This window comes from Arthrobacter sp. 10L430 (assembly GCF_056395245.1).
This window is the reverse complement of record NZ_JBFTJD010000003.1, coordinates 1-113,822: the sequence shown is the minus strand read 5'-3', so window position 1 is coordinate 113,822 and position 113,822 is coordinate 1. Positions and strand designations below refer to the sequence as shown.

At 65.8% G+C, this 113,822-nt stretch carries 100 protein-coding genes, 1 tRNA gene, 1 other RNA gene and 2 pseudogenes (1 of these 104 running past the window's edge); 57 read left to right on the top strand and 47 right to left on the bottom strand.

From position 1 onward, the window contains the following. The 3 genes in view from AC1DDG_RS04635 to AC1DDG_RS04625 are tightly spaced (each overlapping or abutting the next) and all read left to right on the top strand, a layout consistent with a single transcriptional unit that may run on beyond the window. A protein-coding gene (locus AC1DDG_RS04635; RefSeq protein WP_476875108.1) for an ABC transporter substrate-binding protein crosses the window boundary here: on the top strand, positions 1-525 show its 3' portion. The gene continues 627 nt to the left of window position 1, outside the view; the window shows 525 of its 1,152 coding nt (coding positions 628-1,152); the start codon falls outside the window, past its left edge; the stop codon is at positions 523-525. After that, positions 515-1,639 carry a FecCD family ABC transporter permease gene (locus AC1DDG_RS04630; RefSeq protein ID WP_476875107.1) on the top strand — a complete coding sequence of 375 codons (1,125 nt, stop codon included), beginning with the start codon at positions 515-517 and terminating at the stop codon, positions 1,637-1,639. Before AC1DDG_RS04635 ends, AC1DDG_RS04630 begins: the two co-directional genes overlap by 11 nt. Beyond that, on the top strand, positions 1,632-2,390 hold the full coding sequence (locus AC1DDG_RS04625) for an ABC transporter ATP-binding protein (RefSeq protein ID WP_476875106.1): 759 nt from the start codon (positions 1,632-1,634) through the stop codon (positions 2,388-2,390). The genes AC1DDG_RS04630 and AC1DDG_RS04625 overlap by 8 nt, the downstream gene beginning before the upstream one ends. A gap of 214 nt (positions 2,391-2,604) precedes the next feature. Here the strand turns inward: AC1DDG_RS04625 and ppc are convergent, their stop codons facing one another. Next, positions 2,605-5,415, bottom strand: a complete 2,811-nt coding sequence (ppc, locus tag AC1DDG_RS04620; protein WP_476875105.1) for a phosphoenolpyruvate carboxylase — start codon at positions 5,413-5,415, stop codon at positions 2,605-2,607. 221 nt (positions 5,416-5,636) lie between these two features. On the opposite strand from ppc, the gene AC1DDG_RS04615 reads away from it, so the two are divergent. After that, entirely contained in the window at positions 5,637-6,455 is an 819-nt protein-coding gene (locus AC1DDG_RS04615; protein WP_476875104.1) for a DUF1684 domain-containing protein, read from the top strand. A 3-nt stretch (positions 6,456-6,458) separates the two neighbouring features. Here AC1DDG_RS04615 and AC1DDG_RS04610 read toward each other — a convergent pair whose 3' ends face one another. Both AC1DDG_RS04610 and AC1DDG_RS04605 read right to left on the bottom strand, forming a co-directional pair. Beyond that, positions 6,459-7,658 carry an acyl-CoA dehydrogenase family protein gene (locus AC1DDG_RS04610; protein WP_476875103.1) on the bottom strand — a complete coding sequence of 400 codons (1,200 nt, stop codon included), beginning with the start codon at positions 7,656-7,658 and terminating at the stop codon, positions 6,459-6,461. Beyond that, entirely contained in the window at positions 7,655-8,464 is an 810-nt protein-coding gene (locus AC1DDG_RS04605) for an SDR family NAD(P)-dependent oxidoreductase (RefSeq protein ID WP_476875102.1), read from the bottom strand. The genes AC1DDG_RS04610 and AC1DDG_RS04605 overlap by 4 nt, the downstream gene beginning before the upstream one ends. Positions 8,465-8,573: 109 nt before the next feature. Between AC1DDG_RS04605 and AC1DDG_RS04600 the strand changes: the two genes are divergently transcribed. The 4 genes from AC1DDG_RS04600 (at position 8,574) to AC1DDG_RS04585 (ending at position 13,870) form a co-directional block, all read left to right on the top strand. Beyond that, a complete protein-coding gene (locus tag AC1DDG_RS04600; protein WP_476875101.1) occupies positions 8,574-9,866 on the top strand; it encodes a glycoside hydrolase family 76 protein in 1,293 nt (430 codons plus the stop codon). 194 nt (positions 9,867-10,060) lie between these two features. Then, positions 10,061-11,107 carry an iron ABC transporter substrate-binding protein gene (locus AC1DDG_RS04595; RefSeq protein ID WP_476875100.1) on the top strand — a complete coding sequence of 349 codons (1,047 nt, stop codon included), beginning with the start codon at positions 10,061-10,063 and terminating at the stop codon, positions 11,105-11,107. A 4-nt stretch (positions 11,108-11,111) separates the two neighbouring features. After that, the gene (locus AC1DDG_RS04590; RefSeq protein WP_476875099.1) at positions 11,112-12,704 is read left to right on the top strand and encodes an ABC transporter permease; all 1,593 of its coding nucleotides are present in this window, start codon (positions 11,112-11,114) and stop codon (positions 12,702-12,704) included. Beyond that, a complete protein-coding gene (locus AC1DDG_RS04585) occupies positions 12,701-13,870 on the top strand; it encodes an ABC transporter ATP-binding protein (RefSeq protein WP_476875098.1) in 1,170 nt (389 codons plus the stop codon). The genes AC1DDG_RS04590 and AC1DDG_RS04585 overlap by 4 nt, the downstream gene beginning before the upstream one ends. A 96-nt stretch (positions 13,871-13,966) precedes the next feature. Here AC1DDG_RS04585 and AC1DDG_RS04580 read toward each other — a convergent pair whose 3' ends face one another. Together AC1DDG_RS04580 and AC1DDG_RS04575 are read right to left on the bottom strand one after the other, a co-directional pair. Beyond that, complete coding sequence (locus AC1DDG_RS04580) at positions 13,967-15,595, bottom strand: glycoside hydrolase family 32 protein (RefSeq protein ID WP_476875097.1); 1,629 nt, start codon at positions 15,593-15,595, stop codon at positions 13,967-13,969. A gap of 89 nt (positions 15,596-15,684) precedes the next feature. Beyond that, the gene (locus AC1DDG_RS04575) at positions 15,685-16,293 is read right to left on the bottom strand and encodes a YdeI/OmpD-associated family protein (RefSeq protein ID WP_476875096.1); all 609 of its coding nucleotides are present in this window, start codon (positions 16,291-16,293) and stop codon (positions 15,685-15,687) included. 83 nt (positions 16,294-16,376) lie between these two features. Here AC1DDG_RS04575 and AC1DDG_RS04570 point away from each other — a divergent pair, with 83 nt between their 5' ends. From AC1DDG_RS04570 to AC1DDG_RS04545, 6 genes are all read left to right on the top strand, one after another. Beyond that, entirely contained in the window at positions 16,377-17,123 is a 747-nt protein-coding gene (locus tag AC1DDG_RS04570; protein ID WP_476875095.1) for a VOC family protein, read from the top strand. A 129-nt stretch (positions 17,124-17,252) separates the two neighbouring features. After that, positions 17,253-17,792 carry an NUDIX hydrolase family protein gene (locus AC1DDG_RS04565; RefSeq protein WP_230120490.1) on the top strand — a complete coding sequence of 180 codons (540 nt, stop codon included), beginning with the start codon at positions 17,253-17,255 and terminating at the stop codon, positions 17,790-17,792. 87 nt (positions 17,793-17,879) lie between these two features. Then, positions 17,880-18,968, top strand: coding sequence for a DUF6707 family protein (locus tag AC1DDG_RS04560; RefSeq protein ID WP_476875094.1), 1,089 nt, complete (start codon positions 17,880-17,882; stop codon positions 18,966-18,968). Positions 18,969-19,050: 82 nt separating this feature from the next. After that, the gene (locus tag AC1DDG_RS04555; protein WP_476875093.1) at positions 19,051-19,776 is read left to right on the top strand and encodes an SRPBCC family protein; all 726 of its coding nucleotides are present in this window, start codon (positions 19,051-19,053) and stop codon (positions 19,774-19,776) included. Positions 19,777-19,809: 33 nt separating this feature from the next. Next, complete coding sequence (gene tgt, locus AC1DDG_RS04550) at positions 19,810-21,105, top strand: tRNA guanosine(34) transglycosylase Tgt (protein ID WP_476875092.1); 1,296 nt, start codon at positions 19,810-19,812, stop codon at positions 21,103-21,105. Between the two features lie 195 nt (positions 21,106-21,300). Next, positions 21,301-22,242: a type IV toxin-antitoxin system AbiEi family antitoxin domain-containing protein gene (locus AC1DDG_RS04545; protein WP_476875091.1), complete on the top strand. Its 942-nt coding sequence runs from the start codon at positions 21,301-21,303 to the stop codon at positions 22,240-22,242. 101 nt (positions 22,243-22,343) lie between these two features. Here AC1DDG_RS04545 and AC1DDG_RS04540 read toward each other — a convergent pair whose 3' ends face one another. Together AC1DDG_RS04540 and AC1DDG_RS04535 are read right to left on the bottom strand one after the other, a co-directional pair. Further along, complete coding sequence (locus AC1DDG_RS04540; protein WP_476875090.1) at positions 22,344-23,054, bottom strand: queuosine precursor transporter; 711 nt, start codon at positions 23,052-23,054, stop codon at positions 22,344-22,346. Between the two features lie 243 nt (positions 23,055-23,297). After that, a pseudogene (locus tag AC1DDG_RS04535) lies at positions 23,298-24,682 on the bottom strand (MFS transporter). A gap of 162 nt (positions 24,683-24,844) precedes the next feature. Here AC1DDG_RS04535 and AC1DDG_RS04530 point away from each other — a divergent pair. After that, positions 24,845-25,702, top strand: coding sequence for a hydroxymethylpyrimidine/phosphomethylpyrimidine kinase (locus tag AC1DDG_RS04530; RefSeq protein ID WP_476875089.1), 858 nt, complete (start codon positions 24,845-24,847; stop codon positions 25,700-25,702). Between the two features lie 277 nt (positions 25,703-25,979). Here AC1DDG_RS04530 and AC1DDG_RS04525 read toward each other — a convergent pair whose 3' ends face one another. Then, on the bottom strand, positions 25,980-27,278 hold the full coding sequence (locus AC1DDG_RS04525) for a serpin family protein (protein ID WP_476875088.1): 1,299 nt from the start codon (positions 27,276-27,278) through the stop codon (positions 25,980-25,982). 254 nt (positions 27,279-27,532) lie between these two features. Between AC1DDG_RS04525 and AC1DDG_RS04520 the strand changes: the two genes are divergently transcribed. After that, on the top strand, positions 27,533-27,889 hold the full coding sequence (locus AC1DDG_RS04520) for an iron chaperone (protein ID WP_476875087.1): 357 nt from the start codon (positions 27,533-27,535) through the stop codon (positions 27,887-27,889). A 70-nt stretch (positions 27,890-27,959) separates the two neighbouring features. On the opposite strand, the gene AC1DDG_RS04515 is transcribed toward AC1DDG_RS04520, so the two are convergent. Both AC1DDG_RS04515 and AC1DDG_RS04510 read right to left on the bottom strand, forming a co-directional pair. Further along, a complete protein-coding gene (locus tag AC1DDG_RS04515; RefSeq protein WP_476875086.1) occupies positions 27,960-29,708 on the bottom strand; it encodes a pyruvate dehydrogenase in 1,749 nt (582 codons plus the stop codon). A 415-nt stretch (positions 29,709-30,123) separates the two neighbouring features. Next, on the bottom strand, positions 30,124-31,608 hold the full coding sequence (locus tag AC1DDG_RS04510; protein ID WP_476875085.1) for a helix-turn-helix domain-containing protein: 1,485 nt from the start codon (positions 31,606-31,608) through the stop codon (positions 30,124-30,126). Between the two features lie 172 nt (positions 31,609-31,780). Between AC1DDG_RS04510 and aceA the strand changes: the two genes are divergently transcribed. Further along, positions 31,781-33,112: an isocitrate lyase gene (gene aceA, locus AC1DDG_RS04505; protein ID WP_476875084.1), complete on the top strand. Its 1,332-nt coding sequence runs from the start codon at positions 31,781-31,783 to the stop codon at positions 33,110-33,112. A 213-nt stretch (positions 33,113-33,325) separates the two neighbouring features. Next, entirely contained in the window at positions 33,326-34,996 is a 1,671-nt protein-coding gene (aceB, locus tag AC1DDG_RS04500; RefSeq protein ID WP_476875083.1) for a malate synthase A, read from the top strand. Between the two features lie 216 nt (positions 34,997-35,212). On the opposite strand, the gene AC1DDG_RS04495 is transcribed toward aceB, so the two are convergent. The 4 genes from AC1DDG_RS04495 to AC1DDG_RS04480 all read right to left on the bottom strand — a co-directional run bounded on the left by AC1DDG_RS04495 (position 35,213) and on the right by AC1DDG_RS04480 (position 39,667). After that, positions 35,213-36,331, bottom strand: coding sequence for an MFS transporter (locus AC1DDG_RS04495; protein ID WP_476875082.1), 1,119 nt, complete (start codon positions 36,329-36,331; stop codon positions 35,213-35,215). A gap of 224 nt (positions 36,332-36,555) precedes the next feature. Next, complete coding sequence (locus AC1DDG_RS04490; protein WP_476875081.1) at positions 36,556-37,296, bottom strand: ThuA domain-containing protein; 741 nt, start codon at positions 37,294-37,296, stop codon at positions 36,556-36,558. A 1-nt stretch (position 37,297) separates the two neighbouring features. After that, positions 37,298-38,392, bottom strand: a complete 1,095-nt coding sequence (locus tag AC1DDG_RS04485) for a Gfo/Idh/MocA family protein (protein ID WP_476875080.1) — start codon at positions 38,390-38,392, stop codon at positions 37,298-37,300. Between the two features lie 51 nt (positions 38,393-38,443). Further along, positions 38,444-39,667 carry an ROK family transcriptional regulator gene (locus AC1DDG_RS04480; protein ID WP_476875079.1) on the bottom strand — a complete coding sequence of 408 codons (1,224 nt, stop codon included), beginning with the start codon at positions 39,665-39,667 and terminating at the stop codon, positions 38,444-38,446. A 177-nt stretch (positions 39,668-39,844) separates the two neighbouring features. On the opposite strand from AC1DDG_RS04480, the gene AC1DDG_RS04475 reads away from it, so the two are divergent. The 13 genes from AC1DDG_RS04475 (at position 39,845) to AC1DDG_RS04415 (ending at position 52,475) form a co-directional block, all read left to right on the top strand. Continuing rightward, positions 39,845-40,954, top strand: a complete 1,110-nt coding sequence (locus tag AC1DDG_RS04475) for a Gfo/Idh/MocA family protein (protein WP_476875078.1) — start codon at positions 39,845-39,847, stop codon at positions 40,952-40,954. After that, positions 40,951-41,769 carry a hypothetical protein gene (locus AC1DDG_RS04470; RefSeq protein ID WP_476875077.1) on the top strand — a complete coding sequence of 273 codons (819 nt, stop codon included), beginning with the start codon at positions 40,951-40,953 and terminating at the stop codon, positions 41,767-41,769. Before AC1DDG_RS04475 ends, AC1DDG_RS04470 begins: the two co-directional genes overlap by 4 nt. Before the next feature lie 96 nt (positions 41,770-41,865). Continuing rightward, positions 41,866-43,188: an ABC transporter substrate-binding protein gene (locus AC1DDG_RS04465; RefSeq protein ID WP_476875076.1), complete on the top strand. Its 1,323-nt coding sequence runs from the start codon at positions 41,866-41,868 to the stop codon at positions 43,186-43,188. Positions 43,189-43,200: 12 nt separating this feature from the next. Then, positions 43,201-44,157: a carbohydrate ABC transporter permease gene (locus AC1DDG_RS04460; RefSeq protein WP_476875075.1), complete on the top strand. Its 957-nt coding sequence runs from the start codon at positions 43,201-43,203 to the stop codon at positions 44,155-44,157. Continuing rightward, a complete protein-coding gene (locus tag AC1DDG_RS04455; protein ID WP_476875074.1) occupies positions 44,157-45,050 on the top strand; it encodes a carbohydrate ABC transporter permease in 894 nt (297 codons plus the stop codon). The genes AC1DDG_RS04460 and AC1DDG_RS04455 overlap by 1 nt, the downstream gene beginning before the upstream one ends. Before the next feature lie 47 nt (positions 45,051-45,097). Then, positions 45,098-45,847, top strand: coding sequence for a sugar phosphate isomerase/epimerase family protein (locus tag AC1DDG_RS04450; protein WP_476875073.1), 750 nt, complete (start codon positions 45,098-45,100; stop codon positions 45,845-45,847). After that, complete coding sequence (locus AC1DDG_RS04445) at positions 45,844-46,962, top strand: Gfo/Idh/MocA family protein (RefSeq protein WP_230118744.1); 1,119 nt, start codon at positions 45,844-45,846, stop codon at positions 46,960-46,962. The genes AC1DDG_RS04450 and AC1DDG_RS04445 overlap by 4 nt, the downstream gene beginning before the upstream one ends. A gap of 10 nt (positions 46,963-46,972) precedes the next feature. Beyond that, positions 46,973-48,187: a Gfo/Idh/MocA family protein gene (locus tag AC1DDG_RS04440; protein ID WP_476875072.1), complete on the top strand. Its 1,215-nt coding sequence runs from the start codon at positions 46,973-46,975 to the stop codon at positions 48,185-48,187. A 1-nt stretch (position 48,188) separates the two neighbouring features. Next, entirely contained in the window at positions 48,189-49,190 is a 1,002-nt protein-coding gene (locus AC1DDG_RS04435) for a sugar phosphate isomerase/epimerase family protein (protein WP_476875071.1), read from the top strand. A 5-nt stretch (positions 49,191-49,195) separates the two neighbouring features. Continuing rightward, positions 49,196-49,834 carry a 3-keto-disaccharide hydrolase gene (locus AC1DDG_RS04430; protein ID WP_476875070.1) on the top strand — a complete coding sequence of 213 codons (639 nt, stop codon included), beginning with the start codon at positions 49,196-49,198 and terminating at the stop codon, positions 49,832-49,834. Further along, positions 49,831-50,721 carry a TolB family protein gene (locus tag AC1DDG_RS04425; RefSeq protein ID WP_476875069.1) on the top strand — a complete coding sequence of 297 codons (891 nt, stop codon included), beginning with the start codon at positions 49,831-49,833 and terminating at the stop codon, positions 50,719-50,721. The genes AC1DDG_RS04430 and AC1DDG_RS04425 overlap by 4 nt, the downstream gene beginning before the upstream one ends. Positions 50,722-50,725: 4 nt before the next feature. After that, a complete protein-coding gene (locus AC1DDG_RS04420) occupies positions 50,726-51,763 on the top strand; it encodes a Gfo/Idh/MocA family protein (RefSeq protein WP_230118739.1) in 1,038 nt (345 codons plus the stop codon). Between the two features lie 178 nt (positions 51,764-51,941). Then, on the top strand, positions 51,942-52,475 hold the full coding sequence (locus AC1DDG_RS04415; RefSeq protein WP_230118759.1) for a GNAT family N-acetyltransferase: 534 nt from the start codon (positions 51,942-51,944) through the stop codon (positions 52,473-52,475). Here the strand turns inward: AC1DDG_RS04415 and AC1DDG_RS04410 are convergent, their stop codons facing one another. Beyond that, positions 52,476-54,608: an amylo-alpha-1,6-glucosidase gene (locus tag AC1DDG_RS04410; protein ID WP_230118738.1), complete on the bottom strand. Its 2,133-nt coding sequence runs from the start codon at positions 54,606-54,608 to the stop codon at positions 52,476-52,478. Between the two features lie 42 nt (positions 54,609-54,650). Continuing rightward, positions 54,651-55,763 carry a glycosyltransferase family 4 protein gene (locus tag AC1DDG_RS04405; protein ID WP_476875068.1) on the bottom strand — a complete coding sequence of 371 codons (1,113 nt, stop codon included), beginning with the start codon at positions 55,761-55,763 and terminating at the stop codon, positions 54,651-54,653. 254 nt (positions 55,764-56,017) lie between these two features. Here AC1DDG_RS04405 and AC1DDG_RS04400 point away from each other — a divergent pair, with 254 nt between their 5' ends. Further along, positions 56,018-56,743, top strand: a complete 726-nt coding sequence (locus AC1DDG_RS04400) for a DsbA family oxidoreductase (protein ID WP_230118736.1) — start codon at positions 56,018-56,020, stop codon at positions 56,741-56,743. A 62-nt stretch (positions 56,744-56,805) separates the two neighbouring features. Further along, a complete protein-coding gene (locus AC1DDG_RS04395) occupies positions 56,806-57,456 on the top strand; it encodes a TetR/AcrR family transcriptional regulator (RefSeq protein ID WP_476875067.1) in 651 nt (216 codons plus the stop codon). An 11-nt stretch (positions 57,457-57,467) separates the two neighbouring features. On the opposite strand, the gene AC1DDG_RS04390 is transcribed toward AC1DDG_RS04395, so the two are convergent. Together AC1DDG_RS04390 and AC1DDG_RS04385 are read right to left on the bottom strand one after the other, a co-directional pair. Continuing rightward, positions 57,468-58,142, bottom strand: a complete 675-nt coding sequence (locus AC1DDG_RS04390) for a LytR C-terminal domain-containing protein (RefSeq protein ID WP_230118734.1) — start codon at positions 58,140-58,142, stop codon at positions 57,468-57,470. Then, a complete protein-coding gene (locus tag AC1DDG_RS04385; protein ID WP_476875206.1) occupies positions 58,135-58,434 on the bottom strand; it encodes a type II toxin-antitoxin system VapB family antitoxin in 300 nt (99 codons plus the stop codon). The genes AC1DDG_RS04390 and AC1DDG_RS04385 overlap by 8 nt, the downstream gene beginning before the upstream one ends. 148 nt (positions 58,435-58,582) lie before the next feature. On the opposite strand from AC1DDG_RS04385, the gene AC1DDG_RS04380 reads away from it, so the two are divergent. Next, positions 58,583-59,515 carry a Cof-type HAD-IIB family hydrolase gene (locus tag AC1DDG_RS04380; RefSeq protein WP_230118733.1) on the top strand — a complete coding sequence of 311 codons (933 nt, stop codon included), beginning with the start codon at positions 58,583-58,585 and terminating at the stop codon, positions 59,513-59,515. 78 nt (positions 59,516-59,593) lie between these two features. After that, positions 59,594-61,231 carry a stealth family protein gene (locus AC1DDG_RS04375; protein ID WP_230118732.1) on the top strand — a complete coding sequence of 546 codons (1,638 nt, stop codon included), beginning with the start codon at positions 59,594-59,596 and terminating at the stop codon, positions 61,229-61,231. A gap of 79 nt (positions 61,232-61,310) precedes the next feature. Here the strand turns inward: AC1DDG_RS04375 and AC1DDG_RS04370 are convergent, their stop codons facing one another. The 3 genes from AC1DDG_RS04370 to AC1DDG_RS04360 form a co-directional block, all read right to left on the bottom strand. Further along, a complete protein-coding gene (locus AC1DDG_RS04370; protein ID WP_230118731.1) occupies positions 61,311-62,225 on the bottom strand; it encodes a phosphodiesterase in 915 nt (304 codons plus the stop codon). Positions 62,226-62,398: 173 nt separating this feature from the next. Then, positions 62,399-62,788, bottom strand: coding sequence for a hypothetical protein (locus AC1DDG_RS04365; RefSeq protein ID WP_476875066.1), 390 nt, complete (start codon positions 62,786-62,788; stop codon positions 62,399-62,401). A gap of 51 nt (positions 62,789-62,839) precedes the next feature. Then, positions 62,840-64,342 (bottom strand): M23 family metallopeptidase, encoded by a 1,503-nt coding sequence (locus AC1DDG_RS04360; protein WP_476875065.1) that lies wholly within the window; start codon positions 64,340-64,342, stop codon positions 62,840-62,842. A gap of 159 nt (positions 64,343-64,501) precedes the next feature. On the opposite strand from AC1DDG_RS04360, the gene AC1DDG_RS04355 reads away from it, so the two are divergent. After that, positions 64,502-65,410: an oxygenase MpaB family protein gene (locus AC1DDG_RS04355; protein ID WP_476875064.1), complete on the top strand. Its 909-nt coding sequence runs from the start codon at positions 64,502-64,504 to the stop codon at positions 65,408-65,410. Between the two features lie 64 nt (positions 65,411-65,474). On the opposite strand, the gene AC1DDG_RS04350 is transcribed toward AC1DDG_RS04355, so the two are convergent. Continuing rightward, positions 65,475-65,562 (bottom strand) — tRNA-Ser (locus tag AC1DDG_RS04350). 136 nt (positions 65,563-65,698) lie between these two features. On the opposite strand from AC1DDG_RS04350, the gene AC1DDG_RS04345 reads away from it, so the two are divergent. The 5 genes from AC1DDG_RS04345 (at position 65,699) to AC1DDG_RS04325 (ending at position 71,710) form a co-directional block, all read left to right on the top strand. Then, positions 65,699-66,022, top strand: coding sequence for a hypothetical protein (locus AC1DDG_RS04345; protein ID WP_476875063.1), 324 nt, complete (start codon positions 65,699-65,701; stop codon positions 66,020-66,022). A 60-nt stretch (positions 66,023-66,082) separates the two neighbouring features. Next, positions 66,083-66,179, top strand: an RNA gene (ffs, locus tag AC1DDG_RS04340) — signal recognition particle sRNA small type. Further along, positions 66,178-69,528 (top strand): DNA polymerase III subunit gamma and tau, encoded by a 3,351-nt coding sequence (locus AC1DDG_RS04335; protein WP_476875062.1) that lies wholly within the window; start codon positions 66,178-66,180, stop codon positions 69,526-69,528. Before ffs ends, AC1DDG_RS04335 begins: the two co-directional genes overlap by 2 nt. A 100-nt stretch (positions 69,529-69,628) precedes the next feature. After that, positions 69,629-70,228: a recombination mediator RecR gene (gene recR / locus AC1DDG_RS04330; RefSeq protein WP_476875061.1), complete on the top strand. Its 600-nt coding sequence runs from the start codon at positions 69,629-69,631 to the stop codon at positions 70,226-70,228. A gap of 123 nt (positions 70,229-70,351) precedes the next feature. After that, the gene (locus tag AC1DDG_RS04325) at positions 70,352-71,710 is read left to right on the top strand and encodes an aspartate kinase (RefSeq protein WP_476875060.1); all 1,359 of its coding nucleotides are present in this window, start codon (positions 70,352-70,354) and stop codon (positions 71,708-71,710) included. A gap of 131 nt (positions 71,711-71,841) precedes the next feature. Here AC1DDG_RS04325 and AC1DDG_RS04320 read toward each other — a convergent pair whose 3' ends face one another. Together AC1DDG_RS04320 and AC1DDG_RS04315 are read right to left on the bottom strand one after the other, a co-directional pair. After that, the gene (locus tag AC1DDG_RS04320) at positions 71,842-72,084 is read right to left on the bottom strand and encodes a hypothetical protein (RefSeq protein WP_476875059.1); all 243 of its coding nucleotides are present in this window, start codon (positions 72,082-72,084) and stop codon (positions 71,842-71,844) included. 71 nt (positions 72,085-72,155) lie between these two features. Continuing rightward, entirely contained in the window at positions 72,156-72,350 is a 195-nt protein-coding gene (locus AC1DDG_RS04315; protein ID WP_476875205.1) for a hypothetical protein, read from the bottom strand. Between the two features lie 114 nt (positions 72,351-72,464). On the opposite strand from AC1DDG_RS04315, the gene AC1DDG_RS04310 reads away from it, so the two are divergent. Continuing rightward, positions 72,465-72,977 (top strand): MarR family winged helix-turn-helix transcriptional regulator, encoded by a 513-nt coding sequence (locus AC1DDG_RS04310; RefSeq protein WP_230118721.1) that lies wholly within the window; start codon positions 72,465-72,467, stop codon positions 72,975-72,977. Between the two features lie 153 nt (positions 72,978-73,130). Here AC1DDG_RS04310 and AC1DDG_RS04305 read toward each other — a convergent pair whose 3' ends face one another. Next, positions 73,131-75,557, bottom strand: coding sequence for a S8 family serine peptidase (locus AC1DDG_RS04305; protein ID WP_476875058.1), 2,427 nt, complete (start codon positions 75,555-75,557; stop codon positions 73,131-73,133). Positions 75,558-75,800: 243 nt separating this feature from the next. On the opposite strand from AC1DDG_RS04305, the gene AC1DDG_RS04300 reads away from it, so the two are divergent. Genes AC1DDG_RS04300 through AC1DDG_RS04290 form a run of 3 tightly spaced genes read left to right on the top strand, consistent with a single transcriptional unit; the run spans position 75,801 to position 77,843 of the window. Beyond that, positions 75,801-76,466 (top strand): SSI family serine proteinase inhibitor, encoded by a 666-nt coding sequence (locus tag AC1DDG_RS04300; protein WP_476875057.1) that lies wholly within the window; start codon positions 75,801-75,803, stop codon positions 76,464-76,466. Positions 76,467-76,479: 13 nt separating this feature from the next. Continuing rightward, on the top strand, positions 76,480-77,472 hold the full coding sequence (locus AC1DDG_RS04295) for a 3-methyladenine DNA glycosylase (RefSeq protein WP_476875056.1): 993 nt from the start codon (positions 76,480-76,482) through the stop codon (positions 77,470-77,472). Then, complete coding sequence (locus AC1DDG_RS04290) at positions 77,469-77,843, top strand: serine protease inhibitor (protein WP_476875055.1); 375 nt, start codon at positions 77,469-77,471, stop codon at positions 77,841-77,843. Before AC1DDG_RS04295 ends, AC1DDG_RS04290 begins: the two co-directional genes overlap by 4 nt. Positions 77,844-77,977: 134 nt before the next feature. Here the strand turns inward: AC1DDG_RS04290 and AC1DDG_RS04285 are convergent, their stop codons facing one another. Together AC1DDG_RS04285 and AC1DDG_RS04280 are read right to left on the bottom strand one after the other, a co-directional pair. Next, on the bottom strand, positions 77,978-81,133 hold the full coding sequence (locus AC1DDG_RS04285; protein WP_476875054.1) for a S8 family peptidase: 3,156 nt from the start codon (positions 81,131-81,133) through the stop codon (positions 77,978-77,980). A 281-nt stretch (positions 81,134-81,414) separates the two neighbouring features. Further along, positions 81,415-81,600, bottom strand: coding sequence for a hypothetical protein (locus AC1DDG_RS04280; protein ID WP_476875053.1), 186 nt, complete (start codon positions 81,598-81,600; stop codon positions 81,415-81,417). 239 nt (positions 81,601-81,839) lie between these two features. Here AC1DDG_RS04280 and purS point away from each other — a divergent pair, with 239 nt between their 5' ends. From purS to purL, 3 genes are read left to right on the top strand one after another with little or no spacing between them, the layout of a single operon-like run. Next, positions 81,840-82,091, top strand: coding sequence for a phosphoribosylformylglycinamidine synthase subunit PurS (gene purS / locus AC1DDG_RS04275; protein WP_056631212.1), 252 nt, complete (start codon positions 81,840-81,842; stop codon positions 82,089-82,091). Position 82,092: 1 nt separating this feature from the next. After that, entirely contained in the window at positions 82,093-82,866 is a 774-nt protein-coding gene (gene purQ, locus AC1DDG_RS04270; RefSeq protein ID WP_476875052.1) for a phosphoribosylformylglycinamidine synthase subunit PurQ, read from the top strand. After that, positions 82,863-85,196, top strand: coding sequence for a phosphoribosylformylglycinamidine synthase subunit PurL (purL, locus tag AC1DDG_RS04265; RefSeq protein WP_476875051.1), 2,334 nt, complete (start codon positions 82,863-82,865; stop codon positions 85,194-85,196). Before purQ ends, purL begins: the two co-directional genes overlap by 4 nt. A gap of 75 nt (positions 85,197-85,271) precedes the next feature. Here purL and AC1DDG_RS04260 read toward each other — a convergent pair whose 3' ends face one another. The 6 genes from AC1DDG_RS04260 to AC1DDG_RS04235 all read right to left on the bottom strand — a co-directional run bounded on the left by AC1DDG_RS04260 (position 85,272) and on the right by AC1DDG_RS04235 (position 88,735). Beyond that, complete coding sequence (locus tag AC1DDG_RS04260; RefSeq protein WP_476875050.1) at positions 85,272-85,940, bottom strand: hypothetical protein; 669 nt, start codon at positions 85,938-85,940, stop codon at positions 85,272-85,274. Positions 85,941-86,332: 392 nt separating this feature from the next. Next, positions 86,333-86,626, bottom strand: coding sequence for a DUF503 domain-containing protein (locus AC1DDG_RS04255; RefSeq protein ID WP_476875049.1), 294 nt, complete (start codon positions 86,624-86,626; stop codon positions 86,333-86,335). A gap of 75 nt (positions 86,627-86,701) precedes the next feature. Next, the gene (locus AC1DDG_RS04250; RefSeq protein ID WP_476875048.1) at positions 86,702-87,019 is read right to left on the bottom strand and encodes a putative quinol monooxygenase; all 318 of its coding nucleotides are present in this window, start codon (positions 87,017-87,019) and stop codon (positions 86,702-86,704) included. A gap of 50 nt (positions 87,020-87,069) precedes the next feature. After that, positions 87,070-87,696 carry a hypothetical protein gene (locus tag AC1DDG_RS04245; RefSeq protein WP_476875047.1) on the bottom strand — a complete coding sequence of 209 codons (627 nt, stop codon included), beginning with the start codon at positions 87,694-87,696 and terminating at the stop codon, positions 87,070-87,072. A gap of 14 nt (positions 87,697-87,710) precedes the next feature. Continuing rightward, a complete protein-coding gene (locus AC1DDG_RS04240) occupies positions 87,711-88,259 on the bottom strand; it encodes a DUF1990 family protein (RefSeq protein ID WP_476875046.1) in 549 nt (182 codons plus the stop codon). Beyond that, a complete protein-coding gene (locus AC1DDG_RS04235) occupies positions 88,256-88,735 on the bottom strand; it encodes an MmcQ/YjbR family DNA-binding protein (protein ID WP_476875045.1) in 480 nt (159 codons plus the stop codon). Before AC1DDG_RS04235 ends, AC1DDG_RS04240 begins: the two co-directional genes overlap by 4 nt. A gap of 45 nt (positions 88,736-88,780) precedes the next feature. Between AC1DDG_RS04235 and AC1DDG_RS04230 the strand changes: the two genes are divergently transcribed. Further along, complete coding sequence (locus tag AC1DDG_RS04230) at positions 88,781-89,809, top strand: isopenicillin N synthase family dioxygenase (protein ID WP_476875044.1); 1,029 nt, start codon at positions 88,781-88,783, stop codon at positions 89,807-89,809. Between the two features lie 32 nt (positions 89,810-89,841). Here the strand turns inward: AC1DDG_RS04230 and AC1DDG_RS04225 are convergent, their stop codons facing one another. Continuing rightward, positions 89,842-90,267, bottom strand: a complete 426-nt coding sequence (locus AC1DDG_RS04225) for a CoA-binding protein (protein ID WP_476875043.1) — start codon at positions 90,265-90,267, stop codon at positions 89,842-89,844. 274 nt (positions 90,268-90,541) lie between these two features. Here AC1DDG_RS04225 and acs point away from each other — a divergent pair, with 274 nt between their 5' ends. From acs to AC1DDG_RS04205, 4 genes are read left to right on the top strand one after another with little or no spacing between them, the layout of a single operon-like run. Next, positions 90,542-92,767: an acetate--CoA ligase gene (acs, locus tag AC1DDG_RS04220; RefSeq protein ID WP_476875042.1), complete on the top strand. Its 2,226-nt coding sequence runs from the start codon at positions 90,542-90,544 to the stop codon at positions 92,765-92,767. Positions 92,768-92,777: 10 nt separating this feature from the next. Further along, the gene (gene sfnG / locus AC1DDG_RS04215; RefSeq protein ID WP_476875041.1) at positions 92,778-93,971 is read left to right on the top strand and encodes a dimethylsulfone monooxygenase SfnG; all 1,194 of its coding nucleotides are present in this window, start codon (positions 92,778-92,780) and stop codon (positions 93,969-93,971) included. Next, positions 93,971-95,332, top strand: a complete 1,362-nt coding sequence (locus tag AC1DDG_RS04210) for an O-acetylhomoserine aminocarboxypropyltransferase/cysteine synthase family protein (RefSeq protein WP_476875040.1) — start codon at positions 93,971-93,973, stop codon at positions 95,330-95,332. The genes sfnG and AC1DDG_RS04210 overlap by 1 nt, the downstream gene beginning before the upstream one ends. Then, the gene (locus AC1DDG_RS04205) at positions 95,332-95,826 is read left to right on the top strand and encodes a CoA-binding protein (RefSeq protein WP_476875039.1); all 495 of its coding nucleotides are present in this window, start codon (positions 95,332-95,334) and stop codon (positions 95,824-95,826) included. The genes AC1DDG_RS04210 and AC1DDG_RS04205 overlap by 1 nt, the downstream gene beginning before the upstream one ends. A gap of 187 nt (positions 95,827-96,013) precedes the next feature. Here the strand turns inward: AC1DDG_RS04205 and AC1DDG_RS04200 are convergent, their stop codons facing one another. The 4 genes from AC1DDG_RS04200 to AC1DDG_RS04185 all read right to left on the bottom strand — a co-directional run bounded on the left by AC1DDG_RS04200 (position 96,014) and on the right by AC1DDG_RS04185 (position 99,398). Next, complete coding sequence (locus AC1DDG_RS04200; protein ID WP_476875038.1) at positions 96,014-96,715, bottom strand: hypothetical protein; 702 nt, start codon at positions 96,713-96,715, stop codon at positions 96,014-96,016. Continuing rightward, a complete protein-coding gene (locus AC1DDG_RS04195) occupies positions 96,712-97,260 on the bottom strand; it encodes an RNA polymerase sigma factor (RefSeq protein ID WP_476875037.1) in 549 nt (182 codons plus the stop codon). Before AC1DDG_RS04195 ends, AC1DDG_RS04200 begins: the two co-directional genes overlap by 4 nt. Positions 97,261-97,347: 87 nt before the next feature. After that, a complete protein-coding gene (locus AC1DDG_RS04190) occupies positions 97,348-97,896 on the bottom strand; it encodes a hypothetical protein (RefSeq protein ID WP_476875036.1) in 549 nt (182 codons plus the stop codon). 212 nt (positions 97,897-98,108) lie between these two features. Next, a complete protein-coding gene (locus AC1DDG_RS04185) occupies positions 98,109-99,398 on the bottom strand; it encodes an adenylosuccinate synthase (RefSeq protein WP_230118699.1) in 1,290 nt (429 codons plus the stop codon). Between the two features lie 398 nt (positions 99,399-99,796). On the opposite strand from AC1DDG_RS04185, the pseudogene AC1DDG_RS04180 reads away from it, so the two are divergent. The 3 genes and pseudogenes from AC1DDG_RS04180 to AC1DDG_RS04170 form a co-directional block, all read left to right on the top strand. Further along, positions 99,797-100,486 (top strand): annotated as a pseudogene (locus AC1DDG_RS04180) (cobalamin-independent methionine synthase II family protein); the annotation flags it as partial. 212 nt (positions 100,487-100,698) lie between these two features. Next, positions 100,699-101,334 (top strand): uracil-DNA glycosylase family protein, encoded by a 636-nt coding sequence (locus AC1DDG_RS04175; RefSeq protein ID WP_230118698.1) that lies wholly within the window; start codon positions 100,699-100,701, stop codon positions 101,332-101,334. A 312-nt stretch (positions 101,335-101,646) separates the two neighbouring features. Further along, complete coding sequence (locus AC1DDG_RS04170) at positions 101,647-102,642, top strand: patatin-like phospholipase family protein (RefSeq protein ID WP_476875035.1); 996 nt, start codon at positions 101,647-101,649, stop codon at positions 102,640-102,642. A 129-nt stretch (positions 102,643-102,771) separates the two neighbouring features. On the opposite strand, the gene AC1DDG_RS04165 is transcribed toward AC1DDG_RS04170, so the two are convergent. The 3 genes from AC1DDG_RS04165 to AC1DDG_RS04155 form a co-directional block, all read right to left on the bottom strand. Continuing rightward, on the bottom strand, positions 102,772-103,194 hold the full coding sequence (locus AC1DDG_RS04165) for a DUF3151 domain-containing protein (protein ID WP_230118696.1): 423 nt from the start codon (positions 103,192-103,194) through the stop codon (positions 102,772-102,774). A 2-nt stretch (positions 103,195-103,196) separates the two neighbouring features. Next, positions 103,197-104,216 (bottom strand): class II fructose-bisphosphate aldolase, encoded by a 1,020-nt coding sequence (fbaA, locus tag AC1DDG_RS04160; protein WP_230118695.1) that lies wholly within the window; start codon positions 104,214-104,216, stop codon positions 103,197-103,199. Positions 104,217-104,408: 192 nt separating this feature from the next. Continuing rightward, entirely contained in the window at positions 104,409-105,092 is a 684-nt protein-coding gene (locus tag AC1DDG_RS04155; RefSeq protein ID WP_476875034.1) for a TrmH family RNA methyltransferase, read from the bottom strand. A 52-nt stretch (positions 105,093-105,144) separates the two neighbouring features. Here AC1DDG_RS04155 and AC1DDG_RS04150 point away from each other — a divergent pair, with 52 nt between their 5' ends. Beyond that, the gene (locus tag AC1DDG_RS04150) at positions 105,145-105,975 is read left to right on the top strand and encodes an HAD-IIA family hydrolase (protein WP_476875033.1); all 831 of its coding nucleotides are present in this window, start codon (positions 105,145-105,147) and stop codon (positions 105,973-105,975) included. A gap of 7 nt (positions 105,976-105,982) precedes the next feature. On the opposite strand, the gene AC1DDG_RS04145 is transcribed toward AC1DDG_RS04150, so the two are convergent. The 6 genes from AC1DDG_RS04145 to manD form a co-directional block, all read right to left on the bottom strand. Continuing rightward, complete coding sequence (locus AC1DDG_RS04145; RefSeq protein ID WP_476875032.1) at positions 105,983-107,023, bottom strand: alpha/beta fold hydrolase; 1,041 nt, start codon at positions 107,021-107,023, stop codon at positions 105,983-105,985. A 58-nt stretch (positions 107,024-107,081) separates the two neighbouring features. Beyond that, positions 107,082-107,492 (bottom strand): hypothetical protein, encoded by a 411-nt coding sequence (locus AC1DDG_RS04140; protein ID WP_476875031.1) that lies wholly within the window; start codon positions 107,490-107,492, stop codon positions 107,082-107,084. Between the two features lie 90 nt (positions 107,493-107,582). Then, positions 107,583-108,365 (bottom strand): GAF and ANTAR domain-containing protein, encoded by a 783-nt coding sequence (locus AC1DDG_RS04135; RefSeq protein ID WP_230118691.1) that lies wholly within the window; start codon positions 108,363-108,365, stop codon positions 107,583-107,585. 85 nt (positions 108,366-108,450) lie between these two features. Next, complete coding sequence (gene pyrE, locus AC1DDG_RS04130; protein ID WP_476875030.1) at positions 108,451-109,032, bottom strand: orotate phosphoribosyltransferase; 582 nt, start codon at positions 109,030-109,032, stop codon at positions 108,451-108,453. 78 nt (positions 109,033-109,110) lie between these two features. After that, entirely contained in the window at positions 109,111-110,358 is a 1,248-nt protein-coding gene (locus AC1DDG_RS04125; RefSeq protein ID WP_476875029.1) for an FAD-dependent oxidoreductase, read from the bottom strand. Positions 110,359-110,577: 219 nt separating this feature from the next. Then, a partial coding sequence (manD, locus tag AC1DDG_RS04120) for a D-mannonate dehydratase ManD (RefSeq protein WP_476875028.1) occupies positions 110,578-113,822 on the bottom strand: 3,245 nt, incomplete at its 5' end.

The window sequence follows — 113,822 nt, the reverse complement described above, 5'->3', positions numbered from 1 at the left end:
GGCACCAAGGGCCCCAGCGTTCTCTACTTCAACCGCTTCACCGGCGGCCTGAAGGTTGCTGCAGCCAACAGCTACAACGACTTCTACATCAAGCTCGTCGGGGCCACCAACCCGGCCACCGGCACCGATCCCCTGCCGGGGTCCGGCATGGTGGGTCTCGACGTCGAGCAGGTCCTGCGCTGGGATCCCGAGGTGATCCTGCTGGGCAACTTCGATGCGGCCATGCCCCAGGACATCTACTCCGATCCCGTGTGGAAGGACGTTTCGGCGGTGCGCTCCCGCCGTGTGTACAAGGTGCCGCTCGGCGGCTACCGCTGGGACCCGCCCGGCCAGGAGTCGCCGCTGATGTGGCATTGGCTGTCCGACATCGCCTTCCCTCGGCAGCAGTCGGGGCTGCGTGGCAAAGCCACCGAATACTTCCGGTTCCTCTACAACCATGAGCTGACGGCAAAGGAGCTGGACAAGATTCTCTGGACTGAGGCAAACTGCGGGTCCGCCCACTACCAACAGTTCAATGCTGGATGAAGCGAGGACTCCGCGCCTTAACCGCAGGGGCCTGAACAGCCGCCGCCTGCGGGCTGACCGGAAGGCATCGGGCCGGGGTCCCCTCGACCGGCGCCGCGAACCTGCTATCTTCGGGCCCATCGCCCTTACCGCCGTTTTCCTGGCAGCCGCAGGACTGCTGGCACTGGCAGTCGGCCGGTACAACGTGCCGGTGTGGCATGTCGTCCAGATCCTCGGGGCCCAGCTCGTTCCGTTCCCCACCGAGGCAAGCGGCACGGAGCAGAATGTCGTTCTGCTCGTCCGGATGCCGCGGATCCTGCTCGCCCTGCTGGTGGGCGGCGGCCTGGCGATCGGCGGCGCGGCCCTGCAGGCCATCTTCCGCAATCCGCTGGTCAGCCCCGAAATCATCGGGGTTTCCGCCGGCGCGTCCTTCGGCGGTTCCCTGGCTTTGCTGCTCGGCCTGGGCACGTTCCTGCTGGTCGCCGGTTCCTTCGTTTTTGGCCTGGTTGCCCTCGCCACGCTGTTCCTGATCACCTCGGGCCGGGCAGGAACCCCGATGCTGATGATCGTGCTCGGCGGGGTGGTCACGGGTTCGTTCTTCTCCGCCCTGGTCGCTTTGGTCACGTACATCGCGGACCCCAACACCACCCTGCCGGCCATCGTCTTCTGGCTGCTTGGCAGCGTCGCCACAGCCACGTTCACGAAGGTCCTGGTGGCGCTGGTCCCCGTCCTGGGTGGCGCCGCGATACTCCTGCTATTGCGCTGGCGCATCAACGTGCTTTCACTGGGCGACGACGACGCCGCCGCCCTCGGGGTACAGCCCGGTCCGCTGCGCTGGGTTGTGCTGGTTGCGGTGGCCCTGATCGTGGCCGGGGCGGTTGCTGTCAGCGGTGTGGTGAGCTGGGTGGGCCTGGTGGTTCCGCACCTTGCCCGGATGTGGGTGGGACCGGACCACAGGGTGCTGCTGCCCGTGTCCTTCCTGCTGGGCGGGGCCTACATCGTCCTGGTCGACACCCTTGCCCGGACCGCGACTGCCGGCGAGATTCCGCTGGGAGTGCTCACCGCCCTGATTGGCGCGCCCGCCTTCTTCCTGCTTCTGCGCCGGAACCGGGAAAGGATCTGGGACAGTGCTTGAACTGGAGCGGGTGGGCTTCGGCTACACGGCGAAGGAGTGGCTGTTCCGGAACGTCAGTTTCCGGGTGCCGGCCGGCACGGCCACCGCAGTGCTCGGACCCAACGGCAGCGGCAAGACCACCCTGGTGCGCTGTGCCGCCGGCCTGCTCGCACCGGCGGAGGGAACGGTCCGCCGCACCGAAAGCGCCGGATACGTGCCGCAGGCCCACGGCAGCGCCTTCGCCTACCGCGCGCTGGACATGGTTCTGATGGGACGGGCGAGGCATGTAGGTGTCTTCCGGACACCGGGGTCTGCGGACCGGGCAGCTGCCGCGGAGGCGATGGAACGCGTGGGCGCCGGCGGCCTGCGGGACCGGTTGTTCCCCACCCTAAGCGGCGGCGAGCAACAGCTGATTCTCATCGCGCGGGCCATCGCATCCGGCTCCCCCGTCCTGGTGCTGGACGAGCCCGCTACGGGCCTTGACCTGAAAAATCAGGTCCGGGTCCTGACCCTCCTGCGCGAACTGATGGCCGGCGGAATGGCCCTGCTGCTCAGCACCCACCACCCCGACCATGCCCTGCAGCTCGCAGACCGCGTGGTCCTCCTGGGCCGCAGCGGCGCCCGGACCGGTCAGGCTTCGGAGCTGCTCACGGACTCGGCGCTATCCGACCTCTACGGGGTGCCGCTGAGCACAGTCACCTATGCCGACGATGACACGCGCCGCCGGACCATCGTAGTGCACTACGGCGCGGCATACAGGGACCACCCCTGACCCCCAAACGCTCTCTCACCTACCGCACCAAAAACCCAAACGCTCTCTCACCTACCGCACCAAAAACCCAAACGCTCTCCCACCTTCCGCACCCAAAACCCAAACGCTCTCTCACCGGGTGAGAGAGCGTTTGGGAAAAGACGGCAGGAAGTGAGAGAGCGTTTGGGAAAAGACAGCGGGAAGTGAGAGAGCGTCGGTGGTTTAACGCCCTGCGCTACCCCGTGTTGCGCAGGCCGGCCGCGACTCCGTTGACAGTGATGAGCATGGCCCGCTGGAGGCGCTCGTCGATCTCGGCACCGGAAATGCTGGTCCCTTCGGCCCTCACACGGCGCAGGAGTTCCACCTGGAGGTAGCTGATGGGGTCCAGGTACTGGTCTCGGATTTCCAGTGACCGCTTGAGCGTGGGCTGGGCGTCCAGGAGCACGTTCTCGCCGGTGAGGTTCTGGATTTCCGTGACCGTGAGCTCGTACTCCTCGCGGATGGCGCGGAAGAGGTGGTGCAGTTCCGGGGGAACCAGGGTGTCCACGTAGTAGCCGGCAATGTCCATGTCCGTCTTGGCAAGCGTCATCTCCACGTTGGAGAGCACCGAGCGGAAGAAGTGCCAGCCTTCCATCATCTCCACGAGCTGGCCTGAGTTGCCGGCCTCGCGGGCAGCCTTCAGGCCGGAGCCCACGCCGAACCAGCCGGGCACGATCTGCCGGGACTGGGTCCAGCCGAACACCCACGGGATGGCCCGCAGACCGCCGAGGCCGGCGCCCGAGTCGGGGCGCTTGGACGGGCGGGAACCGATCTTGAGTGAGCCGAGCTGCTCCACGGGCGTGGAGGCCATGAAGTAGGCCGGCAGGTCGGGGTGGTCGATCAGGCTGCGGTAACGGGCAAAGGCGGCGTCGGAGATGGTCTCCATGACGTGCCCGAAGCGCTCACGCTGGTCATCGGACGTCCGCGGGGTGCGGTGCAGCGCGGAACCCTGCATGACGGCGGCCAGCGACAGCTCCAGGTTCTCGCGGGCCAGTTCCGGCAGCGAGTACTTGTCCGAGATGACTTCGCCCTGTTCGGTGAACTTGATTTCACCCTCGAGGACACCGTTGGGCTGGGCCATGATTGCGTCGTACGTGGGCCCGCCGCCGCGGCCGACGGATCCGCCGCGGCCGTGGAAGAGGCGGACGCGGACGCCGTGCTTGGCAGCGATGTCGCGGAGCTTGCGCTGGGTCTTGTGGATCTCCCACTGGCTGGTCATCACACCGGACTCTTTGTTGGAGTCCGAGTAGCCCAGCATGACTTCCTGGACATCGCCGCGCAGGCGGACAAGTTCGCGGTAGGAGGGATCGGACAGCAGCTGGTCCACGATCTCCGCGGAGGCCCGCAGTTCCTCCACGGTTTCGAGCAGCGGGGCGAAGCCGATCTTTGCGTACGGGGCGTCGCCGAAGAGGCTGACCAGCCCGGCCTCACGTGCCAGGACGGCAGCGGCAAGGACGTCGTCGGCGCCGCGGGTCATGGAGATGATGTAGGTCTCGATGACGTCGGGGCCGTAGGTGCGCAGGGCGCGCCGGATCTCGCGGAAGACGTCGTACGTGCCGTCAGCAACGCCGTCGAGCTTAATCGGGTGGCCGGACAGCGGACGGCGGGACGCCAGTTCCGCGCTCAGCACCTCAAGACGCTCGCCGCGCGTCAGTTCGGCGTACCGGATGCCAGGGCCGCCCAGGCGGTCCATGAGCTGCCCGACGGCGTCATGGTGGTGGTCGGCGTGCTCGCGGATGTCCAGGGTGGCCAGGTGCAGGCCGAAGGAGGCGATGGCGCGCCGGACGCGGGCCAGGGCACCATCCGCGACGAGCGACGCCGAGTGGTTCCGCAGCGAGAGTTCCAGCAGCTCCAGCTCGGAGATGAGCTCCTCGGTGGAGGTGTAGTCGCGGCCGGGCTGGTGCGCCGACCCTGCCGACACCCGCTTGCCCGTGTTAATGAGCTTGGCCTTAATGCAGGTCAGCTTGAGCCGGTAGGGCTCCTGGGCGTTGAGCTCGAGGATGCGCCGGTCCAGGCCGGGCAGCTTCGCGAGGTCCGCGTCGATCGAATCGAGCAGCGCCTGGTCCGCGCCGGCCAGGGCCGTGGAGTTGGACAGGATCGAGATGAGCTCGTCGAGCATGGCAATGCTGATCCGGACGGCGTTCTGGTTCTGCAGCTGGAGGATGTCGTGGGTCACGGCCGCGGTGACATTGGGGTTGCCGTCGCGGTCGCCGCCGATCCACGAACCGAACCTGATCGGGGCGTTCTGGGCAGGCAGGGTGACGCCGTGCTCGCCGAGGAGTGCGGACAGGTCCGTGAGCATCTCGGGCAGGGCGTCGGTGAGGATGCTGTTGAGGTAGTAGATGGCGTTGCGGGCCTCGTCCACCGGGGTGGGCCGGACCTGGCGGAGCTCGTCCGTCTGCCACATCTGGTCGATCATCTCGGACAGCTGGCGGTCCTGCCGGCGGCGGGCAGTGGTGCCCTCCGCTGTGGGTTCGGCCAGCACATCGGAGAGCTTGCGGATCTTGTCCAGCACCGAACGGCGGGAGGCCTCGGTGGGGTGGGCAGTGAAGATGGGCCGCACGTCCAGTTCGTTGACCACTTCCTGCAGCACGGCCGGACCGGCCTGGCCGGCGATGTCGGCGACGGCCTTGGCGAGCCAGCCGTCCTTCTCCTGCCGCGTGCGCAGGCCGCGGACCCGGTGGACCTGTTCGGCGGCGTTGGCCAGGTGGAAGTAGAAGGCAAAGGCGCGGACCAGGTCGGTCGCCTGCTCAAGCGGCAGGGAGGCGAGCAACTCGCGGACCTGGGCAACGACGTCGTGCGCGCTCCACGGACCGGTGGCATCCGCACCGCCACGGGCGGCCTCCTTGGATTCTTTGGTCAGCAGGCGCACCTGCTCCACGAGATCCAGGAGTTCGGGGCCGTGCTGGCGGACCAGCGATTCGCCCAGCAGGGTGGAGACGCGGCGCACGTCCGCACGGAGTTCTGCGGCGAGATCTGTTTCGGAATTCATTGCAGTGTCAGCCATGGAAACTATCTTTCGAGGGTTCGGACTTGGCTCGTACACTGCGCTGGATACTGTGAGCCGGGTTACTTGTTCCTATGGAATGTTACCCGGAGCGTGCTGCAGCCGGGAATATGTCTCAGATGCTGTCGCGCCCTTGAAGTCGTCCGGGCGGGCGGGGTAAGGGCGGAATGACGTGCCTCCGCTTAAGGTTGTACAGGCAGCCACTCACCGTTGGAGGAACCATGAGCACCGCCCCAGATGCCCAGCTGGAACGCTGGCACCGCTTCCGGAACAGCCGCAACACCGCCCTCGCTTCGAAGCACGGCTGGCTCACGCTCACGTCGTTCCAGTGGCTGGAAAGCCAGCCCTCCGCCGTCGAACTCGCCCCGGGCCTGTGGTCAGCGGACGGCACGACGGCGACTCTCACCGCAGTGGCGGCCGACGGGCTGACGTTCGTGGAGACCGGCGGGCCCGTCGACGGCACCGTCACCGCACGGCTCGCGGATGAGGAGTCGCTGATGTGGGTGCAGTTCGGTGGCGCGGACGGCGCGCAGGTGGTGGTGGAACTGGCCATGCGTGCGGACAAGTATGCCATCCGCACCCGGGATGCACAGTCGCCGGTGTTCACCGGGTTCGACGGCGTGCCCACCTTCGACTATCGCCCGGACCTGGTGGTCGAGGCACGGTTCGAGGCGTTTCCCGAGCCGGAGGACGTTCCGATCGCCACGGCCAACCCGCTGGTGGACGGCGTGCACAGGAGTGTTGGCGAACTCGTCTTTCGGCTGCCCGGAAAGGACCACGAGTACCGGCTCCATGCAGAAGAGGAGAAGCTCGGCGCCCTGACCGTCACATTCCACGACGAGACCAACGGGGACACCACCGACGAGTGGCGCAAGTTGTCTACGGCCCGGCCCCGGCCTGACCGCTCGGTGATCCTGGATTTCAACCGTGCCATCAACTACCCCAGCGCCTTCACGCCTTACGGCACGTGCCCGATGCCGGTGAAGAACAACAGCCTCGACGTCCGGATCGAAGCGGGCGAAAAACAGCCCAACCCCTGAGCGTCAGGCGATCGCGGACACCCCAGTCACGGCGCGGCCCACGATGAGCGTGTTGATCTCGTAGGAGCCCTCGTAGGTGTAGATCGCTTCAGCGTCGGCGAAGATCTTGGCCATCCGGTAGTCCGTGACGATCCCGTTGCCGCCAAGGACGGACCGCCCCATTGCCACCGTTTCGCGCATCCTGGCACTCGTGTAGGACTTGGCCAGGGCCACCTGTGCCATGTCCGCGGCACCCAGGTCCTGCAGCTGCGCGATCCGCACCATCATGCCCATGCTCGCCACGGCATTGCCCAGCATCGACACCAGCTGCTGCTGGATGAGCTGGAACTTCGCGAGCGGGCGCCCGAATTGACGGCGTTCGACGGCGTACTGCCGGGCGACGTCGAACGCCGCCAGCTGCTGCCCTACCGCCTGCCATGCCACGCTGATCCGCGATCCGCGCAGCAGGGCGTTCGTATCCGCGAAGCTGTTGATGCCGGCAAAGCGGTCCGCCTCGGGAACACGGACGTCCTCGAACAGGATGTCGGCGTTCTGCACGGTCCGCAGTGCAATCTTGTTCTCGATTTTGCTCCGGCTCACACCGGGGAGGCCCGCGTCCACGATGAAGCCACGGATCGCGCCGTCGGCCTCGTCGCGTGCCCAGACCAGCATGTAGTCACAGAACGTCCCGTTGCCGATCCAGCGTTTGGCGCCGTTGAGCACCCAGCAGTCGCCGCCGTCGTCCGCCCCTCCGACCACCCGGCGGGCCCTGGTCTCCATGCCGCCGGCGACGTCGGAGCCGTGCTCCGGCTCGGTCAGCGCGAACGCGCCGGTGGTGCGAAGGTTCGAAGCGTCGTCGAGAAGCCGGCTCCGCTGGTCCTCCGAGCCGAATTCGTAGAGCGATTCCACGAAGAGATCGTGGTGGACAAGGAAGAAAGTGGCGATTGAGGTGTCCACGCGGGTAATTTCAGCGATCACCAGCCCCGCGAACAGGTTGCTGTAGCCACGCTGGGCCGGGGTGCTGAGCTCCAGCGCGGCGAGCTTCGGCAGGAGGTGCGACGGAAATTCGGCCTTGTTCCACCACTCCCCCGCGTACGGGGCAATCTCGGCAGCGAGGAACTCCCGCAACTCACTGAGCTTGCGCTGTTCCGGAGCGCTGAGCAGGGATTCGTAGTCGAAGAAGTCTGCCGTGGGCAGGGTTTCGAGGGCGGTCAGCGGCGTCATTTCGGGCCCATCCGGATGGCACCGTCGAGGCGGATGGTTTCGCCGTTCAGCATGGCGTTGTCAATGATGTGCGCGGCGAGGTTGGCGTACTCGGCGGGCCGGCCGAGCCGGGACGGATGCGGCACCTGCTTCCCGAGTGATTCCTGGGCCTCTGCCGGCAATCCGGCCATCATGGGCGTCTCAAAGATGCCGGGCGCAATGGTCACCACACGGATCAGCGACCGGGCCAGTTCCCGGGCCAGCGGCAGGGTCATGGCGGCCACGGCACCCTTCGATGCGGCATAGGCCGGCTGGCCGATCTGTCCGTCGAACGCGGCAACAGAGGCCGTGTTGATGATGACGCCGCGCTCTTCCCCGCCCAGCCCGGTGACCGCAGGCTCCGTGGCAGCCATCGCCGCGGCGGCCAGGCGCACCACATTGAAAGTGCCCACCAGGTTGATCTGGATGACGCGGTTGAAGGTCTCCAGCGGCAGGACGCCGTCGCGGCCCAGAACCTTGCCGGGGGTCGCGATACCGGCGCAGTTCACCACGATCCGCAGCGGACCCAGCGCCACGGCGGCGTCGACGGCGGCCTGCACCTGGGCCTCGTCGGTTACATCGGTGGGGGCAAAGACGGCCGTGTTCCCGCCGCCGGCGGCGTCCGCAGCGCGGCTGGCGTTCAGCTCACCGGCGTAAGACGCGCCGGCAGAGGAGCCGAGGTCCGCGAGCACCACTGATGCGCCGGCGTCGAACAGGCGACGGGCCGTGGCAGCGCCGAGTCCGGACGCCCCGCCCGTGATTAGCGCGACAGAACCCTTGATGTCCATACATCCTCCTTGATGCGGAAACCGGCGACCGGCGGCGAACATTAGTTAGTGAATGTTAACTGAAAGCAACCCCGGGCGCACCTTTCGCAGCATTCGCTAGGCTGGCGGGATGACCCAGTCCGACGCTTCCGCCGCCCCTGAGGACCAGCCCAGCCCCGGGAAGTCCGGCACGCCAACAGACTGGGCCGGCCGCGCCAATGAGGCCGCACGGTCGGTCACCCACATGTTCGGCCAGCGGCTGTTCTTCCTGCCCGGAACCCACATCGCCGCCATCACCCGCCCCTCGGGTCGCCTTCGGAACCTCGTCCGGCCGTGGCATTACTGGTGGCAGGCGCATTACGTGGACTGCCTCGTGGACACCGGCCGCCGCGAACTCGGCACCGCCGGCCAGCCTCCGGCCCGGTTCGACGGCGAACACCGCCCCGGCGCCGGCCAGCTCGCGTCCCGCCTGGTGACCGGCATCCGGCTGCGGAACTTCCTGACGTTCGTCAACAGCTATTACGACGACATGGCCTGGCTGGCCCTGTCCACCCTTCGGCTGGAGAAGCTGGCCGAGGAGAGCCGCAGGCCAACCCGCCGCCGCGACGCCCGGATCCGCAAGAGCCTGACGCTCCAGTTCGACTCGGCCTCCACCGACGACCTTGGCGGCGGCACGTTCTGGAGCAAGAAGCGGGACTTCAAGAACACCCCGGCCACGGCACCGGTGGCGCTCTACTATGCCCGCACCGGCAACCCGGCCAGGGCCCAGGTGCTGCTGGACTGGCTCGACGCCAGGCTCTTCGATTCCGTACGCGGACTCTACCTGGACGGCCTCCGGATCAGCAGGACCGGCGAGACAGTCCTTGAGAGTGCCATCTACACGTACAACCAGGGGCCCGTCCTCGGCGCCCTGCTGGAGCTCGGCGGCGCCAAAAACCTGGAGCGCGCCGCCGTGGTGGTGGATGCGGTGGCTCGCCATCTCACGGTGGAAGGGCCGCCGGGCAACGGCGGCGCGGGCACACCCGGCACAGGCACCGGCGGCACCGGCGGCGCCAGCGCCGTCCTCCGCTGCGACGGAACGGGCGACGGCGGGCTGTTCACCGGGATCCTGACGCGCTACCTTGCGCTCGCCGCACGTGACGGACGGCTGCCGGAGGGCACCCGGGCCACCGCCGCCCGGCTGGCCACGGACACCGCCGAAGCATTCTGGAACGGCCGCCGGACCGTATCCCCCGCCGAGCCGCTCGCATGGCACGGCGGGGAGGGGCACCCGCTTTTCTCCTCGGAGCCGCATCGGCCGGCGAGTGACACGTATCCGCCGGGGGCCGCCGTCGAACTTTCCACCCAGCTCCAGGCCTGGATGATCCTCGAAGCCGCGGCGGCAGTAGCCGCCGGCAAGCAATCGGGCACAGCCGCCCAGTAGACCCACCCAGCAACGAGACACCGAGAATTACGTCACGCAACAGTTACGTAATTGATGTGATCCTTATCACTTTCGCGGCTTGCGGCTTGGTAGCTTAGGTATGGCTAACCTACAGTTTTTCGAGTGAGCTTCACCTAACTTCCCCAGCTCACAAGGACTGCGGTCCGACCAGACTTTTGCAGAAAGAAGCCCCGATGAAGATCCGCAACAACGCGCTGGCCGGCATCGCAATCGCCGCCACAGCAGCCCTCGGCCTGTCGGCCTGCGGCTCCAGCGCCTCCCCGTCCGGCACGTCCTCCGCGGCAGGCACCAACGGCGAGATCACGGTCTACAACGCCCAGCACGAAAGCCTCACCCAGGAGTGGGTGGACGAGTTCACCAAGGAAACCGGCGTCAAGGTGACCCTCCGCCAGGGTGATGACACGGAGATGTCCAACCAGATCGTCCAGGAGGGCCAGGCCTCCCCGGCGGATGTCTTCCTCACCGAGAACTCCCCCGCGATGGCGCAGGTGGAGAACGCCGGCCTGTTCGCTGATGTGGACAAGGACACCGTCGCCCAGGTCCCCGACGCGTTCCGTCCGAGCACCAACAAGTGGACGGGCATCGCTGCCCGCTCCACCGTCCTTGTGTACGACAAGACCAAGCTGACCGAGGACAAGCTGCCGAAGTCCATGCTGGATCTGGCCAAGCCGGAGTGGAAGGGCAAGTGGGCCGCTTCACCGTCCGGCGCCGACTTCCAGGCCATCGTTGCCGCCCTCGTCGAACTCAAGGGCGAGGCCGCGGCCGACGAGTGGCTCAAGGCCATGAAGGACAATGCCAAGGTCTACAAGGGCAACAGCACCGCCATGAAGGCCGTCAACGCCGGCGAGGTGGAATCCGCGCTGATCTACCACTACTACTACTACGGCGACCAGGCCAAGACGGCTGAGAACTCGAAGAACGTCTCGCCGTACTACTTCAAGAACCAGGACCCGGGCGCTTTCCTCTCGATCTCGGGCGGCGGCGTGCTGAAATCCTCGAAGAACGCCGACAAGGCCCAGGCCTTCCTGAAGTTCATCACCGGCAAGAAGGGCCAGGAGATCCTGCAGAAGGGCACGTCCTTCGAGTACGCCATCGCCTCGGACGTCCCGGCCAACGAGAAGCTGGTCCCGATCAAGGATCTTCAGGCCCCCACCGTGGACCCGGCCAAGCTTAACTCCCAGAAGGTCACCGATCTGATGACCAAGGCAGGACTGCTGTAATTCTGTGATCACCGATCCATCGGCGCCGGCTACGTCCGGAAGCACGACGACGGCGGGCCGGGGCAAGCGCCCCCGCCCGCCTTTCGGCGTATCCGCCGTCGCTGTCCTCGCAGTGCTGATCGCACTGTTCTCCCTCGTCCCGCTGGCCTATGTCGCCTTCATGACGGCAGCCACCGGCTGGGACACGGCAGCAGCGCTGATCTTCCGGCCGCGGGTCGGCGAGCTGTTGCTGAACACCGTGCTGCTGATCACCATCACCGTGCCGCTGTGCCTGGTCCTGGGCGTGGGCGGTGCCTGGCTCGTGGAACGGACCAAGCTGCGCGGCCACAAAATCTGGGCTGTGCTCCTCGCGGCTCCGCTGGCCATTCCCGCGTTCGTAAACAGCTACGCGTGGGTGTCTGCCGTGCCGTCGCTCGAGGGCCTGTCCTCCGGCGTGCTGATCGCCACGCTGTCCTACTTCCCGCTCGTGTACATTCCGGCCGCAGCGACTCTCAGCCGGCTCGACCCCGCGGTGGAACAGTCCGCGGCGTCGCTGGGGCTCGGCGCCTGGCGGGCCTTCTTCCGGGTGGTCCTGCCGCAGCTGCGGATCGCCATGACCGGCGGCGCCCTCCTGGTCTCGCTGCACCTGCTCGCCGAGTACGGCGCCTTCGCCATGATCCGGTTCGACACCTTCACGACGGCGATCATGGTGCAGTACAGGTCAACGTTCAACGGCACTGCCGGAAACATGCTCGCCAGCGTGCTCGTGTTCTTCTGCCTGATCCTGCTGCTCCTTGAAGTCCGCAGCCGGGGCAATGCGCGGTACGCACGGGTGGGCTCGGGCGCCCAGGCCAGGGCGCTGCGGCTCCCCCTGCACTCCTACCAGCTGCCCGCGCAGCTCGCCCTCCTGGCGCTGACAGCCCTCGCGTTCGGGCTGCCGCTGCTGTTCGTGCTGCGCTGGATCGTCGCCGGGGGCGCCGACATCTGGACGGCCGACGAGTTCATGCCCGCCCTTCTCCAGACGCTCGGCTACGGGCTGGCCGGCGCCGTGGCAACCACCGCCGTCGCGTTCCCCATGGCCTACCTGGCCGTGCGCCACGCCGGCTGGTTCAGCAAGGCCCTGGAACTGTCCAACTACGTGACCAGCTCCATGCCGGGAATCGTGGTGGGCCTGGCCTTCGTCACCGTCAGCATCCGGCTGATCCCCGATCTTTACCAGACGGCGGGCGTGCTGATTGCCGCGTATGTCCTGCTGTTCCTGCCGCGCGCCCTGGTCAACATCCGAGCCGGGCTGGCCCAGGCACCCAAAGAGCTGGACGAGGCCGCACAGGCCCTCGGCAGCCCGCCGCTGCTGTCCTTCCTCCGCGTGACTCTGCGCCTGACCGCACCGGCGGCCGCCGGCGGTGCGGCACTCGTTTTCCTGGCAATCGCCAACGAGCTGACCGCCACGCTCCTCCTCTCCCCCAACGGCACGCGTACGCTCGCCACGGAGTTCTGGAGCAAGAGCAGCGAAATCGACTACGCCGGCGCCGCGCCCTACGCCCTGCTGATGATCGTGATCTCGGCGCCCATGACCTATTTGCTCTTCCAGCAGTCCAAGAAAGTAGCGGGACAGTGACCGAACAATCGCCCTCCAGGCTTCCGGAACCCCGGATCTCGCCGTCAGTGGCGCCGAGCACCAACAGCCACCTGGTGATAGACGGCGTCACCAAGAACTTCGGTTCCCAGGCTGTGCTCAAGGGCGTCAACCTGTCCGTGGCCAAGGGCGGCACCACCGCGATCGTGGGACCCTCCGGATCCGGCAAGACCACGCTGCTCCGCCTGATCGCCGGCTTCGAGCATCCCGGCACCGGCACCATTTTGCTGAACGGCACTCCGGTAGCGGGCGGCGGCGTATGGAAGCCGGCGCACAAGCGCCACGTCGGGTATGTGGCCCAGGACGGCGCCCTGTTCCCGCACCTGACCGTGGGCCAGAACATCGCCTTCGGGCTCAGCGCCTCAAAGCTCAACGGCGGGCGGCGCGCCGTGACCGCGCGGGTCAACGAACTGCTGGAGATGGTTTCACTGGACACGGGCATGGCCAAGCGCCGGCCGCACCAGCTCTCCGGGGGCCAGCAGCAGCGGGTTGCCCTGGCACGGGCGCTGGCCCGCGAGCCTGAGCTCATGCTGCTGGACGAGCCTTTTTCCGCCCTGGATGCCGGTCTCCGGGTGGCCACACGCCGTGCGGTGGCCAAGGTGCTCAACGAGGCCGGCGTGACCACGATCCTGGTGACGCACGACCAGGCGGAGGCCCTGTCCTTCGCCGATCAGGTGGCCGTGATGCGCGGCGGCAAGCTGGCGCAGATCGGCAACCCGTTCGTCGTCTACACCCGCCCGGCGGACCGTGCCACCGCCGAATTCCTGGGCGACGCCGTCATCCTCGATGCCTGGATGGAAGGCTCCCTGGCCACCTGCTCGCTGGGCGGCATTCCTGTCCGGCGCCCGCCGGCCCAGGGCCGGGTACAGCTCATGCTCCGGCCGGAGCAGATCCGCATCGCCGAGGACGGCCCCATCCGGGGCGTGGTGGTGGACACCGACTACTTCGGCCCCGAGACCACCGTGCGGCTCAAGCTGGCCGTCCCGCCGAAGCTCGCCGGCGCCATGCCGGACCACCGCTACCCCGGCGGCGGCGAAGTGATCACCATCCGGCACTGGAACGCGTCCATCGCCCAGCCCGGCACCGAGCTGTGCCTGCGCGTGGTGGGCGAAGCGGTGGCATTTCCGCTCGACGGCGCCGGCGACTGAACGTCCGGCCGCTGATTGGGCTGCCGAAATCCCACCAACCCTTGGGCCCCTGGCCAGGGTGCCCGCCCAGGGTGCCTGACCCTAGCGCGCCTGAGCCTAGCGCGCCGCGGCCAGCGGCGTGTACCTGAACGACGTCAGCAGCACGCTTCCGCCGGAAGTGGCAGCGCTGAGCGTGTGCTGGCCGGACCGGGGGAAGACCAGCGAGGTCAGGGTCTGCTCGCCGCCGTTGACGAAGACTTCCACTGACGAATAGTCCACGAAAAGCGTCAGCTCCACCGTTCCCCGGCCGGGAGCGGTCCCGTTGCGCGGCGGGCTGGCGGCAGTCCTGCGGTCCGTGAACACCGGTCCGAGCGCCTCCACACCGGGGACGACCGCAGCCCTGGACAGCGAGGCCTTGCCCTCCTCGAAGTTGTAGCCGACCGTAGCGAAATCCGCGGAGCCGCTCGTCAGCTTCAGGAGGGCTTCCGATCCGTCGTCGTCCGGCCTCCGTTCGAGGGTCACATCCAGCCGGTACGCGCCGCTCTTCGGAGCCGGCAGCTCGCCCGCGCCGTTCGGCGTGACCTGCCGTTCGCCCACGGTCTCCGGCGTACCTTCCAGGACGGACATGGACCCGGTGGGCGCCGAGACCAGCGAGGGGCGGCCGTGCACCGTCTTCAGGCGGATGTCGCGCACCATTGAATCGGCGCCGCCCTGCCAGTCAGTGGTGGGCAGCTTGCGCGCGTAGTCCCAGTTGTTCATCCAGCCGATGGCGTGGCGGGATGCCATCCGTTCGCCTGCCGGAAGGCGGGGATCATCCCAGGTGACGGCCGCGTAGAAGTCCGATCCGGCGTCGAGCCATTGATGTGTTGCGTCGGCCGCGGTGAACGCGGCCCCGTCCCACTTTCCGGTCCAGTAGGCCACTCCGGTGGTCCGGCCCTCTTCGGAGCCGTTGGCGCTGGCTGCCAGGACCCACGTGCGTTTGGCGGGATCACCGTCGAGGTCCAGCTGGAACAGATCCGGGCACTCGAGCACTCCCAGCCCCTTGCGTTCGAAGCTTGAGGCGTACCGCCAGTCCTTGAGGTCCTTCGAGGTGTAGAAGCCGATTTTTTCGCCCTCGGCCAGGGCCATGACCCACTGCCGGTTGGCGTCGTCGCGGATGATTTTCGGGTCCCGCCAGTTCTGCTGCCCGGGGTTGTCCATGACGGGGTTGCGGTCATAGGCCTTGAAAGTAAAGCCCTTGTCCGTGGAGTAGAACAGTGACTGCCGCTGGACGCCCTTGTCCTGCTGGGTCAGCACGGCGATGACGGCGTCCTTGCCGAAGCCCGCCGTATTGTCGTGGTCCACCACGGCGCTGCCCGTTTCGACGTCGCCCAGGCCGTTCTTGAACTTCTCGATGGCCACGCCCTCGTCCTTCCAGTGCACCAGGTCGGTGCTGGTGACGTGATACCACTCGGTGCCGTTTCCCTCCGGATGGTCGGCGTTGTAAAGGTAGTAGTAGTGCCACACCCCGTCCAGCAGGAACGGCCGCTGGGGATCGTTCATCCACTCCTTCGCGGGAGTCAGGTGGTAGCCGGGGCGGAACTGGGAGGCTCCCTCGGGCCGGCTGATGCCGGGGGGAGCGGGTGCGGGCTCCGTTCCTTTCGGCCCGTCCTGCCGGGCGCCGGAGGCGAGGTTGACGGTGGCAGCCACGGCCAGCAGGAGGACCAAAACGCCGGCCACCGCGATCCAGAGGGCACGGGGGCCCATCGTCCGTAGGGAAATCCTCTGCATGTCCGCCGATCGTGTTGGGTGGCAACAATTTTACCGCGGCGGGCCGTTTGCCTTCCCGGACCGGGTCATGCCCCGGTCTGCCCCGCCGGGCGCCTCTTTTGCGGGTACGGGGTCTCGCCGCGGGCCAGCATCTCCACGAAACCCGCGATTTTCCGTTCCCGGGTGGAGGCTTGCTTGACCGAGTTGGTGCGGTAGATGAGGGCGTAGCGGTTCACCGAGGTGAGGACGTCGAAGGTCGCCTGCGCGTCGGGGACGGCAGCAATGGCGGCAGCAAGATCATCCGGGACTTCCGCCGTCGCCTGCCCTGAATACGCCGCTTCCCAGCGGCCATCCGCTTTGGCAGAGTCGACGGCGGCCCGGCCGGCGGCGGTCACTTTCCCGTCCCTTTCCAGCCGGGCAACATGGCCCACGTTCCGCTCGGACCAGGGGCTCTTCGGGCCGCGGCGCGTCATGCGCTGAAAGTAGCTGCCGCCGTCGCGCTTCCTGACCTGGCCGTCGATCCAGCCGTAGCACAGCGCCTCATCGAGGGCAGCGTCGTAGTCCAGTTCCGTGACCGTGCCGCCCTTTTTGTGCAGGACAAGCCACACGCCGGGACTGTGTGAATGGTTCAATTCCAGCCACTCGCGCCACGCGGCGGCATCCGGCACCAGCAGTTCCTCGAGTTCAACACCCATGCGCCTATTCTGCCCCGTGCCGGACTATTCAAGTCGTGGCATTATGGCCATGACAGCACCGTGTCCGAATCCGAGGAGAGCCCATGTTGCGTGTCCGCCCCGTTCACTTCACATCCCGGATGGAGCCGTGGGAGCGGCTCCTCACGGACCTGGGCCTGATCAAGACACTGGACGACGACACCTGGCGGGAATTCGACGCCGGTTCCGGCCGGATTGCGCTCCAGCACACCCCGGCCGGTGCCGGGAACGACGGCACCACGTCGTTCGGCGTCGAGGTGGGCGATATTGAGGAGTTCGCCCGGCGCACCAATCTGGCGGGGGCGGAGACTGGAAACACTCCGGCCGAGCTGGTCCCGCCGGATGTCGGCGACTCCTGCAGGATCACGGGCGAGGACGGCTTCACCTTCATGGCAGACAAAGCCGCCCACTTCGCACAATGTGCCGACGCCGATACGGGGTTGTCCGTCGTCGCGGTCTGGTTCACCGAGGACACCGCCTTGGCGGCCGACACGCTCAGGGGCATCGGTGCCCGGTTCCGTCCCGTCCCGGATGACGATGAAACCGCCGATTTCACCGCCAAGAACGGCGGGGTGCTGATGGTGCGCCCCGGTTCTGGCCCAGCGCGGTCCGGCTTCGGATTTGAGTACGACGGCGATCTGGATGCTTTGCGTGTCCGGCTCACCGCGGCGGGCCACGAGGTCAGCGTGACCGAGGAAGCCTTCGGGCGTTCGCTGCATGTTGCCAACCCGGACACGGCCGGCGACGCCGCTGCCGCCGCGCATGTGCCGCCCACGCTCTGGATCTCGAAGCGGGCTCCCCGCGGTTCGTAGCCCGGGTTTCAGGGCTGCGGCCGCCGAAGGGCGAGATCTCGGTGCTTAGACCTGCGTAAGTGCCTCCGCTGAGAGCTGAGATCCCACGCGTCGGCGGCCGGACGGGTGGTGATGCGGTAGAACTTAACCATGAACGTGCGCACCCCAGACCCCAATCCCGGCTGGCTCTCCGACGAGGACCTCTTCGAGGCCCGCGGACGGCTCCCCATGGTCTATGTGGAGGCCGTGCCGGTGCGGCTCGATCCGCTCGGATTCGTGAACGAGGTGGGCACGCTCCTGCAGGCGGACGCGGACGGGACCATGGTCCGTTCGCTTGTTTCCGGCCGCGTGCTCTACCGCGAAACCATCCGCGCCGCACTTCTGCGCCACATGGAGAAGGACCTCGGCCCGCTCGCGTTCCCGCAGCTGCCCATCAGCCCGGTGCCGTTCACTGTGGCCGAATATTTTCCCGCGCCGTCACACACGGGCTTCACCGACGACCGGCAGCACGCCGTCTCGCTTGCCTACGTCATCCCCGTCACCGGCGAGTGCGAGCCGCGCCAGGATGCCCTGGAGCTCACCTGGATGACTCCCCAGGAAGTGCTCAGCGACGGCGTCCAGCTTGAGTTCAGCGGCGGCCGCGGAGCCCTCGTGCGGCAGGCCCTGGCGTACGCCGGCGTCGGCGGCTGACAGCGCCCGGAGGGTCCCGCCTCCCCGACTTCGCACTCCCTCCTTTGTAGACTGTTGGGCGGACCGCAAGAGAACTTAAGGACTCCGATGAACCACCAACCAGCTGCCCAGACCTACCGCGCACAGCAGGCTGGGTCTTTGCAGACGGGCGACCACCTTCTCCTGCCGGACGGCCAGCGGTCAGCCGAAGTCCACTCAGTGGAAATCGAAAACGATGACTTCGGCACGCCGGCCATCGTCCTCGCGACCCTCACCGGCGGCGGCATGCTGCGGATTGCCGCCGGCTCGTCGGTCCGGATCGCCGGCGCAGAATCCGCTTCCGGCGGACCGGCAGGGTCCGCTGTCGGCGGCGTTCAGGACGGCGGCGTCCAGGACGGCGGGGACACTGGAGTCCAGGACGCCGAGGTCCAGCCCGGTGCCGCCCAGGAGTCCGACGTCGTCACCCCGCTTCAGGTCGTTGAGCACCCCGACGCCGGGGCGGCTCCGTCGCCGGCGCCTCCCGCCGTCGTCGTACCTCCCCTGCCGGTCACGACGCCGGCGGTGATCGGGCCCAGCGCCGAAGACCTGGCCCTCATCCCGGAACCAGCCGGGACGCCTGAATCGGTGGTGGAGGCCGTGGCAGAGGCGCATCCGGACTCCGTTGGAGTGCTGCTGCTGGCGGACAAGCTGGTCAAGGGCATCAACACGAAGTCCGGCAGCTGCCTCAAGGACCTCAGCGACCTCGCCCACGAGCTTTTCATCATGCTCAAGGACACGGACGGCGCACTCGCCGTTGCCGACCTCCTGAACGTGCTGCCCTTCGACGGCAACCCCGGCCGTTGGTCGTCGGTGGAAGCGTCGCTCTCACTGTCCACCTACATCTGCCGCCAGACCGGCCAGAAAGAACGCGCGGCCGTGTACGAGAAGCTGCTCCGCGCGCCGGACAGCCAGGAAAATGACCCATTTAAGGCCAGGATGCAGGCCCGGGTGCGCCAGCGGTCACTGAACGAGCCGAACCTGTACGACAAAGAAATCTTCCGCTCCATGGACAATTCCAACCATGAGGCCGAGCGCGAATGGCGGCTGCTGCGCCTTGAGTCGCTGCTGTTCCTGCGCGCGCACGGCGGGTCGCAGACCATCAGCGCCGGTGAGCTGGAGCGGCGGATCGCGAACGAGCTGGAGTCAGTCCGGGCATAGGCCCATGACTGCCCGGCGCGGGCTTCGGATGATTCCCTGTTTCCTCTAGCCCCGGGCTGTACCGAAGTTGTAAATTCAGGCCATGACGAACAATCTGAGCGTTGTGATCAATTCTGATGCCCCGCAGGTTTGGACGATGCTGCGTGAACCGGCCAAAGTAGCCCAGTGGCATGGCTGGGAGGCCGAGGACCTCAGCGCGGAAATCAATGAGATCTACTTCAACAGCACCGTGGTTGAGGGCTCGGACCACACTTCGCTGACCGTCGACGGCGGTGACGTCTTCAGTCTCAAACCGGTGCCCACGGGAACCGAGGTCAGTGTCACGCGCGCGGCATTGGACCACAACTCCGAGTGGGCGGCCTGGGACGAAGACATCACCCAGGGCTGGCTGACGTTCCTCCAGCAGCTGCGGTTTGCCCTGGAGCGGCATCCCCACGGCACCCGCCGGACCTGCTTCTTTTCCGTTCCGGGGACCGGGGGCTCGGCGATCGAAAAACTGGGGCTGAAGGAAATCCCGGCCGCCGGGGAGAACTATTCGCTGACCCTGGACACGGGCGAGGAAGTCTCCGGCCGGGTCTGGTACAAAACCAACCACCAGGTGGGCCTGACCGTGCACAGCTACGCCGAACACGGCGATGGCCTCCTGATTGTGGCCGACCAGCCCGTGATTCCGGAAGTCAGGCCCGACGGCGGCTCCCTCGTGATCCTCTCGACCTACGGTCTGGGGGCCCACAGCCTCGAAACCATCCGCAGCCTGTGGGACGACTGGCGGGCTGAGAACTACCCCACATCAGAGCCCATCCACTGAGGTTTAGCCGGGGCAAGCTGGCACACTGGAACCGTGCCAGCCAATCCTGAACCAGTGCCGCCAGCCCGCCAGTCGCAGTTCTCGTTCCGTGTGGGAAAGCGCCTCGCTGAGACCTGCAGCCCGTCCGCCGAACAAGTGTCCGCCAACGGTGGCGAATTCCTCGGCAGGACCGGTACCATCGCCACCCCGCACGGGGAGATCCAGACCCCGGCGTTCATCGCCGTCGGGACCAAAGCGACCGTGAAGTCGGTGCTGCCCGAGTCAATGGCCGAGCTCGGGGCGCAGGCACTTCTGGCCAACGCCTATCACCTGTACCTGCAGCCGGGGCCGGAAATCCTGGATGAGGCCGGCGGACTCGGCGCATTCATGAACTGGCCCGGCCCCACCTTCACCGATTCCGGAGGCTTCCAGGTGATGAGCCTGGGCTCCGGGTTCAAAAAGGTCATCGACATGAAGACGGCGCCCCCCATGGACCAGACTGTGTCCGACAATGCCGTGGCCGCAGGCAAGGAGCGTCTGGCCCACGTGGACAACGACGGCGTGTGGTTCAAGAGCCACCTCAACGGGGACCGGCACCGGTTCTCCCCCGAGATCTCTATGCAGGTCCAGCACCAGATAGGTGCGGACATCATGTTCGCCTTCGACGAGCTCACCACGCTGCAGAACTCGCGCGGCTACCAGGAGGAATCACTGGAGCGCACGCGGCTGTGGGCCCTCCGCTGCCTCGATGAGCACTTCCGGCTGACGTCGGAGCGCGCCGGGAAGCCGTACCAGGCCCTGTTCGGCGTGATCCAGGGCGCGCAGTACGAGGACCTCCGCCGGAAAGCCTGCCGGGACCTGGGTGCCATGCCGTTTGACGGCTACGGGATCGGCGGTGCCCTGGAGAAGGAGAACCTCGGCACGATTGTGCGCTGGTGCAACGAGGAGCTTCCGGAGAACAAGCCCCGGCACCTGCTCGGCATTTCCGAGCCGGACGACATCTTCACGGCCATCGAAAACGGCGCGGACACCTTCGACTGCGTCTCCCCCACCCGCGTGGCACGGAATTCCGCGTTCTACACGCCGGACGGGCGGTTCAACCTCTCCGGCGCCAAGTACAAGCGCGACTTCGGCCCGCTGCAGGACGGCTGCGACTGCTACGCCTGCCTGAACTACTCACGGGCGTACATCCACCATCTGTTTAAGGCCAAGGAGATGCTCTCCGCCACGCTCATCTCCATCCACAACGAGCGCTTCGTGGTGAAGATGGTGGACGACGCCCGGCTGGCCATCGAATCCGGCGACTTCTTCGAGTTCAAGGCCGAGACGCTGGGTCGGTACTACTCCTAGGTCTCCTGCGCCTCTCGGCCGCCTGCGCCGGGGCCGGCGCCGCCGTCGAAGTCGCCGGAAACGTGCGGGGTCGCCGGAAACGGGCGGGGTCGCCGGAAGGCCCCGGCGATTTGGCAGGTTTCCGGCGAACTTACGTTTTCCACATAGCGACGGCGGGGCCTCCCGGGAGCTTAGGCGGCCAGTGAAGCTTGTTCCATGCCACAAATCACCATCCCGGCGCTCCCGACAAGGGGCGACCTCTGGCGTACGGAGCAGTTGCTCGACCTCGGTTACAGCTCCCGTGTCATCAAATCGCTGGTGGTCTCCGATGAGCTGGTCCGGCTGCGCTACGGCTGCTACATCCGCGCCAGCCTCTGGAATGCCCAGACCCGGCGCGCCCGAAGCCGTCTGCTGATCCATGCGCACGCGCATGGAACACGCACGACGTCCACCGGCGGCTTTGTTTACAGCCACACGTCCTCGGCGCGTCTGCATAGCCTGTTTCTGTGGGATGTGGACAACCTCATCCATCTCCTCCAGCGGGTACGCCCATCCAGTGAGCGCCATGGCAGGGACGTCCGGTGCCACACGCGTCCCTTCACCGAACAGGACGTGACGCTGGTGAGCGGGCTTCGGACGACGTCCCTGGAGAGGACAGCCGCGGATTGCGCCATGATGCTGAACTACCGGCAGGCGCTGATAGTCATGGATCATGCCCTACGGCTTGGTGCTGACCGAACAACTCTGCAGACGATGGCAGCGACATTGGAGGGGCGCCGCGGGATCCGGACATTCCGCCGCGTGCTCGAGACGGCCGATCTCCGGTCGGAATCCCCCGGCGAAACGCTGGCCCGGGAGCTGATCCTTCGGCTGAAGATCAAAGCGCCCGAGCCACAGGTTGAGGTCACGAGCCGGGCCGGGAGGCACCGTCTGGACCTCGCCTGGAAGCAAGAGAAGGTCGCTCTCGAGTTCGACGGCAAGACCAAGTATTTCGACTACAAGCCCACCGCAGAAGTGCTCTTTCAGGAGAGGCGCCGCGAAAAGGCCCTGATGGAAGAAGGCTGGATCTTCCTTCGCGTCGAGTGGAAGGACCTCTTCCAGGAGCAGGAATTCAAGAACCGTCTGCTGCGAGTCCTTGCCGGTCGCCCACCGACGTAGGCCGTCAATTCGCCCGGAAACGTGCGWGTTCGCCGGTAGCTTGCGGCGAACTCGCACTTTACCGGCTACCTCAGTACAGAAGTACGACGGCGGCCGGTCGGCTAAGCTGCCTGGCGCACCGCGCCGTAGCTCGGCTCGCGCTTCTTGATCCAGCCGATCACGAGGGCCGTCACCGGGACGAAGAGGAACTCCACGAGGGTCTTGTACAGGAAGCCCACCAGCACATAGTTCACGAACGTGCCGAAGTCCGTGATGCCGATGACGGATGCCGCAATGCTGCAGAAGATGAGCGTGTCAACGAACTCCCCGGCTACCGAACTGCCCATGATGCGCGCCCAGAGCGACTTCTCTCCCGCGCGGGCCTTCATCTTCACCAGGATCCAGGAATTGATGGTCTGGCCTGCAAAGAATGCCAGCAGCGAGGCCAGCACGATCTGCGGGACGGGACCCAGCGCGCCCTCGAGAGCGGCCTGCTTGGATGCGCCGAACTCGTCGTCGAAGCCGGGCAGCGCGATGATGATCCAGTAGCAGACGGAGGCAAAAACGGACAACGCGAAGGTGGTGACGATGGCCTTTCGCGCCACCTTGAAGCCGTACACTTCGCTGATGACGTCGCCCAGGATGTAGGCCAGCGGAAACAGGAAGAAGCCGCCGTCCGTGACGATTGGCCCCAGGGCCACTCCCTTTGATGCCCCGATGTTGGACAGGATGAGCACCACGGCCATCAAGGCCATCATGATGCCGAAGTAGGGCGAGCCGATCGAGGCAAACCTCGGCGGTGCTGCGGCCGGGAGGGTCTTGGCGGAGGTCATGGGTGTTCCATTCGTAGTGGTTCGCTCGGCCGCCCCGGTCCTTCTGAAAGGACAACGCAGGTCGGCCGGCTGTATTAGCACTGGAAGCCCGGGCATCAGCGCCGGGCCGCCTCCAATTGTCGCATCCGCGTATCGGACAAAGCCCGTCTGAAGCATGGCGCACGACGACGGCGGGCCGCCGGGCCCCTGGAACCCGAAGGTCACCGCTGAACCGGCCGCCCGCCGTCGTACTCTTCCGGGAGCTTAGGCGTTGACGCGATCGTCGTCGTCATCCTTGCGTTCCGCCGGGGCCGACGGCCAGGCGTTGCCCTGTTCGCGGTCCAGGTGCGTGATCTTCCTGTTCTTCAGAGCGAAGATGTAGACCAGAAGTGAGATGCCGATCGCCACCGTGACGTAGGTGAAGAAGAGGTCAACCTGGTCGGACTTCTGCAGCGCCGCGCCAATCAGGGGCACGGTGCCGCCGAAGAGTGAGTTGGCGATCGCGTAGCCGAGTCCGACGCCGAGCGCGCGGATGGAGGCCGGGAAGAGCTCGGCCTTCACGAGGGCGTTGATGGACGTGTAGCCCCCGACGATCAGCAGCCCGCCCATCATCAGCAGGAAGGCGGTGAACGGGTCCTTTGTGTTGGACAGCGCGGACAGCAGCGGCCAGGTGAACAGGACGCCGGTGATGCCGAACCAGAGGAGCAGGGGCTTGCGGCCCACCTTGTCGGAGATGATCCCGTAGACCGGCTGAAGGAGCATGAAGATCAGCAGCGCCCAGAAGTTGATGACCGAGGTGTCCGTCTTGGCGATGCCGGACGTATCGTTCATGAACTTCAGGATGAAGTTGGTGTAGGTGTAGAACGCCACGGTGCCGCCGAGCGTGACGCCGATGCAGATCAGCAGCGGCTTCCAGTGCCTGGTGAACAGCAGCTTCATTGTGCCGGGCCGGGCCTCGCCGGCAACCGCCGGGGCCTTGGCCGCGAGCACCTGATCCTCGGACAGCGTTTCCTCCATGGAGCGCCGGAGCCACAGCACCACCAGAGCGGCAACGCCGCCGATCGCGAACGGATCCGCCAGCCCCACTCGGTCAGGGTGGCCTTGTCCATGGCGTTCTGCAGGATGACGAGGACCAGCAGGGCAAGCATCTGGCCGCCGATGAGCGTGACGTACTGGAAGCTGGAGAAGAAGCCGCGGCGCTTGGACGTGGCGGCCTCGGACATGTAGGTGGCGCTCGTGCCGTATTCGCCGCCCACGGAGAAACCCTGGACCAGGCGGACGAAGATCAGCAGGAGCAGCGCCCAAACCCCGATCTGCTGCGTGGTGGGCAGGACCGCGATGGCGAACGAGCCGGCCGACATCATGGTCACGCTGAGCGTCAGGGCGGCCTTGCGCCCCTTGCGGTCCGCGTACCGGCCGAAGAACCAGCTGCCGATGGGGCGCATCAGGAAGGACGTCGAGACGACGGCCATGGCCTCGAGCCCGGCCTGCAGCTCGTCCTTGGAACTGAAGAAATGCGACTGGAAATACGCCGCGAAGACTGTGTAAACGTAGAGGTCGTACCACTCCACGAGGTTGCCGGCGGAGCCTTTGAGGATGTTGCCGACCGCTCTTCGGGTCTGTGCTGTCTCGGTCAGTTGGGTGCTCATCAATGAACCTTCCTGGATTCAGCGCGACAAGAAAGCAACGCCGTCCGCCGCCCTATGACCTGTGACCGGCACCACCCGGCTTTTGGTCATATTGGTCTCGGGCCTTTATTTTTGGTCATACGCACAATGCAGGCACTTTGTGGCCGGTGGCAGGATGGGGGCATGACCCTTGCTGAAGTCACTGAGACCCCTGACCGGACCACTCCCGCCGTCGTCCTGACCATCGCTGGCTCCGAGGCCACCGGCGGCGCCGGCGCGCAGGCTGATCTGAAGACGTTCCAGGAACTGGGCGTCTTCGGCATAGCCAACCTGACCTGCATCGTCTCTTTTGATCCCGGGAACAGCTGGAACCACCGCTTCGTCCCCGTGGACCAGGAGGTCATCGCGCACCAGTTGGAGGCGACGACGGCGGCCTACGGTGCCGCTTCCGGCGCACCGTCCGTGTTGGACACCGTGAAGATCGGCATGCTGGGCAGCCCCGCCACCATTGGCACCGTTGCTTCCGCGCTGGTCCGCTCCGGGTTCAGCAATGTGGTGCTGGATCCGGTGCTGATCTGCAAAGGCCAGGAGCCGGGACACGCCCTGGACACCGACCAGGCGCTGAAGTCCCAGATTCTGCCGCTGGCCACGTTCGTCACGCCCAACCACTTCGAGGCGGAATCGCTTTCCGGGCTTAAGATCACCGACGTCGAAACCCTCAAAGAGGCGGCCGTCCGCATCCACGAGCTCAGCGGGGCAGCCGTGTTGGCCAAGGGCGGAGTCCGGCTTGCCGGTCCGGACGCCGTCGACGTCTTTTATGACGGCGAAACGCTTGAAGTCCTGTCCGCGCCGAAAGTCGGCGAGGTGGCTGTCTCCGGCGCCGGTTGTTCGCTGGCCGCCGCCGTGACTGCCGAGCTCGCGAAGGGTGCGACTCCCCTCGAGGCAGCCCGGACTGCCAAGTCGTTTGTCACTGCAGGTATCCGCAACCGTGTGGCCTCAGGCGCCCCGTTCGATGCCCTCTGGCAGGGCGGTCCGCGGTAACCCCAGCGGCCTTTCAGCCAGGACCCTCTCTCACCTTTCGCACCAGAAACCCGCACGCTCTCTCACCCTTCGCGCCAAAAACCCGGACGCTCTCTCACCTTTCGCACCAAAAACCCGCACGCTCTCTCACCTTTCGCACCAAAAACCCGGACGCTCTCTCACCTTTCGCACCAAAAACCCGGACGCTCTCTCACCTGCTGAGAGAGCGTTCAGGAGTTTGCTGCAGGATCTGAGAGAGCGTTTGCGATTTCGCTGCTGGATCTGAGAGAGCGTCGGGTTAGGAGCGCGGATCGGCCATCGTTCCCATGAACAGCGGCAGGCCGGTTTCAACGTGCACGATCTGATAATGGAACGGCCGGTCGAAGGCAATGGACCGCTCCGGCTGCGGCGGAGCACTGGTAACCATCCCGTTGATCTGGGTGACCGCCGCTGCGATGGTGCCCTTTTCGGCGACCGTGATGTTGGCAGCTTGTGCGGCCTGGGTGATCATCATCTTGGGCTGGATGTTGTTGAAGTCTTCGGTGGTGCTGAGGGTCTTGTGCAGGCCCACGGTTTCGAGGACTTTGCGGAGGTCAAAGCTGCATTTGTGGTCCCAACGGGGCAGCTGGATCTGCACCGTCTCTAGCGGCGCGGCATCGAAGGCGTCCGCGATTTCCGTGAGCTGTGTAGCGGTGACGGCAGCGGAGGCGGGGCGGGAACCGGCCCCGGCGTTGGCTGCAGCATCCGGCAGAACGAGGCGCATGACGAAACCATCGGCGTAGGGAAGGTCCACCCCGCGCCAGCCTGGCCCTTCCGCGTACTTCATCTGAAGCATGCTGTGCATGGCGGGCGCCTCGATTTCCTCGCCGGATGCCGTTCTGAAGGGCAGGTCCGAGGTCTCGCCCGGGTCAAACGGCACGCTCCACGCGGACGCGAAGTACAGGGAATTGAGCAGACTGAAGGTGTCCCGGGGATCGTACTCGGCGGGGGCTTCCTTGATCCGGCCGCCCGTGTTCCTGTTCACCCAGGAATCCATGGCGGGCTTCGTTGCACCCTCATCGCTGAAGTCCACGGGATACACACCGGTTCCGTAGTGCCGGGCAAGAGTGTCCAGGAAGGACTCCCCGGTGGGCACGTCCTTATCCACGAACAGTCCGTTGGCGGCGTGCATGACCGGTTTCCGCGGCGGGTTGTCCTCGTCCACGGCCCCGGGGTCGCCGTCGAACTTCCCAAGCGCAGCGAGAACCGCGTTCATGGCCTCATCGCGGTTCGCCGCGGGGAGCTGCAGGACGCTGTCCATCTCGGCCGCCGTCTCGCCGGAAGCCCCAGCGCGAAGCATCGCGAGGGCAACCAGGAGGCTCGCAGGCGAGGACACCACGTTCCCGTTGGCACCGTCGCCGCCGTCAGCCATCAGGGCCTCGCCGAGCCCGAAAGCGGAAGCCCGGAAGGAGCGAAGCTCAGCGGCATAAGCGGTGCGGTCAAGCGAAACCCGCTCCACGCCGTCGGCCTTCAGGAGCTCTGGAGACGAAGCCGCACACCCTGTCAGCGCCACAAGCGCCCCTGCAGCCGCGATGCTGGCCAAGCGGAATGTCTTCATTGCTCCCCCTTTGGACCTGCATTTGACGGGATCCCGCCCATCTCCCTTCAGTCAACCAGCCTGACCCCGCCAGTTCGATGCCTGCAGGGTCACGGTTCGCCGTCGGTTTGGTCTCGCCTGCTCCGACGCTCTCTCACTTTTCGCAACGATTTCGCCAACGCTCTCTCAGATCCCGCCGCGGCGTATTCTCGAGACATGCCGAAAGCGGAGTAGAGGCGGTTCCGTCGGGACCTGGAGGGATGGAGGAACCAAGCATGGCAAACCATTTCAACAGCGTTGACGAATACATTGCGTCGTTCCCCGTCGACGTGCAGGGCACCCTCCAGGAGATCCGGCGCCGGTGTTCCGCTGCCGTGCCGGGTTCCGGCGAAGTGATCAGCTACGGCATCCCGACCATCACCCTGGACGGGAAGTACGTGGTGTATTTCGCGGGGTGGGCACACCACATTTCCGTGTATCCCGTGCCGGCCGGAGACGCTGACTTCGAAGCTGAAATCGCCCCGTACCGGTCCGCCAAGGGAACGCTGAAATTCCCCTTGGACAAGCCCATACCGTACGAAATCATCGAAAAGACGGCCGCGCTGCTTGCGGTCAAGCGCCGCGGGCGGTGACCACCGCCGGGCGGCAGCCGCCGTCGAAGGCGAACGACGGCGGCAGCACCGTCGTCGTCCGCTGCTGAACCTAACGCCGCGGGATGTTGCGCAGGTTGCTCCGCGCCATGCTCACGGCCTCGCCGGCGCCGCGGTTGAGGACGACTTTCGACATGGCGGTCGCGAAGCCAAGGACCTGCGAACCGGTGATCTTCGGCGGAATGGACAGGGCCTTGGGATCCGTGATGAGTTCAACCAGCGACGGTCCCGGATGCGCGAAGGCCTCGCGGTAGGCGTCCTCGATCCGCGCCGGATCGGTGATGCGGACGGAGTGGAAGCCGAGCGCCCGGGCGACGGCGGCGTAGTCGGCGTCGGGCACGTCCACGCCGAAATCGGGCAGCCCGTCCACGAGCATTTCCAGTTTGACCATGCCCAGGGTGGAGTTGTTAAAGACCACCACGTTCACCGGTAAACGATGCGCTGCAACGGTGATGAGCTCGCCAAGCAGCATGGACAGGCCGCCGTCGCCCGAGACCGAGATGACCTGCCGTCCGGGATAGGCAAGTTGGGCGCCAATCGCGTGCGGGAGGGCGTTGGCCATGGAGCCGTGCAGGTACGAGCCGATCAGCCGGCGCGTGCCCAGCGGGTTGATGTAGCGGGCGGTCCAGACGTTGCACATCCCGGTGTCCGCGGTGAAGATGGCATCCTCGGCCGCCACCTGGTCCAGGAGGGAAGCCGCGTACTCCGGGTGGATCGGTTGCTTCTTTTCCACCTTGCGGGTGTAGGCCCCCACTGCCTTGTTCATGAGCCGGTCATGCTTCTTGAGCATCTGGTTGAGGAAGCGGCGGCTCTTCTTCCGGGTGATCAAGGGCGTCAGCGCAGTGAGCGTGGGCAGCACGTCGCCATGGACGGCGATGTCGACGTCGGTCCGCCGGCCAAGCTTGTGGGCGGCGCGGTCCACTTGGGCGGTACGGGTACCTGGAAGGAACTGGTCATAGGGAAAATCGGTGCCGAGCAGGATCAGCAGGTCCGCGTCCTCGATTCCCTCGGCCGCGGCGCCACAGCCCAGCAGCCCGGTCATCCCGATGTCGTACGGGTTGTCGTACTGCATGAAGTCCTTTCCCCGCAGCGAGTGGCCTATCGGGGCGCCCACCAACTCTGCGAGGGCGACGACTTCGTCGTGGGCGCCTTGCGTTCCTGCGCCCGCAAAGATGGCGACCTTGTCCGCCGCGTTGATGGCGTCGGCGAGCTCCCGGACGCTTTGCGGGTCCGGGGTGAGGGTAGCGGGCCGGAAAGCAGCGGGCAGCGGAGTTTCGCCCGTCGCTTCGAGTCCGGCGATATCGCCGGGAAGGGTCACGACGGCGACGCCCCCTAACGCGACAGCGTGCTGGATCGCGCTGTGCATCACCCGGGGCGCCTGTTCCGCTGTGCTCACCAGTTCCGAGTACACCGAACATTCGTTGAAAATCCGGTCGGGATGGGTTTCCTGGAAGAAGCCGCTGCCGATCTGTTTGCTCGGGATATGCGAAGCGATGGCCAGAACGGGCGCCCCGGAGCGGTTCGCGTCGTACAGCCCGTTGATCAAGTGAAGATTGCCGGGACCGCAGGAGCCGGCGCAGACTGCAAGCCGGCCGGTCAGTTGGGCTTCCGCAGCGGCGGCGAACGCGGCGGCCTCTTCATGCCGGACATGGATCCAGTCGATTCCGCCATTGGTCGCGCCGCCGGTCTTCCGCACGGCATCGACAATCGGGTTGAGACTGTCCCCCACGATCCCGTAAATTCGCTGCACTCCGGCAGCCTGAAGTTGTTCGATGAGCTGGGTGGCGAGTTCCTTGGCCATGAGTGCACACTTCCGCGATCAGGTTGATGAGCTGACAGGGCCCAATATAGTCCGCCCAGCTTGGGGCGCTTCCCAGGGGAGGACCCGTCGACTAACGCCTTGGGAGCTGAGAGAGCGTCCGCCGACAACCCGCAGGAAGTGAGAGAGCGTCCGCTGGCGCCCCGCAGGACGTGAGAGAGCGTCCGCTGACGACCCGCAGGAACTGAGAGAGCGTCCGCCGGCGACCCGCAGGAACTGAGAGAGCGTCCGCCGGCGACCCGCAGGAACTGAAAGAGCGTCCGCCGGCGCCCCGCAGGAACTGAAAGAGCGTCCGCCGGCGACCCGCAGGAAGTGAGAGAGCATCCGCCGACGACCCGCAGGAAGTGAGAGAGCATCACAGGGGCCGGGCGGGGCAGCGCCCAAGACCGTGCGCGCGCTAGCTCCCGGAGTGCGCCTGCAGGAACGAGTACACCTCGGTCTCGTCCACGCCCGGGAAAGCACCCGGGGGCATGGCCGCCAGCAGGTGCGAGTGTGCCCGGGCGGACGGCCAGGCGTTGCCCGCCCATTCCGACGCCAACGCGGCCGGCGGACGCTTGCAGCAGTTCTCGTCCGGGCATGTGGACTTGGATCGCTCGGTGGTGTCACGCCCGCGGAACCATTTCACGTGCGCGTACGGCACGCCCACGGAGAGGGAAAATTCACCATTGGCTGAGCGTTCCGTCCGGGCTGTGCACCAGTAGGTCCCGGCCGGGGTGTCAGTGTACTGGTTGTAGGCACTGAACTTGTCGGCCACGTCGAAGACCACCCTGCTGGTCCAGTTCCTGCACGAGAACTGGCCCTCAATGGCGCCGGTATGGTCGTGCGGGAATGTCACGCCGTCGTTCTCGTAGGCCTTGTAGATGATTCCGCTCTTGTGCGTCTTCTGGAAGTGCGTGCGGATGTCCAAGTGCTGGGTGGCCAGATTGGTGAACCGGTGGGCGGCCGTTTCATAGGACACCGCGAAAGCGTCCCGGATGTCCTCCACAGCTATTTCCTTGGCCAGCTTCGCCTTCTGCAGGAATTCCACAGTGGCCTGCTCGGGAAGGAGCAGGGCCGCCGCGAAATAGTTGGTGGCCACCCGCTGCATCAGGAAATCCCCGTAGTTGGTGGGGGTCTGGTGGCCCAGGACGTAGTGGCCCAACGCCTGCAGGAGCACGGAGCGGGGATCGTGGTCCGAGCGCTCATTCTGCGTCAGATAAATTCGGTGATTCTTAAGATCCGTCACGGAACGCGTGGAATGCGGCAGGTCGCCAACGTGGTGCAGGGAGAAGCCGAGGTGCCCGGCAATGTCGGCGATCACGTGATGCGAAAGCGGGCCACTGGTGTGCCCCACGGACGCCAGGACCTTTTGGGCCTCGGCCTCGTACTCGGGGAAATAGTTGTTCCGCTCGCGCATCATGGCCCGCAGTTCACCGTTGGCGCGACGGGCTTCTTCGGGCGTGGCAATCTGCTCATTCAGCTTGCGCTCCAGCTCGTGCTGGAGTCCCACCATGGACTCCAGCACATCCATGGGAAGGCGCGAACTGATGCGGATTTTGGGCAGGTTCAGGGACTCGTAGATCGGGCTGCGCTGGTAGCGTTCCAGCTCGATCTCCAGCGCCGCCCGGCGGTTGGGCGGCTCTGCCCCCAGCAGCTGGTCGATGGTGACGCCCAGCGCCGCCGCAAGCTGCTGCAGCAGGCCCAGTTTGGGTTCCCGCTTGCCGTTTTCGATCAGGCTCAACTGGCTGGGGGCCGTCCCGACGGCGGCACTGAGGTCATCGAGGGTCTGCCCTGCCGCTTTGCGCAAGTGCCGGACGCGGCGGCCCAGGCTGATGACGTCGACTTCCGGCGCGGCGGGGGACGGCGGCGATTCGGCTTGTCGGCTCCAGCTGGTTGTGTGCATTTCTTGAGCTTACGCGAAGAAGTGCATTTCTTTCCATGGTTTTACCCTAGTAACCCCCTTGAAAGTGCAGAAAAGTGGGGAACACGGAAAGAAACACCGCACCGAGCCAGCCGGCCCCGACTGCAAAGACGCAGGACGGGCCGGCTTCCGGAGCACAAACTAGGAGACAAAGATGACTGCAGCATTTGAGCCCACCCAGCAGACGCCCGAAGAACAGGCCGCCGCACTGGAGCTCGAGTGGGCCGCCAACCCCCGCTGGGAAGGTGTGACCCGTGACTACAAGGCTTCCGACGTCGTCCGCCTCCGCGGCCGCGTCTCTGAAGAGCACACGCTGGCCCGCCGCGGCTCCGAAAAGCTGTGGAAGCAGCTGACCGGGGAGCACAAGGAAGGCAAGTACACCAACGCCCTGGGCGCCCTGACCGGCAACCAGGCCGTGCAGCAGGTCAAGGCCGGCCTCCGCGCCATCTACCTCTCCGGCTGGCAGGTCGCCGCCGACGCCAACAACTCCGGCCACACCTACCCGGACCAGTCGCTGTACCCGGCCAACTCGGTCCCCACCGTGGTGCGCCGCATCAACAACGCACTCCTCCGCGCCGACCAGATCGAATTCTCCGAAGGCATCCAGACGGTCGAGGACTGGATGGTGCCGATCGTCGCCGACGCCGAGGCCGGCTTTGGCGGCCCGCTCAACGCCTACGAACTCATGAAATCCATGATCCAGGCCGGCGCCTCGGGCGTTCACTGGGAGGACCAGCTCGCCTCGGAGAAGAAGTGCGGCCACCTCGGCGGAAAGGTGCTCATCCCCACCCAGCAGCACGTCCGCACGCTGAACGCCGCCCGACTGGCCGCCGACGTCGCCGGCACCCCGTCCGTCATCATCGCCCGCACCGACGCCGAGGCAGCAACCCTGATCACCTCCGACGTCGATCCCCGCGACCAGGAATTCGTCCTCCGCGAAGGGGGACAGCCGGTCCGCACCCCGGAAGGCTTCTACAAGGTCCGCAACGGCATCGAACCCTGCATCGCCCGCGCCAAGGCCTACGCCCCGTACTCCGACCTCATCTGGATGGAAACGGGCACCCCGGACCTCGAGCTGGCCCGCAAGTTCGCCGAGGCCGTCAAGGCCGAGTTCCCGGACCAGATGCTCTCCTACAACTGCTCGCCGTCGTTCAACTGGCGCAAGCACCTGGACGACGCCACGATCGCCAAGTTCCAGCGTGAACTCGGCGCCATGGGCTTCACGTTCCAGTTCATCACCCTGGCCGGCTTCCACGCCCTGAACTACTCGATGTTCGACCTCGCCCACGGCTACGCCCGTGAAGGCATGAGCGCCTACGTCGAGCTGCAGGAGAAGGAATTCGCCTCCGAGACCCGCGGCTACACCGCGACCAAGCACCAGCGCGAAGTCGGCACCGGCTACTTCGACGACATCGCCACTGCGCTCAACCCGAACGCATCCACCCTGGCCCTGGTGGGATCCACCGAAGAAGGCCAGTTCCACTAGCACTCGTTCGACGGCGGGACTTGCCTGCGGCCTTCGGTCCGGCATTGCTCTGCCTGCTATTCCCCATGCCCGGGTCCGACCTCGCTGAGCGAGGACGGACCCGGGCACAGGGCCCCTTTTACGCAGGCTGCCGCAACACCGACACCTTCGGCCTGGTGAGGACCGCACCTGAGTGCGTGTCGCCGTCGTTCTTCCTATTTAGGAGCAATTGAGATGAACAGCTTCACTGACAACTTCACCATCAACGGGATTACGTTGACCGCGCAGCCGATTTGCCGGCAGGGCGAGGTTCTTACTCCGGACGCCCTTGACTTCGTCGCCAAGCTGCACAAGGCGACCACCGGGCGGCGTGAGGAGCTGCTGCGGGCCCGCAAGGCACGGCGGGAGGACATCGCAGGGGGCCAGGATCCGCGCTTCCTCCGCGAGACCGAGTCCATCCGCAACGATCCCCACTGGCGGGTTGCTCCCCCGGCTCCGGGCCTGGAGGACCGCCGCGTCGAAATCACCGGCCCGGTGGACAAGAAAATGACCATCAACGCGCTGAACTCGGGCGCCAAGGTCTGGCTCGCGGACATGGAAGACTCCTCCACGCCGTCGTGGCGCAACGTCATCCAAGGGCAGCTGAACCTCACGGATGCCCTGGAACGCCGCATCGACTTCACCTCCCCGGAAGGCAAGGAGTACAAGCTCCGCGCCGCCGAGGATCTGCCCACCATTGTGGTCCGTCCCCGCGGCTGGCACCTGCCCGAGAAGCACATGCTCATCAACGGCACGCCCATTGCCGGCGGGATCGTGGACTTCGGCCTGTACTTCTTCCACAACGCCCGCCGCCTCCTGGCCCAGGGCAAGGGTCCCTACTTCTACCTGCCCAAGATCGAGAACCACCTCGAAGCCCGGCTGTGGAACGACATCTTCATCCTGGCCCAGGACCTGCTCGGTATTCCACAGGGCACCATCCGCGCCACGGTGCTGATCGAGACCATCACGGCATCCTTTGAGATGGAGGAGATCCTCTACGAACTGCGGGACCACGCCTCGGGCCTGAACGCCGGCCGCTGGGACTACATCTTCTCGCTCATCAAGAACTTCCGCACACGTGGCCCCCGCTTCGTCCTGCCGGATCGTGGCCAGGTGACCATGACCGCACCGTTCATGCGGGCCTACACCGAACAGCTGGTGCGCGCCTGCCACAAGCGCGGCGCCATGGCGATCGGCGGAATGGCCGCAGCCGTTCCCAACCGCAAGGACGAGGCCGCCAACGCCAACGCCTTCGAAAAGGTCCGCGTGGACAAGACCCGCGAGGCCGCCGACGGCTTCGACGGATCCTGGGTGGCCCACCCGGACCTGGTTCCGGTGTGCCGCGAGGTGTTCGACGGCGTCCTCGGCGACCGCCCCAACCAGCTGGACCGCCTGCGCGAGGACGTCATCCCCGACGACCGCGCCCTGATCAACGTGGCCGCCACCCAGGGCACGATCACGGAGCAGGGCATCCGGAACAACATCGAAGTCGGGATCCGCTACATCGAATCCTGGCTGCGCGGCAACGGCGCGGTGGCCATCCACAACCTGATGGAGGACGCCGCCACCGCGGAAATCTCCCGCTCGCAGCTGTGGCAGTGGATCTACTCCCGCGCCATCACTGACCACGGCGAGATCATCACGAAGCAGTGGGTTGAGGACATGCTGGACGAGGAGTTCGCCGCACTGGAACGCTTCGACGGAGACCGCTTTGCTGACGCCCGCGACATCTTTGAGGAAGTCACGCTCAGCGACAAGTTCCCCAGCTTCCTCACCGTTCCGGCGTACGCCCGGTACCTGCATGAGGCCCGCCAGGGCGTGGACGCCACGGCCGAAGCGATCGAGGACGAACTCGTAGCCGCCTAGAGATCTCCGTCCGCCGGGCTGCCACGCCTCCGCAACAGCACCCCCGAAATCCGGGGAGGCAGCCCGGCAACGGAACCACCTTCCAGCGCGAACGAACACTAGAGGCGCCTTTCCTAGGGGGCTTAGGTGTTCGTTCGCGCTTTTGCGTGGAGGGCTTGAGTGTTCGTTCGCGCTGAGGAGTTTTATGGCGGGCAGGAGCCCGACGGCCGGTGGTGCCTAGCGCTGTTTCGGCACCTTGCGCACTGACAGCGTTGTTCCCAGGATGAACGCCAGCACCGAACCCAGGATCAGCAGCAGCGGGAGGGACCACGTGCCGGAGATGCTGTGGACGTAGCCCACGACAGTCGGGGCCGCCGCGGCGAAGCAGTAGCCCACACCCTGGACGACCGCCGACATCCGGCCGGCCGAGACCTGGTCGCGGGCCAGCTTGATGATGGCGATGAAGATGACCGTGATGCCGCCGCCCTGGGCCGCGCCGCCGAGGGAAGACCATAGCCACCACAGCTGGGGCGCCGCCAGCAGTCCCAACGGCACGCTCAGCCACATGGCACCCAGGGTGAGGGCAACCGCCGTCGTGCTGGCAAAGCGCGCCACCATCGGAACCCCAAGGCCGCCCGCGATCGCAAGAATCTGGAAGAGCGACGACCCCGCGCCGGCGGCAGCCGGCGCCATCCCCAGTTCGTCAGCGAGCAACGTGGGCAGCCAGGCCGTGACGCCGTAGTAGGAGATGGCCTGGCCGGCGAAACCGACGGTCAGGCCCACGGTAATCCAGCGTGAAGGGGGGCGGCCGCTGGCTGGCGGCCCACCGGAGCCGTCGTCGGCGGCGGGTACCAATGACCCGCGACCGGCGGCGGGCACCCAGAAAGCTATTGCGGCGACAGCGAACAACGCGCTGGCGGCCAGTGCCGGGCGCCAGCCCCACAGTTCGGCGAGGGGCGCCGTGACCACCGAGGTGAGGAAAGACCCGATGTTGAGGGCCGCGGTATAGATGCCCATTGCGGTGCCCTGCCGGCGGGAGGAAAAGTCACGCCGGATGATCAGCGGCACCGCTATATTGCCCACCGTGATGGCCACGCCCAGGATCACCGTCCCGAGCATCACCAGCACGCCGCCGCCGGCGGACCGGACGATGACCCCTGCCAGGACTCCAAGAAGGGTCAGCGTGATGGCCACCTCTGCGCCCAGCCTGCGCGCCGCCAGCGACGCCAGGGGCGCAGCGAGCGAAAAGCACAGCACCGGGATTCCGGTGAGCAGACCCAGTTCCACGGGCGAAAAGCCGAGATCCTGCTGCATTGGACCCACCACGGGTGCGACCGCCACGAACGGTCCCCGCATGTTAAGGGCGATGAGTCCTATGCAGGCGAGGAGAACCCAGCTGCCGGGGACCCTGGAGCCCAGGCGGGCCCTCACAGCGCGGCCCGGGCTGGCGGCAGGAAAATGGCAAGCGGTTTCATCACTTCATTGCTATCACGGCGGGCTTATGTCGAAAGAATAAAAGTCGGCGGGCCGGGTCACATCGCTGCGCTCCGGCCCGCCAAGACATGGTCGTCAGTGCTCAGTTACAGATACCAGTCCCGCGGCGCGTTGCTCACTCCCGGGGCGGCCCGGAACTGCTTCGGCTGAGCCACCCAGCCCACCGCGTTGGCGATCACCTGCCGAATCTGGGGCTGGTGATAGACGGGGTACTCCTGGTCCCCCGGGCTGAAGTAGAAGATCCGGCCCTTGCCCCGGGAGAAGGTCACCCCCGAACGGAAGACTTCGCCGCCTTCAAAGGAGCTGATGAAGATGAGGTCATCCGGATCCGGGATGTCGAAGAGTTCGCCGTACATCTCCTGCTTCGGAATCACGATGGGGCTTTCCACACCGGCGGCAATCGGATGCGAAGGCTTGACGGTCCACACGAGTTCGCGTTCGCCGTCGTTGCGCCACTTAAGCGAGCAGGTGGTGCCCAGCAGCGCGGTGAAGATCTTCGAGAAGTGGCCGGAATGAAGGACGATGAGCCCCATGCCGCCCAGTACGTGGCGCTGCACGCGCTCGACCACCTCGTCGCTGACGTCATCGTGGGCCACATGGCCCCACCACAGCAGCACGTCGGTCGCGGCCAGGGTCTCCTCCGAGAGTCCGTGCTCCGGGTCTGCCAGCGTGGCCGTGGTGATGCCGGAGTCCGGGTAGAAACCCTTCAGCCCGTCCGCGATGGCGCCGTGGATGCCGCTGGGGTACATCTCGGCCATGGTTTCAGGCTGGTTGCGGGCTTCGTGGACGCCTTCGTTCCACACCAGGATGTTGAGTTTGTCAGTCATGTCAGAGCCTCACTTCGCGCTGTTCGAGGGCGGACTTGTAGCAGGCATCGAGCACCAGCGCGCGGCTCAGCGCGAGTGAGCCGTCGTGGGCGCCCCACTCGGTCTCACCTCCGCGGACGGCGGTGACAAAGTCCTCCACCACTGCGTCGTGCGCACGGCCCGGCTCCGCCACCACCTCGTAGTCCGCGTTCTCGCCGTCCTTCTCCTTGAAGATCCGCAGGCCTGCGACGGGGGCATTGGAGGCCCCGACGGCGCGCAGTTCCGCTCCGCCGTCGGTACCGTAAACCGTGAAGTCCAGCAGGTCGTCCTCCTCCCGGTACGCCGCCCAGCCCGCCTCGAGGATCAGGGTGCCGCCGCCCTCCAGTCGGATGAACGCCGACGCGAAGTCTTCAACTTCAAACTTGTGGGCGGACTGCAGGGCGGTGTACCGGGCGTTGCCGCCGAGGCCGCGGGGGCCCAGCTCGGAGTGCGTGGAGGCCGAGACAGACAGCACTTTCGGTTCGCCCAGCAGGTGCAGCGAGTAGTCCAGGACGTGCACGCCGATGTCCGCGAGGGGGCCTCCGCCCGCCAGCGCAGGGTTCGTGAACCAGCTGCCCAGCATCGGGATCCCCTGGCGGCGGAGCCAGGATGCCTTGGCGTAGTACGGGCGGCCGAGTTCGCCGTCGTCGATGATGCCTTTCAGCTTCTGGATATCGCCCCGGCGGCGGTGGTTGAAGGCGACGTCCAGGACGCGGCCGGCCTTGCGAGCAGCCTCGACCATACTCCGGCCCTCTTCGCCGTTGCGGGCCAGCGGCTTTTCGCTCAGGACGTGCAGTCCGCGCTCAAGCGCCGCAATGGCAATCGGTGCGTGCAGGAACGTGGGCACGGCGACGCTGACGGCGTCGAGTCCTTCGAATCCGATCAGGTCCTCCCAGCGGGCGAACGTGTGGGGAATGCCGTACTCGTCCTTGAGGCTGCCCAGCAGGTCCGCCTCCTGGGCAGCAACGGCCACGAGCTCCACGCCGTCAATATTCTTGTAGGCCTTGATGTGCTGTTGACCGGCCCATCCGATCCCCACAACGCCGACCTTCAGGGATGCGGGCTGCTGATTGCTCACGTTTCATGCCTCCGTTTCACTTCAGTCTGACTGTCGGTCTGGCTGTTCCGACTACCCCGTAGCCTGCAGCGTGGCCTCGATGACCGCCGGGGACAGCACATGCTGGGTAACCATCTGGCTCGCACCCAGTACCGCAGCCTGGTCTCCAGCCATGGACAGGCCGATGCGCAGGTGCGTGGTGGCAAGGGGCAGGGATCTCCGGTAAACAACTTCGCGCACGCCTGCCATGAGATGCTCGCCGGCCTGGCCAAGGCTGCCTCCGATCACAATGACGGAAGGGTTGAGCAGGTTCACCACCGTGGCGAGCACGTCGCCGACGTCCCGGCCTGCCTGGCGCAGCGCCTGGATGGCCGGCAGGTTGCCCGCGGCCACCAGGCGAAGCACGTCCCCTCCGTTTTCAGCCTTGAGCCCCTGCGCCGCCAGCGAATGGGCCACCGCCGGGCCGGATGCCAGCGCCTCAAGGCAGCCGTAATTGCCGCACCGGCACAGCACCTCGTCGCCCCTGGGAACCCGCACATGGCCAAGGTCCCCGGCCGTGCCGTTGGCGCCGCGCTGCAATTCACCGCTGCTGATGATGCCGGCGCCGATGCCCGTGGCCACCTTGATGAACAGGAAATTGTCGTGCTCAGGCCAGTGGGCGGTGCGTTCGCCCAGCGCCATGATGTTGACGTCGTTGTCCACCAGTACCGGAACAGGCAGCGAGCGCTGGACATAGCGGACCACGTCAAACCCGTCCCAGCCCGGCATGATGGGGGGCTTCACCGGCATCCCGGTGGCGTGTTCCACGGGGCCGGGCAGCCCGATGCCAATGCCGGCAAGGTCCCCCGGCGCCCGTCCCGTCTCCGTGAGCAGCGACGTGGCCTCGGCGACAATCCGCCCCAGCACGGCCTCCGGCCCCTCGGCCACGTCCTGGGCCAGCCGCCTCTCCGTAAGAATGTTCCCGCCGAGGTCGGTGACCGCAATGATCACGTGCGTCGCCCCGACGTCGACAGCCAGCACTGCCCGCGCGGCCGGCTTGAAGGCAAACCGCGACGGCGGCCTGCCGCCGCTCGACGTCGCCTCACCGGCCGGGCCCACGAGCCCGGAGGAGATAAGGGCGTCAATGCGGGAAGCCACGGTTGAACGGGCAAGCCCGGTGGTCAGGGCCAGTTCCGCCCGCGTTCGCGCCTTGCCGTCGCGGAGGAGCTGAAACAGGTCGCCGGCGCGGGACAGACTGCCGACGCCGTCGGCAGTAGTCAGCTCCGCTGTGTTGCCTGTACCCGTTCGTGGACTCATGGATCCTTGATAGCACGATTGCTTCTGGGTGTCACACACCAGAAAGATTGTCGGAGACTTTCCGACTTTTGCTTGACGATCGACAAAAGTAGTTCTAGCTTTGGCTGTGAGCCCCATCACCAAGCAATCGTGGACAGGGGCATGCAGTGTTCCAGCGATTACAAAGAGGTAATAATCTTGTCGAGCGAACAACAGGCATCACAGGCGCCGCTTGGTGTCGGAATTCTGGGCGCAGGGCCTGTCACCCAGGCAATTCACCTCCCCTCGTTGGCCAGGCTCGGCGACATTCTCGAGGTGCGCCACATCATGGATGTGGATCCCGCCGTGGCCGAATCAGTTGCCGGCAGGGTTGGAGCACGCTTCAGCACCAGCATGGAAGAACTCCTCGCCGATCCCGATGTGGACATCGTTGCCATCTGCAGCCCGCACCAATTCCACGCGGCGCAGGTGATCGCCAGCTGCCGGGCCGGCAAGAAGGCGGTGCTGTGCGAAAAGCCCTTCGCCATGAGTGGCGAGGAAGCAGCCCGCATATCCGCCGTTTCAGCCGAAACCGGCGTTCCCATCATCGTCGGCGCCATGCACACCTTCGATCCGGGCTGGCTGGCGGCCGAGGAGGCCTGGGAGGATCTGCCTGAGCAGGTCCACACGATCCGGTCCTCCATTGTCCTGCCGCCCAATCCGCGCTTTGAGGACTTCGCCACGGAGATCGTCGGCCGGGTGCCGATGCCGGATCGCGACTCAACGGACCCCGAAGTCATCAAGGCCATGCTCCAGGGCGGAGTCATGGGCCTGGCCATCCACGATCTTCCCCTGGTCCGCCGTTTCACCCGCGACTTTGCCTCCGTGGAAGTCCTGCACGCGGAGATCGCCCGACCCTTCGGCTATGTCATCTCCCTGCGGGCCGGGGATGTCACCATCGAACTGCGCGCCGCCATGAACGCCACCTGGGAACCGTCCTGGGTATTCGAGGCCATCGGCAATGACGCGGCACTGAAGATCGACTTCACCCCGTCCTATGTTCACGCAGGCTCCGCAACAGCCCAGATCCGGAAACCCGGGCAGACCACGGTCCTGGGCCCCTTCGGCCACAACGGCTATGAGGGCGAATGGCGCAAACTGGCTGAGCTGGCGCGGGGAACGGGCCGGCCGCCGTCTGCCGAGACACTCATCCATGACCTTGAGTTCGCGCTGGCAATCGCCGAGTCGGCCGCAGGCCGGTTTGATACAGCCCAGGTTAATGCCGGCACTGCCAGCGGGACCACCGCAGATCAGGAGATCAACGCATGACCACGCAGCTGTCCGTATCCGCGGATCCGCAGGCCGAAGCGTCAGGTGCGGTCTCCGCCGTGGTTGCTTCCCTCCCCCTGTCCTTTGCCGCGGCGGCGGGAACGCCCGATGCCGGCACACCGGATGTCGTCGCCGTAGCCGGTCATGCAGGGTGGGCCGAACGCGCCGCCGAAGCGATCCGCAGCGGCGCCAAGGGCGTTGTGGTCTCCGCGCCGGTGGCCGAAGACCTTGCCGGGCTGACCGCTACGGCATCCGCCGCGGGGTCCGTCGTTGTGCTTGACCAGCAGTGGGCCGGAAACGTGGCGCTGGCCGGCGCGAACGTCCGCGGCGCGATTGCCGGCGCCATCAAGGACGCCGTACTGCTGGACTCGGTTGCCGTGGCGCCTCCCGGAACGGATCCCCTGCACCTGCTGACCGAACACCTCGCCGTCTTCCTGCAATGCGGGATTGACCTGCAGGACGTGAGGCTGATCCAGCGCAGCGCGAACGGCTACACCGTGGCTGGAGTCCTTGCCGGTGGAGTGCCTGCAGCGCTCCAGGGCATCATCACGTCGGCGTTGCCTTCCACGGCCAGCGTTTCGATTCTCACATCAGCGGGACGCGCCGACGTCGTACTGCCGGACCCGGCAGCAGCGTGGCCGGCCGAAGTGCGCATGGTAACGGCAGAAGGGGCGACGACGCTTCCCACACTGTACGAATCATCCCACCGGACCAGCTGGTCGAGGGTCCACTCGCATCTGTCTTCCGGGACTCCCGCCAACGATCTGGCGCGGTTCATGGCAGTTACTTCACTCCTTAGCCAACTCAACAGCTAGTCAGCACCACCAGCATTCCAATTCCAGAGTCACTATCCGCTCATTGTCGAGAAGGGGCCGGGCATTCACTTAGCCCGGACCTGAAAGGAAACCATCGTGTCTACCAAATCCTCCATTGCATCCTCCGCCTTTTCGCGCCGGGGATTCCTTGGCTTCGCCGCCGCCGCGGCGTCCGTTCCGCTCCTGGCCGCCTGTGGCGGCGGCTCGGCCTCCCAGGGCGGCGGCGGAGGCAACGGCGTCATCAAATTCTGGGACATGCCGTGGGCCACCCCGGCCTACAACGACGCCGCCAAGAAGCTCGCCGAAGGCTTCTCCGGAGCCAACAGCAAAGCCAGCTACCAGATCATCCAGTGGAACAACTTCTACCAGACGTTCTCCTCGGCCATCGCGTCCAAGACCGGTCCCGCGGTATCCACCGGCGGCGGTTTCCAGGCCTTCCAGTTCGAGAAGCAGGGCCAGATTGCCTACGCGGACAAGGTGATCGACGCACTCAAGAAGAACGGCCAGTTCGACGACTTCCTGCCGGGCGTGCTGGACCCGTTCAAGACTGACAAGGGGTACGTAGCCGTTCCGTGGCAGCTGGACATGCGCGTGTTCTGGTACCGCAAGTCGCTGTTCGAGAAGGCCAACGTGGCACTTCCGACCGACTGGCCGTCCCTCCTCGAAGCCGGCAAGGCACTCAAGAAGGTCGGCGCGTTCGGATTCACCACCGGTGCCGGGTCAGGCAACAACTACGCCAACCACTCCATGATCATGATGATGGTCAACAACGGCGGCGGTGTCTTCACCAAGGACGGCGAGCTGGACCTGATGAACGACCGCAACGTCGAGGCCATGGAATTCGTCCTGGAACTGGTGTCCAACGGAATCGTCGATCCCGCTGCCGTCAGCTACACCACGGACAACATGTCCGCCCAGTGGAAGGACGGCAAAGCCGGATACGGTCTGTTCCAGGTCAATGTCCCGCAGCGCGTTGGCGACACCTCCGGTGACCTCCTCGTCGCGGACCCCATCAAGGGCCCGCACGGGGACAAGGCAACCATCGTTTTCCCCAACAACATCATGATGTACACGAATACGCCGTCGCAGGAGGCGTCCGAGGCGTTCCTGGTCTACTACCTGGGCCAGCTCAAGGAACTGTGGCGCCAGAAGCTGATGTCCGCCCTGCCAGTCTTCAAGTCCATCACCGAGATCCCCGAGTTTGCGTCCGACCCCAACAACGTCAAGATCGTCAAGGACTGGCAGCCCATCGCCAAGACGTTCGCTTCCCAGGGCAACACGTTGAACGCCAACCTCGCAGCCCTCGATGGCGGCCAGGCACTGAACCAGTTCAGCCAAACCATCATTACCGGCAAGTCCGATGCCAAGACCGCGCTGCAGACCTTCCAGTCCGCCCTCGAATCGGTTCTGAAAAAGTAGAGCGGCAAGTCCATGACAACTACCACAGCGCCGTCCGGACTTACCCGGGCCCGCAAGGGAATCGCACCCGGCGGGGGCGGGTCCGGCAACCGCAAGAGCAAGCTGTCCGCACAAACCACCAGAACGTTCTTCTGGCTCCTGCTCCCGTCCGTGGTCCTGCTGGTCCTGATCCACGGCTATCCCCTTATCTACGCGGCCGTCCAGGCCACGCACGACGGAAACCTGCTGCAAACCGGAAACTTCGTCGGCGGCGAGAACTTCGCCACTGTCCTGTCCTCCCCGGCATTCTGGAAGGCAGCGCAGTTCACCCTGATGTTCACCATCGTGGGTGTCTTCGGATCGTGGCTTGTGGGATTGGGGCTCGCGCTGCTGCTCCGCACCAGGATCCCCGCCGGCGGAACCTTCAAGGTCCTCCTCCTGCTGCCTTGGGTCGTCCCCATCGTGGTGTCCTCCACCGCCTGGAACTGGCTGGTGGCAACCCCGGACAGCCTGATCCCGTCCCTGTTCCGGAACCTCGGCCTGGGCACTCCGCTGTTCCTGGCCGATCCCAACCTCGCGGCCATCACGGTCATGATGTTCAAAGTCTGGGTCAGCTTTCCGTTCATGATGATGATGATCTCGGCGGCCCTCGCCTCCGTGGACACCACCGTCTACGAAGCGGCCAGCATGGACGGCGCCACGCGCTGGCAGCAGTTCAGCCAGATCACGCTTCCTTTGATCGCCCGGTCCACCTACATCTCCTGGATTTTGATGACGATCTTCTGCGTCAACGACTTCCCCACCATCTACCTGCTCACCGGCGGCGGCCCGGTCAGTGCCACCACCTCCCTGGTGGTCCTGGCCTACCGCACGGTCTTCCAGGACTTCGCCACCGGACCCGGCGTCGCCATCGCCTTCCTCATGACCATGACCTTGGTGGTCATCTCCGTCATCCTGTACCGCCAGATCCGAAAGTCGAGTGTTGAATAATGAGCGCAGCAGTCCACGCCCATCCCCGATCCGGCCCGGTCCTGGGAGTCGCTGACACCGGCAAGAAGCGCCGTACACTCTCCGAAGCGGGCGATCGCGGCCGCTGGTGGCGGTTCACCGCCATACTGGTGATCACCGCCGTCGTACTGGTCCCCATCATGGTCACGGTGGTGCTTGCATTCACCCCCGGGCCCACCAGCGCGGCCACGGGCCTGACGTTCGAGAACCTCGCCAACGTCTTCTCCGGCACGCTCGCCGCCACCTGGCTGCAGAACAGCCTGATCACCACCCTGTCCACCGTCCTGGTGTCGGTCGCCGTCGCAGCCCCGGCCGGCTACGTCCTCTCCCGGGGCCGGTCCAAAGCGGTCTCCGGGTACTCCCTGCTGCTTTTCGTCATGCAGTCACTGCCCATCATCACCTCAGTGGTCCCGCTCTTCATCCTGTTCGCCGGCATGGGACTGGTGGACAACCTGCTGGGCATCACCATCATCTATGTCGGCTCGACCATGACAGTCGCGACGTGGATGATGGCCGCGTACTTCGATTCCATCCCGATCAGCCTCGAAGAGGCGTCATGGATCGATGGCTGCTCCGTCTTCGGATCGTTCACCAAGGTGGTTCTCCGTAACTCGCTTCCCGGCATCCTCTCCACCGCGATCTTCGCCTTCCTGCTGGCCTGGAACGACTACCTCGTAGCCATCGTGTTCCTGCGCTCCAACGAGATCTTCACCCTGCCCATGGGCGTGCAGTCGTTCTTCCAGCAGAACGCGACTGACTGGACGTCCGTTATGGCCCTCGCCGTGGTCATGATGCTCCCACCCGTCATCGTGTTCGCCACCCTGAACAAGTACTTCAGTGTCGGCGGCATCGGCGGATCCCTCGCCGGCCGCTAGGCCCTGACCCATTTTCGAGAACAATCCAACTCCCGCAAAGGAACGACATGTCTTATTCACTCCAGCTGTACACCCTGCGCAATGCCATCCAGGAGGACCTGCCCGGCACCATCAGGAAGGTAGCCGAGATCGGCTTTACCCAGGTTGAGCCCTACAACTTCGTGGCCACGGCCAAGGAACTCGGTGCAGCGCTGAAGGAAAACGGCCTCACCGCCCCGTCCGGCCACGCTCCCCTGCTCAGCCAGGACCAGGACGAAATCTTTGCCGCCGCCAAGGAACTGGGCATCAGCACCGTCATCGACCCCTACCTGCCGGCAGAACACTGGCAGTCCGCCGAGGACATCCAGGGCACCGCAGCCAAGCTCAACGCCGCAGCCAAGAAGGGCGCCGAATACGGCATCCGCGTGGGCTACCACAACCACGCCTGGGAACTGGAGTCCACCATCGAAGGCCAGACCGCCCTGGAGTACTTCGCAGGGCTGCTCGACCCTGAGCTGGTCCTGGAAGTAGACACCTACTGGGTCGCCGTGGGCGGCCAGGACCCCGTGGCCGTGCTTGAGCGCCTCGGTGACAGGGTGAAGTTCATCCACATCAAGGACGGGCCCCTCAGCACCGACACCAAGGCCCAGCAGCCGGCCGGCCAGGGGAAGATCGCCGTGTGGGACGTTATCGGCGCGGCCAAATCCCTGGAAGTGGGTGTCGTGGAATTTGACGACTATTCCGGTGACATCTTCGACGGCATCGCCCAGAGCCTCGCCTTCCTGAACACCGCGGCAAGCGAAGGCGCGCGCGCATGAGCGGCGCAGCTTCGCGCCGGGGGCCGGTCGGCGTCGCCGTCATCGGCGCCGGTGTCATCAGCAAGCAGTACTTGGACAACCTCACGGTCTTCCCGGACTTGAAGGTCCACATCATTGCCGACCTCTTCGAGGAGGCCGCCGAGGCGCGGGCGAAGGAATACGGCATCCCCGAATGGGGCGGGGTGGATGCGGCACTGAACCACCCCGACGTCGAGATCATCGTCAACCTCACGATCCCCGCAGCCCATGTTGAAGTGGCCACCGCGGCCGTCAACGCGGGCAAGCACGTCTGGACGGAAAAGCCGTTCTCGCTGGACCGCGAATCCGGGCTGGGACTGCTCAAGGCAGCAGACGCGGCCGGGCTGCGGCTGGGCTGCGCCCCGGACACCTTCCTCGGCGCCGGCCTCCAAACGGCACGGCGGCTGATCGAGCGCGGCGACATCGGCACTCCGCTGACAGCCATGACCACCTTCCAGACCCCGGGACCGGAATCCTGGCACCCGAATCCGGCGTTCCTCTTCCAGTACGGTGCCGGACCGCTGTTCGACATGGGCCCGTACTACCTCACGGCCCTGGTACAGACCTTCGGCGCCATCCGGAAGGTGGCCGCCGTCGGCTCCAAGGCCAAGGAAGTCCGCGTCATCGGCTCCGGCCCGAAGGCCGGCGAGGAATTCACCGTCGAGGTCCCCACCCACGTCAGCGCCATGGCCCAGTTCGAGGGCGGCCAGTCCTCGCACAGCGTCTTCAGCTTCGAGTCCCCGCGCCTGCGGATGGGATTCGTGGAGATCACCGGCACAGAGGCCACCATCTCGCTCCCGGACCCCAACTTCTTCGACGGCGCCGTGCGGCTCTGGCGTGCGGGAGACGAGGACTGGACCACAATCCCGGCCACCGGTCCGGCCAACGGCCGCGGCATGGGCGTTCTGGACATGGCCCGGTCCATCCGAGCGGGAGTCCCGCACCGCGCCACCGGCAACCTCGCCTACCACGTTCTGGACACCATGGTCTCGATCTCAGAGTCGATGGAATCGGGAACCTTCGTGGATGTCGAAAGTTCGGCGCCCGCGTCCGCAGCCCTCCCCGAGGACTGGAACCCCACCGCACCCACACTTTAGGAACAGTGCAATGACTTCCCAAGAATCCCAAGGAACGCGACCGGGAACCAGGACTCTGGGCGTGGCGATGATCGGGTACGCGTTCATGGGCAAGGCCCACTCCAATGCCTGGCGGAACGTGGCCAGCTTCTTCGATGTCCCGGCCTTCGAGCAGAAAGTCCTCGTGGGCCGGGACGCCGGCCAGGTGGCGGCGGCCGCGGCCAAGTATGGGTGGGCGGAGTCCGCCACAGACTGGCGCACGGTCTTGGAGCGGGACGACATCCACATCGTCGATATCTGCGCGCCCGGCTGGATGCACGCCGAGATCGCCATCGCCGCGCTCGAGGCCGGCAAGCACGTGCTCGTGGAGAAGCCGCTGGCCAACACCCTGGCCGAGGCAGAGGCCATGACCCACGCCGCCCGGGCCGCGAGGGAACGCGGCGTGCAATCGATGATCGGCTTCAACTACCGCCGTGTCCCCGCCCTGGCACTGGCCCGCGAGCTTATCGCCGAGGGCCGGCTTGGACGGGTCCGGCACGTCCGGGCAGCCTATCTGCAGGACTGGCTCGTGGATCCGGAGTCGCCGATGACCTGGCGCCTGAACAAGGAAACGGCAGGATCCGGCGCCCTGGGCGACATCGCCTCCCACGCGATCGACCAGGTGCTCTTCCTCCTCGGCGACGCCGTGACCGAGGTATCCGGCCGCATGCACACGTTCACCACCCAGCGGCCGGGTGCCCACGGCATGGAAGAAGTGACGGTCGACGACGCCGCCTGGGCCACGCTGTCCCTCGCCTCGGGGGCCATCGCCTCGGTTGAAGTCTCGAGGGTGGCGACAGGCAGGAAGAACTCCCTGACGCTGGAGATCTACGGCGACAGGGGGACCATTCTGTTTGATCTTGAGTCTCTGAATGAACTCGGATTTTTGGATGCCAGCGCTCCGATCCGGGAACAGGGCTTCCGCCGCATCCTCGTCAATGAACCGGAGCACCCCTATCTGGCCGCGTGGTGGCCCCAGGGGCACACCATCGGCTGGGAGCACACGTTCACCCACGAAATCCGGGACTTCCTCGCCGCGATAGCAACAGGGACCGCGCCGTCCCCGTCGTTTGAAGACGGCCTCACCGTCCAGCGTGTCCTGAACGCCGTCGAAGAGTCCTCGGCCGCGAAAAGTGCCATTATCCAACTCATCCCGCCCACCGGCGCGACGGCAGCCGCTGCCGCCCCGGTCACCGAAGGAGCCTGACATGCCCCGCCCGTATACCCTGTTCACCGGCCAGTGGGCCGACCTGCCCTTCGAGGAAGTTGCCCGGCTCGCGTCCGGATGGGGCTATGACGGCCTGGAAATCGCCGTGTCCGGGGACCACCTGGATGCCTGGCGCTGGGACGAGCCCGGCTATGTCGAGTCCAAGCTCGCGGTCCTGGAGAAATACAACCTGAAGGTCTGGGCCATCTCCAACCACCTCAAGGGCCAGGCTGTGTGCGATGACCCCATCGACTTCCGCCATGAAGCCATCGTCGGCTCGAAGGTGTGGGGCGACGGCGACCCCGAAGGCGTCCGCCAGCGCGCCGCGGAGGAAATGAAGCACACCGCCCGGCTCGCCAAGGCCCTCGGTGTGGACACCGTCGTCGGGTTCACCGGCTCCTCCATCTGGCAGTACGTCGCGATGTTCCCGCCGGTTCCGGAGAAGGTCATCGAGGCCGGCTACCAGGACTTCGCGGACCGCTGGAACCCGATCCTGGACGTCTTCGACGACTGCGGGGTCCGCTTCGCCCACGAAGTCCACCCTTCCGAGATCGCCTACGACTACTGGACCACCGTCCGGACCCTCGAAGCGATCGGGCACCGCGAGGCGTTCGGCCTGAACTGGGATCCGTCCCACTTCATGTGGCAGGGCATCGACCCCGTCTCCTTCATCTGGGACTTCAAGGACCGGATCTACCACGTGGACTGCAAGGACACCAAGCTCCGCCCCACCGGCCGGAACACCGTCATGGGCTCGCACCTTCCCTGGGGCGACCCCCGCCGCGGCTGGGACTTCGTCTCCGCCGGACGCGGCGACGTCCCCTGGGAATCCTCCTTCCGCGCCCTCACCGCGATCGGCTACACCGGCCCCATTTCCGTCGAGTGGGAAGACGCCGGCATGGACCGCCTCCACGGCGCCCCCGAAGCCCTCGCCGCGCTCAAGAAGTTCGATTTCCCCGCCTCCCAAACATCCTTCGACGCCGCCTTCAGCAGCAAGGACTAGCGGAGATGGGTTTTCCCAACACTGCTGCGGCAGGCCCGCCGGACACTGCCTCTGAGGCTGAAGCGCCCGACGGCGGTGGGTACTTTCCGCTGTTCGACGGCGTCAGTCTGTCCGGCTGGCGCACTGTGCCCCGCGTCTACGGCACGGAATACCCGGGTGGTCCGAGCATCCTGGAGCTGTTCGACCGCCGCGGCCTGGCGCGGCCGGTGGAACCCGAGAAGCACGCGGCTCACTGGTTCGTGGAGGACGGAGTCCTGGTGGGCGAGCAAGACTCCCCCGGCAGCGGGTACGGCGGCTACCTGGTCAGCGAGCAGGCGTTCGGCGACGTCGAGGATTTCCTCACAGTGTGGCGCTGGGACGACTGGAACGACTGGAATGAGCTAAGGATCCGCTGCGTAGGAACACTGCCGGTCATCACCACCTGGGTCAACGGCCTCAAGGTCGCCGAACTGGACACCGCCAGCCTTGACTCGCCCAACTACGATCCCGACGCTGTCCTTGGAGTGCTCGGCGAGCGCGGCCACATCGCGCTCGAAGTGCACGACAATGACGCCATGTTCGGCGAAGCCCGCTGGGGCAAGGGCGCACAGTGCGGGTGGCGGAACATCAGGATCAAGGATCTTACGAAAGAAGAAGCAAGGTGATCCGCACCCTCCAACCCGGCCAGCGCTGCGAGGTATGGGCCGCCTCGGTCTCCGGAGAATCCACGCTGGTGTACTCAACGGAGGACGTTCTCCTGGAGGCACCGAACTGGACCCTCGACGGCGGTTCACTCGTCCTCAATGGCGACGGGAAGCTCTGGAAGCTGGACGTCGCCGGCGCGTCGCTGACAGGAGTGCCTCTCACCGGCGTCCCGGACCTCAACAATGACCATGTCCTGGACCCGGACGGTACCGGCATCTACCTCTCGGCGAATGACGGCCACATCTACCGTGCCGAGCTCAGTGGCGGCCAGGCCGAGCGCATCACCAAGGACGACGGATCCTTCCACTTCCTCCACGGGGTGAGCCCGGACGGTCAAGAGCTTGCCTACGTCGGTATCGAAGCGGGCGACTTCACCCAACCCGGCAGGCTGATGACCATCCCGGCCGACGGCGGCGCAACCGCCAGCGTCAATGTCGGCAGCGGCCACTGTGACGGACCGGAGTATTCCCCGGACGGAAAGTGGCTCTATCTGAACACGGAGTCCTTTACCTCTCTCCCGGGCCACGCCCAGCTTGCCCGTGTGCAGGTTGACGGGAGCGGGTTCGAGCGCCTCCTGGAGTCCGACACCGTCGACTGGTTTCCGCACGTCTCTCCCGACGGGCGCTTTGCCTGCTACATCCGGTTCCCCGGCGGAACCGAAGGCCACCCCGCCGACTTGCCTGTCGCCGTCGTACTTGTCTCCACCGGTGACTGGGCAACGCCGCTGCACACGTGGTCCCTTTTCGGTGGCCAGGGTACCCTCAACGTCACGAGCTGGTCGCCGGACTCTGAGCGCTTTGCGTTCGTGGCGTACCCGCTCTCTAGCTCAGATTCAACAAAGGACTAATCACGTGGCCAACTACAGCAACGGCACCTCTGACGGACAAATCCGTTGGGGAATCCTCGGCACCGGATTCATCGCCGGTCTGCAAACGCAGGACCTGATCGACAACGGTTTTACTGTCCAGGCCGTCGGCTCCCGCACGGTGGAGTCGAGCAAGTCATTCAGCGACAAGTTCCACATTCCCACTGCCCACGAAGGCTACGAAGCGCTGGTTGAGGATCCGGACGTTGACGTGGTTTACGTTGCCACCCCGCACACTTTCCACCATGCCCACGCTCTCCTCGCCCTGAACGCCGGCAAACACGTGCTGGTCGAGAAGCCGTTCACCATGAACGCCCGCGAAGCGCAGGAGATCGTGGCGCTGGCCGAGGCCAAGGGCCTTGTGGTCCTGGAGGCCATGTGGAGCCGATTCCTCCCCCACATGGCCCGCATCCGCGAGATCATTGCCGAGGGCACGCTCGGCGAAGTCCGCAAGCTGGTGGCCAGCCACAATCAAAACCTGCCGAAGGATCCTGCGCACAGGCTGAACGACCCCGCGCTGGGCGGCGGAGCGCTGCTGGACCTGGGCATCTACCCGGTTTCGTTCGCTTTCGACGTGTTCGGCACTCCGTCCGCCGTTCGGGCAAGTGCCTCGATGACAACCACGGGCGTGGACCGCCAGACTGCGGCAATCTTTGAGTACGCACAGGGACAGCAGGCCCTCGTGGACTGTGAGCTGGATGCCGCCGGAGCGAACCGGGCAGTGGTTATCGGGACGGAGGGTTGGATCGACATCGAGTCCACTTGGTACAACCCCACGCCTTTCACTGTGTATGACACGCGCGGAAATGTTGTGGAGAGGTTCGACCAGCCCGTCAAGAGCCGGGGGATGCAGTACCAGGCGGTTGAGCTGGAACGCCTGGTCCGGGAAGGCTCCACTGCCGGTACCACTCTCCCGCCGAACGAGAGCGTGGCGGTGATGGCCGCGATGGACGAGATCCGCCGCCAGATCGGGCTTAGCTACGACGCCGATGCCGTGCCGGAAGGGACAGTCTCGAATGACTGACACCGTCTCGCCGCGGATCGCTGAACTGCGGCAGCACGAGGAAGAACTCGTTTTCGCGAGTTTTGACCACCACGATGCGTGGCGCCTCGGCTCTCTCATCGCCGACCATGCGATTGCCGAGGGCCATGGCGTGGCGATCGAGCATACCTGTACAAGACACTCTCGTCGGAGGACCTGCATGACGCACACTATCCGCAAGGCGGCCGCGGACGACGCCGGGCGGCTGGCCGAGCTGGCTGCCGTCACCTTTCCGCTGGCATGCCCGCCCGGATCATCGCGTGAGGACATCGCTGCCCACCTCGCCAACACACTCAGCGAGCGCCACTTCCGTGCGTACCTCGCCGATCCCGCGGTGACGGTCCTGGTCATTGATGCCGGCGAAGACCTCCGCGGCTACAGCCTGCTCGTGGACCGGCCAACCTCCGATCCGGGCGTGGCCTCCGCGCTCAATGCCCTCCCGTCGGTCGAGCTCAGCAAATGCTATGTGCACCCGGACCATCACGGTCTCGGCGCCGCGGCCGAACTCATGCACGCGAGCCTCGAGTCCGCCGCAGGTACTGGGGCCGCCGGGATGTGGCTCGGCGTCAACAGCGAGAACGCCAAGGCGATCCGGTTCTACGAAAAGTCCGGTTTCCGGAAGGTGGGAACCAAGTCATTTCAGCTGGGCAGCACCGTGGAACATGACTTCGTGATGGAGCGCAGGCTGGGATAGCTAACCGCCAAGGTCACTGTTAAGGGGCGGACGCGGCTCCTTCCGGAGCTTCAGTTCGGGAGGCAACCCCTCCACGCTCCCCTCCCCCCTATGGGCCCGGATGGTGATCCTGGAGCGGCCCAAGAGGACGTTTTCTGCCCGGACATCGCCGAGCTCGGCCGGCAGTATGGGCGCCAGGTGCAGGACATTCCGCGTGAAGTCTGGGTCAAAGCGCAAAAGAATCCGGGCCAACTGCACCGGAGCGGCTGCTGCCCACGCCTGCGGGGAGCAGGCTGTGGGGTACGGCACCGGCTCCGGGAAGTCACTCCGGTCAAAACCGCAGAACAGCTCCGGCAGCTGTCCGTCGAAATGCGCGGCGGCGGCAAAAAGCCCGCCCGCGACCCGGCGGGCCTCGTCCACGAAGCCGTAGCGCATGAGCCCGGTGGCCACCAGTGCCGTATCGTGCGGCCAGACGGAGCCGTTGTGGTAGCTGACAGGGTTGTAGGCGCCCATATCCGAGGCCAGTGTCCTGATGCCCCACCCCGTAAACATCTCCGGCGACATGAGTCGCTCGGCGACCATGGGCGCCTTGTCCTCATCGACTATTCCTACCCAGAGGCAGTGGCCCATGTTTGATGCGCACGAGTCCACCGCCTGCTTGTCCTTGTCCAGCGCGATGGCGAAATACCCCTTGTCGGGCAGCCAAAACCGCTCGTTGAACGACGCCTTCACGGTGGCAGCACGCTCGGCCCAGTGGTGTTCCAATGACGAGTCCCCGGCCCAGCGGGCCAGCAGCGACCGGCCCACGTAGGCGGAGTAGACGTAACCCTGGACCTCGCACAGTGCGATGGGTGGCTCAGCCATCCTGCCGTCGGCGAAATTAATCCCGTCCCACGAGTCCTTCCACCCCTGGTTCAACAATCCGTGGGGGTTGGGCCTCAGGTACTCCACGAAGCCGTCGCCGTCGCGGTCCCCGAAGTGCTCGATCCAGTCCAAGGCACGGTCCGCATGCGGCAGCAGCGAACCGATGATGTCCTCGCCCAGTCCCCAACGGCTGAGCTCACTCAGCACGGCCACAAACAGCGGGGTGGCGTCGGCCGTGCCGTAGTAGGAGGTACCCCCCAGCGCCAGGCCGGCATTGACGCCAAACCGCACTTCATGGGGGATCCGGCCGGGTTCCTCCTCCGAATCGGGGTCCACCTTCGTGCCTTGAATTTCGGCCAGGGTTTGCAGCGTCCCGGCGGCCAGGCCGGGGTCCACGAGCAGGGCCATGTAGGAGGAAAGCAGTGAATCCCGGCCGAAGAGCGCCATGAACCATGGGGCACCGGCGGCGACCGCCACCCTCCCCGAGTGTGCGGCATCAAAAATCCGCAGGGACCCCAGATCGCTCTGGCTGCGGCTCAGCACGTGCTGAACATTCCAGTCGGTGACGGTAATGCGCGGTACGTGTTCCGCCCACGCGATATGCCGCTGCACACCCGTCCGTTGGTGGGGCGAGGCCGTTTCGCTGAACGGTTCATCGGGCCCCTTTCCGTTGATCAGCGGCACCACGATGACGCTCGTGGACCACTGCCCCCGGGGCGGGATCTCCACCCGGAATGTCAGTGCATCCTCCCGCACGTGCGCGGCGGCTGCTCGGAGAACCGTGCCCCGGCGCTGGCCGTTGCGCTCGGCCTCGATAAGGAGCTCCCCGTCATGGACGCTCCTGCGAACGACAGCCCCGGTCGTCACCCTGGCGCCTTTGACGTCGAAGAGATCGGCCATGTCGGAATCGAGGCTAAGTTCGATGTCACACACGGCTGCCTCGCCAGAGTAATTGCGGATCGTGATGTCGTCCCGCAGCCCGGGGCCCACGTGCCGTTGCTGCTGAACCACCAACGGGCTGTCAAACCTCCCGTCCGCCCACCGGGCCCGCCCTACGAACGTCGCTTGGAAAGCGGTGGGCGTCCTGGCTACCAGCGGTTCCCGGAGTGCTCCGTTGACGCGGAGCATCCAGCGGGAAACGATCCTGGTGTCCTGGTAGAAAACGCCTTGCGTTCCACCCGTCACAATGTCTCCGCTGTCGGACGAGATGCAAAACGACGATCCTTCTACGACTGTCACCGCGCCTGCTTCCGAGGGACCTGCCTCCGTATCGGAGTTCCACGCATTCACGGGCTGCTTCCTTTCCTACGGGCAGTTGCGGCAATGCAAGACTCAGATTCCAGCAGGCCCTCGATTTCCTACTCCGCGCCCCAGAGGATCCCGCATCTGATTCTCGTGCACCGCCCCCGGATCCGGAACCCCGAAAGACTGCCCCTGCTCCAGAACGCTGGCGAACAGCTCCAAATGATCAGCAACCATGCGGGCAGAACTGAAGCGCTCCGCTACAGAGGCCCGGCAAGCTTCCCGGCTGAGTGACGCCACGCCCAGCAGAAGCGCCGGCAGTTCCGCCAAGGAAGCCAGAAACCCGGTGACACCGTGGTCCACGACCTCCGGAGCCGAGCCAACCGGAGTGCCCACTACCGGTGTCCCCGTGGCCAGGGATTCGATCATGACCAGGCCGAACGGTTCCGGCCACTGGATGGGATTTAGGAATGCGACGGCGTTGCCCATGAGCGCGTACTTTTCGTCGTCCGTGATCTCCCCCATGAAGTCCTCGTTGGGGCCCAAGAGGGGCTTCACGACTTCCCGGTAAAACCGCAACTCATCGGGTTCGCGCATCTTTGCCGCGATGCGCAGGGGAATTTCTGCCTTCCGGGCAATAGCGATTGCTTCAACCAAGCCCTTGTCCGGGCACACCCGCCCCACAAAGCACGCGTAGCCCCCCTTGCCGGTGCCCGTGGGGACCGTGGACAGGTCCAGCCCGTGGTGGATTACCCGTGCGATCGGCACGTCCGGCGCATGCGTGACCTGATCGCGGGAAATGGCGATGATGCTGGCGGTCCTCCCAACGGCCCGGTAGATGTCCGCCGCTGCGGGCGTCAGCCGGCCGTGGATCGTCGTCACGACCGGGACAGAGGAGGGGCGATGGGCGTACAGCGGACCGGCCATCGTGTGGTCGTGGATCAGGTCCACACCCCGCATGCCCTGGTACGCCCGTATCACGTGGCTGAGCTCCGAAAGGGTGGACCCCAGCTCGGCAGGTTCCGAAACCCTCATCCCCGAAACACGCGGGACCGGGCATTCGCTGTCGGAGGGAACAGCCAGCAACACCTCGTGCCCCGCAGCCGCAAAACCACGGGCAAGGCTGTCCACCACCCTCTCGGTGCCGCCGTAAGAGGGCGGAGGAACGGGAATCCAGGGTCCCGCAATAAGTCCTATCCGCATTCCCCGGCCTCCCAGGTGACAGAGCAGACGGCCCCGCACAATGGCTGCGGCGCCGTCCTCGGCGCATCGGGGCAGAACTAACGATGGCGTTCGGATGAAGAGCATCCGACGGCTGACTTCATAACCTACGTCAAACGATATTGTCCGCAGTGACGCCGGGCAAGGCTGGTAACTGAAGCTGTGCGCTGTGCGCTGTGGCCAAGCCAACAGTGCACGGCAGGAATGCCAGCGCGTGGGTTCAGGTTGTGGCAAGCATGAAGATTGAAATCTGGTCAGACGTCGCGTGTCCGTGGTGCTACATCGGCAAGCGCCGTTTCGAGGCCGCCCTGGCCGAGTTCCCGCACCGCGATGCCGTGGAGGTGCAGTGGCGGAGCTACCAGCTTGACCCTTCCCTGCCCGAGCACTACGACGGCACCGAGCTCGACTACCTCAGTACTCGCAAGGGCATGGCCCCGGCGCAGGTCTCACAGATGTTTGACCATGTGGCAGCTGAGGCCCGAGGCGAGGGGCTCAACTACCGGTTCGACGCCGTCGTGGTTGCCAACAGCTTCACTGCCCACCGGCTCATCCACCTGGCCGCCGCTCACGGGAAGCAGGATGCCGCCAAGGAGCGGCTCCTCAGCGACCACTTCGAACACGGCAAGGACATCGGCAGCCGCGAATACCTCACCGTCCTCGGCCGGGAGCTGGGCCTGGACGCCGTCGACGTCGCGGAGCTGTTCACTTCCGACAAGTACGCCGACGACGTGCGGCACGACTTTGCCGAAGCGCGCGCCCTGGGCATCAGCGGCGTCCCGTTCTTCGTCATCGACCGCAAGTTCGGGCTCTCCGGCGCCCAGCCGTCCGCAACGTTCAGCATGGCGCTGGAGCAGGCGTGGCAGGAATCGCATCCGCTGGTGATGGTCGCGGCCGACGCCGGGACCAAGGACGCCGGCGCAAACGGCGGCGAGGCATGCGGTCCAGACGGCTGCGCCGTCTGATTCTCGGATTGTTCGGGTGTCGGCGCCCGGGGTTTACTGACAGATCGCGGTAAAGTGTCCGTATGCCCCGGATTTCGGCCCCCAGCAATGCTGCGCAGCGCGCCGAGACCCAGCGCCGCATCCTGAATGCCTTCGGCGAGCTGCTCTTCACCCACGGACTGCCCGGGCTGACCATGACGGACGTTGCGCGCCATGCCGGAATCGGGCGGACGGCCGTGTACAACTACTACGCCGACATTGAAGAGCTGCTCATCTCGTACGCGCTCGTCGAAACGGAGCGCTTTCTGGCGGAACTGCGCGAGTCGCTCAGCCGCCTGGAGAATCCAGTGGACCGGCTCGCCCTGTACGTTCGCGCCCAGGTGGAGGACCTCAGCCGCCGCCACCTGCCGCCCGGACCGGCCATGGGCGCCGTTCTTTCGCCGGCGTCCTTCGCCAAGCTCGCCGATCACGTCGGCGGCCTGAGCGACCTCCTGCAGGACATCCTGCGCAGCGGCATGGACCAGGGCTACCTGCCCGTGGCAGACGTCCGGCAGCAGGCCCAGCTGATCCACGGAACACTGTCCTCCAGCGCGGCCCGCGGAAGCGAGGAGCCGGACGACCTGGAGGAAAGAATTTCAAGGACAGTGCGCTTCATCCAGTTGGGTTCCGGTGCAAGGTTCGACGACGGCGGCCGCCCTGTCCCGCTCGGCGGGCGGCCCGCCGTGGCCGGCTAGGCTCCCGCCGTTCAGGGCTTGACGCTTGGCGTGGGTACGACCGGCAACGGGGCATCATCCGCGATGCGCCTGCTTTCCCGCGGGCAGCTCAGCTTGCCAGGGGTCTGGTCCACCAACTCGGGCTTGGCCAATCCCCGGTAGTCGCCGGCCAGGATCACGTCAACGCTGGCATCCGTGCGCCCGTCCTTGAAATAGTCGGACCCCGGGACGTTCCGCTGGACGGTGAAGGCCGCAGCCTGGCCGGCGGCACCGGACACCACGGCGGCCACGCCCCGGTAACCTGTTTCGGTGTTACCCACCTTGCCGACGCCGAACTTGCGGACCTTGAACTCGTTGGCGGCCGACTTGGCGAGGCCGGCCCGGCTCGTGGCGTTGAAGACGTTGACTTTGACCTTGGCGTTAGGGGTGTAGTCAAACGTTGCGGCGGGGCAGGCCGAAGCCTTCGCCCCGCTTTCCTCGGTTCCAGGAATTTTGATTTGGCCGTTCATGATGCCCAGGGCTGCCAGGATCGCCCCAACGATCAGCGCAAGAAGCAAGATAAGCACCACGCCGTGCAGGATCCGGCGCCGCAGCCTGCCGGGGTGGTCGAGGGTGTCGTCCTGCTCCACGAACGTGGCCCGCAGCTCCGGACCCGTGATGACGCGGTGTCCATGCAGGACCGTGACGTCCTTGCGTTTTCTAGCCATCGATCACCAGCACACGGGCGTGAATGGCGGTGCGCTGGTGCAGTGCCGTCCGGACAGCCCGGTGCAGGCCGTCCTCCAGGTAGAGCGTGCCCTGGTACTGCACAACGTGCGGAAAGAGGTCGCCAAAGAAGGTGGAGTCCTCGGCCAGCAGGGCCTCGAGATCCAGAGTCCGCTTGGTGGTTACAAGTTCATCCAGCCGCACGGGCCGCGGCGGGAGCGATGCCCAGTCCTTGGGCGTGCTGAAACCATGGTCGGGGTACGGGCGTCCCTCGCCCACAGCTTTGAATATCACCATGCAAGCCTAAGCACCTTGCCTGTCCAAGGGAATGTGGAACCGGCCCGCATCGGAGGTTGTAGCCAAACAGTAACCATGTGTCACATCCGGCCCGGATTTGCCTGCCTCGGCGCCCCGGGCAGGCGGTGGCTGTCAGAATGGAGCCATGACTGCACCTCCCGCGAATGCCGCCGCTGCCACCTTAGGCGCCCACACGCCGTCGACTCCTCCCCTTGCCCTCCTCCTGGACGTCGACGGCCCCGTGGCCAGCCCCGTGACCAGGAACGTCAAGCCGGAAATCATCGCGGACCTCGTGGCACTGGCCGCCGCCGGGATCCCCATCATCTTCAACACCGGGCGCTCGGACGCCTTCATCCGCGAGCAGGTCATGGAACCCATGATCGCGGCGGGGATGCCGGCAGGAACGCTGATCCATGCCATCTGTGAAAAGGGCGCCGTCTGGTTCAGTTACACGGCTGCCGGCCCCGGCCCTGTCCATGTGGACCACGAACTGGCTGTCCCCGCCGCCTACGGTGACGATATTCGCCGGATGGTGGCGGAGGACTATTCCTCGCACATGTTCTTTGATGAGACCAAGCGCGCCATGGTGTCCGTGGAACAGCACATCGAGGTGCCCAACAGCGAATACCTGGCCGAGCAGCACCTGTTCGACGAGGAAGCCATGGAACTGATGGCGCGCCACGGCCTCGGTGTCGTGCGGCTGGACCACCACGCACCGAACTCCGACGACGAAGTCGACTACCGGGTGGACCCCACCATCATTTCCACGGACATCGAGTCCGTCCGGCTCGGCAAGGACCTCGGCGCGAGCCGGGCCGTGGAGCTCCTCGCGGCGCAGGGCGTCACGCCCCAGGCCTGGCGGACCGTGGGTGATTCCCGGACGGACTACGCCATGGCAGACTGGCTGCACCACAACGACCACCCGGTCAAGCATGTGGACGTCCGGCCCGCGGACGGAGTGCCGGTCAAGCCCTACGACATCCTCACCGCCACCGACCTGGGCCTGGATGCGACGGTCATCCACGACGACGCCGGAGCGGCTTTCCTTCGCAGCTGGCGTGAGGCGCTGGCGGGCTGAGCCCGCTCCCGCCGCTCGGCCGCACGCGCCACTCTGGGCGGCGGCACTGTTCTCCTGCAGTTTTTTGGCAGGACTATCATGCAAGTAAGAGCCCATCCCCTAGCAGCACGGAGAATCCCCATTACAGACGTAACGGTTCAGGACGACATCTATTACGGCGGACAGACTTCCGAGGATGTCCCGGTGCTTGCGGAAGTAACGTCGCCGGCCGCTGTTGCGCGCCTCAAGCACCGCCCTGACGTGGTCCGTCGCTCTGGCCGGTATGCACTGATCAACCAGAACCGCACGCCCTACCAGGCCATGGTGGAGGACCTGCTCTTCCTGCGGACGGTGCTGGCAGGCGCCAGCCTGGATTACCTGCTGGTCCGGGGCAACAACGACCGCCCTGTGATCGCCCTGGACTGGAAGAACCGCAAGAAGCTGCGGGCCGCCCTGGTTGAGGCGTGCCGCAACGAGCCGTTCTACTCCATGACCGTGGACGCCAAGAAGAAGACCTCCGTGCTCGTGGCGGACGGTGAACTTTCCACCAACCGTCAGGCGAGGATCTTCCGCTTGTACAGGCCCCGGGTGGAGCCGAACGGCGGTTTCGAGTTCGGCGCCTCCGCAGGCGTGCAGGTGGAGCTCTGGAGCTTCGAGGGCGACCAGCTCATCCTGCCGATCGAGAACTCGCTGACGCGCCGCACCATGCTGACGCAGGACGCCGTGCGGGGAACCGTTGAACGCTATGGCCACACCTGGCCCACCATCGAGAACATGTTCGCTGATCACGCGAGCGACATCAGCTTCGACATCGACCTGGTTTTCTCGTGGGTAGACGGCAGTTCTCCGGAGTACATCGCAGCCCGCAGGGCGCGGCAGACCGGCGCTGTCCTCGGTGAGGGTGACGACCACGAAGCGCGGTACCGGCAGATCAACGAGCTGAAGTACGCACTCCGGTCCGTCTACATGTTCGCGCCGTGGATCCGCCGCATCTTCATAGCTACGGACTCCCCCGCGCCCGAATGGCTGGCGGACCACCCGTCCGTGACGATTGTCCGGAGCGAAGAGTTCTTCGCCGATCCGTCCGTGCTCCCTACCCACAATTCCCAGGCCGTGGAATGCCAGCTGCACCACATCGAGGGTCTTTCAGAGCATTTCCTGTACTCCAACGACGACATGTTCTTCGGGCGTCCTGTGGGGCCGGACATGTTCTTCACCCCGGGCGGGATCACCAAGTTCATCGAGGCCGAGACCCGGATCGGGCTCGGGGACAACGCAGCCGAGCGCAGCGGCTTCGAGAATGCCGCCAGGGTGAACCGGAAGCTGTTGTGGAACCGCTTTGGCCGGATCACCACGCGCCACCTGGAGCACTCCGCCGCGCCCCTCAGGCGCAGCGTGGTGGCCCAGATGGAGCAGGAGTTCCCTAATGAATTCGCCAAGACTGCGGCCAGCACCTTCCGCGCGGCGGACAACATCTCCGTGACCAATTCCTTCTACCACTACTACGCGCTGCTCACCGGCCGTGCTGTCACCCAGACAGCGGCCAAGGTCAGGTACGTGGACACGACCCTCCGGGCGGGGTTGAACTATCTGCCCAAGCTGCTGGCTAAGCGCAACATGGACTTCTTCTGCCTCAATGACGGCAGCTTCCCAGAGGTTCCGGCCGAGGAGCGGGCCGAGCTCGTCACCGACTTCCTGGAGAAGTTTTACCCCATCAAGGCACCCTGGGAGAAGTAAGGGCTGGGACAAGTAAGGGCCTGCCGCGGCGATTGCGTCGCCGCGGCAGACCTGCCGCCTCGATGTCGGGCCCCTGGGGCTAGGACTTTGCGGTCAGGACCGGGCGCTTGGCATGCTCTGGGATGCGGACTCCGGCGGCCACGAGGCGCCGCTCGGATTCTTCGGGGCTGACGTATTCCCCCACCGTGGGCGCCGCGCCCAGCGGCACCACCGAATGGACGATGGTGTGCTCGTACACGTGCACCAGGTTAAAGGCCTGCCCGCCGTCACGGCCGCGGGTGCCTCCCACAGGGACGTTCAAGTCCTGGGTGTAACACGTGGCCGAGGCCACCGACACCGGGATACCGGCGAAGGTTGCAGTGGTGGAATAGTGAAGGTGCCCTGCCAGAATGGTCCGCACGTCCGAGTTGCGGACCACGGCAGCCAGGGCGGCCTGGTCGCGAAGCTCTACGAGCACGGACAGGTCAAGCACCGAGGGCACCGGCGGATGGTGCAGCGCCAGGATGGTGCCGTCCGGGGCCGGGGTTTCCAGCTGCGCGGCCAGCCAGTCCAGCTGGTCGCCGCTGAGCTCGCCGTGGTGGAATCCCGGCACGGAAGTGTCCATGGTGATGACTCGCAGGCCGTTGACGTAATAGCTGTGGTCCACGGGGTCATCATTCCCCGGCTGGTCCAGCAGACCGGCCCGGAAATTGGCGCGGTTGTCGTGGTTACCCATTGCCCAGATGACCTTGGCGCCCAGATCCCCGCACGCCGGTTCAACGATCGCGCGGAGTTTGGCGTAAGCCTCGGGGTCTCCCTTGTCCGCCAGGTCGCCGGTGAAAATGACGGCTTCCGGACGAGCGCCTGATGCCTGGACCTCGTCGAATAGCTGAATTAGGCGCGCTTCGCTGTCAACTGCGCCGTAAAGGGGGTCCGGACCTCCCAACAGGTGGGGGTCACTCAGGTGGAGTAGAAAATGACGTGGCCTGGGGTGCTCGGCCTCGATGAGCTCCATTGCTGCCTTCGCGGTAGTTAGGAAGCGGGCGCCTCCAGTGTTCCCTCTCAGTACGCTCCATCCAACCAGATAAAAAGCAAACTTTGGGGAAACTGAAGTTGGCATGTTGAAAAATTACGATGCCTGCCGCTTCTTGGCTAACGCTCCTCGCTTTCGTTTCATATTGGCGGTCATCATGCGATGGCCGCTTTCTTGGGTTTGCCGGAGGTCCGGTCACGCCGGATCAACGGCGGGGGCGAGCCGCCCCACATCTCCACCTTCACAGCTTGGTTCATGCGGAACTTCCAGGGGTTCCACCGCGCCGTGCAAGGCAGAATGCTCTTCTTGGATTTGGTCAACTCGCTGTACGCGGGGTGCTGTTCCTGGCCATGGAGATCTGTCCAGGCGGTCAGCGGGACTGTGACACCGAAGCCAACAGGCACTGTGTTCCCTGTAAAGCGTCCAAAATCAATGACGGTTCCGTCATTGAGTGTCGGCGGAATCGTGGGGAGGGAAGTTACATGGTGCTCTCTGGCCGGTCGCATGGTTGATATTAATGACAACGGTAATTGCAGCCGCTGCATTCCTTCGACCTCCTTACCGGCTGGAGCCGGACGGCGAACCCTGCCGCGCGATTACGGCGCGGCGGTGGGATCCGCCGTCACGGCAGCTTCAGTTCCTGCGGGCGCATCCGCAGGGGCTTCTTTTGTGACAACACTTGGATCAGCCGCGGAATCGACTGCTGCTGACGGCGTCGGGGCCGGCGGCTCCGTCGGCGTCGGAGTTGGCGGCTCGGTCGGCGTTGGAGCCGGCGTAGGCGCTGGTTCCGTCAGGGGTGTGGGCACTGACTCTGCGGGAGGCAGCGGATCCGCGGGAGGCGCCGGATCAGCCGGAGGTGTTTCCGGGGCCGGGTCTACAGGCGGGACCGGAGTCGGTTGCGGTGCCGGTTCAGGCGTCGGTGGGAGCGCCGGTTCCGGCGTCGGGATTGGCACCGGGGTGGGGGTTGGAGTCGGGGTTGGCGGTGGTACAGGCGTTGGGGTTGGAGTCGGCGTTGGTTTTGGTGTCGGCTTGGGCGTCACCGCGGGGGCGGCCGGCCTGGTGACAACATCCGGTTTGGGCGTCACACGGGGGCTCGGCGTTGCGACAACTTCTTGCGATGACGAACTGGTGAGCAGGGAAGGCCGCGAAGACCTCGCGACGGCACTCGGCTTCGGGTCGCTGCCCACCGCCGAAACAGCCGGTGAGGTGCCGCCGTCGTCCGTGCTTCCGTCAAGGAAGGGAATCGTCCAGCCTGCCATGCTCGGCGCGTCGGGGTCGAAGCTGGCCATAACGCCAGGCTTCAGGGACGCGACCTGCCGGATGGGCAGGAAGGTCCACTTCATCGGATCCTCGTGCTGCCCGTCCTTGATGACTTCGAAGTGCAGGTGGCATCCGGTGGAGGATCCGGTGGTACCGACCTCGGCAATCACCTCACCGACGCGGACGTGATCGCCCTTCTCCACGGCGATGCCCCGCAGGTGGTTGTACGTTGTGATCAGGCCATTTCCATGGTCGATCTCAACCCTGTTGCCGCCGCCCCACGGGTGCCAACCGGCCGCCCGGACCACGCCGGAGTCGGCAGCATAGACCCGGGTTCCACAGGCGGCGGCGAAGTCCTGGCCCCAGTGGAATTCTCCGGCCTCCCCGGTCAGGGGATTGTGACGCAGCCCGAACGGTGAGCTCGGAACCAGGTCTTCGAGCGGAGCCATGAGGAAGCCCTTGCCGGGACGCTTCAGAACCGTCGACGCGACTCCGGGTGTCTGCGGTTTGGCGCCGGTTTTTGCCGACGCACCACGGGCAGAACTGCCCCCGGGTGTCCGGCCGGAAGGTATTTTTGCAGCGGAGTCGGCGGCTGCCCCGTCCACTTCATGCCCGTCGGGGACGCTGTCCGGGTCAAGCAGCGCCGGGCCTACTGTGCCCGAGGGAGGCGTCAGTGCGATGGTGGCCGCAGCAGGCTGCGGGACCGGACCGGACGGTCCCTGGAATCCGAAGGCGAAGACGGAGAACCCCACGACCACCGCAGCGGAAAGGCTCCGCAAGGCAATCCGGCCCGGGCCGTTTACCCTCGGTGCGTGTCGGTATCCCCCATGAGCTGCCACAGAATTCTCCTGAAATTGGACCCGTCAAACTCCTGTCTCGACGAGCGCGTCCTCCATTGTGGCCACAGGCACGAGCAGGGGGAAACCCCCTAAAACGGGGGGTAAGCACCGGCCCAATATAGGTTTAGGGGGCCCAGGCCGGGTGCGCGAGAATAGAACATGCGCAACTTCCCCAGGGAATGGCAGGCAGAAGTTAAGCGGACCCTCACGGGAAGCCCTGACGCGCCGCCGGAATGGATGCAGCTGTTCGCCGAGGGCGACGACGCCGGCTATTTCCTGCCGGGATCCGCCGTCTGGGCTGTCCACAGGGGCATGCCCACCCTGGTCGCAGGAATCCGGGCACTGCTCATGCAGTCGCTTCATCCTGGCGTCCTCGCCGGGGTCCACGACCACTCCAGATTCCGCGAGGACGCCCTGGGCCGCCTCGCCCGGACAACCCGCTGGATCCACGCCGTCGCTTACGGGTCCACGGCCGATGCACAGGCTGCGACCAGCTCCGTGCTCCGTATTCACGAGTCAGTTCGCGGAACGTACGTGGACGGGACGGGCGCCGCCCGGGACTATTCGGCCAACGATCCTGAGCTGCTCACTTGGGTGCACGTCACCTTCGTCGATTCGTTTCTGGAGGCACACAAGAGGTGGGGCGGCCCCATTCCGGGCGGACCCGATGCCTACGTCCGTGAGTGGGCGCAGGCAGGCCGGCTGATGGGCATCAATTCTCCACCCCTCAGCGAGACCGAGCTGAAACGGGAGCTGGACGCGTGGTTTGCAACGGGCGCTTTGCGCGCGGACCAGAGGGTTGCCGAGACCGTGGCCTTCATTCGGAATCCGCCGTTGCACCCCTTCCTGAAGCCCGGATACCGGGTGCTTTTCCAAGGAGCGGTGCTCAGCCTGGAACCCCAATACCGCGAGATGCTGGGACTGCGGCAGGCGCGTCTTGGCCCGCTGCCCCTCCCGGTGAAGCTGGCTACCAGCGCGACTCTCGCCGTCGTGCGCCTGGCGCTGGGCCGGATGAGTCCGAGCGAGCGCGCCGCCCGGCAGCGGATCCGAAAGCTGGGAGCTCCGTAATTTGGGAGGGAAGCCCGAATACACGAAACCCCGGTTCCGACAATGTCAGAACCGGGGTTTACGATGGCGGAGAATGGGGGATTTGAACCCCCGAGGGCGTTAACCCAACACGCGTTCCAGGCGTGCGCCATAGGCCGCTAGGCGAATTCTCCAGTTGCTTCTGAATCAAAAGCAGATACTAGAATACCCGAACTTTCCGGCATCGCCCAATTGAGTGGATTAGGCCCTATTTTTCGCCGTGGTTGTTCGGCCGTGACGGGCCGGTACGCGGCTGGCAGGATGGGTGTCATGTCGCAGCTCCGCGCCCTTGTCGTGTATGTTCCCGAGTCACATGCCGAGGCCCTGATGGCCGCCGTCGGGGACGCGGGTGCCGGGCGGCTTGGCCACTATTCGCATTGCTCTTTCACGTCGCCGGGAACGGGGCGGTTCACGCCCCTGAGCGGCTCCCGGCCGTTTCTCGGCACGGAAGGTGTGCAGGAGATGGTGCCTGAACACCGGATCGAGTGCGTGGTGGATGATGCCGTGCTCGACGCCGTCGTACGTGCACTGCGGGCGGCCCACCCCTACGAGGAACCGGCGTTCATGACCTGGCCGGTGAACGGGCATCGGTAGCCGGCGTGGGGGCGCTCCCGGGCCGATTCGGGGCACGCCGAAACTTCGGGTAAACTGTCTGACGGCCCCTCATGTGGCGTCATCCTGTTGAACTCCCCCAGGACCGGAAGGTAGCAAGGGTAGACGGGCTCTGGCGGGTGCATGGGGGGTCTTTTATGTCAGTCCCGATTGGTAGGGTTTTCTCTGTGACTGTTACTACCGCCCTTTACCGTAGGTACCGCCCCGATTCGTTCGCGGACGTTATCGGGCAGGAACATGTCACGGAGCCGCTCATGACGGCCCTGCGCAAAAACCGCGTGAACCACGCCTACCTTTTCTCCGGACCGCGCGGCTGCGGCAAGACCACTTCGGCCCGCATCCTGGCCCGCTGCCTCAACTGCGCGGAAGGTCCCACAGACACCCCCTGCGGCGTGTGCCCCAGCTGCATTGAACTGGCCCGCGGCGGCTCAGGATCACTCGACGTGATCGAGATCGACGCCGCCAGCCACGGCGGTGTTGACGATGCCCGGGACCTCCGGGAGCGGGCTACCTACGCCCCCGTTCGGGATCGCTACAAGATCTTCATCATCGACGAAGCCCACATGGTCACCTCGGCAGGCTTCAACGCCCTGCTGAAAATCGTTGAAGAGCCGCCGGAACACATCAAATTCATCTTTGCCACCACCGAGCCGGACAAGGTCATCGGAACCATCCGGTCCCGCACGCACCACTATCCCTTCCGGCTGGTGCCGCCGGAACCGCTGATGGCGTACCTCGAGCTGCTCTGCAAGCAGGAAAACGTTCCCGTGGCGCCAGGCGTGCTGTCTCTGGTCATCCGCGCGGGCGCAGGCTCTGTCAGGGATTCGCTGTCGGTTCTTGACCAGCTCATGGCCGGAGCCGGACCCGACGGCCTGGACTACGAGCTCGCCGTCGCGCTCCTTGGCTACACCCACGCTTCGCTCTTGGACGATGTGGTTGAGGCCATTGCCGCCTCCGATTCCGCGACCGTTTTCCGGGCGGTGGACCGTGTCATTCAGACCGGGCATGATCCCCGCCGCTTCGTCGAAGACCTCCTGGAACGCTTCCGGGACCTCATCATCGTCCAGGCCATGCCGGAAAGCGCACAGTCCATCCTTCGGGGCACGCCGGCCGACCAGATCGCGCGGATGCAGAACCAGGCGCACAACTTGGGCGCCGCCGAACTGTCGCGGGCAGCCGACGTCACCAACACCGCCCTGACGGAGATGACCGGCGCCACCTCCCCGCGGCTGCACCTCGAGCTGCTTTGCGCCCGCATCCTGCTGCCCAGTTCGGAACAGACCGAACGCGGCATTGCGGCGCGGATCGACCGCGTGGAGCGCAGACTCAATTACGCAGGTAACGACGTCGGCGCTCCGGCGGCCACTGCTCCCCCGGCCACTGCTCCCGCGCCCGCTGCTCCCCCGGCACCGGCCGCTGCTCCCCAACCGGCCGCTGTTCCCCCGGCACCGGCCGCTGCTCCCCAACCGGCCGCTGTTCCCGCGCCCGCTACGACGCCGGCCCCTTCGACCGCCGGGACTGCCACTCAAGCGCCAGGCAGCCACCCACCGGCTGTCCCGCAGGTCGGCACGCCGGCAGAGCGGGAGACCATCGCTGCACCCCGGATCAGCACCAGCGACTGGCCGGTGGAAGAACCGCAGCCAGGCGTCCGCAGGCCGTCCTCCGATTCGGCTGCCGGCACCGGACGCGAGCCCGTTCTGCACGCCCAGCCAAAAGAACCCGCTCAACCCGCGCAGGCTGCCCCGCCCTCCTCCGGCGTCGCGCCTGCGCACGCTGCGGAGTCACGCCCGGAAGCGGCGCCCTCAGCACCTGCTGCAACTCCGGCCACTGCCCCTCGCGCAGCAGCTTCAGCGCCTGCGGGTGCAGCCGCCGACGTCGAAGTGCTGCGGCGTGCATGGCCGGAGATCCTGCAGACGCTCACGAAAATCAAGCGCAGCACCTGGGCGCTTGTGGAGCCCAACGCCCAGGTTGGCCAGTTCGACGGTCAGGTGCTGACGCTGGTCTTCACGACGCCCGGGCTGGCGGGAGCCTTCGGGCGCGCCGACCATTCCGAGAACCTGCGGCAGGCCATCCACAAGACCATCGGCATCGACTGCCAGATCACTGCGACGGCAGGCGGATCCAATAGCGCAGCGAGCTCTGACCCAAACCCAAAAGGGCCTACTAGCCGGGACATCCCGGCTACCACCGCGGATGCGGACTGGGGGCTGACCCCGGCCATGCCTCAATCCGCGCGGGAACCGGAGCGGCAGGTGCAAGCGCCGGCAGCGGCATCGGCCGTTTCGCCCGGTGCGGCTTCCGCGGTGGTTCCGTCGTCGGCTTCAACCCCACCAGCCTCGCCTGCTGGCGGGTCAGGCTGGACGCCGCCCCCTGGTCCGGCACCCGCTCCAACCGCCCCGGATCACGGCACCGGCAGTCAGCCTTCGCCCGCTCCTGCGGCCACCGCTTCGCTGCAGCCCGCCGACGCCGGCCAACCGGACGACGCCGTGTCATCAGACGCCGTGTCATCAGATGGCCTGCCATCAGGCGACGCTGGCCAGCAATCCGGTGCCGGACTTGGCGGCTCCTACTCCTACCCTGACGACGACTGGGGTCCGCCCCTCGACGAGGACGCCCCGCCCCTGGACGAAGAACCGCCCATGGACTGGGAGCCTTCGCCCCAACGTCAGCAGCACAATGCTCCGTCGTCGCAGGATCTGCCGCGCCAGGCTGCCGACGCGGTATCGGCACCGACTGGGCACCCGGCACCAGCTGAACGCGCCGAACAAAAGGACGGACCCGGCCAAACTGACCGCCAGTCAGTGCCCGATAACTCCGGCGACCCCTGGACGCGTGCCGTGGAACAGGCCCCCGGCGTGTGGCTCATTGGCTCCGAAAGCAATGTGGGCAAGTATTCGGGCGAAACCGCGGATGGAAGTGGGCAAACGCCGCCAGCAACAACTGCACCGCGCTATGAACCGGCAACGGCTCAGGTGCCCCCGGCGGAACCGGTCCAGGCGGAACCGGTCCTGGCAGGCGCTTCGGTGTCCACGCCGGCTGCGGTCGACGCCCACGTTCCGGCACAGGCTCAATCCACCGAGCCTGAAGCAGGCACGCCAGCGTTCGCTCCTGCCTATGCCATGGCGTCCGCTCCGGTTCCGGCAGCCCACGCCACTGCATTCGCGCCAAGCGCGGCGCCCGCTTCACAGCCCCGCCCTGAGGCAGTCCCGGCTGCGTCGCCCGAGGCGGCACCTGTACTTCCCGCCAGCGGAAAGCTCAGCCTCTACCAGAGGCTGTCGAACAGCCCAGAAGCCGAAGCAGGGCGGGCGAAGGCACCGGCCCGCAAGGCCGACTCCGTGGCGTCCTACGTACAGGACATCCCCAGCGCGGACGACGAAACCATCGAGGAGTCCGGCGTGTTTGGCAGGGCCGCGGTTGAGCGTATTCTGGGCGGAAAGCTGATTGAGGAACGGTCACTGGACGGAAGTCCGCTGGTGCCCCGTTATTAGAACGGACTGCCCGCCCGCTCCGTCCGCTGTCCGTCGCCGGTCGCGCCGTGCCGGCGGCACGGGTTAGCGGCCATCTTCCAACCAAGTAATCGAGGACGTTGTGTACGAGGGTGCAGTTCAAGAGCTGATCGACGAGCTCGGACGCCTGCCCGGCGTCGGGCCAAAGTCGGCCCAGCGGCTGGCCTTCCACATTCTGGAGGCCGATCCCCAGGACATGAAGCGCCTCGCGGATGCCATCACCACGGTCAAGGAACGTGTTAAGTTCTGCACGGCCTGCGGCAACGTGACCGAGCAGGAGCTCTGTAACATCTGCCGGGACCCGCGCCGGGACCCCTCCGTCATCTGTGTAGTGGAAGAATCCAAGGATGTCCTGGCGGTGGAGCGTACCCGCTCTTTCCGGGGCAGATACCATGTGCTGGGCGGCGCGATAAACCCCATCGCCGGTATCGGTCCCGACCAGCTGCGGATCCGCGAACTCCTGACCCGCCTCAACGACGGCGCCATCCAGGAAATCATTATTGCCACCGACCCCAACCTCGAGGGGGAAGCAACGGCCACGTATCTTGCCCGGATGCTCAAGTCGATCGGCATCGCAGTGACACGGCTGGCTTCCGGCCTCCCGGTAGGCGGCGACCTCGAGTACGCCGACGAAGTGACACTCGGCCGGGCCTTCGAGGGCCGCCGCGACGCCCTCAGCTGACCGTCCGGGGTCACAATTCAACGCCCGCCGGGGGCGGCGATAAACTGGTCACATCAGTTACGCCGCCGCGCCGCAAGGCCGCCTGGCCTCCAGAACTCCGATTGATCCAGTGAAGGTGCACGCATGAGTATGCCCAGTACCGATGTGAAGACCGAGCCGCAGCCGCAGGAGCACGCCGTTAAGCCGGCCGCCACCGCCCAGCTCATCGTGCAGAAGTTCGGCGGCTCCTCGGTGGCCGACGCGGAGGGCGTCAAGCGGGTTGCCAAGCGCGTTGTCGACGCGCAGAAAGCCGGCAACGAGGTCGTTGTGGTGGTTTCTGCGATGGGCGACACCACGGACGAACTGCTGGATCTCGCTGCGCAGGTCACCGATTCCGCTCCGGCCCGGGAGATGGACATGCTGCTCTCCGCCGGCGAACGCATTTCCATGGCGCTGCTGGCAATGGCCATCAACAAGTTCGGCGCCTCCGCCCAGTCTTTCACCGGTTCCCAGGCCGGCATGATCACCGACGGCATCCACGGCAAGGCCCGGATCATCGATGTCGATCCGCACCGCATCCGGACGGCCCTCGACAAGGGCCATATTGCCATCGTTGCCGGCTTCCAGGGCATGAGCCGCACCACCAACGAGATCACTACCCTGGGCCGCGGCGGCTCGGACACCACCGCCGTTGCCCTTGCGGCCGCCCTGGACGCCGATGTCTGCGAGATCTACACGGACGTGGACGGAATCTACACCGCCGATCCGCGCGTGGTGCCATCCGCCCAGAAAATCGACCGCATCTCCAGCGAGGAAATGCTGGAACTGGCCGCGTCGGGAGCCAAGATCCTCCACCTGCGGTGCGTCGAGTACGCCCGCCGGTTCGGTGTGCCGCTGCACGTCCGTTCCTCATTCAGCCAGCACGAAGGCACCTGGGTCCTGCCGGGCGCCGACGACAAAATCAAGACTCAAGAGGGAGTTGCCTTGGAGCAGCCAATCATCTCCGGTGTTGCACACGACCGGTCCGAAGCCAAGGTCACCGTCGTGGGTGTTCCGGACATCCCCGGCAAGGCAGCCGCGATTTTCCAGGTGATCGCGGACGCGCACTCGAACATCGACATGATTGTCCAGAACGTGTCCACGCACGGGACCGGCCGCACGGACATTTCCTTTACGCTGCCCATCGTGGAAGGTGCAGACGCCCTCGCGGCCCTCCGGGCGGCCGAGCCGGAGATCGGCTTCGAAAGCATTGAGTACAACGAGCAGATCGGCAAGCTTTCGCTGATCGGCGCGGGCATGCGCTCCCACCCGGGCGTTTCGGCCACGTTCTTCAAGGCCCTGTCCGACGCCGGCATCAACATCAACATGATCTCCACGTCAGAAATCCGCATCTCTGTGGTGACGCACGCCGATCTGCTGGACGACGCCGTCCGGGCCATCCACAAGGCGTTCGACCTGGACAGCGAAGACGAGGCAACGGTCTACGGCGGCACAGGCCGCTAACCAAAGGCTTCAGGCACAAGAAAACGACTGCCGGTCTGGCTCAGCCAGGCCGGCAGTCGCGTTGGTCATGCGCCGTGGAGCGCGCCATGTTCAATGCGTCGTGTTCACTGCGCAAGTTTCAGGATTTCCCCCTACTGGAGATCGCTCTTGCGCACTGCGTAGTGATGGCCTTCGGAATCGGTCTCGACCTCAAACTGCGCCAGATCGTCTTCCGAGGCGTGCTCGAAGTCGTCATGCATGTGAACCACCGGCGCTGAGGAATCGCCTTGGGTGGCAGGGCCGAATACGAACCGGAGCCTGTCGGTCAGGTCCATAAAGCCAGCGAGTACATGTGCCACAAGTCCCACCTCCTTCCCTGAACGAAGGTCGAGCATCTGCTCTTCGTAACTGCCAGTGCCCTCATTTTACGCCGGGACTGCCGAAAAGGCCCCGGCCTCTTCAGCGCCTAGCGGAGGGACTTATCGTCCGGATTGCGCGGCACGACGTAGGTGCTGCCGTCCGGGCGGTGGACCGTTTCCCACTGCTGGGTTTCGGCCTCGCGCTGGGCGAGCAGCCTGCGGTTCTCCTCGGTCATGTCGTGCACCAGGGAACTCCGGTTCGCGGGGCCGAATATCGCCTTCAGCTTGCCGGTTGCCCGCATGAACCGTTGTGAAGCATTCTCTTTTGCCACGGTATCCACTTCTCCATTTCGAAGGCTGCTGCCAGAATCAACGATACACTAATTATTAGTGCACTAACTATTGAAGGAACGCTCATGACAGGGAACCGGAATGCCCCGGCAACGTACCCGGCCGCCGACGAAGCGGTCCACGACGCCGCTGCCGAATCCGTGGAGGACGATCTTCTGCTGGAACGCCAGTTGTGCTTCGCACTGACGGTCGCCTCACGCGGCGTCGTCGGCGCCTACAAGCCGGTCCTGGAGAGGCTGGGCCTAACCCACCCCCAGTACCTGGTCATGCTGTGCCTGTGGGAATCCAGCCCCCGCTCCGTCCGTGACATCAGCGAGGCACTTGCCCAGGAGCCCGCCACCATCTCCCCCCTCCTCCGTCGTCTGGAATCGGCCGGTTTCATCTCGAGGCGCCGCGTCGAGGGAAACGAACGGACCCTGGCCGTGGCGCTGACCCCCGCCGGAGCAGCACTGCGTCAACAGGCAACTTCGGTTCCCGGCACCATGATGGCCAAGCTGGGCCTCACGCGGGAACAGGTGGAGACGCTGCACCGCGCGATGATGGACCTCATCGCCGCAACCGGCGCCGCCCGGAGCTGAGCTCCGGATTTGGCCGGGCAACGGGATGACCCGCAAGAACGGGACAGCGCACGACGCCGGCACTCACCCCGTGAGGTGAGTGCCGGCGTCGTCCTTGTTAAGTGCCCGCCAGCCAAGTGTCCGGCAGCTGGACAGCGGCTACGGTGACGGCGGCTACGGGGCCACCGGCCGCACCGCCACCGGAGACCGCACGCTGTTATCGGACGATGTCCACGTCAGGGATCCGGTGGCATACGCATTCAGCGGGGCACCGGCGGTGGCGAAGGTGATGGTGAAGGTGGCGCTCTCCCCTTCTTTCAGGGTCACCTCTGCAGGGCTCACGGTTGCCTTGATGCCCGGAACGTCGACTGCGGCACTGTAGGTTCCCCCCTTCACCGCCGTGACCGTGCGCTTGACCGTCTGACTGCCGGCAAGGGCGCCGAGGGCAACCGACGGCACGTTGACGTCCTTTGCGGCCACGGGTGCTACGCCCAAGTCGATGCCCTGACCCTGGAGGAAGCCCATCCAGTCGGCGATCCCGGCGTCGTAAACCAGGCCCGGCGAGGCGAACTTTGACGGATCCACCTCGCCCGCGCCCTGGGCGAAGACGTCGTGAACCTCAGCACCGTCGGCGTTGACCAGGTCGTATGCGGTGGTCATGATGGCGGACTTCACGGCCGCCGGGGACCACTGCGGGTTTTTGCCGAGCAGAAGCGCACCGGATCCTGCGATGTGCGGCGCAGCCATGGAGGTGCCGGACAGGAACCCGAAGTTCTCGCCCTTGAAGCCGATCGGCGACACGGCGGCCAGGACGGCCACACCGGGCGCCGCGACATCCGGCTTCAGCAGGTCACCGTCGGACGCCAGCGTTGGACCGCGGGAGGAGAACTCAGCGATCTGCGGTACCGGCGGAAGTGCAGCACCTGTCGTGTCGGTGGCCTTGAGGCTGGCGGTCATTCCCGGATTGGCCGCGACCACGTCCTTGATCTTGGGGTCAGCAACGTGCACGGTCGGAACGCTGTGCAGGTCCGTATCCAGCGAGCCCGGCGTCACGTTGACCAGCACCATGCCAACGCCGCCAGCGCGCTTGACCTCATCGCTCTTGGCGGTGCGCGGGAAAATGCCGCGGTCGCAGACCACGATCTTCCCTGCGGCCTTGGCCGGATCCAGTGCGTTCGGGGCACACAGGGCAGCGTCGGCATCAGTGGCGGCGGCCGCTTTTACGGCCAATGCCAGGGCAATCGGCTTCGCTGCCACTTCCTCGCTCATCACACTCGCTCCGGCGAACTTGGCACCGTTGGACAATTCGGCCGTTCCGCGGAGCGAGCTGTCGAACGTGGAGGCGGCGACGCTTGTCAGCCACGGGCCGGCATGGTTCACCGTGCTGGCGATCGGGCCGGAGTTGCCCGCCGATGCCGCCACGAACACCCCTGCTGCGGCCGCATTGAGGAAGGCGAGGGAAACGGCGTCGACCGTTGAATTGTTGTTGCCGGAGATGGAGTAGTTCAGCACATCCACGCCGTCAAGGACGGCGTCCTGGATGGCATTGAGAATGTCAGATTCGAGGCATCCTGTGGTGTCCGGGGTCGAGCCTTCCCAGCACACCTTGTACACCGCGATCTTCGCCGCCGGCGCAACACCCGAGCTCGTCCCGAAGTCACGTCCACCGGCAGTCTGGGTGACATCGCTGTTTCCGGCGGCGGTGCTGCCTGTGTGCGAGCCGTGGCCGTTTACGTCAATCGGGGAGAACAGCTCAAGCGGAGACCGCAGTTCGGGCGGAACGGCCGCTTTGTAGGCCTTGTCGTAGAACCGGGCGCCGAGCACCTTGCTGTTGCACTCGGTTCCGTCGAATCCGTCACCGCTCACGCAGTCGCCCACGAACGTCCCGCCATTGGCCTTGCGCATGGCGATGACATTGCCCTGCAGATGGTACGGTTCGCCGACGTTGGGAGTTCCGGAGAGCGGCTCGACCGGATCGCCGGTGAAGAACGGGTTGTCCGGGGAGTATCCGGTGTCCAGCATGCCCACTACGACGCCCTTGCCCGCATCCGCCTCGCCACCGAACTGGTCGTGCCATACGCCGTCCCCGCCTGGGAGGCCGAGAAAATCGGTGCTGGAGTAATCCGGCTTGCGCAGGGCATCGGGGACGACGGCCAGCACGCTGGTGTCACCGGCGAGCCCCTTGGCCTGGTCGGCCGAAAGAACGGCGCTGAAGCCGTTGACAGCCAGGGTGAAGCTCTCATCAATCGTCACGCCCTTGGCTGCTGCCGCCCGCCGCTGCTTTGACCGGAGGTGCGCATCGTATTTGCGCGAGTTGGGCCCGGAGGGGTTCAGCTTCTTGCCCTTCGGAACGGCCGTGCCGGGTATCCCGGCCACACCGCCCGAATAGGTGGCCAAGGGCTTGTCCTTGAGCATCACGATGTAGCGGCCGTCGTCAAACGCCGATGTCCGGGAGCCGGCAATTGCCTGGCCCGAGGACGGTCCGGGTGCGGCGGACGTCGGCGCGGTGAGGCCCTGGCCAACAACCATGGCGAGGCCGACGGCAAGGACTGCCGGCAGCCGTTTGCTGAATCTGTGGCGGGAAATTCTTTGCGTGGTCATGGGGAGATGCCTTCCTTTGTTCAGGACCTGTAGACCTTCGGTCCCACGAACTGGACGCTCTGCCCCCCATGGGCGTCATCACTCTTTGGTTGTTGCCGCGCACCCGTCAATGTCAGAAAGATACCGCGGACGCCGCCAAGAATCGATACCCTTCCGTTAGCAATTGCCGGATACCGTTACCGGGCCGTTCCGGACCGCTGCAGACGCCGACGGTAGAATGGGAAAAACTTGAGGAGACCTGGCATGCGCAAGCAATTTATTTCTGTGCTGCTCGCCCTCGGAGCGATGGGCGGACTGGCTGCCTGCACCCCGGACACCGGAACCGGCCAGCCTTCGGCGACCACCGGAACCACCAGCGAATCCCCGGGCACTGGCACGCCTGGTTCGCAATCCCCGGGCGCGACGCCAGGCACCACCGCCCCCGGCACCACCACACCGGGCACGACCGCTCCCGGCACGGCCTCTCCGGGTACGACGGCTCCTGGCACCACGCCGCCCGACGCCGTGACCACAGTCCCCGCCCCGGCGCCGCCTGCCGCCGCTCCGCTGCCGTCCGGGCCAGGGACCGGCGACGCCGAACTCGCCATCACGGTGAAACCCTCGAAAGACGGAACTGCCGTCAACTACACGCTGGTGTGCAAGGACGGTGCCCCCATGTCCGAAAGCCAGCATCCCAAGGCGGCCGCCGCCTGCGCGGCGTTGAAGAAGAACGCGGCCATCCTGAACCAGCCTGCGCCCCGCAAAGACGTCTCCTGCACCCAGCAGTACGGTGGCCCTCAGGTAGCCACGGTCTCGGGTGTCGTCGGCGGCACTCCGGTGGAGGTCACCTTCACTTTGCGGAACGGCTGCGAAATCGGGGCCTGGAACGCCGCCCGGGACATCCTTGGTACTGCCAGTGGAGCAGTTTAGGTCCGTGCCCGGCGTGACGCTTCCGAGGCGGGATATTCAGCTTCAGGTGCTTCCCGCCGTTGACTGGCTGGAGATTGAGGCCGCGCATGCCAGGCGTGGGCGGCGCTACGCCGACCCCTACCTTGCCCGCCGTTCCGCCGGCCGCAAGCACCCGGTGGAAGACTTCCTGTTCACCTATTACACACAGAAGCCCGGCCAGCTGATGCGCTGGCATCCGGGAGCCGGCGTTGTCCTCTCCGGAGCGGAGGCGGCCCCGCGGAGGGACTGGAAGTATTACCGCGGGCTCGACGACGGCGAACTCGCCTTGTGCGGCCTGCCGCCCGGCAGCACCGCTGTCACGCTGGACCGCGACGCCTTTCTGGCCCGGCGCCGCGAAGCCCTGGTCTTTGCCCAGGTCATCTTGGCAGGCACCGCCGCCCGCCCGGCGCAGTTCGGCTGCTTCGGCCTGCACGAGTGGGCCATGGTCTACCGCCAGGACAAGTTTGAGCTCCGGCACGAGTACCTGAAGCTGCGGCTGGGCGAAGCCGGCACGGACAAGGTGGTAGAAGAAAACAGGATCCGCTGTTCACATTTTGATGCGTTCCGTTTCTACACCCCTGACGCCCTTCCGCTGAACGAACTGTCGCCGAGCAGGGAGAACCAGCTGTCCACGGAACAGCCCGGCTGCCTTCACGCGAACATGGACCTCTACAAGTGGGCCTACAAGCTCTCACCCGCGTTGCCGGGCGAGCTGGTGATGGACTGCTTCGAACTGTCCTGGCGGGTACGGGCCATGGACATGCAGGCCTCCCCCTACGACCTCGCCGAGTGGGGATATCCCCCGATCAGGATCGAAACGGCGGAGGGTAAGGCCAGCTACGTGGAGCACCAGCGCGCGTTCTCTGCTGAGGCCCAGATCCTGCGCGGCAGGTTGCTGGAGGCACTCAAGCCCCTCTTTGACTCCCTGGGCCCGGAACGTCCTTCGGAAGAATCCCCGCACGGTTCCCCGGCAAAGGAAGAAAAGTGAACAGCAGCGCTGAGCACCCAGACCTCGACCTCGACCTCACCGTCACCCTGAGCGAGGCGCCCGGCGGCCCGGACCACGTATTCACGCTGGTCCGCCGCGCCGGCGGCAACCCCGAGACAACGCTGCCTGACCCCGCGGGGGCGATAGCCGCCGTCGAACGCTTCGGGGAGGGGATATTCTTCCCAGTGCCCGGTCCGCCCAAACTCTGTACGCAGCAGTACGGCGGTCCGCAGGTGGCTGTGGTCACCGGAACTTTCGGCGAACGCCAGGTGCATGCGCGCTTTTCCCTGACGGACGGCTGCGAAATCGCCCGCTGGCGCGCGCTTTCCCCGCTGCTGGGCGGTGTATCCGGGTCGACGGGCGCCGTCTGAGGCCCTAACCGGGCCGGCGGTGGGCCACCGGCTTGGGCGGACGGCGCCGGTTAAACGGCAGTGGCCGGCGGTCTGCACCGCCGGCCAATGCTGTCAGGATTCCCCCAGACGGGGAACCAGGTTCCGGGACCTTCCTAGATGGAGTTATCCGGAGCCTTGGTCAGGTCCTCGTTGTGGACCTTCCCTCTTTCCTTCTTTTTCTTCGGATCCTCCGAAGCCGGCGGAACCGCGGTGGTCGCGCCGGGCGTCACCACTACGCTCACGAAGGTCGGTGCGCTGGCACCGGCGAACGTGACCCGGCCAATGTATGAACCGGGAGCCAGGCTGTTCCAGGTCAGAGCGAGCTTGCCGGACGCGCCGTTGGCAAGGCGAACAGGATCAGGAGTCACGGTCGCATTGCCCACGTTTGCGCCCAGTACCGCTGCGTCCACGGAAGCCTTGGTGGGCTGGCCCTTGGGGCTGTCGTAAAGATTCACGAACATCGTGTAGGTGCCCGCCACGGGATTCGGAATGGACACCGATTCGCTGGACGAGGCCGTAGCAACAACGATCGCCTGGTTGTCGGGGGTGATGACAACCATGTCGAAGTCAGCGCTTTCATCCGCGGAGAACACGGACAGCTTGGCCAGCGGTGCACCGGCCGGAACGTCGACGGTCTTGACGGAGTTCGAGGCATCGGCCGCGTACTTGAACGGCCCTGGGACCAGCTCGATGGCGGAGGAATCCGCCTTGGACAGGCCGTCCAGCGTCACGTTGGTGGGCGAGCTTGAACCGGACACGATGCTGATGTTTCCGGAGCCGTTGCCTCCCTGCGACGTGAAGGCGACGTCCTTCGGGGCCACGACTGACTGGGGACGTACCGCAATCGGCGAGGCCACAGTCTTGTTCGACCCCTGCCAGGTGAGCGAGCCCGTGGCGAAGTACCCCAGTTTGGCGCTCTGGTTCTCGAAGGAAACCTTGAACGTGCGCTTTTCACCGGGTGCGTTGAACGACAGGATGGACGGGGTGACCGTCACCTTTACACCAGGCACGCTGGCCTTGGCGCGGTATACGCCCGGCGTCAGCGCCGTCACCGTGCGGGTGACCTCGATCCTGCCCGCCAGGTTTCCGAGCGAGAACGACGGGACGTTCATGTCGCGCGGCTTGGTGGCGCCGAGGCCCGGGATGCCCAGGTCAACACCGGTTCCCTGGATGAACCGCAGGTAATCGTCGCCGTCGGCGTCGTAGACCAGACCCGGATCCAGCACGCGGGCCGGATCCACCTGCCCGGCTCCGGCGGCCAGGACATCGGTGTTCTTTTTGCCGTCTGCGAGCTTGACGTCACTGGCCGTTGTCATCATGGCCGACTTCACGGCCGCCGGTGACCAGTTCGGGTTCTTGCCCAGGATGAGGGCGCCGAAACCGGCAACGTGCGGGGAGGCCATGGAAGTTCCGGACATGAATCCGAATTTGTCCCCGCCGGCACCGATCGGCGATACACCGGCCAGGATGGCAACACCCGGGGCTGCGACGTCGGGCTTCAGGAGATCGGAGTCCGTGGCAAGCAGCGGACCGCGGGACGAAAAGCCGGCGATCTGCGGCTGCGCTTCAGCAGGCAGCCCGGTGGTGTCCTTGTTGACGAGGGAGACCGTGATGGCCGGGTTCGCCGCCACCTTGGCCTTGATCTCTTCCGTCGCGGGAGGGTTCACGTGGACCGTCGGGACAGAGTGCTTGTCCGCGTCGAGGGACGACGCGGAGACGTTGACCAGGATCATGCCCACGCCGCCGCCGCGCGCCACTTCGGCGCTCTTGGCAACGCGGTCATAGGTGCCTCGGTCACAGACCACGACTTTGCCGGATATCTTTGCCGGATCCAGCGATCCGGGGCCGCACAGCCGTGGCGTGGCGTCGGTCCCCGAGGCGGCGTTTGCGGCGAGGACCACACCGGCGCCGGCTGCTTCGCGGTTCATGATGCTGGCGCCGCGGTACTTGCTGCCGTCGGAGAACTCAACGGTTCCCTGCAGTTCCTGGGAGAAGCTGCTGGCGGCAACCGTGGTGACCCACGGTTCGCCGTGGTTCACCGTGCTGGCGTCGGGCCCCGAGTTGCCTGCCGACGCGGCCACGAAGATGCCGGCGGAGGCTGCCGACAGGAAGGCCATTGAGACCGGGTCGGTGGTGGTGGACGTGGTGCCCGAGATCGAGTAGTTCAGCACGTCAACACCGTCCATCACGGCCTGGTTGATCGCATCGATGGAGGATGAGGTGTAGCAGCCACCGGTGGCGGGGTCGTTGTCCTCCCAGCAGATCTTATAGACCGATAGCTTGGCCGCCGGTGCGATGCCGCTGGTCAGGCCGAAGCTGCGGCCATCCACAAACGACTCCACGTTGGCGTTTCCGGCAGCGGTGCTGGCCGTGTGGGTTCCGTGGCTGCCGACGTCGACCGGGGAAATCAGTTCTTCCGGTGCGCGGTCCGCCTTGTCCACGGTGTCCTCGAACGCTTCCGAGAAGTAGCGTGCGCTCAGGACCTTGGAGTTGCAGGCCTTGCCGTCGAACCCTTCGCCTTTCTGGCACTCACCTTCAAACGTGCTGCCGTCGGACTTCAGCATGGCGATCTTGCCGCCGGCGGTGCGGTAAGGAACGCCGACCTTCGGCTCGCCGGTGAGGGGCTTTACCTCTTCCCCGGCGAAGAAGGCACTGGACGGTGTGTATCCGGAATCGATGATTCCGACCACAACGCCCTTGCCCGCTCCGGCCTGACCGCCAAACTGGGTGTTCCAGGTGCCTTGGGGTCCACTGAGCTTGAGGAAGTCGGTGGTGGAGTAGTCCGGCGCCCGCTGGGTGTCCGGGGCGACGTCGAGTACGTCCGCGCTCTTGGCGAGGTTCACGGCCTGGTCGGCAGTGAGTGTGGCACTGAACCCGTTGAGTGCGGCAGTGTACTTGTGCCGGATCTGCACATGTTCCTTAGCGGCGAGCGCTGTCTGCTTCGCCTCCAGGTGTGCCTGGTACTTCCGCACTTCGGCCCGGCTGGCGTCGAGTTTGCGGCCTGACTTCGGTTTAGTGGCCGGCAGTCCTGCTGTGCCGCCATCGTAGGTGGCTGCGGGCTTTTCGGCCAGGACCACGATGTAGCGTCCCGCCTGGTAATCGTTCGGATTAATGTTCTTTTGCTGCGCAGCCGCCGCCGGACCCTGTGGCGGGCCGGCGATGGCGGGCGAAGCGGCGACGGATGAAAGGAGCAAAGGCAAGCCGACACAAAGTGCCGCTGCTTTCCGGGCCCCCCGGCTTCGGAAGAAGCTTTTTCCTGCTGATTTCACGAGTGATTTGAACCTTTCATAAGGAACCGTCCCGGCTGCGTTGCCGGGCTCATGCGGCCAGGCCGCGTGGGGTTGACAGGTCTTGTCGATCCCAGCGATGGTCAGCCGAACCCCACAGTACCTACTGATAGGTAGTTATGACATAGGACACAAACGACAATTTAGTTTTGTCACTCCAAATTTCGTTGCACGAATCACCGGGCGGTTTAAACGCCGGCGGCGGGCACCCTAAAGGGCACCCGCCTGCGGAACGTCGGAAGCTCTGCTACTCCAACGGAATGCTACTGCCGAGGTGTGCGGACCACGTCGCTGATCCACTTACGTGTTTTCTCATCCACCGGGCCCGCGACGCGATTCTGTTTGGCAGCCCGGTCTGCCCTGATCTTCTGGAGAACCATCCTCCCAAGCCCCGCAAAAACAGCGGCGGCAACCACGGGCAACAGTACAGATTTCGGTTTCTCGGCCATGCCGCAATCCTACTGAGGGCAGGGACGGCGGGCCAGAGCCGCCGTCGTACTTCTCAGACTCCTATGCCGCCGGCCCCGAATACAGCGTGCGGCGCTGCGGCCGGTAGAATGGGCAAGCAAGCTCGCGGAGCGCCCGTCCATGTCGTGCCATTTGTACCCGAAGCGGCCACAGACGAACGGCGTGAGACGGCACCACTCCGCTGCGCCCTTACCCAATGCTCACGCACAGGAGTTACCGGATGCCCCGGATCGTTGTCGACGTCATGCCCAAGCCCGAGATTCTGGACCCGCAGGGGAAGGCCATCGTGGGTGCACTCCCCCGTCTGGGCTTCACCAGCTTTAGCTCTGTCCGCCAGGGCAAGCGTTTCGAACTGACCGTCGACGGCGAGGTGACCGACGCAATCCTGGCCCAGGCCCGTGAGGCCGCCGAGACCCTGCTGTCCAACCCGGTGATCGAGGACGTCGTCAACGTCGAGGTCGTCGAGGCCTGAGATGACTGAACTTCCCCTGATTGGCGAGGCGGTCGCCGTGGCGGCCAACCCGAGCCTCGCCGGCGCCAAGATCGGCGTGGTCACCTTCCCCGGAACCCTTGACGACCGCGACGCCGCCCGTGCGGTCCGCCTGGCCGGCGCCACTCCCGTGGCGCTCTGGCACGCGGACACCACGCTGGGCGACGTTGACGCCGTCGTGATTCCTGGCGGATTCTCCTACGGCGATTACCTCCGTGCCGGCGCCATCGCGCGCTTCGCGCCGCTGATGTCTAAGATCATTGACGCCGCCAACTCGGACGCCAAGCTGCCGGTCCTTGGCATCTGCAACGGCTTCCAGATCCTCACCGAATCGCACCTGCTGCCCGGCTCCATGATCAAGAACGACCACCTGAAGTTCATGTGCCGCGACCAGGTCCTGCGTGTGGAGAACAACAGCACCGTGTGGACCGGCGACTACGCCGCCGGCCAGGAAATCACCGTGCCGCTGAAGAACCAGGACGGGCAGTACATCGCCGACGAAAAGACCCTGGACGCCCTCGAAGCTGAAGGCCGCGTGGTGTTCCGCTACGTCGGTTTCAACCCGAACGGCTCCCGCCGCGACATCGCAGGCATCTCCAACGCCGCCGGCAACGTCGTAGGCCTCATGCCGCACCCCGAGCATGCAGTGGAGGTCGGCTACGGTCCCGAATCACTGGACGGCATCGGCGGCTCAGACACCGATGGCCTCGGTTTCTTCACCTCTGTACTGAACAAAATCGTGGGAGACAACAAATGACGGAGACCCACTCGGTCGCGCAGCCTGTCGAGACCGCCAGGAAGTTCAACATCGACACGGTCGAGAACGCAGGCAAAACGCCGGACACCGAACTCCCCTGGGCCGAACTGGGCCTGAAGCAGAACGAGTTCGATGAGGTTGTGAAGGTCCTGGGCCGCCGCCCGACCGGCGCAGAGCTCGCCATGTACTCCGTGATGTGGAGCGAGCACTGCTCGTACAAGTCCTCGAAGAACCACCTGCGCCAGTTCGGCGACAAGGTGACCGACGAGATGAAAAAGGACATGCTGGTGGGCATCGGCGAAAACGCCGGCGTCACCAACCTGGGCGACGGCTGGGCCGTGACGTTCAAGATCGAGTCGCACAACTCGCCGTCGTTCGTTGAGCCCTACCAGGGCGCCGCAACCGGCATCGGCGGCATTGTCCGCGACATCATCTCCATGGGCGCCCGCCCGGTGGCCGTGATGGATCCGCTGCGTTTCGGCGCCATCGACCACCCGGACACGGCCCGCGTCATGCACGGCGCGGTTGCCGGTATCGGCGGTTACGGCAACTCCCTGGGCCTGCCCAACATCGGCGGCGAAATGGTCTTCGATTCCGTGTACCAGGGCAACCCGCTGGTCAACGCGCTGGCTGTCGGCGTCATGCGCCACGAGGACATCCGCCTCGCCAACGCCTCCGGCAAGGGCAACAAGGTTGTCCTGTTCGGTGCCCGCACCGGCGGCGACGGCATCGGCGGCGCCTCCGTGCTGGCCTCGGAGTCCTTCGACGACACCAAACCGTCCAAGCGCCCCGCCGTCCAGGTGGGCGACCCCTTCGCGGAGAAGGTCCTGATCGAGTGCTGCCTGGAGCTGTTCAAGGGTTCGCTGGTTGAAGGTATCCAGGACCTCGGCGCCGCCGGCATTTCCTGCGCCACGTCCGAGCTCGCCTCCAACGGCGACGGCGGCATGGAGGTTGAGCTGACCTCCGTCCTGCTGCGCGACCCCACCCTGACCCCGGGCGAAATCCTGATGTCGGAGTCGCAGGAACGCATGATGGCCGTGGTTACGCCCGAGAACATCGCTGCCTTCGAAGCAGTCATGGATAAGTGGGCCGTGGAATACTCCTGGCTGGGCGAGGTGACCGACACCGGCCGCCTGATCATCACGTGGGAAGGCGAGATCATCGTCGACGTCGACCCGCGCACCGTGGCCCACGACGGTCCGGTCTACGACCGCCCCTACGCCCGCCCTGAATGGCAGGACGCCCTCCAGGCCGATGCATTCACTGGATCAGTACAGGATGCCGGCCGTCCCTCCGCCCCCGCGCAGCTGGCAGCAGCCGTTACCGAGCTCGTTGCCTCGCCGAATATGTGCGACAAGTCCTGGATCACCAACCAGTACGACCGCTACGTCGGCGGCAATACCGCCCTGGCGTTCCCGGATGACGCCGGCGTGGTCCGTGTGGACGAGGAAACCGGCCTGGGCGTGGCCCTGGCCACCGACGCCAACGGCCGCTACACCTACCTCGACCCGTACCACGGCGCACAACTGGCACTGGCAGAGGCGTACCGCAACGTGGCCACCTCCGGCGCCGTGCCGATGGCCGTCAGCGACTGCCTGAACTTCGGCTCCCCCGAGGACCCGGATGTCATGTGGCAGCTCGCCGAGGCGATCCGCGGCCTGTCGGATGCCTGCATGGAGCTGGGCATCCCGGTCACCGGCGGCAACGTCTCGCTGTACAACCAGACCGGCACCACGCCCATCCACCCCTCCCCCGTGGTGGCAGTGCTGGGCAAGCTGGACGACGTCGCCCGCCGCACGCCGTCGGGCTGGCGCGAGGACGGCCAGGCCATCTACCTGCTGGGCACCACGGCGGCAGAGCTGGACGGTTCGGAGTGGTCCAACCTGCGCGGCCACCTTGGCGGACTTCCGCCCAAGGTTGACCTCGCCGCCGAACGCGCGCTGGGTGAAATCCTGATCAACGCGTCCCGCGACGGCATGGTGGATTCGGCTCACGACCTCTCCGAAGGCGGCCTTGCGGCAGCACTCGTGGAGTCCTCGCTGCGCTACGGCGTGGGTGCCCGGATCGCGCTGCAGGACGTCCTGGACCGCGACGGCGTGGACCTGTTCACGGCACTGTTCTCCGAGACGCAGGGGCGTGCGGTTGTCGGCGTGCCCCGCTCCGAGGAGGTCCGCTTCACGGACATGTGCACCGCCCGCGGCTTTGCCCACACCCGCATCGGCGTGGTGGACGCAGCCAGCGGCCAGCTGGAGATCAACGGCGTGGACAAGCTCTCACTTGATTCGCTCCGCGAAGCCCACGAGGCCACCCTGCCGAAGTACTTCGGCTAGGGACTGACCCTCCATCGATTGCTCCGTAACTGCCCTTTTGATCGCTCAGAACGGCAGTTACGGAGCAATCGTTCGTTAACGCCCAGGCCGCCAGCCGGCTCGGACCAAGGCCGTCCGCACTTTTGCCACCGCAGCCTTGGCGTCATTGACCATGTGACGCTTGGAGATCCGGACCTCCGTCCATCCCAAGGCTTCGTATCTTTCGGAGCGGGCGATATCCCGGACGATCTGCCCTTCCTCGCCGTGGTGCTCGCCCTCGTATTCGATGCCGATCCTGTATTTTCGATACGAGAGGTCCGGCTGATGGTGCCTGGTTCCGTCGTCCTCGATGATGGGCACGTTCAGTTCCGGCTCGGGTAGCCCGGCCCTTTTCATGGCCAACCGCAGCAGGGACTCCTGCGGGGAGTCGGAGCCTACCCGGATGAGCTTGATGGCTTCCTTGGCTTTGCGAATGCCGCGCTTTCCCTTGTGGCGGTCGATCATCCGTTGGAGGTCTTCCAGGCTGCACAGCGGCATGTCCCTGCCCTCCAGCTCGGCACGCGGAACACGGACGCAGCTGTCACCGGCCACCACGAGGTCGTCAACGCTTAGCATTTCGGCCAGGTCCAGCCATGTTCGCTCCGGAGTGGTGATGGGGATCCCGTCCAGCACGGTGACCTCGTCCTCGTAGAGCTTCATGCGGTGGACGATCACATGGGGACGGTTGAGATGGGCGGCGCCCTCCGGTCGGATCACGTGGTACATCTGCGGTGCCTCCTTCTGCCGGCGACGCGGCAGCGACGAGAGCTCCGCGGCTGTGAGGTGGGATGCGGCGCATCTCTCGTTGACCTCGACGAATGGCCGCACCCTGACGCTTAAGGGGAGCTCCGACGTCGGACTCTTCGACCGGATGCCTCTTCCCAAAGCCGTCAGCGACCCGTGGCGCAACCGCTTAGGGGTGACGCCAGCGCGGCCGGCCTCGGCAACAGTGAAGGGGCGTCCTTCTAACTCCTTGGGGAGCCGGCGTGCGGTTTTCATGGATTCATCAGATCAGAACCCCTTGACCGCTGCAGAAGTTATCCACACCACCCATCGAGTGCTCCGTAACGGCCCTTATGGACGCTCAAAAGGGCCGTTACGGAGCAATCGATGGAGGTTCAGTCTTCGCTGTGGAGTTCGCGCTGGCGGGCGCTGAGAAGTTCGAGTTCCGGGCGGGCTGCCACAAAGCGTTCGACGGCGGTGAGCACCTCCACGAGGTGAGCACGGTCAGCAGCCACGAGCCCCGCCCCAAGCCGCGCGCGCCGGTACTGGTCCTGGTCCCCCACCTCGGCCACGGACACGTCGTAGCGCCGTTTCAGTTCCGCGAGCAGCGGCCTGACCACGGAGCGTTTCTCCTTAAGGCTGTGAATGTCGCCCAGGAGGATGTCGAACTCAATCCATCCGATCCACATGCGGTTAATGCTATCGAGTGCTCCGTAACTGCCGTTTTCAGGGCTCAAAAGGGCACCTACGGAGCACTCGACGGGTCAGATGGTGAGCTCGCCCATCCGGTCCCAGCCGTCGCCGTCGAGCTGCCGGCTGATGATGTGGGGCGTTTCCGCAAGGGCCTGCGGCATATCCGCCATGGCCTTCTTGAAGTGCTCGCTGTTCACGTGGTCCCCGGCGGCGTCGTCCTTGAACGCTTCCACCAGGACGAACTCGTTGGCGTCATCCACGCTTCGGGACCAGTCGAACCAGAGGTTGCCCGTTTCCTGACGCGTGGCCTCGGTGAAATCTGCCACGAGATCCAGCCACTTGTCGGACCAGTCGGGCTTGACCTTGAATTTGACGACGATGAAGATCACGGGAGCTTTCCTTTCGTTCCTGGGTGCAAAGACTTCATTCTCGCACTGCCTTAGTGTGCGGCCAGAGCCTGTTCGCACTCTTCGATTGCCTCACGCGCGTACTGCTGCTGCGCCGGGGTCCCTACGCGCTCCGCCCACTGCTCGGCCAGCTGGAACTCCACCAGGGCCTCGGTGAGCCGGCCTGCCCCGTGCAGCGTCCGGCCCAGGTTGTTGTGCAGCGCCACCATCCAGCGTTTCGTGCGGGGCTCGTGGGCGGTAGAGGCGTATTCCAGCACACTCCGGGTCCAGGGTTCCGCATGGGCGGAGTCGGCGATGGCGAGCATGTGGAGGGCGTCCACGGCCAGGAATTTTTCGCCCAGATGATCGCCCAGCTCCGCGGCCTGCTCGAACAACGGCACCGCCATCGCGGCCTGGCCGCTTGAGTTCAGGATGCGCCCCCGCTCAAGCAGGATTCGAATACCGACGGTGGGCTCCTCTTCACTGTCGATCGAGTCGAGCAGCCCGTCCGCCTCCTCGAAGCCGCCCTGCAGGCCGATGGCCCGGCCCAGCTGCGTGGCGAGCTCCGCCCTTTCGTAGACGTCATAGTCTTGATCGTCCATCGCGTCCCGGAAACGCCGTTCGGACAGTTCGGGATGCTCGAAATCCCACAGTCGGTCAAGGGTGGTTTGTTCCAGCATGTACCGTCTCCTGATCAGCTTGCACCTGCGGCAAGTTGGCGTGCACCTTCAATGTATCGGGAAGTGACGTGCCGCTGCGCCGCCCGGGCCACGATGCCGCCCGCCGCGTAGAACCAGTTCGAATGCCTGCTGAAGGCCGTGATCTTGAAAAGCACCGTGCCCCGGTCATCAATGGACACCTCGAACGCCTCTTCGCCCCGCTCGGGGTGTCCCGGCAGGGTGCCGTAGGCGAAGCCGGCGGACTGCGGTCCCCCGCCGGGGACCGGCCGGTGGACCCACACCACCTCGCAGGGGGCGTTGATCCGGAAAGGTCCGACGCCGAATCCGCTCACCACGCGTGCGCCGGGAACCACGACGTCGGACTCGGTGCGGACCCGAAGCCCCGACCGGCGCTGCAGCTCCCAGGTGAGGATGCCCTGGGCAACCCGGCCGTAGGTTGCCAGGCCCTCGCCAAGGTACGTCTGCGTCACCAGGCATGGGAAACCCTCTGGCGGCGGGCCATCTTCCGTGGAGCCGATGCCCGGATAGTTGAGTTCACCCTGCGCCAACCGCTTTTCAGTCATATCCCTGCCGTTTTCTGTTCCGGTTGCCCCTCGTGTCCGGGCTGGGCCCCTCCCGCTGCTTCTCCGGCAGGACCTGGGGCACGGACCAGCCGGGCCCAGCCCAGCTGTTCCTGCTGTTTGCGGCTCAGCGAAGCCACCACGAGATCGTAGGAGTCCTCCACCATGTCGCGGACCATGGAGTCCGGCAGCGAGCCATCAAGCCGCACGCCGTTCCAGTGTCTCTTGTTCATGTGCCAGGCGCCGGTTATTTCTGAATGGGCGGCCCGCAGCTGCTCGGCCAGCGCGGGCTCGCATTTGAGGCTCACCGACCAGTCCTCAGGATCCATGGCGGAAGCCGCAAACATCTTGGCCTCGTGCCGGGCCCCGCCGGCTACGGCGGACCGGACTTTGAAGACCGACGTTTCAGGGCCGAACGGAAAGTCCTCGAAGGCCCCGGGAAACGACAGGCAGATTTTCCTCAGTTCGGCAGCATCCATGCTGCGAGCCTACAAAGGCTTCCCCGGCGGTGCTAGTCTGCGAGCATGTCACCTGATCGGGAGGCCATACCTGTTCTGGACTTGGGCGCCGCACGTCAGGCCGATGGGTCATTTAGTCCGGAATTCATTGAGCAGCTGCGCGATGCCACGCACCGGGTGGGCTTCTTCCAACTCACTGGTTACGGGGCCGCGCCGGGCCAGGCAGAGGAACTGCTGGCCGCCATCAAGCGCTTCTTTGATCTTCCCCTTGAGGAGCGGATGAAGCTGGACAACCGGCTCTCCCCGCATTTCCGGGGCTATACCCGGATGGGCACGGAGGTCACCCAGGGAAGGGCGGACGCACGGGAGCAGATCGATTACTCTCCGGACCGTGAACCTGTCCCCGATTATCCCGACGAGCAGCCGTACTGGCTCCTCCAGGGCCACAACATGTGGCCTGATGAATCGCTGCCCGAGCTGGCGCCCGTTGCAATGGCATGGGCAGGGCTCATGTCCAAGGTGGGAAACGAACTCCTGCGCGGCATCGCAGTCTCCCTCCGACTTCCTGAGGACCACTTTGACGAACCGTTCCGGGAGACCCCGGCCTGGATGGGCAAGCTGGTCCACTACGTCGGCGGAGTGGTGGAAGCGGCCGGCGATCAGGGAGTCGGCTCGCACGCGGACTACGGTTTTGTCACCCTCCTGCTTCAGGACGCGGTAGGCGGCCTGGAAGTGCTCCCGCCGGGGGCCAGCGAGTGGTCTTCCGTGGAACCCATTCCTGGAGCGCTCGTGGTGAACCTTGGCGAGATGCTGGAAGTGGCAACCGGGGGCTACCTCGCCGCCACCATCCACCGGGTTCAGGCGCCGCCGCCGGGTGTGGACCGTTACTCCGTGCCCTTCTTCTGGTCGCCGCGGCTCGATGCGGTGATCGAACCGGTCCCCCTCCCGGAGGAGCTGAAGGCGCAGGCCCGCGGCATCTCGGACGACCCGTCCAACCCGATGCTCGCCTCCTTTGGCATGAACATGCTCAAAGGCCGGATACGCGCCCATCCGGACGTGACGGAGCGTCACTACCCGGACCTGATGAAGCGCTGAGGGCAGCGCGAATGCCGGCCGCGGATGCCGGCCTAGAGCCCGAAGTGCCAGCCCTCGCGGGCGGGGCAGGAGTTGACCACGACGTCCAGTCCGGCGGCCTTGGCGCGTTCCACGGCGTCGTCGTCGAAAACACCCAACTGCAGCCAGACTGCCTTGGCGCCCACCGCGATCGCCTGATCAATCACCGGCCCCACCTTGTGTGAGTTCACAAAGCACTCCACGACGTCGATCGGGTGCTTCTCCGGCGGGATCTCAGTCAGGGAGCGGTAGCCCTTCTCCCCATGGACGTCGTCTCCGGGGAGATTAATGGGGATAATCTCCATTCCCATGCGGTCGCGGACATAAAGGGCGACGTCATAGGCCGACCGCCATTCGTTGGTGGTGAGGCCGACAATGGCCCATCTCCCTCTGGTTCGCATGAGGCGCTCGATGACTGCTCGATCGTTAACGTGGGCCATGCATCAAGCCTACGCCTGCGGCGTTCCCGCATGATTTCCGAACAAATGAACGAAAGTGGCACCCGCCAAAGCGCCGAGAAGAATATTACGTCGCAAAACGGGGCAAATTTTGTAGAATCCCGCGGTTCCGTTTTAGTAGATAGCGACCATCCCGAGCGGCCTAGAGACCTGGATCGATGAAGCCGCAGCAACCCGGTGACGTGGGACGACCATTCCCGCCGATCTGTTCCCCGGAACAACAGGGTGCTACTGCCAGGTCCGATGGAGTACCCAAATGACCCCCGAGATTTCTTCTGCTCTGCCTTCGTTTGCCCGGATTTCCCCTGCGGAGACCCGGACGGCCGAAGTTCCACAAACCACTTCGAACGCGACGGCGATCGAAGCAGGGCTGCGTGACGCGCCCGGCTCCCTTCGCGGCTCTTCGGGATGGTCCTCGACCGAGCCCACGGAAGGCGCAGTGCACGGCGTCCCCACTGGCGGGCTGGCGCGTCACAGCAGCACCACCCCGGGTTCTGTTCAGTACAGCGGCCTGGACACCGATCTGGACACTGTTGAATTCTGGGAGCAGCAGGCCCTCCGCCTCGATTGGGCCACACCCGGTCAAGCAGGGCACGGCGGCAAGCCCTGGCCCACCGCCCACCGGAGGGTGCCCGCCAATCTTGAGACCGGCACCGGCCCGGACATCACCTGGTTCGAGGGCGGCCGGCTCAATGTGGCCCACAACTGCGTGGACCGCCATGTCGCGGCGGGACGCGGGGACAAGGTTGCCCTCCACTTCGAGGGCGAGCCCGGTGACCGTCGCACCGTCACCTACGCCGACCTCCAGCGTGAGGTGTCCAAGGCCGCGAATGCCCTCCTGGACCTGGGCATCGCCAAGGGCGACCGCGTGGTCATCTACCTCCCTGTCATTCCGGAAACCGTCATCATCACGCTCGCTGTGGCCCGCATCGGCGCCATCCATTCCCTCGTTTTCGGCGGTTTCTCTGCTGAAGCCCTCAAGTTCCGGGTGGAGGACACCGGCGCCAAGCTCCTGGTCACCACGGACGGCCAGTTCCGCCGCGGCGTGGCCGTTCCGGTCAAGGACAACGCGGATGCCGCCGTCTCCGGCGACAACGCCATCGAGCACGTCCTGGTGGTCAACAGGACCACCCCCGCGGACCGCCTGGCAACCGTCCCGATGACTGAAGGCCGCGACGTGTGGTGGCATGACGCCGTAGGGACCGCCTCGGAGGTCCAGGAGGCCGAAGCGTTCGACGCCGAGACCCCGCTCTTCATCATGTACACCTCCGGGACCACCGGAAAGCCCAAGGGACTGGTGCACACCTCGGGCGGCTACCTGACCCAGGCATCGTGGAGCTTCGAGCACCTCTTCAGCAACCCCGACCCCGCCCTCCGGGACCAGGACGTGCACTGGTGCACCGCCGACCTCGCCTGGGTCACCGCGCACACCTACGAGATCTATGGCCCGCTCTCAAACGGTGCCACGCAGGTGATTTTCGAGGGCACGCCCAACACGCCGCACCCCGGCCGGCACTTCGAGATCATCGAACGCTACGGCGTCACGCAGTACTACACCGCGCCCACCCTGGTCCGCTCGCTCATGGGCTGGTTCCCGGACGGCGTGCCGGACACCTACGATCTTTCCTCCATCCGGATGCTCGGCACCGTGGGCGAAGCGGTCAACCCGGAAGCCTGGCGCTGGCTGCGCCGGAATGTCGGTGCCGGCACGGCCCCCGTGGTGGACACCTGGTGGCAGTCCGAAACCGGTGCCGCCATCCTCTCCCCGGCGCCAACGGACACAGAGTTTAAGCCGGGCTGCGCGGCCCGCCCGCTGCCCGGCGTCAGCACGCGGATCGTGGACGACGCCGGTAATACCGTACCGCCGGGCGTCCAGGGTTTCATTGTGGTTGACACCCCCGGACCCGCGATTGCGCGCACTGTGTGGGGCAACCCCCAGCGCTACTTCGATTCGTACTGGCGCAAGTACGCTGCCCAGGGCTGGTTCCTTGCCGGCGACGGCGCCAAATACGACGACGACGGCGACATCTGGATCCTCGGGCGGGTAGATGACACCCTCAACGTCTCCGGGCACCTGCTGTCCACCATCGAGATCGAGTCGGCCCTCGTGTCCCACCCGGACGTCGTGGAGGCCGGCGTGTGTCCGGTCGCGGATCCCAAGACCGGCCACGCCGTCGTCGCCTTTGTGGTGCTGAAGGGCGGGGTTTCCGCGGTTTCGACGCGCTCAATCAACGACGACCTCCGCAACCACGTCGCCAAGGAGATCGGGCCGATCGCCAAGCCGCGCGACGTCGTCGTGGTTCCCGATGTCCCCAAAACGCGCAGCGGCAAGATCATGCGGCGCCTCCTCACGCAGCTTTTCGAAGGCACCACCCTCGGCGACACCACCTCACTCCAGAACGAGCCGGCCATCGCCGGCATCCAGGCCGTGCTGCGCCGCCGCACGGCCGTCCCCTCAGCACCCGTCACCGGCCAGAAGTAAAGGAATAACAATGAACGACATCAGCAACGTAGCCCGTCTTTCCGAGCCCCTGAAGTTCGCCTACTGGGTGCCCAACGTGTCCGGCGGCCTGGTCGTCTCCACGATCGAACAGCGCACCGGCTGGGACTTCGATTACAACAAGAAGCTGGCACGGATCGCCGAGAACTCCGGCTTCGAATACGCGCTGACGCAGACCCGCTACGCCGCCTCATACGGCGCGGACAAGCAGCACGAGGCCACGTCCTTCAGCCTGGCGCTGCTGGCGGCCACGGAGCGGCTCAAGGTCATTTCCGCCGTCCACCCCGGCATGTGGCACCCCGGCGTCCTTGCGAAGTACATCATCACCGCCGACCACATCTCCAACGGCCGCGCCGCCGTGAACATCGTCTCCGGCTGGCTCAAGAATGAGTTCACCAACTTCGGCCTCGAGTGGCTGGAACACGACGAGCGCTACGTCCGCACCGAGGAGTTCATCAAGGTTCTGCGCGGCCTGTGGACCGAGACGGAGTACAGCCAGTCCGGCAAGTACTACAACATCACCGACTTCACCCTGAACCCGGCACCGGTGGACATTCCCGGCCGCGCGCACCCGGAGATCTTCTTCGGCGGCAACTCCACCGCGGCCCAGGCCACGGCCGGCCGCGTGGCCGACTGGTACTTCTCCAACGGCAAGGACCTGGAAGGCTTCAAGGAAAACATCGCCGGCGTGGTGGCCTCCGCAGGAGAAAGCGGGCGCGGGGCCGAAGGCGCCATCGCAGCGCCGCGTTTCGGCCTCAACGGCTTCGTGATCGCCCGCGATTCGGAGCAGGAAGCCCGCGACACGCTCCGCGAGATCGTGGAGAAAGCACACAAACCTGCAGTCCAGGGTTTCCGCGACGCCGTTCAGGAGGCCGGAGCGTCCACCAAGGACGGGAAGGGCATGTGGGCCGATTCCACGTTCGAGGACCTTGTCCAGTACAACGACGGCTTCAAGACCCAGCTGATCGGCACCCCGGAGCAGATCGCCGAGCGGATCGTGGAGTACAAGAAAATCGGCGTGAACCTGTTCCTCACCGGCTACCTGCACTTCCAGGAAGAGATCGCTGCGTTTGGCCAGGATGTCCTGCCGATCGTCCGCGAACTCGAGGCGGACCTGGCCCGCAAGAACGGCACCGAACTGGACCTGTCCCAGACCCCGGTTGCCTCTGTGCCGGTGGCTGTCTGATGGCAGACCGCAAGTTCGGCTTCCGCACCCGCGCGCTGCACGCCGGCGGCACGCCCGACGCCGAGCACGGCGCCCGTGCCGTGCCCATCTACCAGACCACGTCCTTCGTGTTCAAGGACACCCAGGACGCGGCGAACCTGTTTGCCCTGCAGAAGTACGGCAACATCTACTCCCGCATCGGCAACCCCACCGTGGCCGCGTTCGAGGAGCGCATTGCGTCCCTTGAGGGCGGCATCGGTGCGGTGGCCACGGCTTCCGGGATGGCTGCAGAGTTCATCACCTTCGCCGCGCTCACCCAGGCCGGCGACCACATCGTGGCCGCCTCCCAGCTGTACGGCGGCACCGTCACGCAGCTGGACGTGACCCTTCGACGCTTCGGCGTCGACACCACCTTCGTTCCCGGCACCGACGCCGCAGACTACGCCGCGGCTGTCCGGGAGAACACGAAGGCGATCTTCGTCGAGGTGGTGGCCAACCCGTCGTCGGAAGTCCAGGACCTTGCGGCCCTGGCGAGGGTAGCGCACGACGCCGGCATTCCCCTCGTCGTCGACGCCACCTTGAGCACGCCGTACCTCGTGCGGCCGATCGAACACGGAGCGGACATCGTGATCCATTCCGCCACCAAGTTCCTCGGCGGCCACGGCACCACGCTGGGCGGCGTGATCGTGGAGAGCGGCAGGTTCAACTGGGGCAACGGCAAGTTCCCCACCATGACCGAGCCGGTGGCCTCCTATGGCAACGTCTCCTGGTGGGGGAACTTCGGCGAGTACGGCTTCCTCACCAAGCTCCGTTGCGAACAGCTGCGGGACATCGGCCCCGCACTCTCACCGCAGTCCGCGTTCCAGCTGCTGCAGGGCGTCGAAACCCTTCCCCAGCGCCTGGACGAGCACCTGAAGAACGCCCAGGCCGTGGCGGAATGGCTCGAGGCCGACGAGCGCGTGGCCTACGTGAACTTCTCCGGGCTGCCGTCCCACCCACACTACGAGCGGGCGCGGAAGTACCTGCCCCTGGGTCCCGGATCGGTGTTCTCCTTCGGCGTCAAGGGCGGCCGCGCGGCCGGGCAGAAGTTCATCGAGTCCCTCCAGTTGGCGTCGCATCTGGCCAACGTTGGCGACTCCCGCACCCTGGTCATCCACCCCGGTTCAACCACCCACCAGCAGCTGAGCCCGGCCCAGCTCGAGTCTGCCGGAGTTCCGGAAGACCTGGTCCGCATCTCGGTCGGCCTCGAGGACATTGACGACATCCTGTGGGACCTGGACCAGGCCCTGACCGAAGCATCGGAGGTGGAAGCCTCGGATGCTTCCACCCGCGGCTTAGCGTCCCCGGCGGCGGCTGAAGCCTGCACGATCGGAGCGAACTGATGAGCACGGAAGACCGCACATGGGAAGGCCCCTCAGCACCGGAACGCCTGAACCTGCTCCGGCAGGCAAAGAGCATTGCCATTGTGGGCGCGTCGGACAAGCCGTCGCGTGCGAGCTATTTCGTGGCCACGTACCTGCAGTCATCCACCCGGTACAAGGTGTATTTCGTGAACCCGGCGGTAAAGGAGATCCTGGGGCAGCCCACGTATGCGTCGCTGGCCGACCTGCCGGAGAGCCCGGACATCGTTGATGTGTTCCGCAAGCACGACGACCTGCCGGGCGTCATGGACGAGGCCATCGCGGCTGGAGCCAAAACCCTCTGGCTGCAATTGGGCTCGTGGCATGAAGACGTCGCCAAAGAAGCCGAGGCGGCCGGACTCGACGTCGTCATGGACCGCTGCGTCAAGATTGAGCACGCCCGATTCCATGGCGGACTTCACCTGGCCGGCTTCGACACCGGGGTCATCTCGTCCAGGCGGCAAGTGCTGGCTTAAGGACTACGCCTGCAGCAGGAAAAAGTGCCGGGCTGGAACCTGATGGGGGACAACTTCCAGCCCGGCGCTTTCATATGGGTAATCGCCGCGATGACTCGCGAGGTTACGCCGATTCGAAAAAAGTTCGAGAAAGTTTTTGTGGTGGCGGCCTTGGGCGCCCTGAAAAGGACTGACAACTTCCAGGGGTTCAGGGGTTTCCTGGGGAGGGAGCCGGAACGGCACCCGGCAGGGTCGGTACCGCCGGCTTCGGTTTGGACGGAAGCTGCGGCCGTATGCCGCCGCCCGGAACAACGGGGAGCTGCGTCGGCCGGGCGGGTACCGCAGCAGCTTTGTCGGGCTTCCCGCCAGGAGCCGCACCTGGCAGCGCGGAGGGGCCCGGGGTCTCGCGGCTGCGAGGTGCGGCGGGCGCCCGCGACTGTGAGGCAACCGCCGGCGACGATGCTGCCGGCGAAGACGGAGCTGCGGTCGGTGAGGTTGGCGAAACAGCCGTAGGCCTCGGCAGGTCTGCGGGCGAAGGACTCCCAAGGTCGGTCCCTGGAGCGGTGGCCTCGTCAGCGGGCTGGAGGAACTGCACCACGGAGTGGCCAACGCTTCGGCGGAAGTCCTCGCTGGAGGCAGCCACGGCGCCGGCGCCAAGGCCCATCGCGCCGACAACCGCGGCGCTGACCACTGCTCCCATCCTGCGCTTCCTGCCCTGGCGGCGGAGTTCCAGACTGGACACGCCCGGCGTGAGCAGGGCGGCGAGGTCCGCGCGCGGTGCCGGAGCGACGTCTTGGGCGAGCCCGCGCAGTTCGTCAAGGGTCCTGCAAAGGTCCGCGTCCTCTTCGAGCCCGGAATCACGGAGAATCGCCTGGATCTCCCCGTCCCTGCCTGTCGGCGTGACACTCATGATGGCGCGTGGTCCTTTTCCTTGACGAGTTCGCGCAAGGCAAGGAGCCCGCGCCGCTGAAGCTGTTTGATGGCGCCCGGAGTCTTGTTCATGATGCCGGCCACCTGTTCGATGGAGAGGTCCGCAACGATCCGCAGGATCAGGACTTCCCGGTGCTCGTCATTGAGCATGGAGAGGGTGGAGGTGATGCCACCCAGCCTGCCCAGCACGTCGTCCTCGGCAGAGTTCGAATACCGTTCGTCCTGCAGCGGGTCATATTCGGTCAAGTGGGGTGCCCTGGCGGACCGGCGGTGGTAATCCACGAGCCGGGCGTGGGCAACTGAGAAGATGAAGGTCCGCAGCCCCGTGCGTCCGCCCTTGACGCCTGTCAGCTTTGGCAGGATATCCACGAAGACGTCCTGCGTGAGCGCTTCGGCGTCATCCACACCACGTGCCCGGAAATATCCGAGCACAGCGGGCGAAATAGTACTGTAGACGGCGCTGAAGCCGGAAGGGTCGCCAGCAAGGGCGGCTGACAATTCGTCATCGGTCAGCTGAGCTGCCAAGGAGCTGTCCTTCCCTTACTGCGGGTGTGCGGCGGTAGTAAGCCTAGCCGCCGCACACCGTGAACCCCTAGTCGGGGAAGTCGCTGTTTACTTGCCGGCCTTGGGCACGTCAGCGGAGGCATCTGCGTCAGCGCGGACATCGGCACCGCCGGAAACGGACGGCGTGGCCGGCTTGGCCACGTGGTCTGCAACGTCCGGGACAGCCGGGGTGGCAGGGACAGCCGGGGTGGCGGGAACACCGGCGCCACCAGGAACAGCTGGCGTGGCGGGGATTGCGGTGACTGCGTCAGCACCGGCAGTGTTGCCGGCGCGTGAGGCGTGTGCCTTGGCCGTCGCGGAGTCCTTGTCCGCTTCCACGCTGGCATCAGCGGCGTCCGCAGCCTCGCCGGCGGCCTTGGCCTTGGCGTCCGGGGTGGCCGGGACGGCGGGCACAGCCGGCGCCCCGGGCATTGCGGGAACGGCGGGCGTTGCGGGAACGGCAGGCGTGGCCGGAACGGCGGGCGTAGCGGGGGTCACCGCTGCATGCTGTGAGCCCGATACCTGGGCCGCGTTGGCCAGTCCGATGCTGGAGAAACCTCCGACAACGATGATGGCGGCGCCGACAGCAATCTTGGTGGTCTTGCTAACACTCTTCATAAGAAAAAAAGTCCTTTGGTTGGTCGAAGGCCGGGCCGGGGGCCGATGGGGGGAAGGCCACCGGCCCGGCGCTTACACATACGTAATCGCAGCAAGGGGGGTCGCAGGTTACGCGCAACCGGAAATTCCTTAGATATCCGGGAGGGTACGACGGCGGCGGGCCACCTGACAAAGGTGACCCGCCGCCGTCGAACGTCCCTGGAGTGGAGTCGTCAGTCGTTGATGAGGTCGTTGACCACAATGGTCTGGTCGCGGTCCGGGCCCACGCCGATCGCGGAGAATCGGGTGCCGGACAGCTTCTCCAGCGCCAGCACGTAGTTCCGGGCGTTCTCCGGCAGGTCCGCGAGGGTGCGGGCGCCGGTGATGTCCTCGGTCCAGCCTTCGAAGTACTCGAAGATGGGCTTGGCGTGGTGGAATTCGGTCTGGGTCATGGGCATTTCGTCATGCCGGACACCATCGACGTCGTATGCGACGCAGACCGGGATCTGCTCGATGCCCGTGAGCACGTCCAGCTTGGTGACGAAGTAGTCCGTGAACCCGTTGACGCGGGAGGCGTGCCGTGCCAGGACGGCGTCGTACCAGCCGCAGCGGCGCGGACGGCCGGTGTTCACACCGAACTCGCCGCCGGTTTTCTGCAGGTACATGCCCATCTCGTCGAACAGTTCCGTGGGGAACGGACCCGCTCCAACGCGCGTGGTGTACGCCTTGATGATGCCGATGGACCGGGAGATGCGCGTGGGCCCGATGCCGGAGCCCACCGAGGCGCCGCCGGCGGTCGGGTTGGAGGAGGTGACGAACGGGTAGGTGCCGTGGTCCACATCGAGGAACGTGGCCTGGCCGCCCTCCATAAGCACCACCTTGCCCTCGTCCAAAGCGGTGTTCAGCACCAGCGTGCTGTCGATGACCAGCGGGCGCAGCCGTTCCGCGAAGGAGAGGAAGTAGTTGACGATCTCGTCCACGAGGATGCCGCGGCGGTTGTAGACCTTGACCAGCAGTTCGTTCTTCTGGCGCAGCGAGCCTTCTACCTTCTGGCGAAGGATGGACTCGTCGAAGACATCCTGGACGCGGATGCCGAGGCGGGCCACCTTGTCCATGTAGGCCGGGCCGATGCCGCGGCCGGTGGTGCCGATGGCGCGGCTGCCCAGGAAACGCTCGGTGACTTTGTCCAGCACCTGGTGGTACGGCGCTACGAGGTGGGCGTTGGCCGAGACGCGCAGCTTGGAGGTGTCCGCGCCGCGGGCCTCGAGCCCGTCGATCTCCTGGAACAGGGCTTCAAGATTCACCACGCAGCCGTTGCCAATAATCGGAACCGCGTTCGGGCTCAGGATGCCGGCAGGAAGGAGCTTGAGCTCATACTTCTCACCGCCCACGACGACGGTGTGCCCGGCGTTGTTGCCGCCGTTCGGCTTGACGACGTAGTCGACGCGGCCGCCGAGCAGGTCGGTGGCCTTACCTTTGCCTTCGTCGCCCCATTGGGCTCCGACGATCACGATTGCTGGCATGGGATCCTCCCCCATTCGTTCGGGCCACCCGCAGTTGGCCCACCAGGTGGGCCCGCCACAACGCAGCGCCGTTCATGAGAATGCCCCGAATTCATCGCCCGCACGCACGGCGTTGGCCAATGAGCGAAGACGCAAGAGTTCCGGGGCTCTTACCACCCAAGTTTAGCCGATGGGCCGCTGAAGTCTTGCTTTGGCCGACGAGCCGCGGCGGCGCTGCCTCGTCTAATTTCCTGTGAACTCCACGGCCGTCTCAGCCAGCATCATGAGCCACCGCTGCCTGCCTGCCCTGCCGCGACATATATGGCCAACGATTTGCCAGCGCTCGCCCCGTGGAATTAAGTGAGGGTGACCATCCCGAGCGGCCGAGGGACCTGGATCACTGACGCCGCAGCAACCCCGGCCTCACGGACGGTTTCGTTGCCTCGCTGTCCCCGGGCTCCTGCGCCCGGGTAGCCAATGAGTACTACAAAACTGATGAGGAGCTCCTCTACGCGTGCGCTGACGCCATGCGGGAGGAATACAAGGCCATCATTGATGCCGGCCTGACGGTGCAGCTGGATGACCCGTCGCTGGCCGAAAGCTGGGACCAAATCAACCCCGAGCCCAGCCTTGAGGACTACCTCAAGTTCATCCAGCTGCGCGTCGAGGCCACCAATTGGGCCCTCCGCGACCTGCCCGAGGAACAGATCCGGCTGCACGTCTGCTGGGGCTCATGGCACGGACCGCACACCACCGACATTCCGTTCGCCGACATCATCAAGTCCGTTCTGCAGATCAACGCCGGCGGATACTCCTTCGAGGCGGCCAACGTCCGGCATGAGCACGAATGGCGCGTCTGGGAAGACACCAAGCTCCCCGAGGGCAAAGTGATCATCCCCGGCGTCGTCTCGCATGCCACCAACGTGGTGGAGCACCCGGACCTGGTGGCCGACCGGATCGAGCGATTTGCCCGTCTGGTGGGACGCGAAAACGTCATCGCCTCCACCGACTGCGGGCTGGGCGGCCGCGTCCATCCCCAGATCGCCGTTGCAAAGCTGGAGGCTCTCGGGGAGGGCGCACGCCGCGCCACGAAGCGTCTCTGGCAGTGATTTAGCCCTCTTTAAACATCCCGCGGGCCCTGCCCTGCGGGCCTTTCGGTCACCGGGACGCCAGAAGGCGGGGTCCGCATTTCGTGCGGCTTGCTAAACTGATAAGGATCGACCAGGAATCGATCCACACCACATTTCAAACCACCCCGGACTTGACGCGCCCGCTTCCGGGGAGGCAGCGTGACCGATCCCCGCAGGAGACCCAGCAATACATGACAGCCATGGCTACTGAATCTTTCCGTGAACAACTTCTGAGCCGCCGTTACGAACCCAACGTCGCAGCCGTAAATGAGCTGTGCGACTCCCTGCAGAACACCAAGCCAGGCACCCAGGTGCCCTACGTCGACCCCATGCACGATGTCGACGAATGCCGCATCATCAGCCTCTACTCCAACATCGGCACCTCCTCGCCCTCGGGCTTCATCACGCCCGGCGACGACGACGCCGCCGCCCGCATGCTCGGCGTGCAGTGGAAGCTCGGGCTCCGGCCCGAGTACGTCATGCCGTGGAATGTGCACCCGTGGCATGTCCCGGGCGAGCCGAACGGCAAGTTCACCCCGGACCAGATTTCGGCCGGACTCAAGCCGCTGTTGAAGTTCCTGGCGTTCGTGCCCCGGGCGTCCGTGATCGTGGCTCACGGCACTGAGGCCAACCGGCTGGCCGGTCTGCTGCTCAAGACCGAGGTGCCCCTGCTCTGGCGCCGCGGCCTGAAGACCTACAAGGTCCGTTCGCTCAGCGGCCGTGCCTTCGCCGGCACGCCTGCCCGCCAGCAGCAGTATCTCGACGAGATGCACGTTGTCTACGCGGACGCGATGGCCCGCACCGGCCTGGCGAAGGCCGCCAGCTAGCGCCTTACGCTTCAAAGTACGACGGCGGGCGGTCACCTTTCAGGGGAAAGGCGACCGCCCGCCGTCGTACTTAAAAGGGGCCCGTCACAGATGAGGGTGTGGCGTTCGAATGCCAAACGACAACCGGCATAATGCGCGGTTGCCCACCGCGTCGCCGCCGTGATAGCTTTCCGGTAATCGTGATCAATCGGCAGGAGGTGAGACCCATGTACGCAGTACCGCAATGGGTGCTCCCCTGCAGTCCGCGATCGCGCGACTGAAGTAGTCGCAACTGGGAGCGCCCGCCAGGCAATTTCGCGAAAGACGACTCCCATGAACACAACACCTTCTTCAACACTGCACTTCACCTCGACGACGGCCTCCGACCGGCCGAGGTCCGACCAGGATCAGCCGCAGGTCGACGCCACAAAACGGGTGCGCGCCGCGGGCGAGCGGGCGTTGGTCCTCGGTGGCGGCGGATCTACAGGCAACGCGTGGCTGATCGGCGTCATCGCCGGTCTGTTCGATGCCGGGCTGGATGTGACCGAGGCTGATCTGGTCATCGGCACGTCGGCCGGATCGACTTCCGCGGCCCAGATAGCTGGCGCGACCCCGGCCGAACTGTTTGCCGCCATCCTTGCCGCGGCGCCCCAGCAACGGACCGGTCCGGTCGGATCCGACCGAGGACGCGTTCCGATCAGGCCGGCGGCGGACCACCTGGAGCGAACGGGCAAGATCATCGCCGCCGCTGAGGATGCGGCCGACATGCGCCGCAGAATGGGCGCGGCGGCACTCGACATGGATGCGGCGTCGGACGGTTCCGGGCAAACGCGGTGGCGCGCTACCGTCGCCGCTCGGCTTCCCAGTCAGCTCTGGCCGCAACGGAGAATGTTCATCACCGCAGTCGATGCGCATACCGGTGACCCGGTCGTGTTCGACGGCAACAGCGGGGTCGACCTGGTGGACGCCGTGGCCGCCAGCTGTGCCAGTGGCTTCGCCTACAGCATCGGCGGCAGCCGATACATCGACGGCGGCTACCGATCCAACGCCGACAATGCCGATCTGGCAGCCGGATACGCACGGGTGCTGGTGCTGTCACCATTCGGCGGCAGATCACGGACTCCGGCGGACTGGGGCCTGCATCTCGCAACACAGGTCGACGAACTGCGCGCACGCGGCAGCAGAGTCGAAACGATCTTCCCGGATAGTAACTCCGAGCACATGTTCGGCGCCAATGCGATGGATCTGTCGCTGCGTCCGCCCGCTGCGCGGGCTGGTTACAACCAAGGCAGAGCCCTTGCCGGGCAGCTCACTGAATTCTGGCGCTGACGCCCTCGCAATCAGTCGACTCGGTAGGCGTGACGAGAACTGCTAACGCCTCGGATGCCGACAACGCGGGGTCACCAGGCCCCAATCCATCAAAGTGGATTGGGGCGTAAGTGACCCGCGTTGCTTTGGCTACCTGGCTTCGATCGCTGCCTTGGCTGCCGGGTCCGAGTCGTTGAGGAACTTCTCGATCCGCTCCGGCTCCTCGGCCTCGTTGATGGCGGCCGAAGCCCGCCCCAGCGAGTACAGTGCGCGGAGGAAGCCGCGGTTCGGCTCGTGTTCCCACGGGATGGGCCCGACGCCGCGCCAGCCGTTGCGGCGGAGCGAGTCCAGGCCGCGGTGGTAACCCACGCGGGCGTAAGCGTAGGAGTCGATGGTGCGGCCGTCGGCCCAGGCTTCCTCGGCCAGCACGGCCCAGAGCAGCGACGACGTCGGGTGCTTTTCCACCAGATCCAGTGCTTCCTGGCCCGCGTCCAGCTGTGCGTTGACCTCGGTCTCGGCAGGCAGGAGCGTGGGCTCAGGACCCATCAGGTTCTTGCGGAATTCGTCGGACATACTTAGAAGGTCTTGCCGGTGGAGCCGAGCTGCTGGGCAGCTTCCACAACGCGGGCAGCCAGTCCGGCTTCGGCGGAGGCGCCCCAGACGCGGGGGTCGTACAGCTTCTTGTTGCCGACCTCGCCATCGACCTTCAGCACGCCGTCGTAGTTGCGGAGCATGTGGTCCACTACGGGGCGGGTGTAGGCGTACTGGGTATCGGTGTCGATGTTCATCTTGATCACACCGTAGGAAACGGCGTCGGCGATTTCCTGGTCGGAGGAGCCAGAGCCGCCGTGGAACACGAGGTCGAACGGGTTGTCCTTGCCGATTTTGGCGCCGACCTGGGCCTGGATGTCCTTGAGGATCTCCGGGCGCAGCTTCACGCCGCCGGGCTTGTACACGCCGTGCACGTTGCCGAAGGTCAGGGCGGTGATGTAGCGGCCGTTTTCGCCGGAGCCGAGGGCCTCGATGGTGGCCAGGGCGTCCTCAACGGTGGTGTACAGCTTCTCGTTGATCTCGTGCTCGACGCCGTCTTCCTCGCCGCCCACGGTGCCGATTTCAACTTCGAGGATGATCTTGGCGGCGGAAGCCCGCGCCAGCAGATCGCGGCCGATGCGCAGGTTCTCGTCGAGGGTTTCGGCGGAGCCGTCCCACATGTGCGAGTTGAAGATGGGGTCCTTGCCGGCCTTGACGGCTTCCTCGGACGCTGCCAGCAGCGGCAGGACAAAGCCGTCCAGCTTGTCCTTGGGGCAGTGGTCGGTGTGGAGGGCGATGTTGACGTTGTAGTTCTTGGCAACCTCGCGGGCGAACGCGGCGAAGCCCAGCGAACCGGCCACCATGTCCTTGGTGGAGGCGCCGGACCAGTACGCGGCACCGCCGGTGGAAACCTGGACGATGCCGTCGGACTCAGCCTCGGCGAAACCGCGGAGGGCAGCGTTCAGGGTCTGGGAGGAGGTTACGTTGACCGCCGGGAATGCGAAGCCGCCCTTTTTTGCGCGGTCGATCATGTCGGCGTAGATCTCTGGGGTTGCAATGGGCATGCTGACTCCTAAAGTGAATTTCGTCTGCGGGTTGTGTTGACCCTGGAGTGAACCTCGTCGGCTAGGAACCATCCTAGCCATTTCTGCGCACCGGCCGTGTTTCGGGTCACGCGGCCGGGTAACACTTGGCTCGATTCGTACGCCAGATGGCGCATGCCGGCAGTCCGCCGGACACTCATGCGAACTGCCATCTCAGCGCAACTGGAAGCCCTGGCCGAACACGTGCCGGCGCACCCACGCGTGCATGGCAATCGCCGCCGCGGACCCGGCGTTGATGGAGCGGGTGGAGCCGAACTGCTCGATGGACAGTGTGGCCTCCGCGGCCTCGTGCACTTCAGGGGTCAGGCCGGGGCCCTCCTGGCCGAAGACGAGCACGCATTTGCGGGGCAGTTCGTAGGTTTCCAGCGGCACCGAATCCGGGAAGATGTCGATCCCGATGATCGCCAGCCCCTCCCCCCGGGCCCACGCCACGAAATCCTCCACTGTGGGGTGGTGGCGGACGTGCTGGTAGCGGTCGGTGACCATTGCCCCGCGGCGGTTCCACCGGCGTCGTCCGATGATGTGGACCTCTTTGGCGAGGAATGCGTTGGCGGTGCGCACCACAGTGCCGATGTTGAAGTCGTGCTGCCAGTTTTCGATGGCGATGTGGAACTCGTGCCGCTTGGAATCCAGATCCGCCACGATGGCCTCGTGCTTCCAGTAACGGTACTTGTCCACCACGTTGCGGCGGTCGCCGTCCGCCAACAGGTCAGGGTCCCAGTGGTCACCTTCGGGCCACACGCCTTCCCAGGGCCCGACGCCGACCTCCGCCTTTGGCTCCGGCGTTTCCTCTGAAGCTGGTTGCGGTTCTGGCGGGGTTCCGGGCGTTTGAGTCACTCCTCAACACTAGACTGGGCTCCGGAAGCAATCATCACCGGCGGAGGTAGTCATGGCAGAAGCGGACCAGGTCAAGGAATCGGCCGCGGTGTATCGCAGCGGGCAGGAAATCGAGTGTTGGCTCACCGACATGGACGGCGTCCTCGTCCACGAAAACCAGCCAGTTCCCGGCGCCGCCGAACTCATCCAGCGCTGGGTGGACACCTCCAAGCGCTTCCTGGTGCTGACCAACAACTCCATCTTCACGCCCCGCGACCTGGCGGCGAGGCTGCGCGCCTCGGGCCTGGAAGTCCCGGAAGAGAACATCTGGACCTCGGCCCTGGCCACCGCCCAGTTCCTGAAGGACCAGGTGCAGGGCTCCGATTCCGGAAACCGCGCCTACACGATTGGCGAAGCAGGACTCACGACGGCGCTGCACGAGGCAGGCTTCATCCTCACCGACCAGAACCCGGACTTCGTGGTGCTCGGCGAAACCCGGACGTATTCCTTCGAGGCCATCACCATGGCGATCCGCCTGATCCTGGCCGGGGCCCGCTTCATCGCCACGAACCCGGATGCCACGGGTCCGTCCAAGGACGGCCCCATGCCGGCCACCGGAGCCATCGCGGCCCTGATCACCAAGGCCACCGGCCGCGAACCGTACATTGTGGGCAAGCCGAACCCCATGATGTTCCGTTCGGCCATGAACCAGATCGATGCCCACTCGGAAACCACCGCCATGATCGGTGACCGGATGGACACGGACATCATCGCCGGGATGGAAGCGGGGCTGCACACCGTGCTGGTGCTCAGCGGAATCACGCACAAGGACGACATCGCGGCCTACCCGTTCCGGCCCAACCAGATCCTGAACTCGGTGGCTGACCTCAAGAGCCAGATCTGACGTCTGGCTAAAACGGCGTCATCTTCCCGCCGCCTCCGGGCAGCGGGAAGATGCTGTCCTGCAGCTCCGCCAGGATGGGCCTGTAGACGAACGGGTTCCAGCCAGGGCTGGCGTGTGCGGGAAGCGCCCCTGCAGTCTGCAGGTCGGTCGACACCATGTTGGCTGCGAACGTCCGCGCCCAGGACTGCCGTGCCGTCTGATAGTTGACGGTCTGGTCCTGGGGATTCCCGATGTAGGCCATGCGGGCACCTCCGATCCTGCCGGCAAACCGGGTGGCGTCGAAGTGGTAGATGTAGGCGGATTCGGTCTGGATCAGCACGCTCGACGGGGCGATCGGGGACAGCTGTTCCAGGGTCTGGTCCAGGATCTGCCGCCAGGTACGCTCGTTCTTGTGCACCACGCGCTCGCCCAGTTCGTAGCCGCCACGCAGCACCGACGGCACCCGGAATCCGCTCTCGTAAAGGAACACGACGCCGTCGAACCAACTTTGGTCCAGAACGTCGAATTTGCTGTACGGGCTGGAGTCCAGCAGGATGAAGGCCACCTCCACGCCGTGGAGCTCAAGGAGCCGGGCCGCCACGTGCGTGGCCACCATGCCGCCGAAGCTGTGGCCGTAGAAGTAGAGCTTGGTCAGGTTCCGGGCGCGGACATGCTCGATCACGGCGATGACCAGTTGATCGATGTCCAGCCCGAGGTTCGAGTAGCCAACCGCTGCCAGCTGGCCACGTTGCCGTAGCGTTCCGCGCAGCGAGTTCAGGATCCACTGCGCCTCTTCCCAGCTGGTCTTGTAGCCCGGGAACAGGATCCAGCTGGAGTTCGGGAAGTAGCTTTGGGCGAAATCGTCCTCGACCACCAGGATCTTGTGGACCTGGCGTTCCGCCTGGATCCGCTGCGTCAGCAGCATGTCGGCGGCCAAGACCGAAGCCGCCCCCGCCCCGGAGAAGAAGCTACGCCGGGAGAACTGTTTCAGGTCGGAGGCATGCCGGAGCAGCCGGGTAGCCTCTCCACCCGGCCGCGGCTCCGGACCTGCGGATACTTCATACGGCACTCATCTACCCTAGGCACAGTTCCACTGGCTGGGGCAACGTTGTGGCGCCGCGGTCCGGTCAGCTGCCTGCGGCCTGCTTCGCCGTTGCCTTGCAGAGTTCGCGCCGGTTGAGTTCCTCAACAATGGCGTCGTATTGCGCGAGGAGTTCGTTCCCGGCATGACCGGAGGGATCGTCCAGCAGTTCGAAGACGGAGTCGCTTGCGGCGAGCAGCTCCTCGGAAGAATAGCTGGACAGCGGGCGGACGGCTGCGGCCTCCAGCGTTTCAGCCAGCTCTTCCGGATACGTAAGGGCTGTGAAGTCCGGCCGGGACTCGGCCACCGACTGCGAGGTCACGCCCATCCGGCGAACGCGCCGGATTTCGTGGAGGAGATCAGGACGGGAATCCTGCGTGAGGCTCCCCCGGACGTCGATCCGGACGGTGTCCGAGGAATCGTCGATCTTAGCGAGGGAATTAAGCTGGTTGTCCATAGGTACTCCAAAAAAGGGTGTCTATGGCCGACGGCTCAACCTCGGCCAGACTATCCCTCCGCGGGACCGCAGCACAAGCGCCGGGGCGGATCAGCCGGCCTGGCTTTGGCCCGGTCCGCGCGTATTCCCCTGGCCCGGCTCTTCGAAGTGCGTGCGGGCGCCCGCCCCGCCCACGGAATCCACCAGGGACTTGGCGATGTCCCGCAGCTTGACGTTGCTATTGCTCGACGCGTCCCTGAGGATGCGGACGGCGGCCTCCTGGCTGCATCGGTTCTGCGCCATGACGATACCCACGGCGATATCGATGATAGTCCGCGATTCCAGCGTGGCACGGAGGTTGGTGGCGCTGTCCGTATGCAGCGAAAACCTGACGGCGAGGCGCAGTGCCTGTGAAATCTCGCGCGTGTATCCCCTGGCCCGGGCTGCCGCTTTTTCGTCGAACTTGCGCGGGACGTCCGAGTAGAGGTTCAGCGCGGCCTTGGCGTCACCTTGCAGGTTGAACGGCAGCGACAGGACGGAACGCAGCCCGTGTGAGGCGACGGCATTAGCGTAGTCCGGGCCCCAGCGGTCCTCGTCGAAGAGGTCAGGGACGTGCACCTCCCGCTCTTCCTCAGCGGCCGTCAGGCACGGTCCCTGGGACAGCGAGTACTGGATCTCGTCCACTTCACGGGCTGAATCGCTGCTCCAGCCGATGGTGGCCGCCTTGCGGTCGCGCAGGAGCGTTATCCCGCACAGGGCATCGTCACCGTCTCCTGCCACCTGGTGCGCGGAGTACCGGGCAAGCTCGTTAAGGAAGGCCTCAAAGTCGGCACTCTCCAGAATAAGATTCTGGATCTGCTCAACACTGCTCAGGGCTTGATCGGTCGTGCGCATGGCGGGGTACTCCAGATGGGGAAACTGATGCGGGGTACGCAAATACTAGATTACCCGGCAACTGCCGTCCACCGGCAGCAGCCGTTCAGCTGAGCCCGAGCTCGTCCTTGCCGAACGCGAACAGGTAGGGAACGCCCGTCTCGGCTTCGATCTTTTCCTTGGCTCCCGTGTCACGGTCCACGATCACGGCAACGGCCACCACATTGCCGCCGGCCTTCCGGACACCGTCGACCGCGGTCAGCGCGGAGCCGCCGGTGGTGGATGTGTCCTCCAGTACCAGGACCTTGCGGCCCTCAACGGACGGTCCCTCTACCTGACGGCCCATGCCGTAGGACTTCTGTGCCTTGCGGACCACGAACGCGTCGACCGTGCGGCCGGCGTCGCTGGCGGCGTGCATGAGCGCGGTACCCACGGGGTCAGCGCCCATCGTCAGTCCACCCGCGCACTCAAAGTCGATGCCTGCGTCGTCGACCAGGGACAGCATGACCTGCCCCACGAGCTTTGAGGCCTCATGGTGGAGCGTGATGCGGCGCAGGTCGATGTAATAGTCGGCCTCGGCGCCGCTGGACAGGATGACCTTGCCGCGGACCACGGCGAGTTCCTTGATGAGTTCAAGCAGGCGGGCGCGGGCAGCAGGGGCGGAGAGAGAGTCCGTCGTGGCAGTCATGGGTTCCAGTTTAGTGGCTCGCCAGTTTGTGACGGTGCCCCTCCGGCGCACCCTGAATCCGCAGCCGCCCGCGCCGCGCTACGCCATTGCCCGGGGCTCCTGCCGCCGGGCAAACCCGGGTGCGTGCTCTGGCCTGGGCCCGAAGGCGATGAGGCGCGGCATGACCCTCCGGGCAGCCGGAACGTGCCGGGCGATAAACAGCACGAACGCCGGGGCACCGGACCTCCTGCCGGTGAACAACGGAACAAACACGGCACGGTGCATCATCCGCTGGACCGTCTGGACCACCACAGTAGGCATCTGCCGGCGCCGCTGCACCGCGTGGAGCTCTTTGAGGCTCACCTGACCGCGCAAGAGGGCAGGCGCAAGGTGGGCCGCCGCGGCCACGGCATCCTGGATGGCCAAATTGATGCCCACCCCGCCGGCCGGAGACATCGCGTGCGCGGCGTCTCCGATGCAGAGCATGCCGTCCACGTACCAGCGCCGGAGCCTGTTGAGCCGCACGTCGAGCCAGTGGAGGTCATCCAGCGAACCGATGGCGTCCAGCCGGTCCGCCAAGTCGGGCCTGAGGGCGCCGACGCGTTCCCTGAACCGGTCCACGCCCTCGCTGCGGATGCGGGCGTCCGCGCCTTTGGGGCCGAGATAGCCCATCTGGTAGTAATCGTCGCGGAACAGCGCAATCATGGCCTCCCTGCCCTTGAATGCGGGAACGATCCCGGCCACTTCCCCCTGTTCCGACGGGTAGCGCGGAAGCTTGAACCACCAGGTGTCGAACGGCACCGGAAATTCCCGTGGTTTCAGGCCCGCGGCCTGACGCAACACGGAATGGCGGCCGTCCGTCGCGACCACAAGGTCCGCCCGGATGGCACCCTCGACGCCGGCGCTGGTGCGGTAGCGGACGCCGGTGACGCGGCCGCCGTCGAACATCAGCGATGTAGCGGTGTGCTCCATACGGAGCGTGAAGGTGGGCTCCTCCGCCGCGGCACGGGCCAGGAAATTCAGGAAGTCCCACTGCGGCATCATGGCGATGTAGTTGTACGGCGGCCGCAGCGACGAGAAATCACCCAGCGTCACCAGGCCGACGCCCGGAACGGGGAAGGCGACGTTGCGAAGGCGGCTCTGCGGAAGCTCGCGGAATTCGCTGCCCAGGCCCAGTTCGTCAATGAGGCGAATGGTGGACGCGTGCACGGTGTCGCCGCGGAAATCGCGCAGGAAGTCGCCGTGTTTTTCAAGGACCGTGACCTGCACACCGGCCCTCGCAAGCAGGAGCCCCAGCATCATGCCCGCCGGCCCTCCGCCGACCACGACGCATCCCGTTGTCTCCATGAGCCAACGCTACGCCGTAACGGGTAGCTGCCGCACGGGTATTCACTACGCGATTTTGGCCCGCCCGGCCGGCCCGCTGCGCACGTGGTTCCCGCTGCGCACGTGTTTTTCGCTGCGAAATGAGTCCCGGGACGCAAAAACGGACCGGCGCTGCTGGGATCCCCTCAGCGCCGGTCCGTTTCCGCATCACCAGGCCGGAAACCTAGCGAAAATCCGGCCCTAAAGCCTCGTGTCGAACGAATCGCAGAAGACGTTGTCGTTGAACGTCCCCTGGAATGCGGACTTTCCCTGGATCTTTTCGATGGTCGCCCGAATGGCCTCGGGCGTTCCGGCGTGGGCGTGGATGGCGGTCTTGACCATGGGCACGTCAATGAGGTGGTTGGGCTGGTTCAGCGACACGAACACCGTGGGTACCTCGGTGACGTACCACGGGATTTCCGCGGCCATCGGGGTGGACCATTTGATCCGGATGGCTGCCTCCTGGGCGAACCCCTTCACATTGGCGAACACAAAGGCGGCGTCGTACTTGTCCGCGTAGTCGCCGGTGGCCTCCTCGGAGATAACCGACATGAAGTTCACGCCGGTCTCCCCCGCCGCCTCGCGCTGGGCCGCCGTCTTGAACAGGTGCACCTCGAAGCCGGCGCTTTCCAGCTCGGCCTTGACGGTGTCCAGGTAAGCCAGCGGGTCAGCGCGGGTGAAATCCGCGCCGCCGGAGATGCCGTACAGCCGGATCCGTTTGTGCGTTTCCGGGGTGATGGGCAGGTTGTTGGCGGTGTCCTTGACCAGGGTGACGGTCTTGTCCGCGATCTCGGCCGCGATGGCCCGGTGGGCGTCGCTGCCGATCACAGCCAGTGCTTCCGCCGGCGGGACAAGCCCGGCGGCAGCCTTCAGGTGCAGCCCCAGGCTGGCTTTGAGGGCCAGGATCCGGCGCAGCGCGTCATGCAGGCGCTGCTCGGTGATGACGCCGGACTTGTAGCCGTCCAGCATGTACTGGAAGTCCTCCGCGGGGTTGCGGAAGAAGAGGAACATGTCGCAGCCGGCCGCGATGGTGGCGGGGACAAGGTCCCTGCGCTTCATCGCCTGGGTGAGGCCAATCATCTGCGAGGCGTCAGTGAGGATTAGCCCGTTGAATCCCAGCTCGCCGCGCAGCAGGTCCTGGAGAAGCTCCGGAGCCAGCGTGGCGGGCAGGATGTCCTTGTCCGCCGTGCCCGGTCGGAAACGCCGCGTGAGTTCCGGCGCGCCGATGTGTCCCACCATGATGGATTGCACACCGTGCCCGATCATTTCGCGGTACACGTGCCCGTAGGTCCTGTCCCACTCCTCGTAGCCGAGGGTGTTGTACGACGTGACGACGTGCTGGTCGCGTTCGTCCATGCCGTCGCCGGGGAAGTGCTTCATGGCGCAGACAGTGGGTGACTCGCTGATGCCGTCGAAGTACTCCTTGGCGCGCTCCACCACGATGTCCGGGGTGTTGCCGAAGGCCCGGGTAGAGATGACCGTGTTCCGCCAGTTGTAGTGGATGTCCACGATCGGCGCGAACGCCCAGTTGCAGCCCAGCGCCGCGGTTTCGACGCCGGCCACCTGACCCATTTGCCGCGCGATGGACTTGTCCGGATGCGAGCCGGCCTGCAGGTGCGTGGACACGAAGGTGCCGTCGTCGCAGCTGCCGGCACCGCCCATTTCCGGGTTGGACGCCACCAGCAGGGGCACCTTGGTCTTGGACTGGGCGTAGCGGATGTGTTCCTGCACGGCCGCCGAGGGGCCGGGCCGGTAGCGCATGCCGCCCACATGGTAGTTGTCCAGGACCCCGTCAAGGTACTCCGGGGAGTAGTCGTTGTTGTGGTTGATGAACAGCTGGCCGATTTTTTCCTCGAGGCTCATCCCGGCGATCGTGGAATCCACCCACGCCACGGCGTCGTCGTCGAGGTTGAACGGCGCCGCCTGAAGGTCGACGTCGAACTGCCGGGGCGCGGTGCCGGCGGCACCGGCGGCGTTGGGCGCCGGAGTCCCGGAACCGGCGACGGCGGCAATACCGGCCAGCGCCTCGGCCACCACCTGGTCCACCGGGGCGGCGATGTCGACGACGGTTCCGGCTTCGTCCGTTTCGAGCGGTTCCAGCGTGGCCAGCTGTGAATCGAGCAGGGCAGGCGGCATGAAGTGGCCGGAACGGCCTTCAGTCCGTTCCCTAAGAACCTCTTTGGTGCCGTGCAGGTGCAGGAACACCGTATCCGGCGCCTGTTCCCGGATGGCGTCCCGGTAGCTGCGCCGCAACGCGGAGCAGGCAAGCACGAGTCCGCCCGGGCCGGCGTCGGCGAGTTCCCTGCCCACCGTGGCGAGCCAGGGCCAGCGGTCCTCGTCCGTCAGTGGAGCGGCTTCCTCGTTGAATTCGACGCCGATGCCGGGCTTGTCGCCCGGGTGCAGGTACCCGTCGGTGAACGTCATGGACTGCTCGAACACCGTGTTGGTGGCGTCCGAGTGCTGCATGTACTCCTGGATGCCGTAGTTGTGGATCGCCAGGCCCACGTGCAGCTGCGCGGCGAACCCGACCGGGGAGATGTCGGTGGGGCCGTGGAAGCCGGACTTGATCTGGTACTGCGCGGCGAAGTCCATGACCTTCTTCAAAGGCGAGATCCCGCCAAAGTGCGTGGAGGCCGCCCGGACGTAGTCGATCAGCTGTTCCTTGATGATGGACTGGTAGTCGTACACCGTGTTGAAGATTTCACCGATCGCCAGCGGAGTGGTGGTGTGCGCCCGGACCAGGCGCAGGGCCTCCTGGTTTTCGGCCGGGGTGCAGTCCTCGAGCCAGAACAGGTCATAGGGTTCCAGGGCCTTGCCCAGCTTCGCGGCCTGGATCGGGGTCATCCGGTGGTGCCCGTCGTGCAGCAGCGGAAGTTCCGGGCCGAACTCGTTCCGGACCGCCTCGAACACCGAGGGCAGGTGGCGCAGGTACGCCCGGGTGTCCCAGTCCTCCTCCACCGGGAACGCGCCGCGCCCGGCGGGCTCGTAGTCGTACCGCTCCCCGGAGGCCTGGGCCTGCGCGGCGACACCGTAGACGGCCTTGATGCCCGGGACCGCGGTCTGGATCCGGACCGACTTGTAGCCGAGTTCCAGGTGCTCGCGGACCGAATCGAACAGCGAGGGGATGTCCGCGCCGGAGGCGTGGCCGTAGGCGCGCAGCCCGTTSCGGGACGCCCCGCCGAGCAGCTGGTAGACCGGCATCCCGGCGACCTTGCCCTTGATGTCCCACAGCGCCATGTCCACCGCCGCGATCGCCGCCATCGTCACCGGGCCGCGGCGCCAGTACGAGGACCGGTACAGGAACTGCCAGGTGTCCTCGATCCGGTGCGGATCCTTGCCGATCAGCAGCTGCGCAACATGTTCCTTCAGGTACGCGGCCACGGCCAGTTCGCGGCCGTTCAGGGTGGCATCACCGATGCCGGTCACACCGTCCTCGGTGGTGATCC

Excerpts from the sequence above, each read along its gene's own strand:
- AC1DDG_RS04630 (WP_476875107.1), top strand. The coding sequence starts at position 515 with ATGCTGGATGAAGCGAGGACTCCGCGCCTTAACCGCAGGGGCCTGAAC.
- ppc (WP_476875105.1), bottom strand. The coding sequence starts at position 5,415 with ATGGCTGACACTGCAATGAATTCCGAAACAGATCTCGCCGCAGAACTC.
- AC1DDG_RS04615 (WP_476875104.1), top strand. The coding sequence starts at position 5,637 with ATGAGCACCGCCCCAGATGCCCAGCTGGAACGCTGGCACCGCTTCCGG.
- AC1DDG_RS04610 (WP_476875103.1), bottom strand. The coding sequence starts at position 7,658 with ATGACGCCGCTGACCGCCCTCGAAACCCTGCCCACGGCAGACTTCTTC.
- AC1DDG_RS04605 (WP_476875102.1), bottom strand. The coding sequence starts at position 8,464 with ATGGACATCAAGGGTTCTGTCGCGCTAATCACGGGCGGGGCGTCCGGA.
- AC1DDG_RS04600 (WP_476875101.1), top strand. The coding sequence starts at position 8,574 with ATGACCCAGTCCGACGCTTCCGCCGCCCCTGAGGACCAGCCCAGCCCC.
- AC1DDG_RS04595 (WP_476875100.1), top strand. The coding sequence starts at position 10,061 with ATGAAGATCCGCAACAACGCGCTGGCCGGCATCGCAATCGCCGCCACA.
- AC1DDG_RS04580 (WP_476875097.1), bottom strand. The coding sequence starts at position 15,595 with ATGGGCCCCCGTGCCCTCTGGATCGCGGTGGCCGGCGTTTTGGTCCTC.
- AC1DDG_RS04575 (WP_476875096.1), bottom strand. The coding sequence starts at position 16,293 with ATGGGTGTTGAACTCGAGGAACTGCTGGTGCCGGATGCCGCCGCGTGG.
- AC1DDG_RS04570 (WP_476875095.1), top strand. The coding sequence starts at position 16,377 with ATGTTGCGTGTCCGCCCCGTTCACTTCACATCCCGGATGGAGCCGTGG.
- AC1DDG_RS04565 (WP_230120490.1), top strand. The coding sequence starts at position 17,253 with ATGAACGTGCGCACCCCAGACCCCAATCCCGGCTGGCTCTCCGACGAG.
- AC1DDG_RS04560 (WP_476875094.1), top strand. The coding sequence starts at position 17,880 with ATGAACCACCAACCAGCTGCCCAGACCTACCGCGCACAGCAGGCTGGG.
- AC1DDG_RS04555 (WP_476875093.1), top strand. The coding sequence starts at position 19,051 with ATGACGAACAATCTGAGCGTTGTGATCAATTCTGATGCCCCGCAGGTT.
- AC1DDG_RS04545 (WP_476875091.1), top strand. The coding sequence starts at position 21,301 with ATGCCACAAATCACCATCCCGGCGCTCCCGACAAGGGGCGACCTCTGG.
- AC1DDG_RS04540 (WP_476875090.1), bottom strand. The coding sequence starts at position 23,054 with ATGACCTCCGCCAAGACCCTCCCGGCCGCAGCACCGCCGAGGTTTGCC.
- AC1DDG_RS04530 (WP_476875089.1), top strand. The coding sequence starts at position 24,845 with ATGACCCTTGCTGAAGTCACTGAGACCCCTGACCGGACCACTCCCGCC.
- AC1DDG_RS04525 (WP_476875088.1), bottom strand. The coding sequence starts at position 27,278 with ATGAAGACATTCCGCTTGGCCAGCATCGCGGCTGCAGGGGCGCTTGTG.
- AC1DDG_RS04520 (WP_476875087.1), top strand. The coding sequence starts at position 27,533 with ATGGCAAACCATTTCAACAGCGTTGACGAATACATTGCGTCGTTCCCC.
- AC1DDG_RS04515 (WP_476875086.1), bottom strand. The coding sequence starts at position 29,708 with ATGGCCAAGGAACTCGCCACCCAGCTCATCGAACAACTTCAGGCTGCC.
- AC1DDG_RS04510 (WP_476875085.1), bottom strand. The coding sequence starts at position 31,608 with ATGCACACAACCAGCTGGAGCCGACAAGCCGAATCGCCGCCGTCCCCC.
- aceA (WP_476875084.1), top strand. The coding sequence starts at position 31,781 with ATGACTGCAGCATTTGAGCCCACCCAGCAGACGCCCGAAGAACAGGCC.
- aceB (WP_476875083.1), top strand. The coding sequence starts at position 33,326 with ATGAACAGCTTCACTGACAACTTCACCATCAACGGGATTACGTTGACC.
- AC1DDG_RS04495 (WP_476875082.1), bottom strand. The coding sequence starts at position 36,331 with ATGCGGGGACCGTTCGTGGCGGTCGCACCCGTGGTGGGTCCAATGCAG.
- AC1DDG_RS04490 (WP_476875081.1), bottom strand. The coding sequence starts at position 37,296 with ATGACTGACAAACTCAACATCCTGGTGTGGAACGAAGGCGTCCACGAA.
- AC1DDG_RS04480 (WP_476875079.1), bottom strand. The coding sequence starts at position 39,667 with ATGAGTCCACGAACGGGTACAGGCAACACAGCGGAGCTGACTACTGCC.
- AC1DDG_RS04470 (WP_476875077.1), top strand. The coding sequence starts at position 40,951 with ATGACCACGCAGCTGTCCGTATCCGCGGATCCGCAGGCCGAAGCGTCA.
- AC1DDG_RS04460 (WP_476875075.1), top strand. The coding sequence starts at position 43,201 with ATGACAACTACCACAGCGCCGTCCGGACTTACCCGGGCCCGCAAGGGA.
- AC1DDG_RS04455 (WP_476875074.1), top strand. The coding sequence starts at position 44,157 with ATGAGCGCAGCAGTCCACGCCCATCCCCGATCCGGCCCGGTCCTGGGA.
- AC1DDG_RS04450 (WP_476875073.1), top strand. The coding sequence starts at position 45,098 with ATGTCTTATTCACTCCAGCTGTACACCCTGCGCAATGCCATCCAGGAG.
- AC1DDG_RS04445 (WP_230118744.1), top strand. The coding sequence starts at position 45,844 with ATGAGCGGCGCAGCTTCGCGCCGGGGGCCGGTCGGCGTCGCCGTCATC.
- AC1DDG_RS04440 (WP_476875072.1), top strand. The coding sequence starts at position 46,973 with ATGACTTCCCAAGAATCCCAAGGAACGCGACCGGGAACCAGGACTCTG.
- AC1DDG_RS04435 (WP_476875071.1), top strand. The coding sequence starts at position 48,189 with ATGCCCCGCCCGTATACCCTGTTCACCGGCCAGTGGGCCGACCTGCCC.
- AC1DDG_RS04430 (WP_476875070.1), top strand. The coding sequence starts at position 49,196 with ATGGGTTTTCCCAACACTGCTGCGGCAGGCCCGCCGGACACTGCCTCT.
- AC1DDG_RS04415 (WP_230118759.1), top strand. The coding sequence starts at position 51,942 with ATGACGCACACTATCCGCAAGGCGGCCGCGGACGACGCCGGGCGGCTG.
- AC1DDG_RS04405 (WP_476875068.1), bottom strand. The coding sequence starts at position 55,763 with ATGCGGATAGGACTTATTGCGGGACCCTGGATTCCCGTTCCTCCGCCC.
- AC1DDG_RS04400 (WP_230118736.1), top strand. The coding sequence starts at position 56,018 with ATGAAGATTGAAATCTGGTCAGACGTCGCGTGTCCGTGGTGCTACATC.
- AC1DDG_RS04395 (WP_476875067.1), top strand. The coding sequence starts at position 56,806 with ATGCCCCGGATTTCGGCCCCCAGCAATGCTGCGCAGCGCGCCGAGACC.
- AC1DDG_RS04390 (WP_230118734.1), bottom strand. The coding sequence starts at position 58,142 with ATGGCTAGAAAACGCAAGGACGTCACGGTCCTGCATGGACACCGCGTC.
- AC1DDG_RS04380 (WP_230118733.1), top strand. The coding sequence starts at position 58,583 with ATGACTGCACCTCCCGCGAATGCCGCCGCTGCCACCTTAGGCGCCCAC.
- AC1DDG_RS04375 (WP_230118732.1), top strand. The coding sequence starts at position 59,594 with ATGCAAGTAAGAGCCCATCCCCTAGCAGCACGGAGAATCCCCATTACA.
- AC1DDG_RS04370 (WP_230118731.1), bottom strand. The coding sequence starts at position 62,225 with ATGGAGCTCATCGAGGCCGAGCACCCCAGGCCACGTCATTTTCTACTC.
- AC1DDG_RS04365 (WP_476875066.1), bottom strand. The coding sequence starts at position 62,788 with ATGCAGCGGCTGCAATTACCGTTGTCATTAATATCAACCATGCGACCG.
- AC1DDG_RS04355 (WP_476875064.1), top strand. The coding sequence starts at position 64,502 with ATGCGCAACTTCCCCAGGGAATGGCAGGCAGAAGTTAAGCGGACCCTC.
- AC1DDG_RS04345 (WP_476875063.1), top strand. The coding sequence starts at position 65,699 with ATGTCGCAGCTCCGCGCCCTTGTCGTGTATGTTCCCGAGTCACATGCC.
- AC1DDG_RS04335 (WP_476875062.1), top strand. The coding sequence starts at position 66,178 with ATGTCAGTCCCGATTGGTAGGGTTTTCTCTGTGACTGTTACTACCGCC.
- AC1DDG_RS04325 (WP_476875060.1), top strand. The coding sequence starts at position 70,352 with ATGAGTATGCCCAGTACCGATGTGAAGACCGAGCCGCAGCCGCAGGAG.
- AC1DDG_RS04320 (WP_476875059.1), bottom strand. The coding sequence starts at position 72,084 with ATGCTCGACCTTCGTTCAGGGAAGGAGGTGGGACTTGTGGCACATGTA.
- AC1DDG_RS04315 (WP_476875205.1), bottom strand. The coding sequence starts at position 72,350 with ATGCGGGCAACCGGCAAGCTGAAGGCGATATTCGGCCCCGCGAACCGG.
- AC1DDG_RS04310 (WP_230118721.1), top strand. The coding sequence starts at position 72,465 with ATGACAGGGAACCGGAATGCCCCGGCAACGTACCCGGCCGCCGACGAA.
- AC1DDG_RS04305 (WP_476875058.1), bottom strand. The coding sequence starts at position 75,557 with ATGACCACGCAAAGAATTTCCCGCCACAGATTCAGCAAACGGCTGCCG.
- AC1DDG_RS04300 (WP_476875057.1), top strand. The coding sequence starts at position 75,801 with ATGCGCAAGCAATTTATTTCTGTGCTGCTCGCCCTCGGAGCGATGGGC.
- AC1DDG_RS04280 (WP_476875053.1), bottom strand. The coding sequence starts at position 81,600 with ATGGCCGAGAAACCGAAATCTGTACTGTTGCCCGTGGTTGCCGCCGCT.
- purS (WP_056631212.1), top strand. The coding sequence starts at position 81,840 with ATGCCCCGGATCGTTGTCGACGTCATGCCCAAGCCCGAGATTCTGGAC.
- purQ (WP_476875052.1), top strand. The coding sequence starts at position 82,093 with ATGACTGAACTTCCCCTGATTGGCGAGGCGGTCGCCGTGGCGGCCAAC.
- purL (WP_476875051.1), top strand. The coding sequence starts at position 82,863 with ATGACGGAGACCCACTCGGTCGCGCAGCCTGTCGAGACCGCCAGGAAG.
- AC1DDG_RS04260 (WP_476875050.1), bottom strand. The coding sequence starts at position 85,940 with ATGTACCACGTGATCCGACCGGAGGGCGCCGCCCATCTCAACCGTCCC.
- AC1DDG_RS04255 (WP_476875049.1), bottom strand. The coding sequence starts at position 86,626 with ATGTGGATCGGATGGATTGAGTTCGACATCCTCCTGGGCGACATTCAC.
- AC1DDG_RS04245 (WP_476875047.1), bottom strand. The coding sequence starts at position 87,696 with ATGCTGGAACAAACCACCCTTGACCGACTGTGGGATTTCGAGCATCCC.
- AC1DDG_RS04240 (WP_476875046.1), bottom strand. The coding sequence starts at position 88,259 with ATGACTGAAAAGCGGTTGGCGCAGGGTGAACTCAACTATCCGGGCATC.
- AC1DDG_RS04235 (WP_476875045.1), bottom strand. The coding sequence starts at position 88,735 with ATGGATGCTGCCGAACTGAGGAAAATCTGCCTGTCGTTTCCCGGGGCC.
- AC1DDG_RS04230 (WP_476875044.1), top strand. The coding sequence starts at position 88,781 with ATGTCACCTGATCGGGAGGCCATACCTGTTCTGGACTTGGGCGCCGCA.
- AC1DDG_RS04225 (WP_476875043.1), bottom strand. The coding sequence starts at position 90,267 with ATGGCCCACGTTAACGATCGAGCAGTCATCGAGCGCCTCATGCGAACC.
- acs (WP_476875042.1), top strand. The coding sequence starts at position 90,542 with ATGACCCCCGAGATTTCTTCTGCTCTGCCTTCGTTTGCCCGGATTTCC.
- sfnG (WP_476875041.1), top strand. The coding sequence starts at position 92,778 with ATGAACGACATCAGCAACGTAGCCCGTCTTTCCGAGCCCCTGAAGTTC.
- AC1DDG_RS04210 (WP_476875040.1), top strand. The coding sequence starts at position 93,971 with ATGGCAGACCGCAAGTTCGGCTTCCGCACCCGCGCGCTGCACGCCGGC.
- AC1DDG_RS04205 (WP_476875039.1), top strand. The coding sequence starts at position 95,332 with ATGAGCACGGAAGACCGCACATGGGAAGGCCCCTCAGCACCGGAACGC.
- AC1DDG_RS04200 (WP_476875038.1), bottom strand. The coding sequence starts at position 96,715 with ATGAGTGTCACGCCGACAGGCAGGGACGGGGAGATCCAGGCGATTCTC.
- AC1DDG_RS04190 (WP_476875036.1), bottom strand. The coding sequence starts at position 97,896 with ATGAAGAGTGTTAGCAAGACCACCAAGATTGCTGTCGGCGCCGCCATC.
- AC1DDG_RS04185 (WP_230118699.1), bottom strand. The coding sequence starts at position 99,398 with ATGCCAGCAATCGTGATCGTCGGAGCCCAATGGGGCGACGAAGGCAAA.
- AC1DDG_RS04175 (WP_230118698.1), top strand. The coding sequence starts at position 100,699 with ATGACAGCCATGGCTACTGAATCTTTCCGTGAACAACTTCTGAGCCGC.
- AC1DDG_RS04170 (WP_476875035.1), top strand. The coding sequence starts at position 101,647 with ATGAACACAACACCTTCTTCAACACTGCACTTCACCTCGACGACGGCC.
- AC1DDG_RS04165 (WP_230118696.1), bottom strand. The coding sequence starts at position 103,194 with ATGTCCGACGAATTCCGCAAGAACCTGATGGGTCCTGAGCCCACGCTC.
- fbaA (WP_230118695.1), bottom strand. The coding sequence starts at position 104,216 with ATGCCCATTGCAACCCCAGAGATCTACGCCGACATGATCGACCGCGCA.
- AC1DDG_RS04150 (WP_476875033.1), top strand. The coding sequence starts at position 105,145 with ATGGCAGAAGCGGACCAGGTCAAGGAATCGGCCGCGGTGTATCGCAGC.
- AC1DDG_RS04140 (WP_476875031.1), bottom strand. The coding sequence starts at position 107,492 with ATGGACAACCAGCTTAATTCCCTCGCTAAGATCGACGATTCCTCGGAC.
- AC1DDG_RS04135 (WP_230118691.1), bottom strand. The coding sequence starts at position 108,365 with ATGCGCACGACCGATCAAGCCCTGAGCAGTGTTGAGCAGATCCAGAAT.
- pyrE (WP_476875030.1), bottom strand. The coding sequence starts at position 109,032 with ATGACTGCCACGACGGACTCTCTCTCCGCCCCTGCTGCCCGCGCCCGC.
- AC1DDG_RS04125 (WP_476875029.1), bottom strand. The coding sequence starts at position 110,358 with ATGGAGACAACGGGATGCGTCGTGGTCGGCGGAGGGCCGGCGGGCATG.